General features: G+C 73.2%; 107 protein-coding genes and 1 riboswitch (2 of these 108 cut by a window edge). Of the genes, 64 read left to right on the top strand and 43 right to left on the bottom strand.

The window, feature by feature from the left end; translation table 11 throughout:
* The 4 genes from KZQ38_RS28545 to KZQ38_RS28530 all read left to right on the top strand — a co-directional run.
* Positions 1-936, top strand: the 3' portion of a protein-coding gene (locus KZQ38_RS28545; protein ID WP_219446177.1) for an ABC transporter substrate-binding protein. 90 nt of this gene lie to the left of the window's left edge; only the last 936 of its 1,026 coding nucleotides appear in the window; its start codon lies off the left edge, out of view; the stop codon is at positions 934-936.
* Between the two features lie 263 nt (positions 937-1,199).
* The gene (locus KZQ38_RS28540; protein WP_219446175.1) at positions 1,200-4,271 is read left to right on the top strand and encodes a sensor histidine kinase; all 3,072 of its coding nucleotides are present in this window, start codon (positions 1,200-1,202) and stop codon (positions 4,269-4,271) included.
* Positions 4,268-4,690 carry a roadblock/LC7 domain-containing protein gene (locus KZQ38_RS28535; RefSeq protein ID WP_219446173.1) on the top strand — a complete coding sequence of 141 codons (423 nt, stop codon included), beginning with the start codon at positions 4,268-4,270 and terminating at the stop codon, positions 4,688-4,690. Before KZQ38_RS28540 ends, KZQ38_RS28535 begins: the two co-directional genes overlap by 4 nt.
* Positions 4,691-4,728: 38 nt before the next feature.
* Positions 4,729-5,319, top strand: coding sequence for a GTP-binding protein (locus KZQ38_RS28530; RefSeq protein WP_219446171.1), 591 nt, complete (start codon positions 4,729-4,731; stop codon positions 5,317-5,319).
* Positions 5,320-5,355: 36 nt separating this feature from the next.
* On the opposite strand, the gene KZQ38_RS28525 is transcribed toward KZQ38_RS28530, so the two are convergent.
* The 5 genes from KZQ38_RS28525 to KZQ38_RS28505 all read right to left on the bottom strand — a co-directional run bounded on the left by KZQ38_RS28525 (position 5,356) and on the right by KZQ38_RS28505 (position 11,222).
* Positions 5,356-7,473, bottom strand: coding sequence for a diguanylate cyclase domain-containing protein (locus KZQ38_RS28525; RefSeq protein ID WP_308258637.1), 2,118 nt, complete (start codon positions 7,471-7,473; stop codon positions 5,356-5,358).
* 144 nt (positions 7,474-7,617) lie between these two features.
* Entirely contained in the window at positions 7,618-8,424 is an 807-nt protein-coding gene (locus KZQ38_RS28520) for an SAM-dependent methyltransferase (RefSeq protein WP_219446163.1), read from the bottom strand.
* 468 nt (positions 8,425-8,892) lie between these two features.
* Positions 8,893-9,351 (bottom strand): hypothetical protein, encoded by a 459-nt coding sequence (locus KZQ38_RS28515; RefSeq protein WP_219446162.1) that lies wholly within the window; start codon positions 9,349-9,351, stop codon positions 8,893-8,895.
* Positions 9,323-9,952 (bottom strand): RNA polymerase sigma factor, encoded by a 630-nt coding sequence (locus tag KZQ38_RS28510; RefSeq protein WP_219446161.1) that lies wholly within the window; start codon positions 9,950-9,952, stop codon positions 9,323-9,325. Before KZQ38_RS28510 ends, KZQ38_RS28515 begins: the two co-directional genes overlap by 29 nt.
* Positions 9,953-10,025: 73 nt before the next feature.
* Positions 10,026-11,222 carry a S8 family serine peptidase gene (locus KZQ38_RS28505; protein ID WP_308258636.1) on the bottom strand — a complete coding sequence of 399 codons (1,197 nt, stop codon included), beginning with the start codon at positions 11,220-11,222 and terminating at the stop codon, positions 10,026-10,028.
* A 76-nt stretch (positions 11,223-11,298) separates the two neighbouring features.
* Between KZQ38_RS28505 and KZQ38_RS37300 the strand changes: the two genes are divergently transcribed.
* The gene (locus KZQ38_RS37300) at positions 11,299-13,911 is read left to right on the top strand and encodes a CHAT domain-containing tetratricopeptide repeat protein (protein WP_219446159.1); all 2,613 of its coding nucleotides are present in this window, start codon (positions 11,299-11,301) and stop codon (positions 13,909-13,911) included.
* A gap of 52 nt (positions 13,912-13,963) precedes the next feature.
* Positions 13,964-14,392, top strand: coding sequence for a nucleoside deaminase (locus KZQ38_RS28495; RefSeq protein ID WP_219446270.1), 429 nt, complete (start codon positions 13,964-13,966; stop codon positions 14,390-14,392).
* A 138-nt stretch (positions 14,393-14,530) separates the two neighbouring features.
* Here the strand turns inward: KZQ38_RS28495 and KZQ38_RS28490 are convergent, their stop codons facing one another.
* Both KZQ38_RS28490 and KZQ38_RS28485 read right to left on the bottom strand, forming a co-directional pair.
* Entirely contained in the window at positions 14,531-14,890 is a 360-nt protein-coding gene (locus KZQ38_RS28490; RefSeq protein WP_219446158.1) for an STAS domain-containing protein, read from the bottom strand.
* Positions 14,891-14,943: 53 nt separating this feature from the next.
* Positions 14,944-16,041 carry a carboxylate-amine ligase gene (locus KZQ38_RS28485; RefSeq protein ID WP_219446157.1) on the bottom strand — a complete coding sequence of 366 codons (1,098 nt, stop codon included), beginning with the start codon at positions 16,039-16,041 and terminating at the stop codon, positions 14,944-14,946.
* Between the two features lie 75 nt (positions 16,042-16,116).
* Here KZQ38_RS28485 and KZQ38_RS28480 point away from each other — a divergent pair, with 75 nt between their 5' ends.
* Together KZQ38_RS28480 and KZQ38_RS28475 are read left to right on the top strand one after the other, a co-directional pair.
* Positions 16,117-17,091: a DNA topoisomerase IB gene (locus KZQ38_RS28480; RefSeq protein ID WP_219446155.1), complete on the top strand. Its 975-nt coding sequence runs from the start codon at positions 16,117-16,119 to the stop codon at positions 17,089-17,091.
* Between the two features lie 21 nt (positions 17,092-17,112).
* Entirely contained in the window at positions 17,113-17,460 is a 348-nt protein-coding gene (locus tag KZQ38_RS28475; protein ID WP_219446153.1) for a hypothetical protein, read from the top strand.
* A 10-nt stretch (positions 17,461-17,470) separates the two neighbouring features.
* Here KZQ38_RS28475 and KZQ38_RS28470 read toward each other — a convergent pair whose 3' ends face one another.
* The 5 genes from KZQ38_RS28470 to KZQ38_RS28450 all read right to left on the bottom strand — a co-directional run bounded on the left by KZQ38_RS28470 (position 17,471) and on the right by KZQ38_RS28450 (position 20,564).
* Positions 17,471-18,412 carry a baeRF2 domain-containing protein gene (locus KZQ38_RS28470; RefSeq protein ID WP_308258635.1) on the bottom strand — a complete coding sequence of 314 codons (942 nt, stop codon included), beginning with the start codon at positions 18,410-18,412 and terminating at the stop codon, positions 17,471-17,473.
* A complete protein-coding gene (locus KZQ38_RS28465) occupies positions 18,409-18,789 on the bottom strand; it encodes a hypothetical protein (protein ID WP_219446151.1) in 381 nt (126 codons plus the stop codon). Before KZQ38_RS28465 ends, KZQ38_RS28470 begins: the two co-directional genes overlap by 4 nt.
* A 22-nt stretch (positions 18,790-18,811) precedes the next feature.
* A complete protein-coding gene (locus KZQ38_RS28460) occupies positions 18,812-19,555 on the bottom strand; it encodes a SigB/SigF/SigG family RNA polymerase sigma factor (protein WP_219446150.1) in 744 nt (247 codons plus the stop codon).
* Entirely contained in the window at positions 19,552-19,884 is a 333-nt protein-coding gene (locus tag KZQ38_RS28455; protein WP_257902398.1) for an ATP-binding protein, read from the bottom strand. Before KZQ38_RS28455 ends, KZQ38_RS28460 begins: the two co-directional genes overlap by 4 nt.
* Positions 19,885-20,204: 320 nt before the next feature.
* Positions 20,205-20,564, bottom strand: coding sequence for a hypothetical protein (locus KZQ38_RS28450; RefSeq protein ID WP_219446148.1), 360 nt, complete (start codon positions 20,562-20,564; stop codon positions 20,205-20,207).
* 211 nt (positions 20,565-20,775) lie between these two features.
* Between KZQ38_RS28450 and KZQ38_RS28445 the strand changes: the two genes are divergently transcribed.
* From KZQ38_RS28445 to KZQ38_RS28360, 18 genes are all read left to right on the top strand, one after another.
* Entirely contained in the window at positions 20,776-21,375 is a 600-nt protein-coding gene (locus KZQ38_RS28445; RefSeq protein WP_219446147.1) for a Pvc16 family protein, read from the top strand.
* Positions 21,372-23,405: an ATP-binding protein gene (locus KZQ38_RS28440; protein ID WP_219446146.1), complete on the top strand. Its 2,034-nt coding sequence runs from the start codon at positions 21,372-21,374 to the stop codon at positions 23,403-23,405. The genes KZQ38_RS28445 and KZQ38_RS28440 overlap by 4 nt, the downstream gene beginning before the upstream one ends.
* 124 nt (positions 23,406-23,529) lie before the next feature.
* Entirely contained in the window at positions 23,530-24,201 is a 672-nt protein-coding gene (locus KZQ38_RS28435; protein WP_219446145.1) for an eCIS core domain-containing protein, read from the top strand.
* Between the two features lie 207 nt (positions 24,202-24,408).
* Positions 24,409-25,923, top strand: a complete 1,515-nt coding sequence (locus tag KZQ38_RS28430) for a phage tail sheath family protein (protein ID WP_219446143.1) — start codon at positions 24,409-24,411, stop codon at positions 25,921-25,923.
* Between the two features lie 13 nt (positions 25,924-25,936).
* Positions 25,937-26,380, top strand: a complete 444-nt coding sequence (locus KZQ38_RS28425; RefSeq protein ID WP_219446141.1) for a phage tail protein — start codon at positions 25,937-25,939, stop codon at positions 26,378-26,380.
* Between the two features lie 4 nt (positions 26,381-26,384).
* Entirely contained in the window at positions 26,385-26,798 is a 414-nt protein-coding gene (locus KZQ38_RS28420; protein WP_372452293.1) for a hypothetical protein, read from the top strand.
* A complete protein-coding gene (locus tag KZQ38_RS28415) occupies positions 26,795-26,941 on the top strand; it encodes a DUF6760 family protein (protein WP_219446139.1) in 147 nt (48 codons plus the stop codon). The genes KZQ38_RS28420 and KZQ38_RS28415 overlap by 4 nt, the downstream gene beginning before the upstream one ends.
* A 1,569-nt stretch (positions 26,942-28,510) precedes the next feature.
* Positions 28,511-29,080 (top strand): hypothetical protein, encoded by a 570-nt coding sequence (locus KZQ38_RS28410; protein WP_219446138.1) that lies wholly within the window; start codon positions 28,511-28,513, stop codon positions 29,078-29,080.
* Positions 29,081-29,092: 12 nt separating this feature from the next.
* Positions 29,093-29,524, top strand: coding sequence for a phage tail protein (locus tag KZQ38_RS28405; protein ID WP_219446136.1), 432 nt, complete (start codon positions 29,093-29,095; stop codon positions 29,522-29,524).
* 6 nt (positions 29,525-29,530) lie between these two features.
* Positions 29,531-30,289 (top strand): CIS tube protein, encoded by a 759-nt coding sequence (locus KZQ38_RS28400; protein ID WP_219446134.1) that lies wholly within the window; start codon positions 29,531-29,533, stop codon positions 30,287-30,289.
* Entirely contained in the window at positions 30,279-32,096 is a 1,818-nt protein-coding gene (locus KZQ38_RS28395) for a VgrG-related protein (RefSeq protein ID WP_219446133.1), read from the top strand. The genes KZQ38_RS28400 and KZQ38_RS28395 overlap by 11 nt, the downstream gene beginning before the upstream one ends.
* Positions 32,097-32,104: 8 nt before the next feature.
* Positions 32,105-32,392: a PAAR domain-containing protein gene (locus KZQ38_RS28390; RefSeq protein WP_372452292.1), complete on the top strand. Its 288-nt coding sequence runs from the start codon at positions 32,105-32,107 to the stop codon at positions 32,390-32,392.
* Positions 32,393-32,396: 4 nt separating this feature from the next.
* Entirely contained in the window at positions 32,397-32,807 is a 411-nt protein-coding gene (locus KZQ38_RS28385) for a GPW/gp25 family protein (RefSeq protein WP_219446132.1), read from the top strand.
* Complete coding sequence (locus KZQ38_RS28380; protein WP_219446266.1) at positions 32,807-34,747, top strand: putative baseplate assembly protein; 1,941 nt, start codon at positions 32,807-32,809, stop codon at positions 34,745-34,747. The genes KZQ38_RS28385 and KZQ38_RS28380 overlap by 1 nt, the downstream gene beginning before the upstream one ends.
* Positions 34,744-35,283: a phage tail protein gene (locus KZQ38_RS28375; RefSeq protein WP_219446131.1), complete on the top strand. Its 540-nt coding sequence runs from the start codon at positions 34,744-34,746 to the stop codon at positions 35,281-35,283. The genes KZQ38_RS28380 and KZQ38_RS28375 overlap by 4 nt, the downstream gene beginning before the upstream one ends.
* A gap of 332 nt (positions 35,284-35,615) precedes the next feature.
* Positions 35,616-36,455: an NADase-type glycan-binding domain-containing protein gene (locus KZQ38_RS28370; RefSeq protein ID WP_219446130.1), complete on the top strand. Its 840-nt coding sequence runs from the start codon at positions 35,616-35,618 to the stop codon at positions 36,453-36,455.
* 19 nt (positions 36,456-36,474) lie between these two features.
* Positions 36,475-39,636: a hypothetical protein gene (locus KZQ38_RS28365; protein WP_308258641.1), complete on the top strand. Its 3,162-nt coding sequence runs from the start codon at positions 36,475-36,477 to the stop codon at positions 39,634-39,636.
* Positions 39,637-39,647: 11 nt separating this feature from the next.
* The gene (locus tag KZQ38_RS28360; RefSeq protein WP_308258634.1) at positions 39,648-41,027 is read left to right on the top strand and encodes a COG1470 family protein; all 1,380 of its coding nucleotides are present in this window, start codon (positions 39,648-39,650) and stop codon (positions 41,025-41,027) included.
* Positions 41,028-41,030: 3 nt separating this feature from the next.
* Here KZQ38_RS28360 and KZQ38_RS28355 read toward each other — a convergent pair whose 3' ends face one another.
* From KZQ38_RS28355 to KZQ38_RS28345, 3 genes are all read right to left on the bottom strand, one after another.
* Positions 41,031-41,654, bottom strand: coding sequence for a helix-turn-helix transcriptional regulator (locus KZQ38_RS28355; protein ID WP_219446128.1), 624 nt, complete (start codon positions 41,652-41,654; stop codon positions 41,031-41,033).
* A gap of 105 nt (positions 41,655-41,759) precedes the next feature.
* Positions 41,760-42,437, bottom strand: coding sequence for a response regulator (locus KZQ38_RS28350; protein ID WP_219446126.1), 678 nt, complete (start codon positions 42,435-42,437; stop codon positions 41,760-41,762).
* Positions 42,438-42,444: 7 nt separating this feature from the next.
* The gene (locus KZQ38_RS28345; protein ID WP_219446125.1) at positions 42,445-43,083 is read right to left on the bottom strand and encodes a sensor histidine kinase; all 639 of its coding nucleotides are present in this window, start codon (positions 43,081-43,083) and stop codon (positions 42,445-42,447) included.
* Between the two features lie 190 nt (positions 43,084-43,273).
* Here KZQ38_RS28345 and KZQ38_RS28340 point away from each other — a divergent pair, with 190 nt between their 5' ends.
* On the top strand, positions 43,274-44,269 hold the full coding sequence (locus tag KZQ38_RS28340) for a radical SAM protein (protein WP_219446124.1): 996 nt from the start codon (positions 43,274-43,276) through the stop codon (positions 44,267-44,269).
* On the opposite strand, the gene KZQ38_RS28335 is transcribed toward KZQ38_RS28340, so the two are convergent.
* Positions 44,253-45,242 (bottom strand): PHP domain-containing protein, encoded by a 990-nt coding sequence (locus KZQ38_RS28335; protein ID WP_219446123.1) that lies wholly within the window; start codon positions 45,240-45,242, stop codon positions 44,253-44,255. The genes KZQ38_RS28340 and KZQ38_RS28335 overlap by 17 nt on opposite strands.
* A gap of 167 nt (positions 45,243-45,409) precedes the next feature.
* Here KZQ38_RS28335 and KZQ38_RS28330 point away from each other — a divergent pair, with 167 nt between their 5' ends.
* Positions 45,410-45,982, top strand: a complete 573-nt coding sequence (locus KZQ38_RS28330) for a TetR/AcrR family transcriptional regulator (protein ID WP_219446122.1) — start codon at positions 45,410-45,412, stop codon at positions 45,980-45,982.
* Positions 45,983-46,045: 63 nt separating this feature from the next.
* Here the strand turns inward: KZQ38_RS28330 and KZQ38_RS28325 are convergent, their stop codons facing one another.
* Positions 46,046-47,014 (bottom strand): zinc-binding dehydrogenase, encoded by a 969-nt coding sequence (locus KZQ38_RS28325; protein ID WP_219446121.1) that lies wholly within the window; start codon positions 47,012-47,014, stop codon positions 46,046-46,048.
* 70 nt (positions 47,015-47,084) lie between these two features.
* Positions 47,085-48,470: a serine hydrolase gene (locus tag KZQ38_RS28320; protein ID WP_257902396.1), complete on the bottom strand. Its 1,386-nt coding sequence runs from the start codon at positions 48,468-48,470 to the stop codon at positions 47,085-47,087.
* 1,274 nt (positions 48,471-49,744) lie between these two features.
* On the opposite strand from KZQ38_RS28320, the gene KZQ38_RS28310 reads away from it, so the two are divergent.
* The 4 genes from KZQ38_RS28310 to KZQ38_RS28295 all read left to right on the top strand — a co-directional run bounded on the left by KZQ38_RS28310 (position 49,745) and on the right by KZQ38_RS28295 (position 53,447).
* The gene (locus tag KZQ38_RS28310; protein WP_219446119.1) at positions 49,745-50,392 is read left to right on the top strand and encodes a DUF4383 domain-containing protein; all 648 of its coding nucleotides are present in this window, start codon (positions 49,745-49,747) and stop codon (positions 50,390-50,392) included.
* A 66-nt stretch (positions 50,393-50,458) separates the two neighbouring features.
* Positions 50,459-51,115: a M50 family metallopeptidase gene (locus KZQ38_RS28305; RefSeq protein WP_219446118.1), complete on the top strand. Its 657-nt coding sequence runs from the start codon at positions 50,459-50,461 to the stop codon at positions 51,113-51,115.
* A gap of 72 nt (positions 51,116-51,187) precedes the next feature.
* Positions 51,188-52,963 (top strand): thiamine pyrophosphate-requiring protein, encoded by a 1,776-nt coding sequence (locus KZQ38_RS28300; protein ID WP_219446116.1) that lies wholly within the window; start codon positions 51,188-51,190, stop codon positions 52,961-52,963.
* A 190-nt stretch (positions 52,964-53,153) separates the two neighbouring features.
* A complete protein-coding gene (locus tag KZQ38_RS28295; RefSeq protein ID WP_219446114.1) occupies positions 53,154-53,447 on the top strand; it encodes a WhiB family transcriptional regulator in 294 nt (97 codons plus the stop codon).
* 145 nt (positions 53,448-53,592) lie between these two features.
* Here KZQ38_RS28295 and KZQ38_RS28290 read toward each other — a convergent pair whose 3' ends face one another.
* On the bottom strand, positions 53,593-54,399 hold the full coding sequence (locus KZQ38_RS28290; RefSeq protein ID WP_219446112.1) for a SigB/SigF/SigG family RNA polymerase sigma factor: 807 nt from the start codon (positions 54,397-54,399) through the stop codon (positions 53,593-53,595).
* Positions 54,396-54,821 (bottom strand): ATP-binding protein, encoded by a 426-nt coding sequence (locus KZQ38_RS28285; protein WP_308258633.1) that lies wholly within the window; start codon positions 54,819-54,821, stop codon positions 54,396-54,398. Before KZQ38_RS28285 ends, KZQ38_RS28290 begins: the two co-directional genes overlap by 4 nt.
* 125 nt (positions 54,822-54,946) lie before the next feature.
* Here KZQ38_RS28285 and KZQ38_RS28280 point away from each other — a divergent pair, with 125 nt between their 5' ends.
* Positions 54,947-55,735: an ATP-binding protein gene (locus KZQ38_RS28280; RefSeq protein ID WP_219446108.1), complete on the top strand. Its 789-nt coding sequence runs from the start codon at positions 54,947-54,949 to the stop codon at positions 55,733-55,735.
* On the opposite strand, the gene KZQ38_RS37295 is transcribed toward KZQ38_RS28280, so the two are convergent.
* Positions 55,692-56,099 (bottom strand): STAS domain-containing protein, encoded by a 408-nt coding sequence (locus KZQ38_RS37295; RefSeq protein ID WP_219446106.1) that lies wholly within the window; start codon positions 56,097-56,099, stop codon positions 55,692-55,694. The genes KZQ38_RS28280 and KZQ38_RS37295 overlap by 44 nt on opposite strands.
* Before the next feature lie 442 nt (positions 56,100-56,541).
* On the opposite strand from KZQ38_RS37295, the gene KZQ38_RS28270 reads away from it, so the two are divergent.
* From KZQ38_RS28270 to gcvP, 8 genes are all read left to right on the top strand, one after another.
* Positions 56,542-56,778 (top strand): hypothetical protein, encoded by a 237-nt coding sequence (locus KZQ38_RS28270; RefSeq protein WP_219446105.1) that lies wholly within the window; start codon positions 56,542-56,544, stop codon positions 56,776-56,778.
* Between the two features lie 132 nt (positions 56,779-56,910).
* A complete protein-coding gene (gene clsA, locus KZQ38_RS28265; RefSeq protein WP_219446103.1) occupies positions 56,911-57,498 on the top strand; it encodes a cardiolipin synthase ClsA in 588 nt (195 codons plus the stop codon).
* Positions 57,499-57,556: 58 nt separating this feature from the next.
* On the top strand, positions 57,557-57,940 hold the full coding sequence (gene gcvH / locus KZQ38_RS28260) for a glycine cleavage system protein GcvH (RefSeq protein ID WP_219446101.1): 384 nt from the start codon (positions 57,557-57,559) through the stop codon (positions 57,938-57,940).
* A 113-nt stretch (positions 57,941-58,053) separates the two neighbouring features.
* A complete protein-coding gene (garA, locus tag KZQ38_RS28255; RefSeq protein WP_219446099.1) occupies positions 58,054-58,518 on the top strand; it encodes a glycogen accumulation regulator GarA in 465 nt (154 codons plus the stop codon).
* Positions 58,515-59,222 (top strand): transcriptional regulator FtsR, encoded by a 708-nt coding sequence (gene ftsR, locus KZQ38_RS28250; RefSeq protein WP_219446097.1) that lies wholly within the window; start codon positions 58,515-58,517, stop codon positions 59,220-59,222. The genes garA and ftsR overlap by 4 nt, the downstream gene beginning before the upstream one ends.
* Positions 59,223-59,365: 143 nt before the next feature.
* Complete coding sequence (locus tag KZQ38_RS28245; protein ID WP_033427967.1) at positions 59,366-59,839, top strand: bifunctional nuclease family protein; 474 nt, start codon at positions 59,366-59,368, stop codon at positions 59,837-59,839.
* A gap of 764 nt (positions 59,840-60,603) precedes the next feature.
* Positions 60,604-61,170: a MerR family transcriptional regulator gene (locus KZQ38_RS28240; protein WP_219446095.1), complete on the top strand. Its 567-nt coding sequence runs from the start codon at positions 60,604-60,606 to the stop codon at positions 61,168-61,170.
* Between the two features lie 114 nt (positions 61,171-61,284).
* Positions 61,285-61,375: riboswitch (glycine riboswitch) on the top strand.
* A 164-nt stretch (positions 61,376-61,539) separates the two neighbouring features.
* Positions 61,540-64,431 carry an aminomethyl-transferring glycine dehydrogenase gene (gene gcvP / locus KZQ38_RS28235; RefSeq protein WP_219446093.1) on the top strand — a complete coding sequence of 964 codons (2,892 nt, stop codon included), beginning with the start codon at positions 61,540-61,542 and terminating at the stop codon, positions 64,429-64,431.
* Between the two features lie 372 nt (positions 64,432-64,803).
* Here the strand turns inward: gcvP and KZQ38_RS28230 are convergent, their stop codons facing one another.
* The 3 genes from KZQ38_RS28230 to KZQ38_RS28220 are packed head-to-tail and all read right to left on the bottom strand — an operon-like array spanning position 64,804 to position 68,459.
* Entirely contained in the window at positions 64,804-66,582 is a 1,779-nt protein-coding gene (locus tag KZQ38_RS28230) for a VWA domain-containing protein (RefSeq protein WP_219446092.1), read from the bottom strand.
* A gap of 50 nt (positions 66,583-66,632) precedes the next feature.
* Positions 66,633-67,538 (bottom strand): 3-methyladenine DNA glycosylase, encoded by a 906-nt coding sequence (locus KZQ38_RS28225; protein WP_219446090.1) that lies wholly within the window; start codon positions 67,536-67,538, stop codon positions 66,633-66,635.
* A gap of 6 nt (positions 67,539-67,544) precedes the next feature.
* On the bottom strand, positions 67,545-68,459 hold the full coding sequence (locus KZQ38_RS28220; RefSeq protein ID WP_219446088.1) for an ArsR/SmtB family transcription factor: 915 nt from the start codon (positions 68,457-68,459) through the stop codon (positions 67,545-67,547).
* Positions 68,460-68,537: 78 nt separating this feature from the next.
* Between KZQ38_RS28220 and KZQ38_RS28215 the strand changes: the two genes are divergently transcribed.
* The gene (locus tag KZQ38_RS28215) at positions 68,538-69,773 is read left to right on the top strand and encodes an MFS transporter (RefSeq protein ID WP_219446086.1); all 1,236 of its coding nucleotides are present in this window, start codon (positions 68,538-68,540) and stop codon (positions 69,771-69,773) included.
* Between the two features lie 10 nt (positions 69,774-69,783).
* Here KZQ38_RS28215 and KZQ38_RS28210 read toward each other — a convergent pair whose 3' ends face one another.
* The 5 genes from KZQ38_RS28210 to KZQ38_RS28190 form a co-directional block, all read right to left on the bottom strand.
* Positions 69,784-70,032 carry a hypothetical protein gene (locus KZQ38_RS28210; protein ID WP_219446277.1) on the bottom strand — a complete coding sequence of 83 codons (249 nt, stop codon included), beginning with the start codon at positions 70,030-70,032 and terminating at the stop codon, positions 69,784-69,786.
* Between the two features lie 74 nt (positions 70,033-70,106).
* Positions 70,107-71,294 (bottom strand): cytochrome P450, encoded by a 1,188-nt coding sequence (locus tag KZQ38_RS28205; RefSeq protein ID WP_308258632.1) that lies wholly within the window; start codon positions 71,292-71,294, stop codon positions 70,107-70,109.
* 164 nt (positions 71,295-71,458) lie between these two features.
* On the bottom strand, positions 71,459-72,478 hold the full coding sequence (locus KZQ38_RS28200; protein ID WP_219446264.1) for a hemolysin family protein: 1,020 nt from the start codon (positions 72,476-72,478) through the stop codon (positions 71,459-71,461).
* An 11-nt stretch (positions 72,479-72,489) separates the two neighbouring features.
* Positions 72,490-73,824, bottom strand: coding sequence for a hemolysin family protein (locus KZQ38_RS28195; protein ID WP_219446083.1), 1,335 nt, complete (start codon positions 73,822-73,824; stop codon positions 72,490-72,492).
* A gap of 151 nt (positions 73,825-73,975) precedes the next feature.
* Positions 73,976-75,028, bottom strand: coding sequence for a LacI family DNA-binding transcriptional regulator (locus KZQ38_RS28190; protein WP_219446081.1), 1,053 nt, complete (start codon positions 75,026-75,028; stop codon positions 73,976-73,978).
* Positions 75,029-75,543: 515 nt separating this feature from the next.
* Here KZQ38_RS28190 and KZQ38_RS28185 point away from each other — a divergent pair.
* Entirely contained in the window at positions 75,544-76,251 is a 708-nt protein-coding gene (locus KZQ38_RS28185) for an SDR family oxidoreductase (RefSeq protein ID WP_219446079.1), read from the top strand.
* Here the strand turns inward: KZQ38_RS28185 and KZQ38_RS28180 are convergent.
* Positions 76,205-77,161 carry a helix-turn-helix transcriptional regulator gene (locus KZQ38_RS28180; RefSeq protein ID WP_257902394.1) on the bottom strand — a complete coding sequence of 319 codons (957 nt, stop codon included), beginning with the start codon at positions 77,159-77,161 and terminating at the stop codon, positions 76,205-76,207. The two genes, KZQ38_RS28185 and KZQ38_RS28180, sit on opposite strands and share 47 nt — an antisense overlap.
* Before the next feature lie 42 nt (positions 77,162-77,203).
* Between KZQ38_RS28180 and KZQ38_RS28175 the strand changes: the two genes are divergently transcribed.
* From KZQ38_RS28175 to KZQ38_RS28165, 3 genes are read left to right on the top strand one after another with little or no spacing between them, the layout of a single operon-like run.
* The gene (locus KZQ38_RS28175) at positions 77,204-77,839 is read left to right on the top strand and encodes an alpha/beta hydrolase (protein WP_219446077.1); all 636 of its coding nucleotides are present in this window, start codon (positions 77,204-77,206) and stop codon (positions 77,837-77,839) included.
* 52 nt (positions 77,840-77,891) lie between these two features.
* Positions 77,892-78,659 (top strand): nucleotide exchange factor GrpE, encoded by a 768-nt coding sequence (locus KZQ38_RS28170; RefSeq protein ID WP_219446075.1) that lies wholly within the window; start codon positions 77,892-77,894, stop codon positions 78,657-78,659.
* A gap of 50 nt (positions 78,660-78,709) precedes the next feature.
* A complete protein-coding gene (locus tag KZQ38_RS28165) occupies positions 78,710-79,789 on the top strand; it encodes a glycoside hydrolase family 19 protein (protein WP_308258631.1) in 1,080 nt (359 codons plus the stop codon).
* 1,178 nt (positions 79,790-80,967) lie between these two features.
* Here KZQ38_RS28165 and KZQ38_RS28160 read toward each other — a convergent pair.
* Positions 80,968-82,056 (bottom strand): hypothetical protein, encoded by a 1,089-nt coding sequence (locus tag KZQ38_RS28160; RefSeq protein WP_257902393.1) that lies wholly within the window; start codon positions 82,054-82,056, stop codon positions 80,968-80,970.
* A 362-nt stretch (positions 82,057-82,418) separates the two neighbouring features.
* Here KZQ38_RS28160 and KZQ38_RS28155 point away from each other — a divergent pair, with 362 nt between their 5' ends.
* The gene (locus KZQ38_RS28155; RefSeq protein ID WP_219446071.1) at positions 82,419-83,159 is read left to right on the top strand and encodes a lytic polysaccharide monooxygenase; all 741 of its coding nucleotides are present in this window, start codon (positions 82,419-82,421) and stop codon (positions 83,157-83,159) included.
* A 75-nt stretch (positions 83,160-83,234) separates the two neighbouring features.
* Complete coding sequence (locus KZQ38_RS28150) at positions 83,235-83,813, top strand: DUF305 domain-containing protein (RefSeq protein ID WP_257902392.1); 579 nt, start codon at positions 83,235-83,237, stop codon at positions 83,811-83,813.
* A gap of 30 nt (positions 83,814-83,843) precedes the next feature.
* Here KZQ38_RS28150 and KZQ38_RS28145 read toward each other — a convergent pair whose 3' ends face one another.
* The 3 genes from KZQ38_RS28145 to KZQ38_RS28135 form a co-directional block, all read right to left on the bottom strand.
* Positions 83,844-84,749: an RluA family pseudouridine synthase gene (locus tag KZQ38_RS28145; protein WP_219446069.1), complete on the bottom strand. Its 906-nt coding sequence runs from the start codon at positions 84,747-84,749 to the stop codon at positions 83,844-83,846.
* Positions 84,750-85,061: 312 nt separating this feature from the next.
* Positions 85,062-85,742, bottom strand: a complete 681-nt coding sequence (locus KZQ38_RS28140; RefSeq protein ID WP_219446067.1) for an SDR family oxidoreductase — start codon at positions 85,740-85,742, stop codon at positions 85,062-85,064.
* A gap of 94 nt (positions 85,743-85,836) precedes the next feature.
* Complete coding sequence (locus KZQ38_RS28135; RefSeq protein WP_219446065.1) at positions 85,837-86,358, bottom strand: hypothetical protein; 522 nt, start codon at positions 86,356-86,358, stop codon at positions 85,837-85,839.
* Positions 86,359-86,570: 212 nt separating this feature from the next.
* Here KZQ38_RS28135 and KZQ38_RS37290 point away from each other — a divergent pair, with 212 nt between their 5' ends.
* From KZQ38_RS37290 to KZQ38_RS28100, 7 genes are all read left to right on the top strand, one after another.
* Positions 86,571-87,488, top strand: coding sequence for a cytochrome D1 domain-containing protein (locus KZQ38_RS37290; protein WP_219446063.1), 918 nt, complete (start codon positions 86,571-86,573; stop codon positions 87,486-87,488).
* 61 nt (positions 87,489-87,549) lie between these two features.
* Positions 87,550-88,695 (top strand): GAF domain-containing sensor histidine kinase, encoded by a 1,146-nt coding sequence (locus KZQ38_RS28125; protein WP_219446062.1) that lies wholly within the window; start codon positions 87,550-87,552, stop codon positions 88,693-88,695.
* A complete protein-coding gene (locus tag KZQ38_RS28120) occupies positions 88,695-90,317 on the top strand; it encodes an AMP-binding protein (RefSeq protein WP_219446060.1) in 1,623 nt (540 codons plus the stop codon). The genes KZQ38_RS28125 and KZQ38_RS28120 overlap by 1 nt, the downstream gene beginning before the upstream one ends.
* Complete coding sequence (locus KZQ38_RS28115) at positions 90,314-90,931, top strand: response regulator (protein WP_219446058.1); 618 nt, start codon at positions 90,314-90,316, stop codon at positions 90,929-90,931. The genes KZQ38_RS28120 and KZQ38_RS28115 overlap by 4 nt, the downstream gene beginning before the upstream one ends.
* 26 nt (positions 90,932-90,957) lie before the next feature.
* The gene (locus tag KZQ38_RS28110) at positions 90,958-92,046 is read left to right on the top strand and encodes a M20 family metallopeptidase (protein WP_219446056.1); all 1,089 of its coding nucleotides are present in this window, start codon (positions 90,958-90,960) and stop codon (positions 92,044-92,046) included.
* Positions 92,047-92,167: 121 nt separating this feature from the next.
* Positions 92,168-92,818 (top strand): SRPBCC family protein, encoded by a 651-nt coding sequence (locus KZQ38_RS28105; RefSeq protein ID WP_308258630.1) that lies wholly within the window; start codon positions 92,168-92,170, stop codon positions 92,816-92,818.
* A 543-nt stretch (positions 92,819-93,361) separates the two neighbouring features.
* Positions 93,362-94,261 carry a proteasome assembly chaperone family protein gene (locus tag KZQ38_RS28100; RefSeq protein WP_219446054.1) on the top strand — a complete coding sequence of 300 codons (900 nt, stop codon included), beginning with the start codon at positions 93,362-93,364 and terminating at the stop codon, positions 94,259-94,261.
* A 13-nt stretch (positions 94,262-94,274) separates the two neighbouring features.
* On the opposite strand, the gene KZQ38_RS28095 is transcribed toward KZQ38_RS28100, so the two are convergent.
* Positions 94,275-95,252 (bottom strand): LLM class flavin-dependent oxidoreductase, encoded by a 978-nt coding sequence (locus KZQ38_RS28095; protein WP_219446053.1) that lies wholly within the window; start codon positions 95,250-95,252, stop codon positions 94,275-94,277.
* 128 nt (positions 95,253-95,380) lie between these two features.
* Between KZQ38_RS28095 and paaZ the strand changes: the two genes are divergently transcribed.
* A complete protein-coding gene (gene paaZ / locus KZQ38_RS28090; protein ID WP_219446051.1) occupies positions 95,381-97,408 on the top strand; it encodes a phenylacetic acid degradation bifunctional protein PaaZ in 2,028 nt (675 codons plus the stop codon).
* A 203-nt stretch (positions 97,409-97,611) separates the two neighbouring features.
* Complete coding sequence (locus KZQ38_RS28085) at positions 97,612-98,451, top strand: aldo/keto reductase (protein WP_219446050.1); 840 nt, start codon at positions 97,612-97,614, stop codon at positions 98,449-98,451.
* A gap of 51 nt (positions 98,452-98,502) precedes the next feature.
* Here the strand turns inward: KZQ38_RS28085 and KZQ38_RS28080 are convergent, their stop codons facing one another.
* Positions 98,503-99,147: an MOSC domain-containing protein gene (locus tag KZQ38_RS28080; protein ID WP_219446048.1), complete on the bottom strand. Its 645-nt coding sequence runs from the start codon at positions 99,145-99,147 to the stop codon at positions 98,503-98,505.
* A 97-nt stretch (positions 99,148-99,244) separates the two neighbouring features.
* Here KZQ38_RS28080 and KZQ38_RS28075 point away from each other — a divergent pair, with 97 nt between their 5' ends.
* On the top strand, positions 99,245-99,967 hold the full coding sequence (locus tag KZQ38_RS28075) for a hypothetical protein (protein ID WP_219446046.1): 723 nt from the start codon (positions 99,245-99,247) through the stop codon (positions 99,965-99,967).
* Between the two features lie 20 nt (positions 99,968-99,987).
* Here KZQ38_RS28075 and KZQ38_RS28070 read toward each other — a convergent pair whose 3' ends face one another.
* Positions 99,988-100,827 carry a phosphotransferase gene (locus KZQ38_RS28070; RefSeq protein WP_219446044.1) on the bottom strand — a complete coding sequence of 280 codons (840 nt, stop codon included), beginning with the start codon at positions 100,825-100,827 and terminating at the stop codon, positions 99,988-99,990.
* Positions 100,828-101,328: 501 nt separating this feature from the next.
* Here KZQ38_RS28070 and KZQ38_RS28065 point away from each other — a divergent pair.
* Complete coding sequence (locus KZQ38_RS28065; protein WP_504739568.1) at positions 101,329-102,366, top strand: NsdA family TPR-like regulatory protein; 1,038 nt, start codon at positions 101,329-101,331, stop codon at positions 102,364-102,366.
* Positions 102,367-102,577: 211 nt separating this feature from the next.
* Here the strand turns inward: KZQ38_RS28065 and KZQ38_RS28060 are convergent, their stop codons facing one another.
* From KZQ38_RS28060 to KZQ38_RS28040, 5 genes are all read right to left on the bottom strand, one after another.
* Positions 102,578-103,258 carry a peptidylprolyl isomerase gene (locus KZQ38_RS28060; RefSeq protein WP_219446256.1) on the bottom strand — a complete coding sequence of 227 codons (681 nt, stop codon included), beginning with the start codon at positions 103,256-103,258 and terminating at the stop codon, positions 102,578-102,580.
* Between the two features lie 59 nt (positions 103,259-103,317).
* Positions 103,318-106,236 carry a helix-turn-helix transcriptional regulator gene (locus tag KZQ38_RS28055; protein ID WP_219446040.1) on the bottom strand — a complete coding sequence of 973 codons (2,919 nt, stop codon included), beginning with the start codon at positions 106,234-106,236 and terminating at the stop codon, positions 103,318-103,320.
* A gap of 80 nt (positions 106,237-106,316) precedes the next feature.
* A complete protein-coding gene (locus KZQ38_RS28050) occupies positions 106,317-106,526 on the bottom strand; it encodes a hypothetical protein (RefSeq protein WP_219446038.1) in 210 nt (69 codons plus the stop codon).
* Positions 106,523-109,408: a type 2 lanthipeptide synthetase LanM family protein gene (locus tag KZQ38_RS28045; RefSeq protein WP_219446037.1), complete on the bottom strand. Its 2,886-nt coding sequence runs from the start codon at positions 109,406-109,408 to the stop codon at positions 106,523-106,525. Before KZQ38_RS28045 ends, KZQ38_RS28050 begins: the two co-directional genes overlap by 4 nt.
* Before the next feature lie 407 nt (positions 109,409-109,815).
* The gene (locus KZQ38_RS28040) at positions 109,816-110,364 is read right to left on the bottom strand and encodes a hypothetical protein (RefSeq protein ID WP_219446035.1); all 549 of its coding nucleotides are present in this window, start codon (positions 110,362-110,364) and stop codon (positions 109,816-109,818) included.
* A gap of 80 nt (positions 110,365-110,444) precedes the next feature.
* On the opposite strand from KZQ38_RS28040, the gene KZQ38_RS28035 reads away from it, so the two are divergent.
* Positions 110,445-110,969 (top strand): Clp protease/crotonase-like domain-containing protein, encoded by a 525-nt coding sequence (locus KZQ38_RS28035; RefSeq protein WP_219446034.1) that lies wholly within the window; start codon positions 110,445-110,447, stop codon positions 110,967-110,969.
* Here the strand turns inward: KZQ38_RS28035 and KZQ38_RS28030 are convergent.
* Positions 110,955-111,440 carry a MarR family winged helix-turn-helix transcriptional regulator gene (locus KZQ38_RS28030; RefSeq protein WP_219446033.1) on the bottom strand — a complete coding sequence of 162 codons (486 nt, stop codon included), beginning with the start codon at positions 111,438-111,440 and terminating at the stop codon, positions 110,955-110,957. The two genes, KZQ38_RS28035 and KZQ38_RS28030, sit on opposite strands and share 15 nt — an antisense overlap.
* Positions 111,441-111,550: 110 nt before the next feature.
* On the opposite strand from KZQ38_RS28030, the gene KZQ38_RS28025 reads away from it, so the two are divergent.
* The 4 genes from KZQ38_RS28025 to KZQ38_RS28010 form a co-directional block, all read left to right on the top strand.
* Positions 111,551-112,615 carry an alkene reductase gene (locus tag KZQ38_RS28025; RefSeq protein ID WP_219446032.1) on the top strand — a complete coding sequence of 355 codons (1,065 nt, stop codon included), beginning with the start codon at positions 111,551-111,553 and terminating at the stop codon, positions 112,613-112,615.
* Between the two features lie 630 nt (positions 112,616-113,245).
* Complete coding sequence (locus KZQ38_RS28020; RefSeq protein ID WP_219446031.1) at positions 113,246-114,145, top strand: amino acid ABC transporter permease; 900 nt, start codon at positions 113,246-113,248, stop codon at positions 114,143-114,145.
* Positions 114,145-114,897 carry an amino acid ABC transporter ATP-binding protein gene (locus KZQ38_RS28015; protein WP_219446255.1) on the top strand — a complete coding sequence of 251 codons (753 nt, stop codon included), beginning with the start codon at positions 114,145-114,147 and terminating at the stop codon, positions 114,895-114,897. The genes KZQ38_RS28020 and KZQ38_RS28015 overlap by 1 nt, the downstream gene beginning before the upstream one ends.
* Before the next feature lie 11 nt (positions 114,898-114,908).
* Positions 114,909-115,343 carry the 5' portion of an ABC transporter substrate-binding protein gene (locus tag KZQ38_RS28010; RefSeq protein ID WP_219446030.1) on the top strand. Its footprint extends 519 nt past the window's final position, so only the first 435 of its 954 coding nucleotides appear in the window; it begins with the start codon at positions 114,909-114,911; its stop codon lies off the right edge, out of view.

Here is a 115,343-nt window from a genome sequence, read left to right as displayed (position 1 = left end):
CTCGGCGGTTCCGAGGAGAAGTCCGCCGACGCCGGCGCCTCGCCGGGCAAGGTCGAGAAGAGCAGGATCAAACTGGGACTGCTCCCGATCCTCGACGTCGCGTCGGTCCACGTCGCGATCAAGAAGGGATACTTCAAGGAGGAGGGCCTCGACGTCGAGGCGGTCTCGATCCGGGGTGGCGCCGCGGCCATCCCCGCCCTGATCAGCGGCGACATCGACATCACGTTCGGCAACTGGGTGTCGTTCTTCGCCGCCGAGGCCAACGACGCCGCCCGCTCCGTCGAGGGCCTGAAGCTGATCAGCGACGGCTACCAGGCCAAGTCCGAGATGTTCCTGATCCTCACCAGCTCCGACTCGGAGATCAAGTCGCCGAGGGACCTGGCGGGCAGGACGATCGCGATCAACACGTTCGGGAACATCGCCGAGCTGACCGCGAAGGCGACGTTGGAGGCCAACGACGTCGACCCGAACACGGTGAAGTTCAAGGAGTTCAACTTCACCGACATGCAGGCGGCGGTGCAGAACAAGACCGTCGACGCCGCGTTCATGGTCGAGCCGTTCATCAGCAAGGCGCAGCGCGCGGTCGGCGCGGTCACCGTCATGGACGCCGCGTCCGGCCCGACCGAGGGCATCCCGGTCGCGGGCTACGGCACGACCGGCAAGTTCGCGCGGGAGAACCCCGGCACGGTCGCCGCGTTCCAGCGCGCCATGGCCAAGGGCCAGCGCGACGCCGCCGACCGACCCACGGTCGAGCCGCTGCTGGTCGAGTACGCCAACGTGGACAAGGAAACCGCGAGCCTGGTCCACTTCGGCGAGTTCCCGACCACGCTGGACGCGACCCGCTTGCAGCGGGTGGCGACGCTGATGAAGACCTACGGCCTGCTGGAGAAGGAGTTCGACGTCAAGCCGATGTTGTTCGGCCCGAGCGGGAGCTGACCGGGCCCGCGGGGGAGCCCGGCTCCGGGCTCCCCCGAGCGCGGTGTTCTTCCGGTGGGGTGGCGGCAGGGGGAAATGCCCACCGAGTAGGCTTAGCGATCGTTTAGCCGACGTGTTCAACCGGTGCGGGACAATGGTTGATTTGCAAAATACCGCGTTCCTGGGCCGAACGGCGGTATCACGAACGGTGGTTGTCCACCAAGATCCACCGGGTTTGTAGGGATGTTCGTCAACTGGCTGGGGGGCTGGGGAGTGTGCTGACGGTGCGCGGTCACGATGACCACGCCTCCGGGAGAGAACCGGAGCGGATCGAGCCCGAAGAGGTCGCGGACGCCGTTCCGCCCGATCCGGGTCCGGGCACGGGCACCACGGTGCGGCCCGCCGACCGGGGTGTCTCCCGGTTCCGGCTGCGGAACTGGCGGCTGCGCAGCAAGCTCGCCGTGGTGCTCCTGGTGCCCGCCCTGAGCACGCTGACCCTCGCGGGTCTGCGGCTCGACACGCAGCTCGAGCAGGTCGAGCTGTTCGGCAAGGTGCAACGGGAACTCCGCTTATCCGCGCAGGCGGCGGCGGTGTCCGACGCGCTGCAACTGGAGCGCGACGCCGCCGTGTGGTTCGTCGCGGGCGGGCGGTCCGACAACGCCGCGGAGCTGCTGACCCGCGCGGGCAAGGTCGACCAGGAAGTGGGGCGGTACCGGGACGTCGCCCGGAACACGGCGGGCATCGACGACGCGGTGTTCGAGTCGTTCCAGAAGTCGTTACAGGCGTTGGACGGCCTGCCCTCCTTGCGCAACACGACACAGACCACGCAGTACCCCGACATCTCGGTGGCAAGCGCCTACGCGCAGGTGCTCAACGCGCTGGCACAGGTGCACCGCGCCACCTCGAGCAGTCTCAGCAACGAGATCATCACTCCGCTCGCCGGTGCGAACCAGGCGCTCTACAGCGCCAAGGAGCAGCTCTCGCAGCAGAACGCGATCCTCCTGTCCGCCGCGAAGCGCGGCGAGTTCGCGCCGGGCCAGGAGAACGCGCTGCGCGCCGCCCAGTCGCGGCTGGACGCGGCGCTCGCCGATTTCGCGAACACCGCGAGCCAGGAGAACCGCCAGCTGTACTCGGACGTCGTGTCCGGCGGCTCCGTGGACGCCCGCAACCGGCTGGTGCAGCTCTCACTGGTGCAGCAGGCCGAATCCGACAAGGTGTCCATCGCGGACGCCGAGGTGATGCGCGTCGGCGAGGAAACCGCGGGCCTCATCCGCAAGGCCGCGCTGGACATCGAGGGCCAGGCCGACCGGGCGTCGGTCGAGCTGGCCGAGGCCGCGAGCGCGTCCGCGTGGCGTGACGCCGCGCTGGTCGCGGTGGCGCTGGTGATCGCCTTCGCCCTCATGGCTTTCGTCGCGCGGTCGATGCTGACGCCGCTGCGCCTGCTGCGCCGGTCCGCGATGGACGTGGCGCGCAACCGGCTGCCGGAGGCGATCAAGCGCATCCGCACGCACCGCGACCCGGGCCGCGCCGCGGAGGAGTCGCTGGTGCCGGTGCCGATCCACACCACCGAGGAGGTGGGCCAGGTGGCGCGGGCGTTCGACGCCGTGCAGCGCGAGGCGATCCGCCTCGCGGTCGAGCAGGTGGCGTTGCGCGCGAACGTCAACGACATGTTCATCAACCTGTCCCGCCGCTCGCAGGCGCTGGTGGAGCGGCAGATCACCGTCATCGACCGGCTGGAGCAGGACGAGCAGGACCCCGACCAGCTCGCGTCGTTGTTCGAGCTGGACCACCTGGCGACGCAGATGCGCCGCAACAGCGAGAACCTGCTGGTGCTCTCCGGCACCACGGTCAACCGCCGGGTCACCCGGCCGGTGCCGATCTCCGAGGTGCTCGGCGCGGCCGTGTCCGAGGTGGAGAAGTACGCCCGCGTGCAGATCGCGCCCGCGCCCGAGATGCGGGTGCAGGGCCGCGTGGTCAACGACCTCGCGCACCTCATCGCGGAGCTGCTGGACAACGCGACCGCGTTCTCCAAGCCGTCCACGAAGGTCACCGTGCGGGCTATCGAGACGCGGCGCGGCGAGGTGTCCATCCGCATCCACGACCGCGGTGTCGGTATGCAGGAGCAGGACATCATCGAGGCCAACGCCAAGCTCGCCGAACCGCCCGAGGTCGACGTGTCGGTGGCCCGCGAGATGGGCCTGTACGTGGTCGGCCAGCTCGCGAAGCGGCACGAGATCCGGGTGACGCTGAACAACAACGACGACATAGAGGGTGGTGTCACGGCGCAGGTCGTGCTGCCGGTGTCGTTGCTGCACCGCGGTCCCGAGCAGGCGCAGCCCCGGCCCGCGCTGCCCGTCCAGGCCGAGCCCGGCCCGGAGGAGAGCGGGGTCGCGGTCCTCGCCGGCGTGCCGAAGTGGACGCCGGACCAGGCGCCCGCGTCGTTCGCCGGCCCGGCACGCGCGGCGGAACCCGCGCCGACGTCGTTCCCGCACACCGTGGCGACGCCCGCCGACGACGGGCCGAACTACTTCCAGGTCGAGCGGACTCCCGCCGAGGACCTGTTCACCGCCACCGTCGACGAGACCGTGCCGCCACCGGACGGCGCGATCGACTACTCCTACCCCGGTGCGGCGAAGGCACCACCCGTCGTGGTCGAGGTGGACGAGGACGACGCGTCCACCCAGCGGCTGCCGATCTACGAGGACGTGCTGTCACGCTGGTTCCAGGGCGGCGAGGGAGCGGAGGCGCCGGTGCACGGCGAACTCACCGACGACGTGCCGCCGGAGTCGCCCGCGGAGAAGACGATGTTCGCCGACCGGATCGACCTGGTCGGGCCCGACAACGAGGCGGAGTCGCCCGCGCCGCGTGCCGACCGACCGGCGGCCCGCGGTGCGGACAAGGTGGGTCGGGTCGGTCCCGAGCCGACCGCCGCCGGGCTGCCCAAGCGCTCGCCGGCGCCGTCCCCGGTGCCCGCGGCCACCACCGGCTGGGGTCCCTCGGACGACGGCTGGACCGCGGCCAACTCCGTGCTCAAGTCCTCTGTGGACGACACGACCACGGCCGGGCTGCCCAAGCGGACCCCCAAGGCCCGCTTGATGCCCGGCTCGCTCAGCGCGCCACCGCCGCGCGCCGACGCGCCCAACCCGCCCGCCGCCAACGGCAACTCCGCCGGTGCGGCGGGGGTGGCCACCGCCGCACCGCCGCGCCGCTCCGCCGACCGGTTGCGCCAGCGGTTCGCCACCTACCAGCGGGGCATCCAACTGGGTCGCGAATCCGCCGACGACAGCCTGCCGTGGGAGGGGTTGTCGCACGGTGACGGAGAAAACCCCGGCAACCAGAGCGAGGAGCAGAAGTGACCACCGCAGCCGAGGACATCGACAACTTCAGTTGGCTGGTCGACGACTTCGTGAGCCGTGTCGCGGGCGTGGCGCACGCGATCGTCGTCTCCGCGGACGGCCTGCTGCTCGCCTCGTCCGAACGCCTGCCGCTGGACCGCGCCGAGCAGCTCGCCGCCGTCGCGTCCGGACTGGTCAGCCTCAACCTGGGCGCGGCGCGCTGCTTCGAGGCGGGTGACGTGAAGCAGACCGTCGTGGAGATGGAGCGGGGCTACCTGTTCCTGATGTCCATCAGCGACGGCTCCTGCCTGGCCGTGCTGGCCGCGCCCAACTGCGACATCGGCCTCATCGGGTACGCGATGACGCGCCTGGTGGAGCGGGTGGGCGTGCAGCTCACGCCGGAGATCCGGTCGCAGCTGCACGTCGCGATGCGCGGCTAGTCCTTCCTCGGGGCACGACAAGGGAAAGCGGAAGCAACATGAGTGGTGGTGCTCCCGGGAAGCCGGGAACACCGAGCCCGTCGGTCATGTCGACCAAGATCGTGGTCGCGGGCGGGTTCGGCGTCGGTAAGACCACGTTCGTCGGCTCGGTGTCGGAGATCGTCCCGTTGACCACCGAGGCGGTGATGACGGAGGCCAGCATCGGGGTGGACGACCTGACCGACACCCCGAACAAGGTGACCACCACGGTGGCCATGGACTTCGGCCGGGTGACGCTGGACCAGGAGCTGATCCTGTACCTGTTCGGCACACCCGGCCAGCACCGGTTCTGGTTCATGTGGGACGACCTGGTCAAGGGCGCGATCGGCGCGATCGTGCTGGTGGACACCCGGCGGCTGTCCGACGCGTTCGCCTCGATCGACTTCTTCGAGGACCGCGAACTGCCCTACGTGGTGGGGGTGAACTGCTTCGACGGCCTGCTGCACCACCGGATCGAGGACATCCGGGAAGCGCTGACCATCGACGAGTCGGTGCCGATCGTGCCGTGCGACGCGCGCAACCGGCAGTCGACCAAGCAGACGCTGATCACGTTGGTGCAGCACGTGATGCGCCAGCCGACGTTCGCCTGAGCCGCGGGCGGCGCCCCGGCGCCGCCCGCCCGGTTCTCACCGCCGCAGGACGAGGTCCGTCCCCGGCGCGTCGCCGACGACCAGCGCGCCGGTCGACTTCAGCAGCGGCAGCAGCGCCGCCAACGCCTGCCGCGCGGGCGGTTCGTCCGGTGTCGCGGCCAGTTCCACGCCGTGCAGCGCCTGCGCGGACACCAGCGCCAGTTCCGGCAACGCGCACGTGAAGCCGTGCAGCAGCCGCCGCACACCCATGTCCGCCAACGTGGTCAGGTTGTCCTCCACCACGTCCAGGCCGCTCGCCAGGCAACCGGAGTCCAGGCTCAGCCACAGCCGCTCCGCCGGCAAACCCGACCGCCGCAACGCGTCCGCGACGACGGCCGCGAGGTCCGGGTCCCGCGACTGGTCGGCCGACAACCGCACCGCGACCGGCACGCCCTCCGCCGCCGCGAACGCGCACGCCTCCTCCAGCAGCCACTCGCCGAGGTGGCCGCTCAACCCGAGTGTGTCCGCGAAGTCCAGGCACGCCTCGTGGTCGACGACGCCGAACTCCGCCTCGTCCCAGCGCAACCGGGCCGCGAACGCCACCGGCGTGCCGCCGCCCGCCGGTTCCAGCGGCCGGTAGTCGATGGCGATCTCGCCGTTCTCCAGCGCACCGGGCATGGTGGCGATGAGCGCCAGCCGCGTCCGGTCCCGCGCGTCCTCGCCCGCGTCGTAGATGCCCCACTGGCCCTTGCCGCCGCTCTCCGCGCGCCGCAGCGTCGAGTGCGCCTGGCGCAGCAGGGTCATCGCGTCCGGCTCGCGGGCGGAGGTACGCACGAAACCCATGCCCGCCGACACGCCCACGCCGTGGCCGGACAGGTAGACCGGTTCGGACAGCTCCCGGTCGATGGCGTCGGCGAGCGCCGAAATGCTCGGCGTGTCCGGGGTGTCCTCGATCAGCACCACGAACTCGTCGCCGCCGATCCGCGCCACGGTCGCGTTTTCTTCCGCCACGACGTCCCGCAGCCGCCGCGCGACCACCCGCAGCAACTCGTCGCCCGCCTCGTAGCCGAGGCCGTCGTTGACGATCGCCACGCTGTCCACGTCCAGGTAGCACAGCGTGATGGAGCCGGGTTTGTTGAGCGCTTCCTCCAGCCGGGGCAGGAAGCTCTGCCGATTCGGCAGGCCGGTCAGCACGTCGTGCAACGCCTGGTGCCGCAGGTAGTCGCGGAGCACCCGCTGCTCGGTGACGTCCTCCACCACGGCCACCCGCTGCGCCGGCCGCCCGTCCGCGTCGAGCACCAGGGAGAGCGTCGCGTTCGTCCACACCGGGTCGCCGAGCGGCCCGGTGAACTGCCGCTCGACCCGCGCGACCGCCTGCTCGGAGGACGTCCACGCGGTGCGCAGCGCGGCCAGTTCACCCGACTCGAACAACCGGGCGGGGATGGCGTCGTCCCCGCCGAGCATCCGCCGCAGGGCGGGGTTCACCTCGCGCACCGAGCCGTCCAGCTCGAAGACCGCGATGCCGACCCCGGTGGACGCGAACACCTGCTGGAACCGCGCCTCGCTGTCCCGCAGTTCCCGCCGCACCCCCACCAGGGCAGCCCGCGCTTCGTCGCGCTCAGCGGCGGCTTGCTCCCGGGCGGCGCGGGCCTGGTCGCGCTCAGCCGCTACCCGGTCTCGGGCGGCGCGAGCCTGGTCGAGTTCAGCGGCGGTCTGCTCGTGGGCGGCGCGGGCTTCGTCGAGTTCGGCGGCGGCCCGGTCTCGGGTGGCCGCCGCGTAGCCGGCCGCGAGGGCGCCCAGCACCTCCGCCATCCGCGCCGCGTCGACGCCGGCGAACCCCTCACCCAGTACCGCCACCGTGCGGCGGAGGGCGTCCGGGTCGGTGAACCCGGCGGCCACCAGCCAGGCTCCTACCTCACCCGCCGCGCCCGGCAGCCCCGCCGCGTCCGGCGACGTCCCCGCGTTGGGCAGCCCCGTCGTGCTCGGCGACTCCACCGCATCCGGCGATACCGCATCGGGCGATACCGGGTCCGGCGGTACCGCGTTCGGCAGCACCGGGTCCGGCGGTCTCGGAGCGCCCAACAGGGCGCACAACACCTCCCAATGCCTGGTCAGCCGAGCGCGCAGCTCCGTCCGCTCCGGCGGGGTGCGCGTGCTGTCGACCAGCGCGCGCACCCACCCGTCCACCGGGTGCGGCCGTGGGTCATCCGCCTCGGGGCGTCTGCCCGGGGCCGGCTCTGCTCGTGTCGAATCTGTCATGGCGGGGAGGTCGCGCGTAAAGATCAGTCCGCAAATCTTGCGGACCGCGCGCCCCCCGCGTCAAGGCTTGCGGCCGACCGCCGCGTACAGGTTCGCGCGACCCGGGTCGGACGGCACGTCCTCCGGCGACTCGGGCCGCCACTCCGGCGTGAACACCAGACCCGGCGGGATCAGCTCGAAGCCGTCCATCATCGCCAGCACCTGCTCCCGCGTGCGCGGGGTGATCGGCTCGGCGGTGCCGCGGAAGATGTCCGCGCCCGCCGCCATCGCCCGCGGCATCCGGTCCGGTGTGAAGTGCGACAGCGCCAGGTGGCTGCCGGGCGCGAGCGCGTCCCGGTAGCGGGCCAGCACGTCCCACGGGTCGTCCTCGTCCGGCACGAACTGGAGCACGCCCACCGCGAGCAGCCCGATCGGCCGGTCGAGGTCGAGCAGCCGCCGGGTCTCCGGCGCGTCCAGCACGGCCTCCGGGTCGCGCAGGTCGGCCTGCACCGCACCCGCGCCCCGGTTCGCCGCGAGCAGCAGCCCGGCATGGGTCACGGCCACCGGCTCCACGTCCACGTACACCACCCGGCACGCCGGGTCCGCCTCCTGGGCGACCTCGTGCACGTTGCCCACGGTCGGGATGCCCGAGCCCAGGTCCAGGAACTGGGTGATCCCCTCCGCGACCAGGGCCTGCACGGCCCGTCGCAGGTAGGACCGGTTCAACCGGGCCATCTGCCGCACCGGCAGCACCCGGGCCAAGTCCTCCGCGACCGCCCGGTCGGCGGCGAAGTTGTGCCCGCCGCCGAGCAGGTAGTCGTAGATCCGGGCGGAGCTGGGCGACGCGACGTCAACGCTGTCCGGGGCCCAGCCGAGTCGTTCGGCCACCACGCACCTCACACGCTGGAAAGTTCGCGACCACCGTAATGGCACGGCGACCGCCACCCCCGGCTGAAACGGCATGGTTCACCCACACGTGGCGCGGTCGGCGGGCAGGTTGCGCCGGAAACTTTCAGGGAGCCTGCCTGATAGTTAGCCGGTGGATCTATCAGGCAGGCTCCCTGAAAGATAGCCGGCGAAACTTTCAGGCAGCCTGCCTGATAGAAGGGCTGGCGGGATCTTTCAGGAAGCCTGCCTGATAGATAGCCGGCGGGTTCTGTCAAGAGGCTGCCCCGGAGGGCCGCGGATCTTTCAGGGAGGTTGCCTGATAGTTAGCCGGTGGCGGCTGTGGGGAGGCTGCCCGGGAGGGCCGGCGGAAACTTTCAGGGAGCCTGCCTGATAGATACCACCGGCTATCTATCAGGCAGGCTCCCTGATAGATAGCGGCCGGGGGTGGTGCCTTCGCGAGGTCCTGGTCTAGACGGTCATCCACTCGGTGACGGCGGTGGTGCCGCCGATCCGGACGTGCAGGCGCACGGGGCCCGCGGGCGGTGGGCCGAGGAGGAAGCTGCCGAGTTCGTCCAGCTCGGTCTCCTCCACCGGCCCGCGCGGCGTGACCAGGGCGACCGAACCCCGCCGGGTGGGCACGACCTGTCCCGTCACACCGGCCGTGGTCACCTCCACCTGCACCGAACAACCCTCCGCCTCGAACACGAGCTGCCGCGCCGGCAACGCGGCACGGGCCCGGCCCGCCAACCCGACGTCCAGCACCGAGTCGTAGCTGGTGATCAGCAGCAGCTCGGCGTCCACCGCACGCCACGCGAACGCACCACGCGCCGCCTCCAGGAACTCCGGCGGCACGTCGCGGGCCTCGGCGAGCGCCTCGGCCAGGTCACCGAGCAGCACCTCATCGCTCTCCCACGCCGGATCGCTCACCGAGCACACCTCCTCCCGCGCCGGGACGCCCCGGCTCGACCAACCTCAGCACCGCGGGTGTCCGGCGGAGCTTGTCCAGGCACCGGACGCGGGTCGGTCCGATGCTGCCGACCGGCATGGCCAACCGGCTGCCGACCGCCGCGTAGCTCGGCGGCGGGTCGGCCATCAGCTCCGCCAGCAACCGGCGGCACTGCTCGGACAGCAGCCGGAACCCGTCCCGCAACGCCTGCCTGCGTTGGGCCGCCTCCATCTCCTCGTCGAGGTCGGCCACCGCGTCGACCGGGCTCGCCGGCTCGTCGTCGGACAGCGGGTCGTACGGCTGGGTCCGCCGCTGCGCGCGCAACACCCGCAGGCACTCGTTGCGGGTGGTCGTGGCGATCCAACCGGGCAGCGCCTCGGGGTCGCGGAGCCCGTCGATCCGCTCGACCAGGCGCAGCCACAGCGTCTGGTTCACGTCGGCGGCGTCCGCGGGCCGCAACCGGTGCCGGTGGACGACGGCCAGCACCAGCGGCGCGTACCGCGCCACGATCTCGTTCCAGGCCCGCTGGTCGCCCCGCGCCGCCGCCCCGACCAGGGCGGCTATGGGTGATGCAGGGGTCACGGCCACTCCTGGGCTCAGGTCTCCCGGTCGTTCCCACACCCTACGGAGCACGCACGGCCCCGGTGGATACGGGTTACTCCACCAACGTGCCGTAACCGGGGAAGAACTCGGTCCCGGCGAGCAGCTGGTCGCGGGCGGCCGTCGCGGAAAGACCGTGCGTGGTCATGGTTTCCGCGATGCGGCCCGCCACGTGCGGCGCGGCGAACGACGTGCCGAGCCAGTAGGCGAACCGGTCGTACACGTCGACCCGCGAGTCGCCGGGCAGCACCCACCGACCACGCAGGTAGGTGCTCGTCCGGTTGCCGACCGCGCAGGCGTCCACCCAGTGCCCGTGGTTGGAGTAGCACGCGGGCGCCTGGCTGCCGTCGCGTTCCCGCGCGACCGCCGCGACACCCACCACGCCGGGCAGGGCGGCGGGCCACGACGGGCGCGTGGTGCCCTGGTTGCCCGCCGAAGCGACGACGACCACGCCCGCGGGCAGCTTCTGGAGCGCGCGCCGGACCGGTTCGGACGCCACGTCGTCCTGGGTGAAGCAGCCGAGCGAGACGTTGACGACGTGCACGCGCTCGTCGAACGACGTCAACGCCCGCGCCAGGTCCTCCTCGGTGCCCAGGCCGGTCGGGTCGAGCGCCTTCTCCGGGTCGACCCGGACGCCCGGCGCGGCCTGGCGCACGACGCCCGCGACGAACGTGCCGTGCCCGCCTTCCACGGCGAACACGTCGTCGTACGCGTAGGCGGCGTCGACCTCGTCGGTCCGCGCCAGGAACGCGCCGCCCAGCCAGCGCGGGTGGTCGGTGGCGGCGGTCCGGGAGATGCCGGTGTCCACCACGCCCACCACGACGCCCCGGCCCCGGCTCTCGGAACCCGCGGGCGGGTCGGGCAGCGGCTGGCCGACGTGCGGCGGTTGACCCGGGTGGCCGTGCATGTTGCCGCCGTGGCCGACGACGACGTGGTGCGGCTGCACGAACGGCACCCGCTCGCCGGGCCACTGCCGGGGATCGCGCAGCAGCCGCACGATCGCCGGCACGTCGTCGGGGTTGCGCGGCAGCACCAGGCGGGCGACGCCCGCGAAGTCCCGGCCGCGCTCGTTGACGACGTGGTTCTGGCTGAGCTTGCGGGAAACCCGGAGCACGTCCTCGGGCGTGGTCAGCAGTTCCCGCGCGACGAACAGGAACTCGCGACCCGGCTCCGGGTGGAGGCGGAAGTCCTGGTGCGCCCGGATCGCCGCGTCGAACGCCTTCCGGTACAACTCCTCGCGCGGTTCGGACACCACGGCCTCGCAGCGACGTCGAAGGGTGCAGAACCGGATCAAGCTATCACAGCGCCCGTGGTAATAATGTCGTTCCGTGGCCGTGGTTTCCGCCGCCGCAGCGCTGGCCGCCCGGCAACGGGACCCGCACGCGGCGATCGCACTGGGCCGTTCGGCGCTGGGCGCCGCGCGGGCGGCGGGCGACGTGGCGGAGGCGTCGGCCGCCGAGCGGGCGATCGGGTTGTCGCTGCGGGAGTTGCACGACTTCGACGGCGCGCTCCGGCACTTGCGGCGCGCGGTGCGGATAGCCGAACGCGCGGGTGCGGCGCGGTCGGCGGCGCTGGCCCGGGTGAGCCTCGCGTTCGTGCTGTCCAACACCGGGCGGCACGCGCAGGCGTTGCGCGCGGTGAACGCGGCGCTGCCGCTGTTGCGCGGGGTGGACGCGGACAACGCCCGGATGCAGCGCGGGTTGGTGCTGCACTACCTGTGCCGGTACGACGAGGCGCGGCGCGAGTACAACTGGGCGGTCGAGGCGGCCCGCCGCGCGGGCGACCGGCTGGGCGAGGCGCGGGCCCGCAACAACCGGGGCCTGCTCAGCGCGTACACCGGCGGCCTGCGCGCGGCCGACGAGGACTTCGACCGGGCCGCCGCGTTGTACCGGGAGCTGGACCAGGAGCTGGCCGTCGCCGACGTCCGGTGGAACGCGGGCATCTCGGCGTCCCGCGCGGGCGACGTGCCGCGTGCGCTGACCCGGTTCGCGGAGGCGGAGCGGGAGTACCGGCGGCTGGCCGTGCCACGCCCGGCGCTGCTGGTGAACCGGTTGGAGCTGCTGGTTTCCGTGCCGCTGCTGGAGGAGGCGCGCGCGGCGGCGGACCGGGCGCTGGCGGAACTGGGCGACGACTTGGCGCTGGCGCGCTCCGAGGCGGTGTTCTACCGGGCGCGGATCGCGTTGGCGGAGGGCGACCTGGACCTGGCGGTGCGGATGGCGGTGTTGGCGCGCAAGGGTTTCCGCCGCGAGAAGCGCGAGGTGTGGGAGGTCGGCGCGCGGCACGTGGAGCTGCGTGCCGCGTACCTCGGCGGCACGCGGTCTCGGCGGCTGTGCGCGGCGATGGCGCGGGTGGCGTCCAGGCTGGACGAACTGGGCTGGCGGATGGCGGCCCTGGAGGCGCGGGTGGACGCCGCGTTGATCGCCCGCGAACTCGGCGACCGGCGGCGGGCGCTGGCGGAGCTGACGACGGCGGGCGCGGCGCGGCGCGGCGGTCCGGCGGCGCACCGCGTGCAGGGCTGGTACGCCGAGGCGTTGCGGCGGGACCTGGCGGGTGACGCGCGTGGCGCGCGCCGCGCGTTGCGCCGGGGCCTGCGCCTGCTGGACGAGTACCGGGTTTCGCTGGGAGCGGCGGAGTTGCGGGCGTTGTCCGGCGCGCGGGGCGCGGCGCTCGCGTCGGAGGGGTTGCGGTCGGCGGTCGCGAGCGGGCACGCCGGGCGGGTGCTCGGCTGGGCGGAGAGCTGGCGTGCGGGCGCGTTGCGGATGACGCCCGCCCGGCCGCCGGAGGACTCGGGGCTCGCGGCGGCGCTGGCCGAGTTGCGGGCGGTGACCGCGGACATCGACGCCGCGCTGCTGGCGGGCAGACCCGTCGCGGCGTTGCGGCAGCGGCAGCGGCGCGGCGAGCAGCGGGTGCGCGAGCTGACCCGGCGGACCAGCGGCGGCGGCGCGGTGGGCCGGGTGCCCGCGGTGCGCGACCTGGTGCGCGTGCTGGGTGAAGCGGCGCTGGTGGAGTACGTCGACCTGGAGGGCGCGTTGCTCGCCGTGGTGGTGGCGGGCGGCCGGGCGAGCCTGCACCGGCTGGGCCCGGCGGCGGCCGTCGTGCGGGAGCTGCGGTTGCTGCGGTTCGCGTTGCACCGCCTGGTGACGCTGCCCGAGCACGTGGACCGGTCGGCGGCGCGGTCGGGCGCGGAGCACGCGGCGGCGCGGCTGGACGACGGGTTGCTCGGTCCGCTGCGGCGCAGGCTGGGCGACCGGCCGCTGGTGCTCGCGCCGACCGGTGTGCTGGGTGGTCTGCCGTGGTCGGTGCTGCCCGCGTGCCGGGGCCGTTCGGTGTCGGTCACGCCGTCCGCGGCGGTGTGGTTGCGCGCGATGTCGTCCACGCGGCCGGCGCACGGCCGGGCGGTGCTCGCGGCCGGGCCGCGGCTGCCCGCGGCGCCCACCGAGATCGCCGCCGTCGACCGGCTCGCGGGCGGCGCGTCGGTCCTGGTCGGTGGTGCGGCGACGGTGGACGCGGTGGCGTCCGCGATGGACGGCGCGCCGCTCGCGCACGTCGCGGCGCACGGGACGTTCCGGGCGGACAACCCGTTGTTCTCGGCGTTGGAACTGGCCGACGGTCCGCTGACCGTGTACGACCTGGAGCGGCTGCGCACGCCGCCGGAGCGGGTGGTGCTGTCGGCGTGCGACTCGGGCCGGTCGGCGGTGCGGCCGGGTGACGAGCTGATGGGTTTCACGGCGGCGTTGCTGGGCCTGGGCACGCGGACCCTGGTCGCGCCGGTCGTGCCGGTGCCCGCCGAGGCCACCACGGCGTTGATGGTGGAGCTGCACCGCGGGCTCGGCGCGGGCCGCTCGCCCGCGGCGGCACTGGCCTGCGCGCAGTCCGCCCACGCGGGTCGCGGCGACGTGGAGTTCGCGGCCAGTGCGGGTTTCCTGTGCTTCGGCGCGTGACGCCACGCGGGTAGGGTGCGCGGCGGGAGGTGTGCCGGTGGACGCACGAGCCATGCTCGCCGTCGCGGTCGAGGAAGCCCGGCTGGGGTCGGCGGCCGGCGGCATCCCGATCGGGGCCGCGTTGTTCACCGCCGACGGCGTGCTGCTCGGGCGCGGGCACAACCGGCGCGTGCAGGACGGCGACGCCTCCGCGCACGCCGAGACCGCGGCGTTCCGCGCGGCGGGCAGGCGGCGCACCTACCGGGACACCGTGCTGGTGACGACCCTGTCGCCGTGCTGGTATTGCAGCGGCCTGGTCCGCCAGTTCGGCATCCCGCGCGTGGTGGTCGGCGAAGCCCGCACGTTCCGCGGCGGCCAGGACTGGCTGGCCGAGCACGGCGTGGCGATCGAGCTGCTGGACGACGACGGCTGCGCGCGGATGATGGCCGCCTTCACCACCGCCCACCCGGACCTGTGGTCCGAGGACATCGGCCGGAACTGACCCACCACCGCGGGCCGCACGGCCGGCGGGACCGCGCCGCGCCCCGAGGACCCGGGGCGCGCGTCGGCGCACCGCCGCTGTGCCGGGGCGGTGTCGCCGCACCGCCTCCGGGGGTGGGTCGGAGGCGGTGCGGTGGCCCTACACGCGGGTGAGGGCTTCGTCCAGGGTGGGCACCACGGTGAACACCGCGCTGAGCCCGGTCGCCTCGATCGGGCGCAGCACCGCGCGCCCGGCGGCGACCAGCACCAGCGGTACCCCGAGTTCACCGGCCCGCTTGCTCCCGGTGACGAGCGCCTCCAGGCCCGCCGAGCCGAGGAACCGGACCCCGTCGAGGTCCACCACGACCCCGAGGACCCCGTCGACCAGGGCGGTCCGCAACGGCTTGGCCAGTTCCTCGGCGCTGCTCGCGTCCAGCTCACCGGACACGTGCAGCACCACCACCCCCTCCGATGGCCGGTCCACGCGCACGGACGCCAGCGCTGCCGCGGGTTCTGGCACGCCCGTCTCCTCTCTCATCGCGCACCGCCGGTGCGGTGCGTGGTCTTCGTGGCTCACGGTAGTCCCGCGGCCGGGTCGGTGGTCGCCGCCGCCACGCGGTCGACCAGGTCGCGGGGGTCCGGCGACGCGCCGAGAGCCCGCCGCTGCCGCGCCGCGCCGCTGCCGTGCGAGCGCAGCCGGTCCAGGTGGGCGGTCACCAGGTCGTGGCAGCCCGCGTCGTGCAACGCGTCGGCGCAGAACCCGACCAGCTCCCCGAGGAGGTCCCGCGCCGGCCGCAGCCGCCCGTCGCGCGGGTCCACGCCCAAACCGTCCACGCCGTCCCGCGCGGCGCGCCAGTACGCGGCACGCAGCAGCACGTCGTCCACGGGCGGCGCGGGTGGCGCTTCGGCGGCGGTGCGGGCGAAGGCGCGGACGACCTCCGCGAACACGTGCGCCTCGTGGGCGGTCTGCGGGATGTCGGCTACCCGCACCTCCACGGTCGGCACGTGCGCGGACGGCCGCACGTCCCAGTAGACCATCTTCTCGTCCAGCAACACCTCGGTGCTGACCAGCGAGTGGACCAACCGGTCGTAGTGCTCGACCGAGTCCAGGTGCGGCGGCGGGCCGCTGACCGGCCACCGCGTCCACACCATCGAGCGCCAGCTCGCGTACCCCGTGTCCTCGGCGCGCTCGACGGGCGAGTTCGCGCTCAACGCCAGCAACGTCGGCAGCCACGGCCGCAGCGCGTTGGACACCAGCACCGCGGTGGCCCGGTCCGGCACGCCGACGTGGACGTGCATCCCGCACACGCCCTGCCCGCCGAGCAGCTTGCGGTGGGTGTGCTCCATCAGCCGGTAGCGGGGGTCGTCGGTGCCCGGCGGCGGTCCGGCGGTGCCGACCGGCGGCACGCCGGAGGCCAGCAGCAGGCACCCCGCGGCCCGCGCCGCGGCGGCCAGGTGCGCGCGGCCGGCGAGCACCTGCTCGCCCAGCTCGGCGGACGTGCGGCACACCGGCGTGGCCACCTCGATCTGGTACGGCGTCAGCTCGCGCTGCACGTCGAACCGCCCGTCGGCCCGCTGCGCGACCTCACCGGCCTTGGGCACGGGGCGGCGCGTCTCGGGGTCGACCAGCAGGAACTCCTGTTCCACGCCGACGGTCCACGGCTGCGTCATGGCGATCCCATACCCCGTCACGCGCTGGTTCAACCCCGGAGTTTCCGACGTCACGCGGGCGGGCACCACAGCGTGGTGAGACTGCGCCGCAGCGATCCGTCCGGTCCCGGCTGGCGCCGCGTGCGCCGGGGCCGCGGGTTCGGTTACGTCGACGACACCGGCGCGCGACCCGACGCCGCGGAGCTGGCCCGCGTCAAGGCGTTGGCGATACCGCCCGCGTGGCGCGACGTCTGGGTGTGCCCGCACGCGAACGGCCACCTCCAGGCGGTCGGCACGGATTCGGCGGGCCGCCGCCAGTACCTGTACCACGAGCGGTGGCGGCGGGAGCGGGACGAGGAGAAGCACGACCGGGTGCTGGACCTCGCGCCCGCGCTGCCGGGGTTCCGCGCCGAGGTCGCCCGCGCGCTCGACGGCCGGGGCCGCGACCGCGACCGGGTGCTGGCGGTCGCGTTGACGTTGCTCGACCGCGGCGTGTTCCGCGTGGGTGGCGAGGAGTACACCGAGGACAACGGCTCGCACGGCGTGGCGACCCTGCTGTGCCGGCACGCGGTGGTCCGCGGCGCGCGGGTCGGGCTGCGCTACCCGGCGAAGGGCGGCGCGGAGTTCACCACGGCGTTGACCAACCCGGCGCTGGCGCGGGCGGTGCGGGCGTTGCGGCGCGGGCGCGGCGACGACGACCGGCTGCTGGTGGACCGCGCGGGCCACGAGGTCGACGCGGCGGACGTGAACGAGCGGTTCAAGGAACTGGTGGGCGCGGAGTTCTCGGTGAAGGACCTGCGCACGTGGCACGCGACGGTGCTGGCCGCCGCGGCGTTCGCCGCCGCGGGTCGGCCGGGTTCCCAGCGGGGCCGCAAGCGGGTCGAGGCGGCGGTGATGCGGGAGGTGTCCGAGGAGTTGGGCAACACGCCCGCCGTGGCGCGGAAGTCCTATGTGGACCCCCGCGTGGTCGCCGCCTACCACCGGGGACGGGTGGTGGAGCCGGCGTCGGACGACCGCGCGGACGTCGAGCGGGCGGTGCTGGTGCTGCTGGGGCGCCGACCGGTGCGATGATCGGGGTCCGCGTCGACGGACGTGAACGGGTGGCTGCACCTGGTGCAGCGCGCCACCGGCGAGGCGTTGCCGCTCGACCGGCCGCCCCGACCGGAGTGGGTGCGGTCGGCCGCGCTCGTCCTGGACACGGCCGCAGACACCGGTGGCCTGCCGGTGGACGAGGTGGTCACCCGCCGGGCCTGGTTGAGCGAGGCGTTGGCGCGGCACGGCCTGCGGCCCGAGGACTTCGCGCCCTCGCTGCGCGCCGACGACGTGGTCCGGGCCTGCCTGGCACTGGCCGGCGTCACACCGGCGGAGGCGGCCGGGACGCCGGAGGACCTCAAGGCCGAGTTGACGGCGTGGCGCGAGGTGGTGCCCGTCCTGCCGTGAAACCCCACGCTCACGAGGAGAGCAGCGCGCCCACGTCCTCGTGCAGCCGCAGGGAACCGCCGGTGAGCACGACGTCCGCGTCGCACTTCGCCGCGAGCAGCGGCAGGACCTCGTCGGCCCGCCCGCCGACCGCCTCGCGCGAACCCACCAGCGGGTCGGTCAGCAGCAGCGTCTCCACGACGCCCCGCTCCAACGCCGCCTGCACGTCCGCCACGCCGTGCGCCGCACGTCCGGTCAGCCGCGCCGACTCGTCCCGGAACCGCCGCACCACGGCCCGCCGCAGGTCCTGGTCGGCGCGGCCGGCGAGCGCCGCCACCGCGGGCTCCGGTGCGCCGTCGACCTCCACCACCAGGTGCCGGTAACCGGCGGGCAGCGCGACCCGCAGCGACCGCCGCGCGGCCAGCGGACCCGCCAGCACCAGCAGCGGCGCGCCCAGCCGGTCCACCAGCGCCGTGACCTCGGTCGCGACGTCCGCCAGCTCGGCCGCGCCCAGCCGCCGGTCCGACCGGCGCGCGCCGACCGACGCCACGGCCACCGCCCGCCCCGTCGGGTCGACGCCACGCAGGTCCGCGCCGTGCGGCCCGACGTTCACCACGACGTGCGACAGCAGCGGTTCGGCGAGGTCCACGAACGGCAGCAGGTAGGGCAACGGCCCGCTGCGCGCCACCGCGCCCGGCGGCGGCACCGGCAGGTACCGGTCGACCAGCACCCGTCCCGCGCCCGCGACCAGACCGCGGGCCGCCATCCCGGTGGGTGGTTCGGCGACCAGCAGGGCGTCGGACAGCACGTCCAGGGACTCCCGGTCCGCGCCCGCGCCCTCCAACTGGTCGCGCACCGCCCGCCACCGCAGGTCGACGTGGTCGGAAACGTCGAGGAACACCGAGACGAACGGGCCCCCTACGCCGACCACCCCGTGCCAGTTCCGCATCACGACCTCCCAGTAGACCGTCACTGGGATCGGTACCCGTCGGACGGGTGCGGCAACCGTCGCGGTGTCGAAGAACGCTCGCACCACACGCAACTCTCGGCGATGGCCACCGACGCGAAACCGAGCAGCAGGTGTGCCGCGCCACCTGCGAAACCCGTGTCCAGCGGGCCGCCCTGGTCGCCGACGCCGTAGGCGAACACGACCAGGAAAACCACGCCCATGAGGGTGCCGACCAGTCGCGTGAGCGGTCTGCGGAACGCCGTCGCCGCCATCGCGAGCCCGGTCGCGCCGTGCAGCACGGCCAGCGGCGGCCGACCCGCGGCCAGGTCCACCAGGGCCCACGTCACCAGCAGCGCGCCGAGCGCCAACGCGGTGCGCTGCGGCCAGGACAGCTGTGCCACGGCGACCACTCCTCCCGATCGGTCAAACGTCGTCGAGCAGGCTGCGCAACCGCGCCAAGGAGCGGCTGAGCAACCGGGACACGTGCATCTGCGACACCCCGACCGAATCGGCGATCTGGCTCTGCGTCATGTTCCGGAAGAACCGCAGCACCACGATCCGCCGCTCCCGCCGGGGGAGTCCGCGCAGCATCGGGTCCAGGGCGTGCTGGATCTCCACGACCTCCAGCGCCGGGTCGTCCGACGCCAGCGCGTCCGCGGCGTCCAGCTCGCCGCCGGTCATCTCGTCCAGCGACAGCAGGTGGTGCGCGGAGGTCGCGTGCAGGCCCTCGTACACCTCGTCCACGCTGATGCCGAGGTGGCGGGCCACCTCGGTCGGCTTGGGCGAGCGGCCGGTGCGGCGGGCCAGCTCCACCCGCGCCGTGTCGATGGCCAGGCACAGCTCCTTGAGCCGACGCGGCACCCGCACCGCCCAGCCCTGGTCGCGCAGGTAGCGGCGGACTTCGCCGGTGATGGTGGGCACCGCGAACGCCAGGAAGTCGATGCCCCTGGTCGCGTCGAACCGGTCCACCGCGTGGATCAGGCCCAGCGCGGCCACCTGCCGCAGGTCCTCGACGTTCTCGCCGCGCTCGGCGAACCGGTCGGCGATGTGCCTGGCCAGCGGCAGGTGCTCGGTGACCAGCCGGTCCCGCAGCCGTGCGTACCGCGTGCCGTCCCGCTGGGCCGCCGCCAGCTCGCGGAACATCGGTTGGTAGTCGACCGCGCTCATGCCCGGCACCTCAGTTCGACGTGCAGCAAGCCGTCTCCGTCCACCCACGTGGTCACCGTGTCGGTCACCGCGCTGACGACCCGCCAGTACAACGAGCGGTGATCGGGCACGGTCACGGCCGAGGAGCTGACCTCTGCGCGAAACCGAACGGAATCACCGTCGCGGTGGAACCGGCACCGCAGGACGGCTTGTCCGCGGGCCTTCGCGATGAGCGTGGAGCACGCCTCGTCGACGGCGATCACGAGGTCGATCGCGAGTTCGGGTGTGGACCGCGCGACGGCGTGCGCGACGGCGCGGACCGTGGGCAGGTGAGCGGGTCGGGCCGCCATTCTCAATTCCACGTCCGCGCCGTCCATGCAAGGCGCATACCCGGCCCGCGTCCGGACTACACCCGCGGGTGACACGGCCGGGTGACACCGGATCGTTCCGGCGACCGGCCGCGCCGGGCGGGCCGGGTCGGCTCAGCCCGGCCGCCGGCAGGTCGACCGTCGGGGCACGCGGGATGACACCGGGGCCGGATCCGCGGCGTGGTTCCCGTCGGCGCGCGCGACGAAATCCGGCGATTTCGTGCCGCTGGATTCACCGGACATCCGGCCGGTGCGGTGAATCGCGGGTATCGGTCCGGCAAAGCGTTTTCGGCCCGCGTCGGTCACCGCGAATCCGTTCCGGTATTCGGGGTCGGGCCGCCCGGTCGCGTGCCGTTCGTGGCGGCGGGCGCCGCGTGGGCGAGCACGCCGGCCGGTGGTCGGGCGCGGTGCCGACCGGCGACCAGGGCCGCACCGCCGACCGTCGCGCACACCGCCGCGCCGAGGAGCTTCAGCCCGGTCGAGGGGAACGCGAGCACGGCGACCAGCACGCCGGTCAGGCCGGTCGCGACCGCCGCGCCCACGGCGGCGGGTGGATCCAGGTCTTTCCCGCCGGTGCGCGCGTGGTGGCGCGAACCATTCATCGACAACGGGTCCTCCCGGTTCTCCGGGGTGAGCGCGACTCGGGAAATCCGGTCCGCCACCGGTTCGGGCGCGCACCTTAGCACCGTCCGGGAACGGCTCCCGCGCATTGCCCCGTGAACCGGGGAACGCTTCTTTCGCGCCGTATTCCTGCGGTAGTTGTCGACGAAATGATGTGGCCGGTGAACTGCCCTCGCGGGCAGCGAGCCCTGCCCCCAGGACCGCCGGCGCGCCGCTGCCCGTGCCGACGCGACCCGGCGCATCGTGGGGAGCGTGATACACGAGGTGGACGAGGCCCTGCGCCGACTGGTGCGGGACGACGCGCTGCGCGGCACGGACGTCGAGGTCGCGTTCGACGCGCCGACCAAGGACTGGGCGGCGCGGCGCAACGCGCCCACCGTGGACGTCTACCTCTACGACATCCGCGAGGACGTGCGTCGCCGCCAACGCGGCCTGCTCAACGACTACGAGCGCGGCCGGGTGGTGTCGCGCCGCCTGCCGCCCCGTCACGTCAAGCTGTCCTACCTGGTCACCGCGTGGACCCAGCGACCGGAGGACGAGCACCGCCTGCTCTCCGAACTGCTCCTCGGCTTCCTGCGCCACGAGGCCGTGCCGCCCGTCCTGCTGACGGGTGCGCTGGCCGCCCTGGAACTGCCGGTGCCGCTGGCGGTCGCCTCGCCGCCGCCCGAGGACCGGGCGTTCGCCGACGTGTGGACCGCGCTCGGCGGCGAGTTGAAACCGTCGCTGGACGTCGTCGTGTCCGCGCCGGTCGACCCCGGCCGCGTGATGCCGGCCGGACCGCCGGCGACGGGGGTGCGCCTGGCGATGGGCGGCGACTCGGTCGCGCACCGCGCGGCCCCCGGCCGGCCGTGAGCACCGGCGGCCTGCCGCACCTGCTCGCCCGGCTGGCCGCGCTGGAGCGGCGGATCCGGGACGCGGTCGCGGCGCGGCGCACGGGCGACCCCAACCCCGACGACCCGTTCCGGGGCCTGTACCTGTCGGACGAGGCGATCGAGGCGTTGCTGGCCTCCAGGCGGGAGCCGTTCACCCCGTTCCGCTCGTCGGCGTCGACCGGCCGGCTGGGTGGGCTCGCCGCCGTCGCCGGGCTGTCCGCGTTGGACGTGGAGGTCCTGCTCGTCGCGCTCGCGCCGGACGTGGACAGCCGGTTCGAGCAGTTCTACGGCTACCTCAACGACGACGTGACCCGGCGACGTGCCACGGTCGGCCTGGCGCTGCGGCTGTGCGGACTACCCGAGGCTTCCGCCGCCGGCCGCTCGCGCCTGGACCCGTCGTCACCCCTGCTCGCCGCCGGCCTGCTGGTGGTGGAGGACCGCGAGCGGCCGTTCCTGTCCCGGTCGCTGCGCGCGCCGGACCGGGTGGTGAACCACCTGCTCGGCGACGACCGGCCGGACGCGGCGTTGACCGGGGTGGCCCGCGTGGTGGCAGCTTCGGAGCAGACCGTCGCGCCGGTCGACGGCGTGGACCGGCTGGTGCGTGCCCTGCGGTCCGGTGTCCGCCTGGTGCACATGCGGGAGCGGCCCAGTGGTGGTGCGCGTGGTGGTGGTGCGCGTGGTGGTGGTGCGCGCGAACTCGCCGCGGCGGCGCTGGGGCGTGCCGGGTTCGCGGCGCTGGAGGTCGACGCGGCGCGGTTGCTCGCCGAGCCCGACCGCGTCGGCGCGGCGACCGCCGTGCTGCGGGAGGCCGTGCTGCGTGGCGCGGGCGTCGTGCTCGGCCCGGTGGAGGACGAACCGGCGCTGCGCCCGCTGACGCACCCGGCCGTCCCGCTGCTCGTGCACGGCCCCGACGTGTGGGACCCGGCCTGGAGCGCGGAACCGCCGCTGCCGCACGACGTCGCCGCGCTGCCCGCCGCGACCCGCGCCGCGCTGTGGCGCGAGCACCTGCGTGGCCGGCTCGCGCCCGGCGCGGACCCGGTGGCGGCCACCGCGCACTTCGTGCTCGGGCCCGGCCAGATCGCCCGCGCGGCCCGCGCCGCGTCGGTGTCGGCGCTGGTGGACGGCGGCGTCGTGACCACGGCGCACCTGCGTGCGGGCGCGCGCGGGCAGAACGCCGCCGGCCTGCGTCGGCTCGCGCGCCGCGTCGAACCCGCCGTCACCTGGGACGACCTGGTGCTGCCCGGCGGCGTGGTGCGGTTGCTGCGTGAACTCGCGGCCCGCGCCCGGCACCGCGACCGGGTGATCGACGAGTGGCGGATGCGGCCCGGCGGCGGGCGCGGGCGGGGTGTCACCGGGCTGTTCGCGGGTGACTCCGGCACCGGCAAGACGATGTCGGCGGAGGTGGTCGCCGCGTCGCTGGGGCTCGACCTGTACACGGTGAACCTGGCCACCGTCGTGGACAAGTACGTCGGCGAGACGGAGAAGAACCTGGAGCGGATCTTCACCGAGGCGGCGGGCGTGAACGGGGTGCTGTTGTTCGACGAGGCCGACGCGATCTTCGGCAGGCGGTCCGAGGTGCGCGACGCGCACGACCGGTACGCCAACATCGAGAGCGCGTACCTGTTGCAGCGCATGGAGACCTTCGACGGCATCGCGGTGCTCGCCACGAACCTGCGCGCGAACCTGGACGAGGCGTTCACGCGGCGGCTGGACGTGGTGGTCGACTTCCCGGTGCCCGACCAGGAGCAGCGGCACGCGTTGTGGGACCGCTGCCTGGGCGTCGCCGCGCCCCGTGCCGAGGTCGACCTGGACTTCCTGTCGGCGGCGTTCGAGCTGGCGGGCGGGCACATCCGCTCGGCCGCCGTGACCGCCGCGTACCTGGCCGCCGCCGCCGGCCGCCCGGTCGGCATGGCGGAGGTGGTCGGCGCGGTCGCCCGCGAGTACCGCAAGCTGGGCCGGTTGGTCGGCGCACGCGAGTTCGGGCCGTACCTGGACCTGGTGGCGTCCTGACCGCGGCGTCCCGGCTGCCCGTTCGGGCGGCGGGGAGCGCACCCGCGGGCGCGCGGGCGGTGCCGGCCGCCGGGTCCGCGCGCGGCCCATCATGGTGGCGGCGTCGGACAAGGCGGGAGCGGCCATGCGCGAGCACGGGTGGGAGCACGAGGGCGACAGCGCGTTCCGGCCGCGGGGCGACCGGCCGGAGCACGACGAACCGGACCTGCTGGGGAGGGCGGCGGCGGCCGGGCGACCCGACGTGCTCGGCCCGGCGGGCCTGCTCGGCCTGCAACGCGCCGCGGGCAACGCGGGCGCGTCCGCGTTGGTGGAGGAGGAATCCCCCGTGCACGGCGTGCTGGCGTCCGGCGGAACGCCCCTGGACGCGGGCGTGCGCGAGGACATGGAGGGCCGCTTCGGGCAGGACTTCTCCGGCGTCCGCGTGCACACCGGCGACGCGGCGCACGAGTCGGCGCGATCGGTCAACGCGCAGGCGTACACGGTGGGCGACGACATCGTGTTCCAGAACGACAAGTACGACCCGTCGTCCGACGCGGGCAAGCACATGCTGGCGCACGAGCTGACGCACGTCGTGCAGCAGCGCAGCGGTCCGGTCGACGGGACCGACGCGGGCGGCGGCGTCCGGGTGAGCGACCCGTCCGACCGGTTCGAGCGCGAGGCGTCCGCCACCGCGGACCGCCTGATGGCGCAGCCCGCGGCACCGGCCGTGCAGCGGGAGGAAGCGCCGACCGAGGACGAGGACCCGGCCGCGCAGACCCACGCGCAGCGGGAAGAGGAAGAGGAAACCACGCCGTAGCGCCCCGTCACGCCGCTCGGCCCCCGGTCACCGGTCGGGGGCCGAGCGGCGTGTCCGTCCACCGCGGACGGTCGGGCGGCTGCCTCTTCGGGCAGCTATCGGTTCCCCCCGGCACCGCCGCGCGGGCGTTTCGCCGCGGCTCCGCCGCCAGCAGCATTCTCGCTACAGCGTTCCCGTGCCAGCCGGTTCCACTTGGGAGGCCACGCGATGCCCACCTATCTCTCGCCGGGCGTGTACGTCGAAGAGGTGGAGGCGGGTGCCCGGCCCATCGAGGGCGTGGGCACGGCCGTCGCCGCCTTCGTCGGTTTCGCCGCGCGCGGGCCCTTCAACACCCCGACCCTCGTGTCCAACTGGGCGCAGTACACGCAGGTGTTCGGCGATTTCGTGGAGGACTGCTACCTGGCCCAGTCGGTCTACGGCTACTTCCTCAACGGCGGCACCAACTGCTACGTGGTGCGCATCGGCGGCGAGCGCGACGACGAAGCGGGCGAACCCACCGGCCCGGAGGCCGTGCTGGGCGGCTACCGCGTGCGCGCCAAGGAGCTGGGCGCGCCGGAGATCACCGTCGAGGTGGCGGACGCGACCGGCGAGAACCCGCCCGACGACCGGTTCACCCTGCTGGTCAAGCAGAACGGCAAGGTGGTCGAGACGCACAGCGTGTCCACCAAGCGCACCAAGGAGAACGTCGTCACGGTCGTGCGGGAGAAGTCGAACCTCATCACGGCCGAGGAGACGTCGTCCGCGCCGGCCAGACCCGACCGGGGCGCGGTGACGTTGCGCGAGACGCCCGCCGCAGCGCCGACGCCACGCCGGATCGCCGCCGACGACTACGTGGGCGACGTCGCGGACCGCACCGGTTTCGGTGGCCTGGAAGCGGTCGAGGAGATCACCGCCGTCGCGGTGCCCGACCTGATGGGCGCCCACCAGCGGGGCCTGATCCCGGCCGAGTCGGTGAAGGCCGTGCAGCTCGCGATGATCGCCCACTGCGAGCTGATGGGCAACCGGGTCGCCATCCTCGACCCGCCGCCCGGCCTGTCGCCGCAGCAGGTCCGGGACTGGCGGCAGGGCGTCGCGGGCTACGACTCCAAGTACGCCGCCCTGTACTACCCGTGGATCAAGGTGTTCGACCCGGTGAGCGACGAGCACGTGTTCGTGCCGCCGAGCGGGCACGTGGCGGGGGTGTGGGCACGCACCGACGGCACGCGCGGCGTGCACAAGGCGCCCGCGAACGAGGTGGTGCGCGGCGCGGTCGCGCTGGAGACCCAGCTCACCAAGGCGGAGCAGGAACTGCTGAACCCCATCGGCGTGAACTGCGTGCGGTCGTTCCCCGGTCGCGGCATCCGGGTGTGGGGCGCGCGGACCCTGTCGTCCGACCCGGCGTGGCGGTACCTCAACGTGCGGCGGCTGTTCAACTACCTGGAGGAGTCCATCCTCAACGGCACGCAGTGGGTCGTGTTCGAGCCGAACGACGACGCGTTGTGGGCCAGGATCCGCCGCACCATCAGCGCTTTCCTGGTCACGGAGTGGCGCAAGGGCGCACTGTTCGGGTTGACCCCCGACGAGGCGTTCTACGTCAAGTGCGACCGCGAGACCAACCCCGCCGAGAGCATCGACCTCGGCCAGGTGGTCTGCGAGGTGGGCGTCGCGCCGGTGAAGCCCGCCGAGTTCGTCGTGTTCCGCCTGGCCCAGATCTCCGGCGGCACCAGCCTCGTCAACGAGTGAAGGCGGTTCAGTCATGGCTCTCCCAGACCTCGACACCTCGGTCGGCCACTCGTTCGGGCTCGAAGTCGACGGCGTCGCGATCAAGCAGATCTCCGAGGTGTCCGGCTTGAAGATGGAGCAGGACGTCATCGAGCTGAAGCAGAACACCAGCGACGGCAAGTACATGATCAAGAAGCTGCCCGGCAGGCCCAAGGCGGGCGAGGTCACCCTGACCCGCGGCCTGACCGCCGACAACAGCTTCGAGAAGTGGGTCAAGGACTCGCACTTCGGCAAGATGGGCAACGCGCGCAAGGGCGGCGCGATCATCGTCTACGACTACGAGGGTCAGGCGATCAAGCGGTACAAGCTGACCAACGCGTGGCCCAAGTCGTTGGAGATCGGCGCGCTCAAGGCGGGCGACACCAGCGTCCTCACCGAAAAGCTCGTGATCACCTACGAGCAGATGGAAGTCGAGTGACGCCGTGCGCAGGGTGATGGCCGCCGCGCGGACCGAGACGGTCGCGCCCATGCGGACCGAGTTCAACTTCGAGCTGCCGCGCGGGTACGTCGACGACGCGGGCGTCGTGCACCGGACGGGCGCGATGCGCCTGGCCACGGCCCGCGACGAACTCGTGCCGCTGCGGGACGACCGGGTGCGGGAGAACTCGGCCTACCTGACGGTGGTGCTGCTGGCGCGGGTGGTCACGCGCATCGGCACGGTCACCGACGTGCACGCGGGCGTCGTGGAGAACCTGTTCGCGTCGGACCTCGCGTTCCTCCAGGACATGTACCGGAGGATCAACAGCGAGGGCCACACCCGGGCCGCCGTGCGGTGCCCCGAGTGCGGGCACGGTTTCGGGGTGGACGTCTCCGGTGGTCGCCTGGGGGGATCGTGACGTACGCGGCCGACCGCCTCCACGAGGAGGTCGCGTACGTGGCGTACCACTTCCACTGGGCGTGGGAGTCCATTTTGGACATGGAGCACCGGGACCGGGCGCGGTACGTGGCCGAGATAGCCCGGATCAACCAGGGGCGGTGAACCGCGATGTGGCCGTGGGGACGGCGGAAGGCCGAGCGGGCGGAACCCGTGCTGCGCGGCGAGTGGCGCCTGCTGCCGCCGATCCAGCGCGTCGTGCCCGACCACCCGCTGGTGAACCCGGTGGGGCGGTTCACGGAGTCGCTGGCGTCGTGGCGCTCGCCCGCCTACCTGGCCCCGCTGGTGCACTTGGTGGGGGCGGACGAGCCGTCCGGTGTCATCGGGGAGGTGGCACGCCCGACCCGGCCCTTCACCGGGGTGCAACGACAGATCACCTTTCGGCCGGACTCCCCGCCGCCGCCTGTCGTGGCGACACCTCCACCCGATCCGCCGCCCATCGCACCCATCGAGACCGAGCCCGCGCAGATCACTCCGGAGAAACCGCCCGTGACCGCCGCCGCTCCGCCCCGTTCGGGCCTGGGCTTGCCCTGGGTCGGGGGTGCGGTCGGCAGAGCGGAGCCGGAGCGCGGTGCGCAGCGGGTTGTGGAGGTTGGCGGTGCGCGTCGGGCCGGGCTGGGTTTGCCGATCGCCGCGGGCGGCGCTGCCCGGGGCATGGTCGAGCGCCCGCCTTCGAAGGCCCCGCCAATCGGCGCACCCGATGCTCCGGTCGAAGCCGCACCAACAGCCGAGGTCCCGCCGGCGTCCCCCGAATTCGAGCCTCGAAGCACACACCCGGAAGCCGAAACGGCATCCACCGCGGTCGCCAGGTCGGAGGCGTCCGCGGAAACCGTGGGGTTCCGGCCGCCTCCGCGATCCACTGAGCCCCGAACCCCCACGACAGTCCGCGGTTCCGAGCCCCCGACAGGGTCCGGCGGGCCATTCGAGCGAGCCGGCTCCGGCACTTCGCCGGACAGCTCCGGGGTCGTCACTCCGAGGGGACCTGTCGGATCGGCGGTCCCGGCGGGTGACGACGTGGTCGCCACTTCGGCGGGGACTGCCGAACCGGTGACCTTGGCGAGGAGCCCCGAAGTTGTCGCCTCGGTGCGGACTACCGGGTCCGCGACCTCGGCGAGGAGCCCCGGAGCTGTCAGCTCTGCGGGGAGCACCGGAGCTGTCAGCTCTGCGGGGAGCACCGGAGCTGTCACCTCGGTGGGGAGCCGCGGAGCTGTCGGCTCGGCGGGAGGCACCGGAGCTGTCGGCTCGGCGGGAACCGTCGGCTCGGAGACGTTGGCGGGAACCACCGGGTCGGGGGTCTTGGCGACGTCCGCCGGGAGGGGTGTGCCGGTGGTGTCGACCGGGTTCGCGGAACCCGGCGCGTCCGGGGCGGTGGACGTCGGGCTTCCGCCGGTGGTTGCCCGAGCACCACAGGCGGTCGAGGGCCCGGCTGTGGTGCGGCGGGTCGAGGTGGGGCGAGCGCTGCCCACCGTGGTGTCCCCGGCGGGAGGGCGCACCCCGGCGGCCATCGCCCTGGCCGGAGGAGGCATACCGGCAGGAAGCCCGGTGGGAGGTCCGGCGGGAGGTTCGGTGGGAGGTCCGGCGGGCAGTGTTTTGGCCGGAGGGGACAGCCCGGAGTGGAGCGGCCTGGTTGGCGGAAGCGTCCCGGTCGGGAGCGGCTCGGCTGGCGGAGTTTCGTTGGCGAGCGGGCTGGTGGGAAAGGGCTTTCCGGCCGGAGGTGCTTTGTCGGGACAAGGGCTTCCGGTGGCCAGTGGCTTGGCCGGCGGAAGCTTCACGGTGGCAAGGGTTCTGGCCGGCGGGAGTGTTGCCGCCACCGCCCCCACCGCCACCGGCCCCACCGGGACCGCTCCCACCGCCACCGCTCCCATCGGGGCCGCCCTCATCGGGGCCGCCCTCACCGGGGCCGCCCCCATCGGGACCGCCCCCACCGAAACGATCACCGTCTCCACCTGGGTGCCCCCCGCCGAAGGGACCACGGTCTCCATCGGGACTGCCCCGGCCGAAGGGACCACCGTCTCCATCGGGACCGCGCCCGCCGAAGAGACCCCGGGCCTCACCGACGCGGCCCCTGCCGAAGGGGCCACCGCCACCGAAGGCAAAGCGGTCACCGGGTCTGCGGGGACGAGCAACCCCCTGGAAGCGGAGGAGTTGCTCAAGAAGCTCTACGACCCGCTGTTGCGGCGGTTGAAGGCGGAGTTGTGGTTGGACCGCGAACGGCGCGGGGTGTTGACCGACCGGTGGCATTGAGAGGACTGGGCGATGGCTGAGGTGGAAGAGGCGGTTGCCGTGTGCTTCGTGGTGCGCATCGACGACGAAAGCCTCGGCTCCTTCAACAGCTGCGACGGGCTCGGTGTCGAGTTCACCGTCGAGCAACGGGAAGAGGGCGGGAACAACGGGATGGTCTGGCAGCTCCCCACCCGCATCAGGTACTCGAACGTCAAGCTGTCCCGCCCGGTCACCCGGGACTCCGCCAAGGTCCTCGCCTGGATCGCGGGCATGGCGGCCGGCATCTCGCGCAAAACAGCCGTGATCGAGGCGCGGACGCTGGGCGGCACGGTGATCGCGAGCTGGTCGCTGTCCGGGGTGGTGCCGGTACGGTGGAGCGGCCCGCAGCTGTCGGCCGACTCGCCCAAGGTGGCGACCGAGACCCTGGAACTGGCGCACCACGGCTTCCTCACGTCGGCGGGGTGACGCGTCGTGGCCTCCCCGATCACCTTCACGTCCGCCGGCTCACCGCGCACCGCGAGCTACGCCGCGCCCACCAACCTCCAACGCGCCGCGCTGGCCGTGCACAGCCCGCCCAAGGCGGGCGGCGTGGCGAAACCCGGCGGGCTGCTGCACGAGATCCCGTTCCAGTTCAACCCGAAGGAACTGGCGCTTTCCAAGAACGCCAAGTGGGAACGCGACCGGCAGCCGAACAACGCCAAGTCCGGCCCGCCCGAGTTCAAGGGCGCGGACCCGGTGAAGCTCAGCCTCGAACTCTTCCTCGACGCCACCGAGCACATGGACGACAGCGTCGTGCGCACGGTGGAGCAGCTGTTCGCCTGCTGCGTGCCCACCGAGGACAGCCGGCAGCACGGCAAGGGCTCCCCGCCGTGGGTGGTCTTCAAGTGGGGCGGCATGACGGGGTTCCCGGCGTACGTGTCGAGCGTCAACGCCCGGTACACGTTGTTCACCCCGGCGGGCACGCCGGTGCGGGCGACCTGCTCGGTGGCGCTGGAGGAGATCGCCGGCGAGCCGGGCGGGCAGAACCCGACCTCCGGCGCGCTGGCCGCCCGCGACTCGCACGTCCTCGTCGCCGGCGACACCCTCCAGTCCCTGGCCTTCCAGGCGTACGGCGACGCCGGGCTGTGGCGGGCGATCGCGGAGGCCAACGACGTCGACGACCCGATGCGGCTGCGCCCCGGCACCCGGCTGCTGGTGCCCGCGCTGGAGGAGGTCCGCGGTGGTCAATGAGAGCTTCGCGAACTCGCTCCTGGTGGAGGTCGGGTCGAGCCCGCTGCCCGCGGACGTGGCGCCGCTGCTCGCGCACGCCTACGTGGACACCAGCCGCAACCTGCCGGACGTGTTCGCGCTGCGGTTCCGCGACCCCGGCCACGTGGTGCTGGCCAAGGGCCGGTTCGAGGTGGGCGCGACGATCGCGTTGCAGGTGCGGACGTCCGAGCCGGGCGGTCCCGAGCCGCTGATGACGGGCGAGGTCACGGCGGTCGGCGTGGAGCTGACCGACGGCGGCACGTTCACCGAGGTGCGTGGTTACGACCTGGCGCACCGGCTGTTCCGCGGCAGGCGCACCGCCGCCTACCCCGGCATGACCGTCGCCGACATCGTGCGGAAGGTCGCGGGCCGGGCCGCGGTGCCGGTCGGGCGGGTGGACGACGTCCGCGGTTTCGGTGGTCGGCCGGAAACCCAGATCAGCCAGGACAACCTGAGCGACTGGGAATTCCTGTCCCGCATCGCGGGCGCGGTCGGCGCGCAGCTCGCCGTGGTGGCGGGCAGGCTCGACTTCCGGCTGCCCGCGCGCCCGGCCGGCGCGCCCGAGCGGACCGCCAAGGCCCGCACCAACCCGCTCGTGCTGGAGATGCACCGCACGCTGCTGTCGCTACGGGCCACGATCACCGCCGCCGAGCAGGTGCCCGAGGTGCGGGTACGCGGCTGGGACTACGAGAACAAGAAGCCGGTCGACGCCACCCGCCGACCCGACATGCCGGCCACCGAGGTCGGCGGGGTCGACCCGGTGGCGCTGGCCGGCAAGTTCGGCAGCCCGCCGTTCCTGGCCACCGGGCCGTACCGGGCGCAGGGCGAGGTGGACGCCGTCGCGGCCGCGCTGGGCGCCCAGCTCGGCGGCGCGTGCGTCGAGCTGTCCGGCGTGGCCAGGGGGAACCCGAAGCTGCGTGCCGGCACGGCGGTGGCGTTGACCAACATCGGCGACCCGTTCGCGGGCAAGTACACGCTCACCAGCACCCGGCACCTGTTCGCCGGGCAGGGCGGCTACACCACGGAGTTCACCGTCTCCGGCCGCCAGGAGCGCTCCCTCTACGGCCTGGCCACCGGCGGCGGCACGCGTGACGGGCGGACGGGGCTGGTGCCCGCGCAGGTCACCGACATCAGGGACCCGGCGGGCCTGGGCCGCGTCAAGGTGCGTTACCCGTGGCTGTCCGACGACTTCAACAGCGGCTGGGCGCGCACCGTGCACGTCGGCGCGGGCGAGCACCGGGGTTCCCTGGTGCTGCCGGAGGTCGGCGACGAGGTGCTGGTCGGGTTCGAGCACGGCCACTTCGACGCGCCGTACGTGCTGGGCGGGCTCTACAACAGCGAGGACGCGCCGCCCAAGCTGCTCAAGGACCCCGTGGACGGCAACACCGGCCAGGTCACCACGCGGGGATTCGCGTCCCGCAAGGGGCACAAGGTGGCGTTCGTCGAGGACGAGGGCATCGTGATCGCCAGCGGTGACGGGAAGTTCGTCGTCAAGGTCGACCAGCTCAACCAGGTGGTCGAGGTGACCAGCGGCAAGGCCGTGGTGGTCAAGGCGCGCAACGGGATCTCGCTCGACGCGGGTTCCGGCGCGCTGGAGCTGACGGGCGAGCGGATCACCGCGCGGGCGCGTGCCGACGTCGAGATCGGGGCGGGCGCGCGGCTCGCGATGTCCGGCGAGACGAGCGCGAAGGTCGAGGGCGCGGCCGTCTCGGTCGCGGGTCGCGGGCAGACCGAGGTCACGGCGAGCGGCGTGGTCACCGTGCGCGGTGGCGTCGTCAAGATCAACTGAGGGAGGCGGTGGCCGTGCCACCAGCGGCGAGGGTCGGTGACCCCACGGGTCACCCGGGTGTGGTCGGACCACCGGGCGTGCCGACCGTGTTGATCGGCGGGCGGCCCGCGGCCGTCGTCGGCAACCCGCACGTCTGCTCGTTCCCCGGCCTGCCACCGCACCCGCCGAGCGTGCTCGTCCCGCCGGGCTGCCCCGCGGTGCTCATCGGCGGCCGTCCGGCGGCGCGCGCGGGCGACCTGGCGGCGTGCGGCGCGCCCGTCGTGGCGGGCTGCCCGACCGTCCTGATCGGAGGGTGACGCCGTGGACTTCATCGGACGAGGCTTGGCCTTCCCCGTCCACACCGACGCCACCGGCTCGGTGGCGCTGGTCGGGGGCGAGCGCGAGATCGTGGAGAGCATCCGGCTCGTGCTGGCGACCGCGCCCGGTGAGCGCCCGATGCGGCCCGAGTTCGGGTGCGCCATCCACGACCTGGTGTTCGCGCCCGCCGACGCCGCCACCGCGGGCCGCATCGCCTACGAGGTGCGGCTGGCGCTGGAGCGCTGGGAACCGCGGATCGCGCTGACCGACGTGTCGGTCGGGTTCGACGAGGTCGACCGGGGCACGCTGCTCATCGACATCCGCTACGCGCTGCGCGGCACGAACGACCCGCGCAACCTGGTGTTCCCCTTCTACGTCATCCCGCCGCACGAGGCCGACGAGGAGGGCGCGTGATGTCGCTGCCCACGCCGAACCTGGACGACCGCCGGTTCCAGGACCTGGTGGACGAGGCCAAGCGCCGCGTCCAGCAGCACTGTCCGGAGTGGACGGACCACAACGTGTCCGACCCGGGTGTGACGTTGATCGAGGCGTTCGCGCACATGGTGGACGAGCTGCTGTACCGGCTCAACCGCGTGCCCGACCTGCACTACCTGAGGTTCCTCGACCTCATCGGGGTCGAGCTGTTCCCGCCGACCGCGGCCCGCGCGCAGGTCACGTTCTGGCTCGCCGCGCCCCGCGCGACACCCGTGGTGGTGCCGGGCGGCGCGCAGGTCGCCACCGAGCGCAACGAGGTCGAGGACCCGGTGGTGTTCACCGTCGACCGCGAGCTGACCATCGTGCCGTGCGAGCTGGCGCAACTGGTCACCGCGCCCGCCGACCCGGACGTCCCACCCGCCGACCGGACCGACGAACTGGTCGACGGCAAGGCGCCCGGGTGCTTCGCCGACCCGCCCGCCGCCGGCGACGCCGTGTTGTTCGGCCTGTCCGACGCCGTGCCCGGCTGCGCCGTGCTGCTCCGCGTCGACGCGCGTGCCGAGGGCCGCGGCGTCGACCCGCGCGACCCGCCGTGGCAGTGGGAGGCGTGGCACGGCACCGGGTGGAGCCCGTGCGAGGTCGACCGCGATTCCACCGGTGGCTTCAACCAGGCCGGAGACGTCGTCGTGCACGTCCCCCGCACGCACGCCGTCTCCGTCATCGCGCGGCAGCGCGCGGGCTGGTTGCGTTGCCGCGCCGTGGAACCCGCGCCGGGCCGCCCGTTCTACCAGCGGTCGCCGAAACTGGTGTCCGCCACCGCCGCCACCATCGGCGGCACCACCGACGCCACGCACGCCGACATCGTGCGGGACGAGGTCGTCGGTGTCTCGGAAGGCGTTCCGGGGCAGCGGTTCCCGCTCGCCCGCACCCCGGTGGTGGTCAACGACGGCGCGCTGGTCGTGGAGGTCGCCGCGGCGGACGGCGCCCAGCGGTGGACCGAGGTGCGGACGTTCGCCGAGTCCGGGCCCGGCGACCGGCACGTGGTGCTGGACCGCGTCGGCGGCGAGGTGATCTTCGGGCCGGCGGTCCGGCAACCCGACGGCGGCGTCCGCAACTACGGCGCCGTGCCGCCGAAGTCGGCCGCGATCCGCGTGCCGGAGTACCGCACCGGTGGCGGGACGCGTGGCAACGTGGCACGCGGGCTGCTCCAGGTGCAGCGCGACCCGGTGCCGTTCGTCAGCGCCGTCACCAACCGCCTGCCGGCGAGCGGCGGCGTGGCGGGGGAGACGGTGCGTGACGCGTCGCTGCGCGGACCCCTCGTCCTGCGCACCCGCGACCGCGCGGTCACCGCCGAGGACTACGAGCTGCTCACCCGGGAGGCCGCGCCGGAGATCGCCCGCGTCCGCTGCGTGCCCGCCGGTCCCGGCTCGGCGGCGGTGCGGGTGCTGGTGGTGCCCGCCGTGGCCGCGGGCGAGGGCGCCGATTTCGGCGCGCTGCAACCCGGCCCGGAGGTGCGGCAGCGGATCGAGCGGTTCCTCGACGACCGCCGCTGCGTCGGCGCGCGGGTGTCCGTCGAACCGCCGTACTACCAGGGCGTCACGGTCGTCGCGCGGCTGCGGGCGCGGGCGGGCACGCCGGAGGACGTGCTGCGGGCGCGGGCGGTGCGGGCGTTGTACGACTACTTCGACCCGATCGGCGGCGGGCCCGACGGCGACGGGTGGCCGTTCGGGCGGCCCGTGCAGTCCGGCGAGGTGTTCGCCGTGCTGCAACGGCTGCCCGGCGTCGAGCTGGTCGAGGAGATCAAGCTGTTCGGCGCGAACCCGGTGACGGGGGAGCGCGGCAACGCCGCCGCGCGCCTGGACCTGCCGCCGAACGGGCTGGCGTTCTCCTACGGGCACCAGGTGCGGGTGACGCGATGAGGACCGGCGGACCGACCCTGCCGACGCCGCACCCGCTCGCGGAGCGGCTGCCCGCGGTGTACCTGGAGGACGACTTCACGCAGCGCTTCCTGGCCGCGCTGGACGAGGTGCTGGCGCCGGTGTTCACCGCGTTGGACGGGTTCGCGGGGTACCTGGACCCGAGGGTGGCCCCCGAGGACTTCCTGGACTGGCTGGCGCACTGGGTGGCGCTGGACGTCGGCGAGGGCTGGTCGGTGCCGCACCGGCGGCTGCTGGTCGCGACGGCCGTGCGGCTGCACCGCGGGCGCGGTACGCGGCCGGGCCTGGCGGAGCACGTGGGCCTGCTGACCGGTGGCCGCGTGGAGGTGACGGACAGCGGCGGGTGCACGTCGACCGACCAGCCCGGCGCGCCGCTGCCGGACGACGGCCCGGCGCGGGTCACCGTGCGGGTGCGCGTGGCCGACCCGGACGCCGTCGACCGCCCCCGCCTGGCCGCCGCCATCGCCGCCGCCGTGCCCGCGCACGTGCTGGTGGAACTGGAGGTGGGGGGACCGTGATCGTGTGCGCGCAGTGCGGTGAGCGCAACGCCCGGGGGGTCGAGTTCTGCGGTGCGTGCGGGACGTACCTGGAGTGGGAGCCGAACCCGGCCCAGCCGTCCGGTCAGGGCACGTCGCCACCCGGCCGGCCACCGGCTCCCGGGTCGCCGGGCACACCGCGGACCGGGGGCGGCGCGTGGTCCGGGACGGGTGGTCCGGGCGGGGCCGCGGGCCACCCGCCTACCGGTGTCGGTACCGGGACTCCGCCCCCGCCGCCGGACCGACCGCCGCCGGGGCCACCGACGCCGCACACCGCACCGCCCGGCACCGCGCCCCAACCCGGGTCGGATGCCGTGCAGCCCAGCGCCGTGCAACCCGGCGCGGCACGGGTCGGTGACGGGGCGCGGGCGCCCGGTGGGTCGCCTCGGCTGACCGAGCGGCGTGCGTTGCGGCCCGGCGACCTGATCTGCGGCCAGTGCGGTGAGGGCAACGCGGCGACCCGGAGGTTCTGCGGGCGGTGTGGCGCCGAGCTGGTGGAGGCGCGGGTCGTGCCGGAGAAGTGGTGGCGGCGGTTCGTGCCCCGGCGCGAGCCGGCCAAGGCGGGCACCCGGCGTCGTCGCCGCACGTCCGCCGGTCGCGTCGTCGGCCGCTTCCTCCGGTGGGCGCTGGCGGTCCTGCTGCTCGGCTCGGCCGGGCTGTACGGGCTGCACGGCCCTTTCCGGTCGGCCGTCGACGACCACGCGGTCTCCGCGTTCGGCACCGTCCGGGACTGGTTCACCGCCGACCCGCGCCCGGTGCGGCCGAACCGGGTCACGGCCTCCGCCGCCGCCCCGGGTCACGGCCCGGAGCTGGTCGCCGACAACGCGACCAACACCCACTGGGCCGCGCCGGGCGACCCGCTGCCGAGCCTGGAGTTCACCTTCGACGCGCCCGCCGACCTGACCCGGGCGATCTTCCGGGTCGGCGTCGGCGACCGCTTCCAGACCGCGAAGCGCCCGGCCGACGTGCGCTTCGCCTACTCCACCGGCCAGGTGTTCGACCTGCGCCTCGCCGACACGCCGGACGAGCAGACCGTGCGGCTGGCGAACGGCGAAGGCGCCCGGTCGGTGCGGTTGGAAATCCGGTCGCTGCACGGCTCGCTGGAGGGCGACGACGTGGCGATCTCCGAGATCGAGTTCTTCGAGGCGGGCTGAGATGCGGCGGTTGGCGGTCGTGCTCCTGGTGGCCGGGTTGCTGCTCGCGGACCGCCCGGCGGTGGCGCAGGCGGAGCCGACGGCGCCCTACCGGGTGGGCGTGAGCCGGTCCGCCGACCTCTGGAGCACCGATGCCCGCGGCGGCGACCCGGTGGCCGTCACGCGTGGCGGGCCACCCGCCGACCGGGACATCGCCTACTCGCCGGACGGTGCGCGGGTCGCGTGGACCGAGGACCCCGGCGGCGAGGGGCCGACGCGGGTGCGGGTCGCCGACGCGGACGGCGGCGGCGCCCGCTACCTCAGCGACCGCACCGGCGAGGCGGAGCCGTCGTGGTCGCCGGACGGCACGCGGCTCGCCGTCCGGCGTGACGACACCGTCGAGGTGGTGCGCGTCGCGGACGGCGTGCTGCTGTCGTCCGTCCCGCGACCCGACCACCTGCGCGGCCGGGACGGCGCGCCCGCGTGGTCGCCGGACGGCCGCACCATCGCGTTCAGCCGCGACAGCGACGGCCTGGACGTGCCGCTGGTCGCCCCCCGCTCGGTCGGCGCGTCCACCCCGCCGGGCGGTTCGTTCACGACCTCCGCGACGTTGCGCACGCCACCCGTGCCGCGCCGACCGGAGATCATGTTCCTGTTGGACACCACGGGTTCCATGAGCGCCGCGCTGGCCACGTTCAAGGCGGAGATCCCGAAGGTCATGGACGAGATCGTGTCGCGGGACGCGGGCGCGCGGTTCGGCGTCGCCTCGTACAAGGACACCGTGGACGGCCCGCGGCGCTACGAACTCGTGCAGAACCTCACCACGGCCACCGCGCTCGCGGCGGTGTTGCGGAACAACGACCTGCTGACCGCCGAGGGCGGTGGCCGGACCGCGGCCGAGGACTGGTTCAACGGCCTGCACCGGATCGCACGCGACGAGCTGGCGGGACGGCACGTCGTGTTCGACACGCCCGGCGCGAGCCGGATCGTGGTGCTCGCGGGCGACGCCACCAGCAAGGAGTACGGCGACAAGTGCGACCCGGCCGAGCCCACCCCGAAGCCGCCGGACCCGGAGCACTGCGTCCCGCCCTACTACAGCGCGCAGGACGTGAAGAACGACCTCACCGGCACGTACCCGCCGTCGAACGAACCACGTGGCATCAAGGTCGTCGCGGTGCCGATCAAGGGGCGCGGTGACGGGCTGAACTCCCGCCGCCAGGCCGAGGACGTCGTCAACCACACCGGCGGCACGCTGGTCGCCGCGGGCGCGACGCCGACCGAGATCGCCGCCGCCATCGGTCGCGGCATCAAGGACCTGCCGGTGACCGTCACGCCCACCGCGTCCTGCTCGGGCGGCGCGTCCGTGTCGTTCGACCCGCCCTCGCGCACGGTCGCGGGCGACACCGAGGTGGCGTTCCAGGAGGCGGTCCGGCTCGGGCCGGGACCACGCGTGCCGGGCGACGTGACGACCTGCGCGGTCCGGTTCCTGTTCGACGGGGTGGAACCCACGCGCCCGCACGTGCAGACCATCCGGGTGACCGAGTCCGGCTCGGGCACGCCGACGGTCGTGGTGCACGGCGCCGCCGTGCCCAGCCCGCGTGGCGTGCCGGTGCCCGTGGACTTCAGCGCCTCCGCCACGTCGGCGACCGGCACGCCGCTCACCCCGACCTGCGACGCGCGCCCCGGCGCGTTGTTCCCGGTCGGCGTCACCAGCGTCACGTGCACCGCCGAGGACCGCGGCCGGACGGGGCGGGCGGCCTCGACCGTCGCGGTGTTCCGACCGGACGAGCCACCGCACCGGGGCATCTGGCTGGCCGGCACGAGCGAGCCCGTGGTGCAGACCGACCTGTCGCCGGGGTTCCCGCCCGAGTGCGCGGGATCCGCGGACTCGCCCGACTGGTCGCCGGACGGCACCCGCCTGGTGTTCGCACCCGACGGGGCGCTGTGCACGGCGAACGCGGACGGCACCGGCGCGACCGTGCTGGTGCCCGGCGGCAACCGCGCGGAGGCGCCGGCGTGGTCGCCGGATGGCGCGCTGATCGCGTTCGACCGGGCCGTGGGCACCACTCGGCGGGTGTTCTCGGTGGCGGCCGGTGGCGGCACGCCCCGGCCGCTGGTGTCGTTCGGCGACGAACCGGTGCGTGGTCCCGCGTTCCGCCGGCTGCCGGACCTCGTGGTCGCCGGTTCGGCCGTGCCGGCGCGGATCGCGTTCCAGGGCGTGACGACGGCGCGGTTCACCGTCGTGAACACCGGTCTCGCGGCGGACCCGGCGGCCGTCCTGGCGCTGGCCGTGCCCGACGGGCTGCGGGTGGAGCGCATCACCACGACGGTCGGCACGTGCGACGTCGCGACGGCGCGCTGCGTGCTCGGCCGGTTCGCCGCCCGCGCCACCGCGGAGATCCGGCTCACCGTGACCGGGACCGCCGCCGGCACGCGGGTCGTGCGGGCCGACGCGGGCGTGGACGTGAACCCGGCGGACAACCGGGTGGAGGTGCCGATCCAGGTGGCGGAGGAGGTGAAACCGCCACCCCGGCCCGGATCGCTGTCGATGGCGGTCACCGCGCTGCCCGCGGAGAGCTACGTCGGCGGTGACGACGTCACCGTGGTCTTCAAGCTCCGCAACGGCGCGGGCACCCCGATGACGGCCGTCCGGGTCGTCACGTCGCTGCCACCGCGACTGCTGCCGGCCACCGCCGTGTCGCCGGGCTGTGCGGCCGACGGCACCGTCTGCGACATCGGTGTCCTGCAACCGCTCCAGGAAGCCGAGGTGCGGATCTCCCTGCCCGCCAAGGCGGCCGTGGAAGCCGACGTGGGTGGTTCCGCGGTCGGCGTCGGGCCGGACACCGACGCGGCCGACAACACCGCCTCGACGCGGATCGCCGTGCGGCAGCCCCGGCTCGTCGTCGACCCGCTCGTGGGGCCGACCGGGTTCGTGCCGCGCGTGACCGGCTCCGGCTTCCCGCCCGGCGGAACCGTGCGGCTGGTCTGGGCGGTCGGCATCTCCACCTCCCCGGACACGGTGCCGGTGCGCGCGGACGGGACCGTCGACGCCCAGTTCCCCGTGTTCGAGAACGACCAGGTCGGTCCGCGCGAGCTGATCGCCGAACCGGTCACCGGACCGCCCTTCGCCGCGGTGCGGTCGAACGCGTTCCTCGTCGTGCCGAAAACCCTGCAACCACCCGACTTCGCGGCACGCGGCTGAAGGACTGCCCCATGGGGCAGCGGGTGGCGCACCGCGCCACGCCCTTCCGCCTCGTGCCCGCGCCGACCGTCCACCGGAGGATCTTCGACATGGGCGCTACCGCGACGCTGTCCACCACCGGCCCGGCCGTGGAGCCGGGCGGCGAGACCACCTGCACGGTCGTCGTGCGCAACACCGGTGAGCTGGTGGACCAGTTCACCGTGGACGTCGTGGGCGGCGCGGCGGCGTGGGCCGTCGCGGAACCGCCCTCGGTGAACCTGGTGCCGCAGGCCACCGCCGAGGTGGTGGTGCGGTTCGCGCCGCCCCGCGCGGTGGAGGTGCCGGCGGGTCCGGTGCCGTTCGGGATCCGCGTCACGTCCCGCGAGGACCCGTACGGGTCGGTCGTGGAGGAGGGCGTGGTCGAGGTCGGCGAGTACACCGAGCTGAGCGCGGAACTGGTGCCCACCAGGCTGGAGGCGGCTCGGCGCGGCCGGTTCGAGCTGGCCGCGGACAACGTCGGCAACCACCCGGTGGCGTTGCGGTTCCTGCCGGGCGACCCGGACGGCGAGCTGGACTTCAGCCTCGACCGCGGCGAGGTGGTGCTCGCGCCGGGCACCGCCGCGTTCGTCAAGCTGGTGGTGAAACCCCGCGACACGTTCCTGCGCGGGCAGCCCAGGACGCGGCCGTTCCGGGTGGAGGTGCTGCCGAGCAGCGGCGACCCGCTGGCCGCGGACGGCGTGCTGGTGCAGCGCCAGCTCCTGCCCCGGTGGCTGCTGCCCGCCCTGATCGCGCTGGCGGCGCTGGCCGCGCTGCTGGCCGCGTTGTGGCTCACCGTGTTGCAGCCCGCCGTGAAGTCCGCCGCACGCGACGCCGCCACGCAGCAGGCGGGCGAGGTGAAGGCGGCGGCACAGCGCGCCGAGGACGCCGCGGGCGCGGCGAAAGCGGATTCCGCGCAGGCCAAGGGCAACTCGGCGGCGGCGATGGAGGCCGTCGGCCTCGATCCCGGCGCGCCGCCCGGATCGCCGCCCACCGCGCCCCGGCAGTCCGCCGCGCCGGGCGAGCCGACCGACTTCCGCGTCGCCGCCGACGCGGCCGTGGTGACCAACCAGAACCTGTTCGCGGACTTCGTGTTCACCCCGCCCGACGACAAGAAGACGTTGCACGTCAGCGACATCGTGCTGCAAAACCCGCGGGGCGACACCGGCACCGTGCGGATCATGCGTGACAGCGGCGGCACCCGCGCCACGATCCTGGAGGTCGGCCTGGGCAACTACCGCGACCTGGACCGCCACTTCGTGCAGCCGCTGCGGTTCAAGCCGGGCGAGCGGGTCGTGTTCTCGGTGAGCTGCCAGAACCCGCCGGAGAAGGGCAACTGCACCCCCGCCGCGTCCTTCTCCGGACGGGTGGAATGACCGTCAGATCAGCCCCTCCCGCAACGCGAACGCCACGGCGTGCGCGCGGTTGCGGAGCTGGAACCGGTTGGTGATGTCGTGCAGGATGCTCTTCACCGTGCGTTGCGAGTAGCACAGCTTCTCCGCGATCTCGCGGGTCTCGAAGCCGTCCGCGATCAGCCGCAGCACCTCGGTCTCCCGGTCGGACATGCCCGCCATCGTCCAGCCGTTCGGGTGCAGCACGTCGCGCTGCAACCGGGACACCCGGTCCAGCAGCCGCCCGAGCAGGTCCGGCGGCAGCGCGCCCTGACCCGCCGCGGTCGCCTTCACCAGGCGCACCAGGGCGTCCGGGGTCGCCTCCGACCGGCGGACCAGTGCGGAGACGCCGCTGCTCACGACGTTCAGCAGCTCCGGTTCCGCGATGTCGCCCGCCACCAGCACCACACCGGGGCTGCCCGGCGCCTGGAGCCTGCGCAGCAGCCGCTGCGCGGGCCCGTCCAACCGGTCCAGCACGACCAGCGCCACCGGCGCCGGTTCGTCCGGTTCGACCAACCGGATCTCCGGCCGGGACCGCAGGGCCGCGGTCACCCCGGCCCGGGTGATCGAGTCCGCCGCGTGCAGCGCCACCGCGATCCGCTCACCGTTCATGTCGTCTCCCCAGTGCTCGTGCCCCCTGCGTCCCGCCCCTCGCGCCCGATCCCCTCGCGCCCGATCCCCCGGGGCGACCATCGTCCCCAGAGGACGCGGCCGGCACTACGGCCCCGGTGTCCCGATGTGTCCCGGCTCGTCGCCCAAACCGGCCCGCTTCGCCCGGGACACGGCCTGCGCCCGGTCGGCCACGTGCAGCTTGCGCAGGATGTTGGACACGTGGTTGCGCACCGTCTTGGGGCTGAGCACCAGGACGCGGGCGATGGCCGCGTTGCCCCGGCCGTCCGCCATCAGCCGCAGCACCTCCCGCTCCCGCGCCGTCAGCTCCGGGAACGCGTCCCGCGCATGCCGGGGCGCCGCGCCGAAGTAGGCGAGCAGGCGCACCGCGATGCCGGGGCTGAAGATCGCCTCGCCCTCGGCGACCGCGCGCACCGCGCGCACGATCTGCTGCGGCCGGGCCGCCTTGAGCAGGTAGCCCAGCGCACCCGCGCGCATCGCCGCGAAAACCGAGTCGTCGTCGTCGAACATGGTCAGCACGAGCACCCGCACGGCCGGGTCGCGCGCCACGATCCGCCGGGTCGCCTCCACCCCGCTCAGGTCGGGCATGTTGAGGTCCATCACGACCACGTCGGGCCGCAGCGCGGCGGCCAGCTCGACCGCCATCCCGCCGCCGGACGCCTCGCCGACCAGCTCCAGGTCGTGCGCGGTGGCCAGCGCCGTCGCCAGGCCGTAGCGGAACAGCGGGTGGTCGTCCACGACCAGGGCCCGGAGCGCGGGCGGCACGACCCGCTCACACCCCGCCCGCGACGGGCAGCTCCGCGGCGACCCTGGTGCCGCCCGCGGCGGCCTCCTCGATGGCCCACGTGCCACCGACCTCGTGCGCGCGGTCCCGCATGGAGTTCAGCCCCACCCCGCCCCCGTCCCCGCGGCCCGCGCCGCAGCCGTCGTCCACGACCTCCACGTGCAGGTCGTCCGCGCACCACAGCCGCACCGCGCAGGTCCGCGCGCCCGCGTGCCGGACCACGTTGGTCAGCGCCTCGCACACGATCCGGTAAGCCGCGACCTGCACGGCGAGCGGCAGTCCCGGCGGGACACCGTCGACGTCCACCCGCACCCGCACCGGGTGCCGGTCGACCAACGTCGCGACGTGCGCCCGGATCGCGCCCGCGAGGCCGAGCCGGGCCAGTTCCGCCGGGCACGCGCCCGCGGCCAGCCGCCGCACCTCGCCGACCGCGCCACGCACCTCTTCCTCGAGGCGCGCGAGCAGCAGCCCGGCCGCCGCCTGGTCGCGTGCCAGCAGGTGCCGCGCGGCACGCAGGCCGAGGGCGATCGCGGCGAGGGAGGGTCCGAGGCCGTCGTGCAGGTCGCGCAGGACCCGCCGCCGCACCTCGTCGGCCGCATCGGTGGACACTGCGAACTCGCGGCGCACGTCCCCTCCCGGTCAGGCGGGTGGCCCCGAGGCCCTGCCGCCTCACCAAGGAAGTCGCGCGACCGCCGGCTGTCGTTTCACACCGCGGTCGAGTTCCCACTTCAGGGGGAATTCGGCGGCCGACCGGATCGACGTATCACCGCCGCGACTGCGTCCTCCATACCGGTATCGGTCCCACGGGAGGGTGGTCATGGGGCAAACGGGCGGCCGGGCGGTCATTCAGGTGCACCCGACCCGGGTGTGCAACCTGCGCTGCCGGCACTGCTACTCCAGCTCCGGGCCGGACGTCGCCGAATCCGTGCCGATCGGCGTGCTCGCGCCCGCCGTCCGCGACGCCGCCGCGCTCGGCTACGACGTGATGAGCGTGTCCGGCGGCGAGCCGTTCCTCTACCCGGAGCTGCCCGCACTCCTGCGGTCCGCGCGCGAGGCCGGGATGCGCACCACCGTCACCACCAACGCGGTGGCGCTGACCCAGCGCCGCATCGGGCTGGTGCGGGGGCTGGTCGACCTGGTGGCCGTGTCGCTGGACGGCGACCAGCCCACCCACGACCGCATCCGGGACCAGCCGGGCTGCTTCGACAAGGCCCTCACGGGCATCCGGCGGCTCACCGAGGCGGGCATCCCGGTCGGCGTCGTCACCACCCTCACCCAGGGCAACGCCACCCAGCTCGGTGACGTGGCGCTGGCCGCGTCCCGGTCCGGCGCGCTGCTGCTCCAGGTCCACCCGCTGGAACCGGAGGGCGCGGCGAACCGGCTGATGGCGGGGGAGCGGCCGGACGCGGTGGAACTCGCCTACGCCGCCGTCGAGCTGGGTCGCATCGCCGAGGAGCACGGCATGGCGGTGCAGCTCGACGCCGTGCCGCGCACCACGCTCGCCCGCCGGCCGGAGGCGTTCATGGCCGCGCCGGTGCCCGACCGCGTGCCGCTGGGCCGGTGGCTGACACCCCTGGTGATCGAGGCGAACGGCGCGGCGGTGCCCGTGTCCTACGGCTTCGACCGCCGCTACGGCCTGGGCAACGTGCACGACCGCCCGCTGGCCGACCTCGCCCGCGGCTGGGACCCCACGCCGTTCCTGGAGCTGTGCCGGGGCACGTGGCAACGCCTCGTGGACGGTCGCACCGGACCGCTGATCCCGTGGTACGGGCACCTGGTGCGCGCCTCGCGATCGGCTACCGCCGGCCGTTGAGCAGTTCCGCCGCGCCACGCGCGTTGACCACGCGCTCCGGCGGCACGCCGCACTCCTCGGCCCGTTCGCAGCCGTAGGACAGCCAGTCGAGCTGGCCGGGCGCGTGCGCGTCGCTGTCGATCGCGAACTCGCACCCCAGCTCCACCGCCAGCCGCAGCAGCCGGCGTGGCGGGTCGAGCCGGTCGGGCCGCGAGTTGATCTCCACGGCGGTGCCGTGGTCCCGGCACGCGGTGAACACGGCCTCGGCGTCGAACTCGGACTCCGGCCTGCCCCTCCCGGTCACCAGCCGACCGGTGCAGTGCCCCAGCACGTCCACGTGCGGGTTCGCCGCGGCGGCCGACAGCCGCGCGGTCATCTCCCGGGACGGCATCCGCAGCTTCGAGTGCGCGCTCGCCACCACGACGTCGAGCCGCCCCAGCAGCTCCGGGTCCTGGTCCAGCGAGCCGTCCGCGAGGATGTCCACCTCGATCCCGGTCAGCACCAGGAAGGGCGCCAGCTCGGTGTTCAGCTCGGCCACCACCTCCAGCTGGCGGCGCAACCGCTCGGCGGACAGGCCGTTGGCGACGGTGAGCCGCGGCGAGTGGTCGGTCAGCGCCACCCACTCGTGCCCGAGGTCGCGGGCCGCCTCCGCCATCTCCCGGATCGGGCTGCCGCCGTCGGACCAGTCGGAATGCGTGTGGCAGTCGCCTTTCAGCCGCGCGCGCATGGCCTGGCCGCCGACCACCGGGGGCCGGATCTTCGCCAGGTAGGCGGGTTCCCGGCCGTGCACGGCGTCCGCGACCACGCCCGCCGTCGCCCGCCCGATGCCGTTCAGCTCGGTCAGCGTGCCGCGCTCGACGCGTTGCGCCAGCTCGTCCGGCGACAACGCGGCCACCACGTCGGCGGCCCGGCGGAAGGCACGCACCCGGTACGTCGGCTCGCCCGCCCGTTCGAGCTGGAACGCGACCTGCCGCAGCGCCCAGAGGGGGTCCACCACCCCTGTGTACCCCGGCCGGCGGCGCCGGTCCACTCCGGACCCGGCCGCACCGGTTCGCCGGGAAGGCTTGCGGTCGCCGGGGAGGTGCGGCCAGCATGTGCGCCATGCCCCCACGGTCACCGGCCGGGTCCCTAGGTTCCCGACGTCGGCCCAGCAAAGGCGACGTGACCTCGCAAGCCATCCTGGACACCGCCGAACGGCTGTTGCAGACCCGTTCGCTGGAGGACATCGCGGTGGACGAGTTGGCCGCCGGCGCGGGCATCTCGCGGTCCACGTTCTACTTCCACTTCTCGTCCCGCGAGGCCGTGCTGCACGCGCTGTCCGCGCAGGTGCTGGACGCCCTGTACGAATCGGCGTCGTCCTGGCTGCGGCGCGGCAGCGAACCGCCGGAGGCCGCCGTCCGGCGGGCGCTGGGCGCGACGCTGGCGTTGTGGCGCGCGCACGGCCCGGTGCTGCGCGCTTCGGTGCGCGCCCGCGACACCGACCCGCTGATGCGTGATTTCTGGGCGGGCGTGGCACGGCGGTTCGTGGACGCCACTGCCGAGCAGATCACGCTGGAGCGGGCGGCGGGCGCGGCGGTCGACGGGCCGGACGCGCGGTCCCTCGCGGCGGTCCTGGTGGCCATGAACGAGCAGGCGTTCCTGGGTCGCTCCGTGGTGCGCCGGTCGGCGAAGAAGGACCGGGAGCTGGTGGACACGTTGACGTACGTGTGGCTGCGCGCCGTGTACGGCGGTTAGCGGGTTATTCCACGTCGGTCGCCGACCCTGTCGGACGGCGACCGACCACTTAGGACTGCTCGGTCACGGCGTGAGCACCACCTTGCCCGTGGTGGCGCGGGTTTCCAGCGCGATGTGCGCCTTGGCGGCGTCCGCTAGCGGGAACGCCGTGACGCGTGGCGTGAGCCGACCGGTGGCGAGCGCGTCCAGCGCCAGCGTCTCCAGCTCACGCAGGCTCATCGTCTTGAGGAGGCGCGGACCCAGCGCGACGGTCGCGGTCAGCCCGTTGCGGTACAGGTCCATGGTCTCGATGCGCGTCGGCTCGCCCGCCGACCAGCCGAACATGACGATCCGCCCGGCCACGCCGAGCAGTTCGAGCGCCTGCCTGCCGACCGCGCCGCCGACGCCGTCCAGCACCACCGACACCTCGCCGACCTCGGCGCGGACCTCGTCGGCCCACCCGTCGCGGGTGTAGTCGACCACCACGTCCGCGCCGAGGTCGTGCAGCAGGTCCAGCTTGGCCGTGCTCGCGGCGGCCACGACGCGGGCGCCGACGGCCTTCGCCTCCTGCACGAACAACGCGCCCAGCCCACCCGCCGCGGCGGGCACCAGCACCACGTCCTCCGGCGTGAGCTGAGCGATCCGCAGCACGCCGAACGCGGTGCGCCCGGTGCCGATCATCGCCACGGCGGCCTCGGCGGACACGTGGTCGGGCAGGGCGTGCAGCGAGGTCGCGGGCACGGCGGCCAGTTCGGCGTACCCGCCGTGCGCCGCGCCCAGGTGCGCGACGACCCGCTTGCCCAGCCACGCGCCGTCGACGTCCGGCCCGAGCCGCCGGACCACGCCCGCGACCTCGCGGCCCGGCGTCATCGGCAGGTCCGGCGGCGGGAACGGACCGCCCCGCTCGCCCTTGCGGAGCGTCGTGTCCAGCAGGTGCACCCCCGCCGCCGCGACCTCCACCAGCACCTGACCGGTGCCCGGTTCCGGGTCCGGCACCTCCTCCACGAGCAGGTTCTCGGCCGGGCCGAACTCGTGCTGTCGAATGGCGCGCATCGCGTTTCCCCCAGTTCCTCGGTTGCCGCCCCAACCTAGGAACTCGACCTAACTGGAGGTCAACCGCGCGTCAGAGCCGGTTCATGATCCGGTCGATCGCCTGGCCGAGCTTCGCGTACTTCTGCGTGTAGAGCACGGGGAACACCCCCGGCGGGTCGGCCGGCCGGTTGTGGTCCACGTAGTCCGTGCCCAGGTTGCAGAACACCACGACGATGTAGCTGCGACCGCTCTTGCCGCGCACCGGCTTGACGATGCCCGCGTCGCTGCCCGTGGTGTCTACCCAGCCGGTCTTGTGCGCGAACGTCACGGTGGCGTCGGCGTTGCACGGGCGCACGTCGCGGTCGTACACCGCGCTGCCCGCGGTCACCGTGCCGTCGGCCTTCGTCCACCGGTCCGTGATGCGCTGCGGCAGGCCCGGACCGGGGTAGTCGCGCCCGCACCAGTTGGTGGTGGACAGCATCTCGTTGTGGCCCTGCTCGTTGAGCGCCTTGAGGAACACCTGCCGCGCCGACGGCGACAGCTCGTCACGGGTGACGCGCTTGCCCGCGTCGGTCGTCCAGAGCGCGCCGAACCCGCCGTTCACCAGGAGCAGCAGCTTCGCGGTGTCGATGCTGCTCATGTTGGAGCCGATCCACCGGCCGCCGTTGCCCGGGTTGGTGCCGGTGACCATCAGCGTCGGCATGCCGAGGTCCACGAACGCCTGGTTGGTCTCGTCCCACGCGTTGAGGTCGTGGACCAGCTTGATCAACGCGCACGTCGACTCGTTCTGCGACTTGGTGATCATCTCGTCGAAGTGCTGCCGGACGGTCTTCTTCGACGGGCCGCCGCACACCGGGTTCTGCGTGACCGGCTCGTAGGAGTATTCGGCGTCGAGGTCCACGCGACCGCGGTCGGCCAGGCGCAGCACGCCGAAGCCCACCATCAGCTTGAGCACCGACGCCGGGTACGGCGACGAGAAGTCGATCGGCGCGTTCTCCCGGCCGGCCAGGACGTCCCGCGTGCCGCGACCGCCGTTGCGGTCCCACTCGTCGTCGTCCCACCAGCGGTAGCGGATCTGGTCGGTGGACAGGTTCGCGCGGTTGTTCAGCGGCACCACGACGCCGTTCGGGTACTGCGGGCTGAGCAGCACGTCGGCCATGGCCCGCGGCCGGCCGGCGGCGTCGAGTTCGATGATCGCCGCGTCCATGTTCGGCGTCTGGTGCAGCGGTCGCGGGGTCGCCGCGACGAGCGGCGCCGGTCCGGCGTCGTCGTACTTCTCCGGCGCGCCGCGGCGGGCGGCCAGTGCCAGGTCGGGCGGGGTGAGGTCGATGACGTCCCGGAAGTCCTGCGCGTCGATCGCCCGGCGCAGCGCCTCGGCGAGCCGGTGGCTGCCGGCGTCCGGTGCGGCTGCCGCCGGGATCGTGCCCGACGCCAGCAGGACCGCGGCCGACAGCGCCGTGAAACAGCGTTTCAGCATTGTTGCCCCCATGTGAAGTGCTTCGTGGATACGGTAGCGCCGCATTCCAAGTCACGTGTCGCAACTGGTGGACGTGGCCGCTGGACGTGGGTTCCGAGCCCGGGGTGACGCCCGTGAAGGCGGATTCACGGATGGGGGACTTGGTCGCGCCGGGCGGAGTGCCGGGGTTGGCGAAGTCGCCGTGGGACTGGGCGGTGAGCCTGGCGTCCATGCCAACGTGGTGCCGCGTCCGCACTCACCGGTCCCCGCTCCGCCGATGCGGCGGCACGTGCTGCGGCGGTACTCGCTGGTCTGGCGAGTGCCGGGGCGGTAATTGCTTTGACGGGTGGGGTTGGGGGCGGGATGATTTCGTGGTGACGACGGGAAGGGGGCGAGCTGTGGGCGACGAGTACGCGCGGACCCGGGCGGCCACCCGACCTCCCGCGTTCGGACCCGCGCACAGGTAGAGGTGCGGCGCCCGCGACCCGGGCGCGCCCCGCGTGTTACGCGAAATCCTGTCGCGCCAATTGTCGCGGTGACCCGCGCTTTCCGTGCGCCGCGACGCCCCGGCCTTCATGGGGTTGGCCGGGACGAACCCCGGCACGGCGGGGTGGTGACTCCTGTCCGACCGGGAACGGGCCCGTGCGCCCGTTCCCACCCCTCACCCGCCCTGCCGACTCTCACAAACCCCACCCCGCCACAGACCCACCCCGCCACAGACCCACCCCGCCACAGACCCCCACCCGCGCCAACTCCGCCGATCGCCCTCGGCCCCGCCACCCCACCGCCCGCTCCAGACCCCGCGCCCCGCCACCCGGCCTTGCCGCTCCCCGCCGCCCGACCCGCCCTCGCCGCTCCCGTCCCCACCACCGGCCGGCGGTGGTTGCCGCTCCCGCGCCCACCGCCAGGCCCCGGCGGTCTCGACCTTCCGCCCCTTCCGGTCAGCGGTGATTCCCGCTCCTGTTGCGGCCCTTTCGCGCTGTGCCCGTTGCCGCCCCCGTCCCGTCGCCGTCGCCCCCGCCCCCGCCCCCGTCGCCGTCGCCCCCCGCCCCCGTCGCCCGCGTTGCCGCCCCCGTCGCCGTCGCGCCCGTTGCGGCCTTCTCGCGCTGTGCCCCGCTGCCGCCCGCGCCCACCCCGCCCACTCCCTCGAACAACGCCCCACCCCCACCAAACCCAGCCATCCAGCACCCCACCCGGGCACGGTCCCCGGCTGGTTTGCCCCTTCCGGGGGTCGGGTAGCCGAAGGCCATGCGGAGCCCGGTAGGCGGGCTCTCGTGTCCTCATGGGAGGGCGTGATGACCCACTCGACCATCGGTCGCGTCAAGGTCGCCGGGCTACAGCCCGCCCAAGTGCTGGCCGGACTGCTCGGCGTGGCCTTCCTCGTCGTCGGCATCGCCGGCTTCGTGCGGACGGGGTTCGGTGATTTCGCGGGCGAGCACCACTCGACGTTGCTCGGCTTCTCCATCAACCCCCTGCACAACGTGATCCACCTGGCGTTCGGCGTGCTCGGCCTGCTGATGGCGACCAACTCGGCCCTCGCCCGGACCTACGGCTGGATCGTGTTCATCGCCTACGGCCTGGTGCTGGTGTGGGGCCTGATGCTGGTCGGCGTCGTCTCCAGCAACCCGGTGAACGGGCTCGGCAACCCGCTGGCCCTCAACACCAACGACAACTGGCTGCACCTCGGCCTGGCCGCGGTGGGCCTGCTGATCGCGGTGCTGCCGGCGCGGCGGCGGATCGTGACCGAGGAGCCGGCCGCGGAGCCCGTGTCCGGGCGCGACGAGAGCATCCGGGACCCGCGGATGCCCGCCCAGCGCGACCGGGAGGAGGTCGGGCCGCACGACCAGCGGATCGAGGCCGTCGACCCCACGGTCTCGCCCCGCCCGGCCCACCACGTCGACCCGGCCGTCACCGAGCAGCACCGGGCGCGGCACTCCCGCTGACCGAACACCGACCGGCCCCGGCTCTCCAGCGTGAGGGCCGGGGCCGGTCTGTCATGCTGACGGGTGATGTCGACACTCGCGCAGTGGGCACCCGCCGTGCTCGCCCTGGTCCTGGTGGCCAGCCCGGGCATCTGGCGGTACACCCGCAACACCGTCACCATCGCGCACGAGGGCGGGCACGCCCTGGTCGCGCTGCTCACCGGCCGCAAGCTGGAGGGCGTCAAGCTCAACGCCGACACCTCCGGCGTCACCGTCTCCCGGGGCAAGCCGACGGGCATCGCCGTCGTGCTCATGTACCTCGCCGGGTACATCACGCCGTCACTCCTGGGCCTGGGCGCGGCGGCACTGGTGACGGCGGGCCACGTGCGACCGCTGCTGTGGGCGACGGTCGGCCTGCTCGCCCTGCTGCTGCTGATGATCCGCAACCTGTTCGGCGTGCTGTCGGTGCTGGTGACCGGCGGCATCGTGTTCGCCGTGTCGTGGTACGCGACCGCCGAGTGGCAGTCCGCGTTCGCGTTGTTCGTGGCGTGGTTCCTGCTCCTGGGCGGCGTGCGCCCGGTCGGCGAACTCCAGAGCCGCCGCGTGCGGGGCCGCGCGCCGAACTCCGACGCCGACCAGCTCGCACGCATCACGCACGTCCCGGGCTTCGCCTGGGTGCTGGTGTTCGCCGCCGTCACGATCGGCGCGCTCCTGCTCGGGGGCGGTCTGCTGCTGCCCCGATAGGCGTACCGCCGTTAGGCCCGCAGGCCCTCGGGTACCCCCGCGCGGATGGGACACCGAACCTGAGGAGGTGCCATGCTGGTCGCCGACCACGTGTTGGAACGCCTGCGGGAATGGGGTGTCGAGCACGTGTTCGCCTACCCCGGGGACGGCGTGAACGGTCTCGTGGCCGCGTTCGGCCGCGCCGGGAACAGGCCGAAGTTCGTGCAGTCGCGGCACGAGGAGATGTCCGCGATGCAGGCCGTGGGCTACGCGAAGTTCAGCGGTCGGGTCGGGGTCTGCCTCGCCACGTCGGGACCGGGCGCCATCCACCTGCTCAACGGCCTCTACGACGCGAAGCTGGACCACGTGCCCGTGGTCGCCATCGTCGGCCAGACCGCGCGCACCGCGATCGGCGGTTCGTACCAGCAGGAAGTGGACCTCCACGCGTTGTTCAAGGACGTCGCCTCCGAGTACCTGGTGGACGTCACGGTGCCCGAGCAGCTGCCGAACGCCCTGGACCGCGCCATCCGCACCGCCGAGGCGCGGCGCGCGCCCACGGCCCTGATCATCCCGGCCGACGTGCAGGAACTGGACTACACGCCACCGGAGCACGCGTTCAAGCACGTGCCGTCCAGCCCGCCGAGCCACGTGTGGCGCTCGTCGGTGCCACCGCGGTCCGAACTGGACCGCGCCGCCGACGTGCTCAACGCGGGGGAGAAGCCCGCGATCCTCATCGGCCAGGGCGCGCGCGGCGCCGCCGCCGAGGTGCGCGAGGTCGCCGAACTGCTCGGCGCGGGTGTGGCGAAGGCGTTGCTGGGCAAGGACGTCCTGCCCGACGACCTGCCCTACGGCACCGGTGCCATCGGATTGCTCGGCACCCGACCCAGCTACGAGCTGATGCGCGACTGCGACACCCTGCTGATCGTCGGCTCCAGCTTCCCGTACTCGCAGTTCCTGCCCGAGTTCGACTCGGCACGCGCGGTGCAGGTCGACGCCGACGGCGGGTTCATCGGTATGCGTTACCCGACGGAGGTGAACCTCGTCGGCGACGCCGCGGCCACGCTGCGCGCCCTGCTGCCGTCGTTGCGGCGCAAGGAGAACCGCGGCTGGCGGGACACCGTGCGGGACAACGTCGTGGAGTGGCGGGAGACGTTGCGCGCCCAGGCGGGGGTGCCCGCCGACCCGGTGAACCCGATGCGGGTGGCCTTGGAGCTGTCCGACCGGTTGCCCGCGAACGCCATCGTCACGGCGGACTCCGGTTCGGCCGCCAACTGGTACGCCCGTTTGGTCGACCTGGGCGAGGACAACCGGGGCTCGCTCTCGGGCACCCTGGCCAGCATGGGCGCGGGCGTGCCGTACGCGATCGGCGCGAAGTTCGCCCACCCCGACCGGCCGGTGGTGGCGCTGGTCGGCGACGGCGCGATGCAGATGAACGGCCTCGCGGAGCTGATCACCCTGGTCCGCTACCACCACGAGTGGTCGGACCGCCGGTGCGTCGTGTGCGTGCTGCACAACAACGACCTCAACCAGGTCACCTGGGAACTGCGGTCGATGGGCGGCGCGCCGAAGTTCGAGGAGTCGCAGTCGCTGCCCGACGTGGGGTACGCCGATTTCGCCCGCGCCATCGGCCTGGTCGGCGTCGACGTGACCTCGCCGGACGCGCTGGGCGCGGCCTGGGACACCGCCCTGTCCGCCGACCGGCCCGCCGTGCTGGACGTGCGGTGCGACCCGAACGTGCCGCCGATCCCGCCGCACACCACGTTCGAGCAGGCCAAGTCGACCGCCGAGGCGTTGATCAAGGGCGACCCGGACGCGTGGGCCGTGGTGGCGCGCGGCGTGCGCACCAAGGCCAAGGAGTTCCTGCGCTGACCGCGTGCCGGACCGTCCGACCCGGACGAAACCGCCGAACACCCGGGATCGCCCACGGGCCACGGGAAGGCGGGTCGCCGAACGGGCGGTGACGGGGGTAACCCGATGGGGGCGGGACGTTTGTGGCCCCGGGCGGCCGGGGTACGCCTTGATCGCATCCCATCGGACACGAGCAGGGGGTTCTCCCGACATGACCAGCACCGCGCGCCTGCCAAAGCCCGTCACCGACGTGTGGGACTGGCAGAAGGACGGACTGTGCCGCGGCCGGGACAGTGCGGTCTTCTTCCACCCCGACAACGAGCGCGGCTCCGCCCGCGCCGCCCGCGAGCAGCGGGCCAAGGAACTCTGCGGCCGGTGCCCGGTCCTGCTGGAGTGCCGCCGCCACGCCCTCGCCGTCCAGGAGCCCTACGGCGTCTGGGGTGGCATGGGTGAGGACGAGCGCAGGCGTCTGATCGCCGCCGCCCGCCGCAGCACCGCCGCCTGAGCGTGCGAGACCCGGTGCGCCGACCGCCCGTCGCGAGCCCCTGCCCCCGGCCGCGACGGGCGGACGCCGACCGGATGCCGTCCTCGGGCGGCACGCGCGAAACGGCCGGTCGGAACACCCGACCGGCCGTGCTACCGGAACGTGCCTACTCCGTCAGGCCCTCTCTCAGCTGCCGCAGCGTTTTCGCCAGCAGCCGGGAGACGTGCATCTGCGAGATCCCGACCTTCTGCGCGATCTGCGTCTGCGTCATGTTGCCGAAGAACCGCATCACCACGATCTTGCGCTCCCGCTCCGGCAGCTTCTCCAGCAGCGGGTGCAACGCCTCGCGCTGCTCGATCGCCTCCAGCTCCGGGTCCTCCTCGCCGAGCGTGCTGCCCAGCGAGATGGAGCTGTCGTCCGCCACCAGCAGGTCGTCCAACGACGCGCTGTGGTAGGCGTTGCCCGCCGCCAGCCCCTCGTGGATCTCCTCCCGGGACAGGCCGAGGTGCTCGGCCAGCTCGGACGGCGTGGGCGCGCGGCCCAGCTGCTGCGACAACCGCGCCGAACCCGCGTTGATCGCCAGGTGCAGCTCCTTGAGCCGGCGCGGCATCCGCACCGACCAGCTGGAGTCCCGGAAATACTTCCGGACCTCGCCCATGATCGTCGGCACGGCGAACGACAGGAAGTCGCTGCCCCGCTCCGGGTCGAACCGGTCCACCGCGTTGATCAGGCCGACCGTGGCCACCTGCACCAGGTCGTCGTACGGTTCACCGCGGTGGCCGAACCGGCGTGCGATGTGCTTCGCGACGGGCAGGTGCTCGGTCACCAGCTCGTCCCGCAGCCGGTCCCGCTCCGGGCCCGCCTCGGCGGCGGCCAGCCGGACGAACAGCGGCGCGAGGTGGTCGTAGTCGCCCTGCGCTCGCGTCGTGCCGTTGCCCCCGTTGCCGTTGCTCTCGTCGCCGGACGCCGTCACGCGGTCCCCAGCGAGCGCTTGACCAGGTCGATGTGCACTTCGTAGGCGTCCGACAGCGGCGCGACCCACGTCGTCACCGAGTCCACCAGCGCGCTGAGCACCCGCCACCCGAAGCTGTCCCGGTCCGGCGGCGCGGACCGCTTCGAACCGACCGCCGTGAACACCTGCACGGCGCCGTCCACCACCAGGAAGCGCGCGCTGAGCACGGCGCTCGGCGCGGCCAGTGAGATCAGCGTGGAGCACGCCTCGTCCACGGCCAGCTTCAGGTCCTCGATGGCGTCCAGGTCGAAGTCCTGGCGCATCGCGATGTCCGCGGCCACCGCCCGGACGATCGAGAGCTGGGTGGGATCGGCGGCCATCCGCAACTCCACCCCGGCCAAGGGGTCATCCGACTCGCCGCTCAGCGGCTCCGTGTGCGACACGCTCACCTCATCGTCCGTTCTGTCTCTGTGGTGCTGAAGCTATCGGTACCCGATCGGATCGGCCCTCACACGTGTAGAGGCCGGACGTACTGGGAAGACTCGTGGATGCGTCACGGGGAGGGCAGTTGAGAGATCGACTCGGGGATCACCACTGGGGGGTCGAGTTCCCGGCCGTCGCCGGCAGGCTCTCGGTGGTTCGGAACCGGCTGGACACCTGGCTGGTGGACCGCGGCCTGTCCGAGGACGACCGGTACGACCTGGTCATCGCGGTGAACGAGGCCGTCAGCAACGCCGTCGAGCACGCCTACCCGCCCGGTTCGCCCGGGGTGGTGCGGGTCGACGCCGACGCGTGGCCGGACGGCCGCATCGAGGTGGTCGTCGCCGACGACGGGATGTGGCGAGTGCCACCCGCCACGTTGTCCGACCGGGGGCGCGGGTTGCTCCTGATGCGGGAGAACGTGGACGAGGTGCGGGTCGACCGGGCGGGCACCGGCACCAGGGTCACCCTGGTGCTCAACGCCCGGCACACCACCGGTGGCACGTTCCGCCTGCCGCCGCCGGAACAGGTCCTGGTCTCCGAGGGCGACGGCTGGGTCGAGGTCGTGGTCTCGGGCGACGTGCCCGCCCGCGCCGGACCCGCCGTGCGCCGGCGGGTGCTGACCGCGGCCAGGGGCGGCGCGGTGCCGATCGTGCTGGACCTGCGCGCGCTCGGGACCCGCAACGAGGGGATGGTGCGCGCGCTGCGCGCCGTCGCCGAAGCCGCCGCGGCGGCGGGCAACCGGGTGGTGGTGCGGGCGCCGGAGGCGGGGCCGGCGCACACCGCGCTGGTAGCGGCGGGTGTCGACCAGGTCGTGGACCTGGTGGCGCACGTCAGCCCGCCGCAAGTGCCTCCGCCACCGAGCCGTGCACGCTGAACACCTCGCCCAGACCGGTCGCGGCCAGCGGGCGGGTCACCGCGCGTTCCACGGCCACCACCCGGAACTCGGTGCCCCGCCGCTTCGCGTGCTGCGAGGCCTCCACCAGGACCGCCAGACCGGCCGAACCCAGGAAGCTCACGCCGGACAGGTCGAGCACGAGCGTGTCGCCGCTGTCCAGCCGCCCGAGCACGCTGGTGCGCAGCTCGGGTGCGGTCAGCATGTCGATCTCACCGCCGACGGCCACCACGGTGACCCCTTCGGCCGGGTTCGCCACCGAGCGGACGACCCGCCCAGGTCGCGGGCTCTCCGCGGTGGACCCGGCTCCGCTCGTCGCCACGACGTTCGGATCCTGCACCGTCACGAGGGTCTCCTCTTCACCTGTAGCTGGGAGGGAAGCCCAGGCGTGCGGAACGCGCCGAGCACGAAAACGCAGCGTGGCGGCACCATGGCCCGTAGAACCGGAGCTTCCCCGGCGCGGCTGTTGGCTCAACCGCTGCGCCACCCACCGTACGGAGCCCCTCGGGACACCACAAGCGGGCGGATGGCGTCGTTGATCAGTTCCAGTGTAGTCGGGTGGTCGCCGTGCGGCCGACGTGGCGCGGTGAGCGGTTCGTCCCGGCCGCGGCCGGCTACACCTCGGCGGAACGCCCTGGTGCGGCCCCGGACCTCTCGCCGAGCCAACCGGCCGGTGACCGCTGCCCGGCCCGCGGATGAGGTGGCGGAGACCACAGTTGACGCACAATCCGGCATTGGGGTTAACGCCGCGAAGGGCGCGGGCGACACCCCATGTGGAGGAGATAGCCATGAGCATCATCACGGAAACCGAGTCGGAGCCCGCGAAGCGCAGGGCGGCGCGCGCCGTCCCCGGCGCGGGAACGCTGCCCACCGCCCCGTGCAGCGTGGTCTGGAGCAAGGGCCACGCCTACGTGCTCGAAGGTTTCCGCGCCCGCTGGGTCGGCGTGGACGACCGGGGCCGCCCGTCGGTCCTCAGCGGCGAGCAGTTGCAGCGCCGCGGCTGGAGCCGCACCCGGTCCCGCTGACCGGGGCGACACCGCCCAGGCCCCGGACTCACCCCGCGCTGACGTGCCGCGCGGCTCCCCCCGGAGTCCGGGGACCCGCCCACCACCGCCTCGGCCGACCGGCCCGGCGCGGGTGGCTCTAGAGTTCCGGTCGTGCCGCAGGACCCCGCCGACCGGCTGCTGACCATCCCGAACGCGCTGAGCGTGTTGCGGTTGCTCGGCGTGCCGCTGTTCCTGTACCTGCTGCTCGGCCCGCACGCCGACGGCTGGGCGCTGGTCGTGCTGGTCGCGGCCGGCCTCTCGGACTGGCTGGACGGCAAGGTCGCGCGCTGGCTGGACCAGATGAGCAGGCTCGGCGCGCTGCTCGACCCCGCCGCCGACCGGCTGTACATCCTCGCCACCCTCGTGGCGTTCGTCGTGCGCGACATCGTGCCGTGGTGGGTGGCCGCCGTCCTGGTCGGCCGCGAACTCGTGGTGGGCGCGTGCCTGCCCGTGCTGCGGCACCGCGGCTACGGCCCGTTCGAGGTCAGCTACCTGGGCAAGGGCGCCACGTTCAACCTGCTCTACGCGTTCCCGATGCTGTTGCTGGCCCAGGGCACGTCCGTCGCCGCGCAGGTCGCGCGGCCGGTGGCGTACGCGTTCATGGTCTGGGGCGGCGCGTTGTATTTGTGGTCGGGCGCGCTGTACGTGTACCAGTTCTTCCTCGCCATGCGTCGACCGCCGGGGGTCGCGCCCGCCTGAGGCGGTCGTGGGAAGATCCGGCAGCGAAGATCCACCGTCATTGAAGGAGCGCACCGCGGTGATTCCCGAGGAGCTCAAGTACACCGAGGAACATGAGTGGGTGCTGCGCACCGGTGACGACACCGTGCGCATCGGCATCACCGACTACGCCCAGGAGCAACTCGGCGAAGTCGTGTTCATCCAGCTCCCCGAACTCGGCGAGCAGGTCGGCGCGGGTCAGACGCTCGGCGAGGTGGAGTCCACCAAGAGCGTGGCCGAGATCTACGCGCCGCTCGCGGGTGAGGTCGTGACCCGCAACGACTCGCTGGACCAGCAGCCCGACCTGGTCAACACCGACCCGTACGGCGAGGGTTGGATCGTGGAGTTGCGGCTGGAGGACCCCACCGCGGTGGACGACCTGCTCGACGCCGCCGCGTACCAGGAGCTGGCGGGACAGGGGTGACGTCGATCTTCCGTCGGATCTTCGGTCGGTGGGGGAGCCGCTCCTCGGACCGTGGTTCGGGCACGATAGGTTCTAGCGGTCTCGACGGTTCCAGCAGCAGGAGGAGAGCTCAGGTGAGCACGAACGACGGGCCAGGCGTTCCGCCCGAGCAGTCCCCGGAGCGGACCTCCGTTTTCCGGGCCGACTTCCTCGCCGAGGTCGAGGGCGCCGAGGCGCCCGCCCAGGAGCCGGCCGTCGCCGGCGTCGACGCGCTGCCGGCCGGGTCCGCCCTGCTCGTGGTGAAGCGCGGTCCCAACGCGGGGTCGAGGTTCCTGCTGGACCGGGACGCCACCAGCGCCGGGCGGCACCCGGACAGCGACATCTTCCTCGACGACGTGACGGTCTCGCGCCGGCACGCCGAGTTCCGCCGTGAGGGCGGCGAGTTCGTGGTGATCGACGTGGGCAGCCTGAACGGCACCTACGTCAACCGCGAGCCGGTCGACCAGGCGGTGCTCGCCAACGGCGACGAGGTGCAGATCGGCAAGTTCCGCCTCGTGTTCCTGACCGGTCCGGGCGCCGGGGGTCAGGGGGACCGGTGACGGCGGCCGGGCGGCCACCGCGCGGGGGGCTCAGCATCGGCGCGGTCCTCGCGCAACTGCGAGCCGAGTTCCCCGACGTCACGATCTCCAAGATCCGGTTCCTGGAGTCGGAGGGCTTGGTGCGCCCGGCACGCACGGCCTCGGGTTACCGCCAGTTCACCTCGGCCGACGTCGAGCGGCTGAGGTACGTGCTGGCGGCCCAACGCGACCGCTACCTGCCCCTGAAGGTCATCAAGGAGCAGTTGGACGCGGCGGACAACGGCGCGCACCGGACGTCGTGCGCGGTCTCCCCGGCGGACGAGTTCGCCACCGGACCGGGGCTGCGGATGTCCCGCGACGACCTGCTGGCGCGGTCCGGCCTGGACCCCGCCCTGCTCGCCGAGTTGGAGCAGCTCGGCCTGGTCCGGGCGGGCGCCTCGGGTTCCTACGACCAGGACGCGGTCCGCATCGCCGCGACCGCCCGCGCCCTCGCCGAGCACGGCGTGGAGCCGCGCCAGCTGCGTGCCTTCCGCGCGGCGGCCGACCGCGAGGTGGCCCTGGTCGAGCAGGTCGCCGCACCCCTGCACCGGCAGCGCGACCCGCGGGCGCGTGGCCGAGCCGACGAAGTGGTGCGCGAACTGGCGGCGCTTTCGGTAACCCTGCACACACTCCTCGTGAAGGTGGGCCTCCGCGATGTCGCAGGTGGTCGGGTTTCGCCCAGGTGAAAGCGTGTCCGCATCGTGATCCGGCAAGTGCCGGCGGTTGCGCACAAGGCCCGCTTGGCGGGTAGCGTCGGGGGAGTACGTGGGGGATCCTCGTTCGTAGCGGGGACGCCAGGAATTCAGCGCGCTGAGGGAGGCGAGACCCGATGAGCGAGATGCGCGTCGTGGGCGTGCGGGTGGAGTTGCCCGCCAACCAGCCGATCCTGCTGCTGCGCGAAACCGAGGGCGAGCGCTACCTGCCGATCTGGATCGGCTCGGTCGAGGCCACCGCCATCGCCCTGGAGCAGCAGGGCGTGCGCCCGGCCCGCCCGCTGACCCACGACCTGCTCAAGGACGTGATCGGGGCGCTGGGCAGGCAGCTGGAGCAGGTCCGGATCACCGACCTCCAGGAAGGCACCTACTTCGCCGAGCTGGTGTTCGACGGTGACGTGCGGGTGTCGGCGCGACCGAGCGACTCCGTGGCGCTGGCGCTGCGGATCGGCGTGCCCATCCACGCGGAGGAGTCGGTGCTCGCCGAGGCCGGCCTGATCATCCCGGACGAGCAGGAGGACGAGGTGGAGAAGTTCCGCGAATTCCTCGACTCCGTGTCGCCGGAGGACTTCCGCGGGGCGGACACGTAACAGCCGGGTTCCGCCGCCAGGCGGAGCGGTGGGCCCGGGGCGGTGGCTCCGGGCTTTCGTGCTTTCCGGGCCGCGTGCTTCCGGCTCCCGCCTCCGGCCCGCTGCCTCCGGTGCCCTCGGTCCCGACCTCCGGCATTTCCGGCCCCCGCCGGCCTCCGGCTCTCGGCGCTTCCGGTCGCCCCGGTACTCGGGCCTCCCGTGCGCTTGGCTCCGGCCGCCGCCCGAGGCTCCCGCCTGGTGCGCTCGGCTTCCGACACCGCCTGCGGTTCCCGGTCCCGTGCGCTCGGCTCTTGGCGCCGCCCGCGGTGCTCCGGCCTTCGTGCGCTCGGCTCTCGGCACTCCGGCTCCCGGTGCCTTCGATCCTCGTGCTCCCCGATCCTTCGCGCCTCGGCCCTCGCGCTTCCGGTCCTCGGGGAGGCCACGAAGGGCCGGTGGTCCGGCCGCGAGCCGGGACGGCCCCTCGTGGTGTGCGGTGCGTTGTGGATCAATCCCGCGTGGCACCCCCCCGGTGTCACACCTTCGGGTTACACAACGTCAACGGTGTTCGACTAAACGATCACTAAACGTCACCCGAATGGCTTAGTCCAGGTGGCTCTCTCAACCTCAACTTGAGGTTTAGCCGCGACACGCTCAGCGCGTCGCGTTGACCTGCCCCCGAGGCGGTCTTACCGTCGAACTCAGGTGAATTGCCACGGTGTGATTCGACACCGCGGCGGCTTCACGTTGGTCGCCGGCTGTCGTGGCCGGACCGAGGGGAGGCAGGCGTGGTCGAGGAAGCGCCCATCCGGGCCGGCACCGGCGAACAGGGTGAGCTGTTCCCGGACTCCTCGCTGCCGGACGAACTCGTCGGCTACCGGGGACCCGCCGCGTGCCAGATCGCCGGCATCACCTACCGCCAGCTCGACTACTGGGCCCGCACCGGACTGGTCAACCCGACCATAAGGAGTGCGCAGGGTTCCGGCAGCCAGCGGCTGTACTCGTTCAAGGACATCCTGGTCCTGAAGGTCGTCAAGCGGTTGCTCGACACCGGGGTCTCGCTCCAGAACATCCGCGTGGCGGTCGACCACCTGCGCCGCCGCGGCGTCCAGGACCTGGCCCGCATCACGCTGTTCAGCGACGGCACGACGGTCTACGAGTGCACGTCGCCGGAGGAGGTCGTCGACCTGCTCCAGGGCGGGCAGGGCGTGTTCGGCATAGCGGTCAGCGGCGCCATGCGGGAGATCAGCGGCACCATCCACGAGTTCCCCGCCGAACGCGCGGACGGCCTCGCGGTGGACGAGTCGCCGAACGACGAGCTGTCCCGCCGCAGGCGCACCCGCGCCACCGGCTGACGTCGTGGTCCCGATCTCGCCGTCGGTGTTCCACCTGGTGCCGACGGCTGAGACGAGGGTCGCGCCGCGTGCCGGTGATCGCCCCGATCCGGGTACGATTCGCGGGTAGTCGCTTTATCCCGTGCGGGAGAGTCCGAGCCCGTCTCGGCGCCGAAGGAGCAAATCCTCCCCGGAACCTCTCAGGCGCAAGGACCGCACGGGTGAGACGCCTCTGGAAAGCGGGCCGGGAAACCGACCCCGCCGACGGTGCAAGCCCGGCTCCGGTCGGGTGAAGCTCTCAGGTGCCCGGCCGGGCGGAGACAGAGGGGGAGGGCAACGGCAGACGTGTTCCCCCGCCGCGGGGAACTGCCCAGCCCCGGAGGCGCACCCATGACGCAGGACCGCATTCCCCTCGCCGCCCTCGAACACGGCACCCCCTTCGCCGACCGCCACGTCGGCCCGCGGCCCGCCGAGCTGGCCCGCATCCTCGACGTGATCGGCGTCGGGTCGCTCGAAGAGCTGGCGCAGCGCGCGGTGCCGGAGTCGATCCGGGAGCGCGACCTCGTGCTGGACCTGCCCGCGCCCGCCACCGAGACCGAGGCGCTGGCCGAGCTGCGCGACCTCGCGGCGCGCAACAAGCCGCTCAAGCAGATGATCGGCCTCGGCTACCACGGCACGATCACGCCGCCGGTGATCCGCCGCAACGTGCTGGAGAGCCCCGCCTGGTACACCGCCTACACGCCGTACCAGCCGGAGATCTCCCAGGGCCGCCTGGAGGCCCTGCTGAACTTCCAGACCGCGGTCGCCGACCTGACCGGCCTGGCGCTGGCCAACGCCTCCATGCTGGACGAGGCCACCGCGGCGGCGGAGGCGATGACGCTGGTGCGGCGGGCCGGTCGGCACAAGTCCAACCGGTTCGTGGTGGACGCGGACACGCTGCCGCAGACCCTCGCCGTCATCGAGACCCGCGCCGAGCCGCTGGGCCTGGAGGTCGTCACGGCCGACCTGTCGCAGGGCCTCGCCGGTCTCGGCCTGGGCGGCGACTTCTTCGGCGTGCTGCTGTCCTACCCCGGCGCGTCCGGCGTGGTGCGCGACCAGGAGGCGTTGATCGCGGAGATCCACGCGGCGGGCGCGCAGGCCGTCGTCGCGGCGGACCTGCTGGCGCTGACGCTGCTGCGCCCGCCCGGTGAGATCGGCGCGGACGTCGTCGTCGGCACCACCCAGCGGTTCGGCGTGCCGATGGGCTTCGGCGGTCCGCACGCCGGTTACATGGCGGTCCGCCAGGGCCTGGAGCGCCAGCTCCCGGGCCGCCTGGTGGGCGTTTCCGTGGACGCCGACGGCAACCCGGCCTACCGCCTCGCGCTCCAGACCCGCGAGCAGCACATCCGCCGGGAGAAGGCCACCAGCAACATCTGCACCGCCCAGGTGCTGCTGGCCGTGATCGCCTCCATGTACGCGGTGTACCACGGCCCGGAGGGGCTGCGTGCCATCGCGACGCGCACGCACCGCATGGCGTCCGTGCTGGCCGCCGGGTTGTGCGAGAACGGCGTCGAGGTGGTGCACGGCGAGTTCTTCGACACCGTGCGCGCCCGCGTCGAGGGCCGGGCCGCCGAGGTCGTGGCCGCTGCCCGTGAGCTGGGCGTGAACCTGTGGCAGGCGGACGCCGACACGGTGTCGATCGCGTGCGACGAGACGACGACCCGCGACGACCTGGTCACCGTGTGGCGCGCGTTCGGCGTGACCGTGGCCGACATCGACGCGCTGGACGCCGACACCGCCGACGGCATCCCCGGCGAACTGCGCCGCACGAGCGACTACCTGACCCACCCGGTGTTCCACACCCACCGCTCGGAAACCGCGCTGCTGCGTTACCTGCGTGCCCTGTCGGACAAGGACGTGGCGCTGGACCGGAGCATGATCCCGCTCGGTTCCTGCACCATGAAGCTCAACGCCACGGCGGAGATGGAGCCCATCACCTGGCCGGAGTTCGCCGAGCTGCACCCGTTCGCGCCCGTCGAGGACGCCGACGGCCTGCTGTCCCTGGTCGGCGACTTGGAGAAGTGGCTGGCCGAGGTCACCGGCTACGACGCCGTGTCGTTGCAGCCGAACGCGGGCAGCCAGGGCGAGTTCGCGGGCCTGCTCGCGATCCGCGCCTACCACCGGTCCAACGGCGACGCGCACCGCGACGTGTGCCTGATCCCGTCGTCCGCGCACGGCACCAACGCCGCGTCCGCCGTCATGGCCGGGATGCGGGTGGTCGTGGTGAAGTGCGACGACAAGGGCAACGTCGACATCGGCCACCTGCGCGAGACGATCGAGGCGCACCGCGACTCGCTCGCCGCGATCATGATCACGTACCCGTCGACGCACGGCGTGTACGAGGACACCGTGCGCGAGGTGTGCGGGCTGGTGCACGACGCGGGCGGCCAGGTGTACGTGGACGGCGCGAACCTCAACGCGTTGATCGGCCTCGCCCAGTACGGCAAGTTCGGGTCGGACGTGTCGCACCTGAACCTGCACAAGACGTTCTGCATCCCGCACGGCGGCGGCGGTCCGGGCATCGGGCCGATCGGCGTGCGCGCCCACCTCGCGCCGTTCCTGCCGAACCACCCGCTCCAGGCGGCGGCGGGCCCGGCGACCGGTGTCGGCCCGATCAGCGCCGCGCCGTGGGGTTCGGCGTCGATCCTCCCGATCTCGTGGGCGTACGTGCGGATGATGGGCGGCGACGGCCTGCGGCGCGCCACGCTGACCGCGGTGGCGGCGGCCAACTACGTGGCGCGGCGGCTCGACGAGCACTTCCCCGTGCTGTACACGGGCGAGGGCGGTTTCGTGGCCCACGAGTGCATCCTCGACCTGCGCGCGATCACCAAGGCGACCGGTGTGACTGTCGACGACGTGGCCAAGCGCCTCGCCGATTACGGGCTGCACGCGCCCACCATGTCGTTCCCGGTGGCGGGCACGCTGATGGTGGAGCCCACCGAGTCCGAGGACCTGGCCGAGATCGACCGGTTCATCGACGCCATGATCGCCATCAAGGGCGAGATCGACCGCGTGGGCGCGGGCGAGTGGCCGGTCGACGACAACCCGCTGCGCAACGCCCCGCACACCGCCGAGTCGGTGATGGGCGAGTGGGACCACCCGTACAGCCGCGAGGTGGCGGTCTTCCCGGCGGGCAAGACGGACCGGCCGAAGATCTGGCCGCCGGTGCGCCGAATCGACGGCGCCAAGGGCGACCGCAACCTGGTCTGCTCCTGCCCCCCGGTGTCCGCGTACGACAGCTGATTCGGTACGACAGCCGAGTCTTCGGACCACGGCTGAGCCCCAGTTCCACCCGACGCCCGGCAGGCCACCCGCCCGCCGGGCGTCGCGTTTCCACGGCTGCGTTCCGGGGTCGCCCGGCCCTGGTCCCGAAGGAGGTGTCCGGCGAGCGCGTCGGCCCCCACCGGCAAACCCGCCGGCGACGGCACGTCCGCTCCGCCGGCGGGTGCTCTGTGGGTGGCTTCGAAGTGGGCGGCGGTCAGGTTCGAGGGAGAGGCACAAGCGTCGCTTATCTATCAGGGAGCCTGCCTGATAGATCCGGCGCGCGAAAGTTTCGCCGCGCAGCGCGTGGCAGGGGCGCCTGGCGAGCGAGCTTGCGGCGGGAGCGGGCGGGGGTTAGGCGCCGAGGAGTTGGCCCAGGGCCGCGTCGACGCCGCGGCCGTCATCCACCACCGACAGCGTCCCGCCGCCGGCGCGGGTGATTTCGCCCAGCTGCCTGCGGTCCGGGTCCGGGCCGATCGCCAGGACGCTGATCGAGATGTCCTTGCCGTCCACCTTGAGCTTCGCCAGCTCGTCCTTGAGCTGCTGGTACGACAGCCCACCGTCGTTGGGCCCGTCGGTCAGCACGATGATCCGGTTCCGCTTCCCCGGCTGGTAGTCCGCCAACGCCTGCCCGTACACCGCCACCAGGCTGGTGTAGAGCTGCGTGGCGCTCTGCGGCCGCAACGCCGCGACACCGTCCAACAACTGCTGCTTCTGCCCGGTCACCGGACCGGTCGGCACGAGCCGCCGGTAGGGCTTCTCCCCGTCCAGACCACGGGAGAACTCCCACAGCCCCAACGAGCCGGACACGGCCCGGTTCACCTGACCGGACAGCGCTTCCTTCACCCAGGCCATGCGTGACTTGCCGTCGCCGCCCGGTTCCTCCATCGACTTGGACACGTCCACCAGCACCGTCACGGCCTGCCCGTTGTCGGCGGTGGCCCAGGCGGCCGAGATCTGCTGTGCCGTGTTCGCGTCGGCGGGCACGAGCTTGTCGGTCATGGTGGCCCACCGGATGCCCGGCGACGGCTTCGGCCGCTCGGTCGTGGCGTCCACCCGCAGCCCCGCGCCCGCGAGCTTCTTCTGCTGCTCGGCCTGGAGCAGGAACTCGCGGAACGCCTGCGACGCGCGCACCTGCGCCTCGCCCACCCAGTCACCCGCGAGCGGCACGAAGGGGAAGTCCGCCACCGGTGACGGGCCGCCCGCCGCGACCCCGTACAGGGGCTGCGCGGGCGCCTTCCCGCCGTCCTTGCCCGTGTTGTGCCGGTACAGGTCCACCTCGAACACCGGCACCGCGCTGAAACCCGGCCCGTTGACCTGGGGCTTCTCCGACAGCAGGGCCAACGCGCCCCACGTCGTCTTCGGCGTCTCGGTCGGCTTGGCGGCGGTGAGCCTGCCCAACGTGGCCTTCACCGGCTCCAGCGCGAGCATCTCCGCGGTCACCGGCCCCTTGCCGTCCGGGCTCGCGCCCGCCAGCGCCGACTGGATCACCACGGCGGTCGCGGCGTTCGTCGTCGGGTCCGGCATGGCGACCTTGACGTCACCCCACTCGGGCTCGCCGAACCGCGCCCAGCCACCCACCGCCGACGTCACCTCCGGCAGGTCGGTCCACCGGAACCCGACACCCGCCTGAACCGCCTGCGCGGCCTCCTGGGGCATCGCCAACACCGCGGGACTGGCCGCCACGGACACCGGCTGCGCACCGAGCAACGCGCGGTTCTGCGCGCTGAGCCGGTTCGCCCACAGCATCGAGTCGGTGATCCACGCGTGCGGGCGCTCGCCCAGCGCCGCCTCGTCCCAGCCCTGCGTCAGCCCCTGGAGGACCACCTCGGAGTCGATCGCCTGCACCTCGACCCGGATGCAGTGGTCGTACACGACCGGCCGCTGCTCGCTCCACGCCTCGGCGACCTGGCGCACGGCGTCGGCGACGCTCGGCGTCGCGGCGACCCGCAGCGGCGCCTCGCCCTGCCGGCAGTCACCCGCCTGGGCGGCGGCGCGGCGCTCCACGATGCCGCCCACCCACGTCCACGCGAAGTAGCCGAGCACGACGAGCACGACCACGCCGACGATGGCGACCGGCCACTTGGCGATGCCGCGTCGCACCTTCGTGCGCAGCGCGCGGTGTCGAGACATCTTCCCTCTCAGCGTTCGGCCCCGGCTGGCGAATCCCGACCGGCGTCACGCTAACAGGTGAAACCAGTGGACGGGCGAAGTGTCGCCGTGTTATCCGAAGCCGCGAGCAGCGCGGTGGTCAGGTCGAGCAACGCGGCACGCAGCGGCGCGGCCTCGGCGGCGAACGCGGCCTGCCGCTCCACGTACTCCGCGCGCCCCTCGGCGGTCTCGATCCGGATCGGCCGGTAACCCAGTGCCGACAGGTCGTACGGGCTGGCCCGCATGTCCAGCTCGCGCACCCGCAGCGCCAGGTCGAAGCAGTCCGCCAGCAGCTCCGACGGCGTGGCCGGGTCGAGCTTGTACGACCACTTGAAAAGATCCATGGACACGTGCAAGCAGCCCGGCTGCTCCAACCGAACCTGCTCCTCACGCGTGGGTTGCAGCGTGTTGAGGGGTCGCGCCTCGGGGGTGAAGAACCGGAACGCGTCGAAGTGGCTGCACCGCACCCGCTGCGCCTCCACCACCGCGTCCGTGCCCCGCGCGCCCAGCCGCAACGGCCACGCCTCGTGCCGGACCCGGTCCGACCGGTACACCATCGCCCACTCGTGCAGGCCGAAGCAGCCGAGCCGGGGCCGGCGGGAGGCCGTCGCGGCGAGCAGCCGGTGCACGAACGCGACGGTCGACGCCCGCTCCCGGGCGAACCCGGCGACGTCCAGCGCCACCCCGCCCGGCACCCGCCGGTACGCGGGCCACCGCAGGTACTCCTCCGCCGCGTCACCCGCCAGCACGACGCCCGGCCCGGGGTGCCAGCGCTCCATCCGAGAGGGGCGGTGACTGTAGTACGACCAGAGGAAATCCAGGACCGGGTGCTTCTCACCCCGCGCCCGGCGCTCGTGGTGCGGCCCGGTCCACGCGCGCACACGTGCCGCGTGCGCCGCCCGGCGCGCGGTCCACTCGACTTCCGACAGCACCTCCACGGCGGGCTACCGTACTTCCCCGTCGACCAGGGACTGCCCGAGGCCGGTCCGCAGCGACACCACCTCACGGCCCTGGCGGTGGCTCACCACCAGCCCCGCCGCCCGCAGCACGCCCAGGTGCTGCGACACCGCGCCCGCCGTCACGCCCAGCCGGACGGCCAGCTCCGCGCCCGTGCTCGGGCGCTCCAACTCGTGCAGCAGGCGGGCGCGGGTCGCGCCGAGCAGCCGCGCCAGCGCGTTGGACGAGGGCGGGCGGGGCCGTTCCCACAGCGAGCCGAAACCGTGCGCCGGGTAGCACAGCGCCAGGCGCACCAGGCTTTCCCGCAGGTAGACGTTCGGCCAGGTGAACGCCGACGGCACGAGCACCAGGTCACGCGAGCCGATCTCGACCGGCCGCCGCCACACCGCCAGCTCCGCGTCCCGGTACTCGACGTCCGGGTGCAGCTCGGCCAGCACCGCCGGCGCGCCCGCCTCCACCATCCGCCTGCCGCGCCGCTCCACGTCGCCCTGGAGCACGCCCTCCAACCGCGGCCACACCGGTGCGACGACCGCCTCGTGGACGAGGGCCAGGCGCGCGGCGATCCCGGTGAGCACCGCGCGGTGATCGGTGAACAGGGGCCGGAAGCGGGGTCGCGGGGGCAGCGCGGCGGCGACGCGCGCGGCGGTGGCCACCTCGGGCAGCCACGCCAGCTCGTCGGCGATGGTGATCGACCGCCCGCCGGGCGTGGGTATCAGGAACTCCGGCACCACGGGCATCGTGGCCAGCTCGGTGAGCAGCGTCGGGTCCGGGCCGAGCGCCGCGATGCGCGGCCGAGCCCAGGCGATCCAGCGCTGGTGCACGGGGAAGTAGCCGGGGACGGCGAGCACCCGCAACGCGGCGACCGTCTCCCACAGCGGCGACACGGCGAACCGCAGGGCCACGGACCCCTCCTGAGTGGTCTCGATTGAGCCCAGGCTAAAACATTCGAGTCCAGCGGCGGTGTTGGCAGGGTGACGCCCATGTCCAGGGGGTGGGTGCGGCTCCAGGCCGCGGCGGTGTCCGGATCGGTCGCCGAAGGACTCATGTTGACCACGCTGCCGGTGATCGCGGCAGCCATCACCGACGACCCGCGGGAGGTCTCGCTCGTCAACGTCGTCGGGCAGGCGCCGTGGCTGTTGTTCTCGTTGTTCGCCGGCGTGCTGATCGACCGGGTGCGGCGCACGGCGGTGCTCGGCACCGCCTACGCGGTGCAGGGCTGCGCGGCGCTGGCGCTCGCCGCGGCGGGCACGGCGGACGCGCTCAGCCTGCCGCTGCTGCTGGCCGTCGCGTTCGTCGTCACGTCGGCGCAGGTCCTAGGGGACGGCGCGAGCGGCGCGCTGGTGCCGGAGGTCGTCGGACCGGACCGGTTCGCGGCGGCCAACACCCGGCTGATGCTGATCGACCGGGGCGTCGTGCAGTTCGTGGTGCCGCCGGCCGCGGGCCTGCTCGTCGGGTACGGGTTCGGGTGGCCGCCGTGGCTCGCGCTGGTCGCGGCCGTGGTGGCGCTGGTGGTCAGCCGGGGCATCCCGGCCCGTGCGGTGACCCCGTCGCGGCGGCACCCGCTGCGCGACATCGCCGAAGGGCTGCGGTACCTGGTCGGCACGCGCCTGCTGCTGTCCATCACGGTCGCCGTGGCGCTCGGCTCGGTCGCCGCCAGCGCGTACATGTCGATCTTCGTCCTGTATGCGTACCAGGTGCTCGGCCTGAGCCCGTTCGGCTACGGCGTGCTGCTGACGTGCATGTCGTTGGGCTGGGTGGCGTCGTCCTTCGTGGTGAACCGGATCGTGCGGCGGCTCGGCTACGCGTGGTCGATGCGGATGGCCCAGGTCGGCATGATGGTGTGCCTGGCGCTGATCGCCGTGACGCCGCCGTGGGTGGCGGCCGTCGCGGTGCTGGTGTTCACCGAGTCGGTCGTGGTCATGGTGTGGAACGTGTGCTCGCAGTCCAGCAGGCAGCGCTTCACCCCGGCCAACCTGCTCGGCCGGGTGCTGACCAGCCACCGCGCGCTGGCCTGGGGCCTGACCCCGCTCGGCGCGCTCGCGGGTGGTCTGATCGGCGCGTGGCTGGGGTTGCGGGCCGTGTTCGCGGTGGGCGCGGTCGTCCAGGCGGCGGCCCTGGCCGTCACGTGGGTGAACCTCTCGCCGGCCGCCTTCGCCGCCGCGGAGCGGAAGGCGGACGCCCTCGCCGCGGAGGGGGAAGCCGCCCGCGCGGGCTGAGCGGGGGGCTTCAGAGGGGCGGCACGAGACCGGGGAACTTGCGGCTGCCCGCGCAGTGCGGGCACTCCCGCCCGTTGTCGACGGTGCGCGGCACGCCGCCGATCACCGCCGCGGTCGGGTGGGCGATGAAACCCGCGCCACCGCACAACTGGCAGATGGTGCGCGGCTCGGAGGTCACGCCGAACAGGTCGTCGTCCTCGTCCTCGTCGAACTCGTCCTCGTCGTCGAATTCGCCCTCGTCGCCCTCGTGCTGGTCCACGAGCACACGGTAACCCGGCGCGGCGGCCGTCGTCCGGCCGGCCCGCGCCGGATTACCGTCCACAGTGGACTCGACTACGCGGTGCGCATCCACATCTCCCGCACGCCCGTCATGTTCGGCGACGGCATGAACACCGGCGCGTGCTCCGGGTCCAGGCGCAGGTCCGGGAACCGGTCCAGCATGATGTCGACCGCGATGCGGCCCTCCAGCCTGGCCAGCGGCGCGCCGACGCAGAAGTGGATGCCGCGGCCGAAGCCGAGGTGCGGGTTCGGGTCGCGGGTCACGTCGAACGACAGCGGGTCGGCGAACCGGCGGGGGTCGCGGTTGGCGGCGGCCAGCCAGACCATGACGAGCTGGTCGGCGGGCACGTGCTGCCCGCCCAGCACGACGTCGGTCGTGGTGGCCCGCGCCGTCGACGCGAACGGCGTGAGGAAGCGCAACGACTCCTCGATCGCGGTCGGGATGGCGGACCGGTCGGCCCGCAGCCGCTCCCGCTGCCCGGGGTGCGCGTCCAGGCACAGCGTCGTGTTGCCCAGCAGCATGGTGGTGGTGACGTGCCCGGCGACCAGCAGGATGGTGGAGAAGTTGACCACCTCCGCGTCGGACAGGCCCACGCCGTCCACCTCGGCCGCCACCAGCCCGCTGATCAGGTCCTCGCGCGGCCTGGACCGGCGGTCCAGGACGTGCTCGCGCAGGTAGTCGAGCATCGGCGTGACACCCGCCGTCAGCGCCGCCTGCTCGGCCGCGCGCTGCTCGTCGCTGTCGTTGAGGGAGAACTGGTTGGTCTGCGCGAACAACACGTCCACCCAGTCGCGGAACAGCTCGCGGTCGCTCGCGGGCAGGCCCAGCAGCTCGGCGATCACGATCACCGGCAGCGGGTAGGCCAGGTCGTTGACCAGCTCCAGCCGGTCGCCCTCGACGGCGTCGAGCAGTTCGTGGGTGAGCGAGGCGATCCGGGGCTCCAGGTCGGCGACGACCTTCGCGGAGAAGCCCCGGCTCACCAGGTTGCGCAGCTTGCGGTGGTCCGGCGGGTCCATGTCGAGCAGGTTGCCCTCGCTCAGCGGCTGGTCGGCCGCCTGCGGGTACAGGTCGAGGACATGGGCCGAGGAGAACGTCTTCGGGTCGGCCAGCACGGTGATCGCCTCGTCGTGGCCGTAGACGTTCCACACCCCGGTCGCCTCGTCGAACCGCACGAGCTGCTCGGGTTGCTCGCCGCGCAACCAGAACTGGTCGGGGTGGGTGTCCCAGCGGGCGTCGGTCACGACTCCTCCTTCAACGGCCCCGACCGGCGGTGGTGCCGGTAACAGGTTCATGGCACCACTATGGCGCTAAGTTGGCACCACTGCAAGGAGGTGTGGCACTCAACTGGCACAAAAAAGGCACCCGCTGGCACGTAACGGTGCCAACGGGTGCCTGGGCGGGTCGGTCAGGCGTCCCTGCTCACGTGGGTGCCGTCCCGGACCGTCCCCACGTACTCCTCCACGAGGTCTTCCAGCGCCACCACGCCCAACACCTCGCCGTCCGCCGACACGGCCCGCGCGAGGTGGCTCTGCGCACGCCGCAACGCCGCGACCGCCTCGTCCAGCCGGGCGTCCGCCGCCACCCGCGGCAGGCCCCGGACGCGACTGCCCGGCACCCGCGTCGCCGGGTCCGCGTCCGCCAGGTCCAGCACGTCCTTCACGTGCAGGTAGCCGATCAGCCGGCCGTCGTCGCGCACCGGGAACCGGGAGAACCCGGTCGCCGACACCGCCGCCTCGACCTCGCCCATGGTGGGCCGCGCCGACAACGACGTGATCCGCTCCAGCGGCACCAGCACGTCCGCCACGGTCCGCTCCGCCGACGACAGGGTCTGCGCCAGCCGCCGGTGCTCGGAGTCCTCCAGCAGGCCCTCCTGCCGGGACTCCGCGATCAGCAGCGCCAGCTCGTCGGGCGTGTACGCCGACTCCAGCTCCTCCTTCGGCGTCACGCCCATCAGCCGCAGCACCGCCGTCGCCACCACCGTGAACCCGCGCAGCAGCGGCGCGACCAGGCGGCAGAACCAGTAGTGCACCGGCACCAGCAGCAGCGCGGTGCGCTCCGGTCCCGCGATCGCCAGGTTCTTCGGCACCATCTCGCCCAGCACGGTGTGCAGGGCCACCACGACCACCAGCGCCACCGCGAACGCCACGCCGTGCAGCAACGCGGGCGGCAGGCCCACCGCGTGGAACGGGCCCTCCAGCAGCTTCGCCACCGCCGGCTCGCCCAGCGCGCCCAGGCCCAGCGAGCACAGCGTGATGCCGAGCTGCGCGCCCGCGATCAGCAGCGGCAGCTCGCGGCCCGCGCGGATGACCACCCGCGCGCGTGCGCTGCCGCTGTCGGCCAACGCCTCCAGCCGGTCCCGCCGGGCCGTGATGATCGCGAACTCCGCGCCGACGAAGAACGCGTTGCCCGCCAGCAGCAGGAACATGACCACCAGGCTCACGGGGCCACCTCCCGCGCCGGTTCGGCCACGCGCGACACCCGCAGCTCGGCGACCCGGTGCCGGTCCATCTGCACGACGCGGACGCGCCAGCCGTCCACCCGGATCTCCTCGCCCACGTCCGGTATGCGGCCGAGCCGCGCCAGCACCAGCCCGGCCAGCGTCTCGTAGTCGCCGGGCGGCATCCGGAAACCGCTCGCCTCGAACACCTCGTCGTCGCGCAGCAGACCGGACATGATCCACGCGTCCCGGCCCAGCGCCCGGACCGGCGCGCCCTCGCGGCGGTCGTGCTCGTCGCGGACGTCGCCGACGATCTCCTCCACCAGGTCCTCCAGGGTGACCAGCCCGGCGGTGCCGCCGTACTCGTCCACCACCAGCGCGGTCTGGAGGCCCGACGCCCGCAGCCGGTCCAGCAGGGCGTCGCCCTCCAGGGTCTCCGGCACGGTCTGCACCGGTCGCGCCAGCGCCGACACGGGTGTGGTGGCCCGTTGCGCGCGCGGCACGTTGAACGCCTGCTTCACGTGCACGATGCCGCGCACCTCGTCCAGGTCGCCGGTGTAGACGGGGAACCGGGAGAAACCGGTCTCCCGCGCTTTGGCCAGCAGGTCCAGCACGGTCGCGTCGGCACGCAGCGACTCGACCCGCACGCGTGGCGTCATCAGCTCGTCGGCCGTGCGGTCGCCGAACCGCAGCGAGCGGTCCAGCAGCGTCGCCGTGCCCTCGTCGATCGTGCCGTGCTCGGCGCTGGACCGGACCAGCGCGCCCAGCTCCTGCGGCGACCGCGCGGACGCCAGCTCCTCGGCGGGCTCCACGCCGAGCGCCCGCACCAGCCGGTTGGCCGCTCCGTTCAGGCCGAGGATCAGCCACCGGAACACCGCCGAGAACCACGCCTGCACGCCCGCCACGGCACGTGCCGTCTCCAGCGGTCGCGCGATGGCCAGGTTCTTCGGCACCAGCTCGCCGAACACCATGGACAACGCCGTCGCCACGGCCAGCGCCACCACCAGCGACACCGGCCCGGCCACCGCGTCGGGCACGCCGAGCAGGCCCAGCAGGGGCGAGAGGAGTTCCGCGATGGCGGGTTCGGCGATGTAGCCGGTGATCAGCGTGGTGATCGTGATCGCCAGCTGCGCGCCGGAGAGCTGGAACGACAGCGACCGGTGGGCCTTCGCCAGCGCGTGGGACTTCGCGTCGCCCACCGCGGCGACGTGCGACTCCACCGTGCTGCGCTCCAGCGCGGTCAACGAGAACTCGGCGGCGACCGCGACGAACGTGCCGACGGTCAGCGCGCCCACGGCCAGCAGGCCGAGCACACCGAGCAGGATTTCGGTCACCGGGCACCCCGCACGGGCACCGGGACTCGCGGGCAGCCGGGTGTCGGACCCGGCTCGGTACTGTGACCGGGGGATCGCGCGTCGCGCACGGGGTTGATCACTCCTCGACGGGGTGGTCCGGTTGCCGCGTCGGCGAACCGGGACATCCAGTTTAGGGAGTGGGACGCCCTCCGCGCAGACCGGTTCCGCCGGGTGTCGCGGTGCTCGCGCGCAGCACCACCTCGCCGGTGACGCGCACCGTGCGCGGCTCGCCGGCGACGTCGTCCAGCGCCAGTCGCGCCGCCCGTTCGCCCATGTCCTCCACCGGCAGGCGCACGGTGCTCAGGCCGGGCGAGAGGTCGCGCAGCGCCGGGACGTCGTCGAAGCCCGCCAGCGACACGTCTTCCGGCACCCGCACGCCGTGTTCCCGCAGCGCGGCCATCGCGCCCGTCGCCATGACGTCGTTCACGGCGAACACGCACGTCGCGCCGGTCTTCGCGGCGAGCAGGGCGGTGCCGGCCGCGTGCCCGCCGTCACGGGTGAAAGCGCCGTGCACCACGTTGTCGGCGGGCAGCGCGAGCCCGACGTCCGCGAGGCCCGCGCGGAAGCCGGCCACCCGGTCCCGCGCCGCCAGCAGCTCGGGCGGTCCGGCGAGCACGGCGAACCGCCGGTGCCCGAGGGCCGCCAGCTCGCGGGCCAGCGCACGCGCGCCGGCCCGGTTGGCGGGCACCACGGTGTCCACGCCGAGCCGTGCCTGCGACACGCACGCGACCCGGCCGCCCTGCCCGGTGAACCCCGCCAGCTCCGCCGCGAGCCGTGCCGCGGCCCGCCGGTCGGTGGTGCGGCTGCCCGCGAGCACCAGGGCGCGGGCGCGGTGCGCGCGCAGCGTGTGGACGAGCTGGCCCTCGCGCTCCGGGTCGCGGCCGGTGGTGCCCAGCACGACCACCAGGCCGGCCGCCTCGGCGACCCGCGTGACACCCGCCGCGATGCCGGCGAAGTAGGGGTCGGCGATGTCGTGCACCACCAGGCCGACCAGCAGGCTGCGGTTGCGGGCCAGGGCCTGCGCCGACGCGTTGGGCAGGTAACCCAGCTCGCGCGCCGCGCCGCCGACCCGTTCCCGCAGCTCCTCGCCGACCTGCCGGGTGCTGCCGTTGAGCACGCGTGACGCCGTGGCGAGCGAGACACCCGCGTGCCGGGCCACCTCGGCCAACGTCACCTGCCGCAACGCCGCCTCCTACGGGTACCGGGATTGCCGAGGGTAGCCGCCCGCGCGACCGCCGTCCGGGAGGCGACGACCGCCGTTCGCGGGCGGCGGGGCCGTCGGCCGGCCACCGGAGTGGGCCTCCGCCGGTCGGGGAAAGCGCTTTCCCGCCCGCTCCGGCCCACCTGTCCGGCGCGTTCACCCAGCCGCTCGCGCCCGCTGCTCCCGGCCGGCCGCTGCTGCCTCCGGGTCCTGTCCGGCGCCCGCGGCACCGTCGCCCTCTTCCACCCGGTGCCCGCCCGCCGACCGCCACCCCCGTCCCGGCGCGCCGCTCCCGACGCCGCGTGGGGGCCGGTCGTGGACGGCGGCCACGACCGGCCCCCGGTGCGCCCCTGGCGGGGCAGCTCCACCCCCGGCGGGCGGTGTCGGACATCGGCGAGACCCCGGTTCCCCCGAACGTTCCTCTGCACAAGACCGCGCGGAGCCCCGCCAAATACACCGCGCGACCGTTTTCCCCGAAGCCCCAGTAGCCTGCCGACATGGGCGAACGGGTATTCCTCATCACGGGGGCCTCCCGCGGCATCGGGTGGGCCACCGCGGAAATGGCCGCCGCCGCGGGGTACCGGCTGGTGCTGACCGCGCGGGACGTCGCGCCGCTGGCCGAGCGGGTCGCGGCGCTCGGCGGCCCGGACCGGGTGCGGGTCGCGGCGTGCGACGTGCGCGCGTGGGAGCAGATCGCCGCGCTGGTCGGCCACGTCGAGGAGGAGTGGGGCCGGTTGGACGTGGTGTTCGCCAACGCGGGCGCCAGCGTCGTCACCTCCTTCACGTCCTCGCGCGGCGCGCCGCCTGCGGAGTGGGGCGACATGGTGCTGACCAACGTGTGCGGCCCGGCGTTCACCGCGCGTGCCGCCCTGCCCGCGTTGATCCGCGGCGGCGGGCACCTGGTGCTCACCGGTTCGGCGGCGGGCCGGGGCGTGCGGCCGGGCAACCTCTACGCGGCGACCAAGTGGGCGGTCACCGGGCTGGCGCAGGCGATCCGCGCCGAGTGCGTGGGCACGGGCGTGCGGGTCACCCTGGTCCAGCCGGGCCTGACCGACACCGGCGGCATCCCGGCGTCACGCCGGGCCGATCCGAAGCTCGCGCCCGAGGACGTGGCGCGTGCCGTGCTGTACGCCGTGTCGCAGCCGCCGACGGTGGACGTCAACGAGATCCTCGTGCGCCCCGTGGGGCAGGACGCGTACCGGTGAGCCGGGTGGCGACCTCCGCCAGCGCCGCCCGCAGCTCCGCGGACGCCTCCAGGGTGTGGTCGGCGGCGATCAGCAGGAGTTCCGCGGCGATCGGCTCGACGGTGTGCGCGCCCAGGTGCACCCGGCAGGTGCGGGCGGTGACCGGCTCGACCTTGCCGGGCAACGCGCTCGGCAGCCGCGCCGCCACCACGTCGGCGGGCGCGTCCACCAGTGCGGTCGCCGTCCACCGGTAGGGCGCGGAGGTCAGCGAGCGCGCGACGAACGCGACCGGGTCGACCGGCGGCACGCGGTGCGGGAACCGGTGGCCGGTCGGCGTCGGCGACCCGATCCGGTCGACCCGGAACGTCCGCCAGTCCGCCCGGGACGGGTCCCACGCCAGCAGGTACCAGTGGCGGTACACCGTCACCAGCTTGTGCGGCTCCACCTTGCGCGACGTGCCCCGGAGCGTGAACCGCACCGCCTCGCGGTCCCGGCACGCCGCCGCCAACATGCCGAGCACGGCCGGGTCGGCGGGCGTGCCGCCGCCGAGCGGCACCCGCGCGACCGCCGAGCCGACCGCGCGCACCCGCCGCCGCAGCCGGTCCGGCAGCACCTGCTCCAGCTTCGCCAACGCGCGCACGGCGCTCTCCTCGACGGCCGAGCCGATCGCCGTGCCCAGCGCGACCGCGACCGCCACCGCCTCGTCGTCCGACAGCAGCAGCGGCGGCAGGTCGCGCCCGGAGGCGAGCCGGTAGCCGCCCGCCGAGCCGGTCGTCCCGGACACCGGGTAGCCGAGTTCACGCAGCCGCTCCACGTCCCGCCGCACGGTCCGGTCCGTCACGCCGAGCCGTTCCGCCAGTTCCGCACCCGTCCACTCGCGGCGGCCCTGGAGCAGCGACAGCATCCGCAGCATTCGCGCGGGCATGTTCATAACGGACAGCCTATGTCCTAAAGGCTGCTTAACGTGGCCGCCATGACGAACTACGTGTTGATCGCCGGTGCGTGCCACGGCGGCTGGTACTACGACTCCGTCGCGTCCGCCCTGCGGGCCGAGGGGCACGTGGTGCACGCGCCCACCCTCGGCGCGACCGGCAACCTCGAAGAGCACGCGGCGGAAGTGCTCGCCCTCCTGGCCGACCTGGACGACGTGGTGCTGGCCGGCCACAGCTACGGCGGCATGGTGATCACCACCGCCGCCGACCGCGTGCCGGAGAAGATCAAGGCCCTGGTGTACGCGGACGCCGTGGTGCCGCGTGACGGCCAGTCCGTCTGGGACCTGGTGCACGGCCCGTGGCGGAAGTGGTACGTCGACGGCGCGGCCGAGGACGGTCGCGGCGTCGCGCCCATGCCGTTCTTCGACCAGCGGGCGTTCCCGCACCCGCTCGCGTCGTTGTTCCAGCGCGCCCGGTTGACCGGTGCGGCGGACAAGGTGCCGCACCGCTGGTACCTGTACGCCGCGGAGACCGAGGACAGCCCGTTCACCAAGTTCCGCGACGCGTTCCGGGACGACCCCGCGTGGCGGGTGCGGGACCTGCCCGCGACGCACAACGTGCTGGCGGGCGCGGAGGCCGAGTTCCTGGACGTGCTGCGGGAGGCGGGTCGGGTGTGATTCACCCGTACGGCCCGCTCAGCTCGCGGCCGTTCCGACCGACGGTGTACGAGTGTCGCGCAATGCCACCGCACTGATCGCCCTGGGAGCGCTGGGCGCGTTCCTCGGGTTGGCCGTCGTGCTGACGCCCGGCGAGCCCACCGTGGACACCCGTGCCGTCGCCGAAGAAGCCGTGGTGGCCGCCCGCCGCGCGCCCGCGCCGGACGTGATCGCCGACGGGGTGGCGCGCGTGCTGCCGCCCGGCGGGCGGGCCGTGGTGGTCCGGCCCGCCCGTGGCAACGAGCCGTCGTCGCGCGGCGGCACGGACCGGGTGGCAGTTGTGGTCGGCGACGTGGACCGGGCGGCGGTGTCGTTGCTGGTGTCGGCGGGCGGCGCGGTCGGCGTCGGCGCGTCACCCGACGGCTGGTGGGCCGCGGTGGCGGTGCCCGCCGAGGCGCGCCCGCCGGTCGGTGCGGCGCTGGGCCTGTTGGTGGGTGCTGTGTTGCTCGGTGCGGCGGCGAACGAGGCGCCCCGACGCGGCGCGCGGGCGGACGTGTTGGTGCGCGGGCTGACCGACCTGGTGCCGAGGTTGCCGGCGGAACTGGCGGGGCGCGTGGAGGACGCGTTGGCGGCGGCCGGGGTGCGGCCCGTCGTGCCGGACGGGCGGCCGGTCGACCCGGTGCGCCACCGGGTCGTCGGCGTCGAGCCGACCGACGACGCGGAGCTGGTCGGCACCGTGGCGCGGACGGTGCGGCCGGGGTACGCGGAGGGCGGGCGGCTGCTGGTCCCGCCGCTGGTGGTGCGGTACGTGCTCTTGACTGGTATAGACCATTCGGGTTGAGTGGGCCAGGTCACGTCCGAGGGGCGCTCGAACGGGGAGAAAGAGGACACGTGTCGAAGATCCGCGTAGTGGCGGCGATCGCCGCCATGATGGTCGGTGCGGGGCTGACCGTCGCGGTGGCCGCCACCACGGCCTCCGCCGCGACCTGTGCGACCACCTGGAGCCCGACCGCTGTTTACACCGGCGGGATGACGGCCTCCCACAACGGCCGCAACTGGTCCGCGAAGTGGTGGACCCAGAACGAAACGCCCGGCTCGGCCTCCGTGTGGGCCGACCAGGGCGCCTGCGGCGGTGGCCCCACCACCACGCCGCCGGCGTGCGACTACCCCGCGTGGGTGCAGGGCAAGTCGTACGTCACCGGCAACATCGTCCGGTACACCGACGGCAAGTTCTACATCGCCGAGCACGACAACCCGGGCTACGACCCCACTGTTTCCACGTGGTACTGGGACCCGTACACGAACTGCACCACCACCACGGTGCCCACCACGACGACCAGCAACCAGCCCGGTGGCTTCGTGGTGAGCGAAGCGCAGTTCAACCAGATGTTCCCGAACCGGAACTCGTTCTACACGTACAGCGGTCTGGTGGCGGCGTTGAAGGCGTACCCCGGGTTCGCCAACACCGGTAGCGACACCACGAAGAAGCAGGAAGCGGCGGCGTTCCTGGCGAACGTGAACCACGAAACCGGTGGCCTGGTGCACATCGTGGAGCAGAACCAGGCGAACTACCCGCACTACTGCGACGCGAACCAGCCGTACGGCTGCCCGGCGGGGCAGGCCGCGTACTACGGCCGCGGTCCGATCCAGCTGAGCTGGAACTTCAACTACAAGGCCGCCGGCGACGCCCTGGGCCTGCCGCTGCTGACCAACCCGTGGCTGGTGCAGAACGACGCGTCGGTCGCGTGGCAGACCGGCCTTTGGTACTGGAACACGCAGAACGGTCCGGGCACGATGACCCCGCACGACGCCATCGTCAACGGTCGCGGGTTCGGTGAGACGATCCGCAGCATCAACGGCGCCCTGGAGTGCGACGGCCGCAACCCGGCGCAGGTGCAGAGCCGGGTGAACGCCTACCAGCGCTTCACCGGCCTGTTGGGTGTCACGCCGGGCAACAACCTGTCCTGCTGATCTCCTCGTTTTGCTGCCACCCGGTTCGGGGACCGACGGTCCCTGAGTCGGGTGGCTTCTTTTGGCCCCCAGCACTTTCCCCAGCGCCCGTCCTCCGGGCGGACATCGACAACCTGATCCACCACCACACTCGCCGGCCACTCGACCGCCCGTTCACTCCGCTGCTCCGCCACTCAGTCTGCCTAGTCGCTCAGCCAATCCGCCGCTCAGCCACTCGGTCGCCCAGCCAATCCGCCGCTCGGGTCGCCCAGCCACTCGGCAGCGCGGGCGTCGCGCCGCTCGGCCAATCTGCTGCTCAGCCGGTCGGTCACTCCGTCGCCCAGCAGACCGGCGGCCCGGCGAGCCCGACGGGCCAGCCGCTCCGGGACCGCCATCCGGTCCGGCGATCTTCGCCATCTTGTTGGGGGACCGACGGTCCCTCAACAGAGGTAGTTACATCACCCGCGCGCCCAGCGGACCGGGAGACCAGGAGCCTGGCGCGACCGACGAACCGACAGGCCGGGAGACCGGGAGACCGGGAGACCGACGGAACTGGCAGACCGGTGGGGCTGGCCGACCAGGAGACCAGCGGAGCCGGGAGGCCCGGCCGCCCGCGGACCGGCCGCCCGCAGACCGGCCGCCCGCAGACCGGCCGCCCGCAGACCGGCCGCCCGCAGACCGGAGCCGGAGCCGGCAGGACAGATCGGAAGACCGGAGGGGCCAGCAGAGCAGAAGCCTGGCGGGGCCGGGAGGCCAGTCGTTCGGCCATTCGGAATATCGGCGGGCTGGCCGCTTCGAGGGCGCCATCCGGTTCGGTGATCTTCGCCATGAGATTGGGGGACCGTCGGTCCCTCAACAGAGGCAGTTACATCACCCGCCTGTTCACCGGACCGCCTGCTCGCCGACCGGTGGACCGCCTGCTCGCCGACCGGTGGACCGCCTGCCCGCCTGCCCGCCGGACCGCTGGACCGCCGGACCGCTGGACCTCCGGATCGCTGGACCGCTGGACCGCCGGACCGGTGGACCGGTGGACCGGTGGGCCGGTGGGCCGGTGGACCGGTGGATCAGCGGGTCGGCGGGTCGGCGGGTCGGCTGTTCCAGGTGCGCCATCTGGATCGGTGAACTTCGCCATCAAATTAGGGGACCGTCGGTCCCTCAACAGAAGTAGTTACATCACCCGCCCAGGGCTCACCACGCACTCAACCCGCCACGGTCCACCGAAAGGCACGCGAAGGGGTCTCGCCCCGGGTGCCGCCAACCACCACACCCGAGTTGTTGATGTCCGCCGGCTCCACCGAAACACCAGCCGGGGCCGGCAGCAGGGTGAGCACGCCGTCCCGCCAGTGGAACGGGCGTTGGGGGCCTCCGTCCCGCTGCCAGCCGATCACGTCGCCACGGTCGTTCACCGCGACCGCGACGCTCGTGCCCGCGGCCCCGAGGTCGACCAGTTCGCCGTTACGCCACAAGGTCGCCCGCGACACCCCGTCCACCCTCCGCGAACCGACCACGTCACCGCTCTCGCTCACCGCCCGCCGGTGATCGGACACGACCGCGTCCGCGCCCGGCAGCACAGCAGGCCGACCACCGGTCCACAACACGGCCCGGGTGGTCGCACCCACCGTCCACGTCGCGGCCACCGCGTTCGACTCGCTGATCGCCGCAACGCGGTAGCTCCCGCCCTCACCGGCAGACGGCAGGCGGGTGCACTCGTCGACGTCGCAGTGGAAGACGAACGAGCCGTCCAGGGTGGCGGCTCCCGCGGTCGTCCCGTGGGCGTTCACGGCGCGATGATCGGTGTACACGGCCTCCACGGGCAGCGGCAGCGCATGGAACACACCCTCACGCCACGTCCCGGCCTTCCCGCGATGCGCCATCGGAACAACCCCGGCGTCGCTGATGTCGCGCCCGACCGGGCCGTTCTCCGCGGACCACACCGGCGACGTCCGGCTGCTCAGCCGCCCGTTCTCCCAGACCACGAAGTTGACGTAGCTGATCCCCTGGTACCCGAGCCGGATCGAGAACGCCACGTCGCCGCGCGCGTTGACGCCGTACGCCTCGCCAGCGGGATCACCGCCGCCCAGGACCGTGGGTGTCCTTCCGTCCCAACGCACGCCGTACGTGTAACCCGGCACGGGCCGCCGGCTCGGGCTCCCGGTGGTGCCGGCGACTTGGCCGGCCTCGTTGATCGCGGACGCCGTGGCGGAGGCCCACCCGGCGGCCGGGGGGAGTTCCTCGTAACCGGCCGCTACCGGCGTGACAAGGGTGTACACCGCGAGCGCGGTCGACATAGCCGATAGCCACCGCATGGGCAACCCCTTGCCTGGTCGCGACTTCTCCGAAAACGACGGTAGCGATGGCCCGCCTCCGCTGGTGCCGCTGAGCGGTTCAACCGCGTGCGACCCTTGTGGTGCCGTGGGGCGCAACGCCACGACGCCTGACCAGGCGTTTCACCAGCACGGGCACCCGTTCCACCCACCGCGTTCGACCAGTTGGTTCAGGTCCTTGACCCGGTTGTCGTTCACCGATTATGGTCTAGACCACATCGCCGGGTGTTGGCTCTCCTGCGGGTCGGCGCTCGGCAGACCCGGCCGCTGCGGATTTGGACCCTGCCCGGGAAACCCCTTGGGGTTTCCTCCGAAGGAGCTGGACAATGAGCCTCAAACGCAAGCTCGCGGCGGTTCTCGCCGGCGTGGGCATCGCCCCGTTCATCGTTGTGGTGTCAGCGGGAACGGCGAGTGCGCACGGCTACATCTCCTCGCCGCCCTCCAGGCAGGCGATGTGCGCGCAGAACCGCGTTTCCAACTGCGGCCCCATCGTCTGGGAGCCGCACAGCGTCGAAGGCCCCAAGGGCCTCCAGAACTGCCACGCGGGCGACAGCCGCTGGGCTCCGCTGAGCGACGAGAGCAAGGCGTGGCCCGCCACCTCCGTCGGCAACAACCTGAACTTCACCTGGACCATCACCGCCCGCCACGCCACCAGCACGTGGCAGTATTTCATCGGCGGCAGCAAGATCGCCGAGTTCAACGACGGCGGTCGCCAGCCGGCGGCCACCGTGACGCACAACGTCAACCTGGGCGGTCGCACCGGCCGGATCAAGCTGCTCGCCGTGTGGAACGTCGCGGACACCGCGAACGCGTTCTACAACTGCGTCGACCTCCAGGTGGGCTCCGGTGGCCCCGGCACGACGACCACCACCACGCCCTCGACGACCACGCCGCCGACCACCACCACGACCACCCCGCCCGCGGGCGGCACGTGGACCACGGGCGTCTCCTACGCCGTCGGCACGCAGGTGACCTACGGCGGCGCCAGCTTCCGGTGCCTCCAGGCGCACACCTCGCTCACCGGCTGGGAGCCGCCGAACACCGCTTCCCTCTGGCAGCGGCTGTAACGGATCGCGGAACCCGCCCGCGCCGCCCTGTTCGGGCGCGGGCGGGATTTCCCGTTCGGACAAGGAGGACGCACCTTGCGACGCCTCACCACCCTGCTCGCCGGCCTGCTCCTGCTCGCCGGCTGCGGCCTCGGCTCCTCCAACGAGGTGGCCGCGCCCACCGGACCCGTGTCGACCGTCGCGGAGACGAACGAGTTCAACCCGGTCGACGTGATGTACCTCCAGATGGCCGTGCCGCACCACCGCGCGGGCCTGGAGATCGTGAAGCTGGCCAAGGACCGGCAGGTCCGCACCGACGTGAAGAACCTCGCCGCCGCCATCGAGGTCACCCAACTGTCCGAAGTGGACTCGATGCTGAAGTGGCTGCACGACTGGAAGCAGCCCGAGACCGGCGGTGACCACCCGGACCTGCACGCGGGCCACGGCGGCGACCACTCGACCAGTCCCGAGGCCATCGCCGCGGTCGCCGCGAGCGATTCCGGCGAGTTCGAGAAGGCGTTCCTGAACCTGCTCATCGCACACCAGCACAACGCGGTGGAGATGGCGAAGATGGAGAAGGAAGGCGGGGTCAACCCGCAGACGAAAGCCCTGGCGGAACGCATCTTCCAGTCCCGCACCGGGCAGATCTCGCAGATGCTGGGTTACCTGGAGTGAACCCGAGGCCGGGGGCCGCGCCCCCGGCCATCAGAACTCCAGCCGCAAACCGCTCTCGAAGCGCCGCCGCTCACCGGTCACCGGATCGGTGAACGCCAACACCTTCGCCAGCAGCTGCAACGGGTTCGTGAAGTCGTCCAGCGGTTTCTCGCGCAGCACCGGGTAGAAGTCGTCGTGGCGGATCGGCACGCCCAGGCCGGCCAGGTGCAGGCGGAGCTGGTGCGTGCGGCCCGTCGCGGGCGTGAGCCGGTAGCGACCCCACCCATCGCGGTGCTCGACCAGTTCCACCAGCGTCTCGGCGTTCGGCGGGCCGGGCACCTCCTGCGCCGTGATCACGCCCTTGACCTTGACGATCCGGCTGCGCACCACGCGGGGCAGCACCAGCGCCGGGTCGTGCGGCGCGATCGCCTCGTACTCCTTGTGCACCAAGCGGTCCCGGAACATCGTCTGGTAGCGCCCGCGCAACCGCGGGTCCACCACGAACATCACCAGCCCGGCGGTCACCCGGTCCAACCGGTGCGCCGGGCTCAACTCCGGCAACCCGAGCCGCTGCCGCAACCGGACCAGCGCGGTCTCCACGACGTGGCTGCCCCGCGGGATGGTGGCCAGGAAGTGCGGCTTGTCCACCACCAGGATCGCGTCGTCGCGGTGCACGACCTCGATCTCGAACGGCACCGACGCCTCGTCCGGCAGGTCGCGGTGGAACCACACGGACGTGCCCGGTGCGAACGGCGCGTCCGGCGCGATCGGCCCGGTGAGGTCGTGCACCCGCCCCTCGACGAGCATCCGGTCGATCCGCTCCGGCGCGACCCGGGGCAGCCGGGCCACCAGGTGGTCGCGGATCGTCTCCCACGGTCCCTGCGCGGGCAGCCGCAGGCGGGCCGGGTCGAGGCCGTGGCGCTGGGGCAGCAGCGCGGGCCGGAGCTTGCGTCTCATCGGACGGCCAGCCTAACCGACGCCCACCGCCGAGCCGGCCGGGACTGGAGCCTGTCCTCAGGGGGTGGCGTGGTTGATCTGCTGTGTTCTCGGGTGGTGGTGCGCAGGTCCATCTCGGCCGGCGGGGGCCGCGATCGGGCAGGGCGCTAACTATCAGGCAGGCTTCCTGAAAGTTTCGTGGGTGGTGGCGCGCGGGGCCGTCCCGGCTGGCGGGGGTCGCGGTCGGGCAGGGCGTTAATTATCAGGCAGGCTCCCTGAAAATTAGCGCCCTGGCCGACCGCCGTCATAGCGGGCCGCGCGCACGGCGCCGCCTCACCAGGGCACCGGCCGCCCGTCGCGGAAGAAGCCGCCGGTCGGGCCGTCGTCGGGCAGCGTCACGGCCCACACCACGCTCGCCGCGCCGCGCTCCACCGGCCGCCCACCCGGGCCGCCCATGTCGGTGGCCACCCAGCCGGGGCAGACGGCGTTCACCAGGACGCGATCACGCCGCAACTCGTCGGCCAGCATGAGGGTCAACGCGTTGAGCGCCGCCTTCGACGCCGCGTAGGCCGGGGTGCCGCCGCCCATGCCGGTCAACGACCCCGCGCCGCTGGACACGTTGACGATCCGACCGCTCCCCTTGCGCAACAACGGCAGCAACGCGAGCGCCACCCGCCACGGGCCGTAGAAGTTGGTCTCCATCGCCTCCCGCACCACGGCCAGGTCGGCGTTCGACGCCCGCTGCCACGTGTCGTAGTGCACGGCGGCGTTGTTCACGAGCACGTCCAGCCGCCCGTACCGCTCTCCGATGTGCGTGGCGAGTCCGGCCGCCGAGCCGTCGTCGGTCACGTCCAGCCGGTGGTGGTCCACCCCCAGCTCCCGCGCGGCCCGCGCACCCTTCGCGGCGTCGCGCGCGGTGAGCACGACGGTGTAGCCCAGTTCCCGCAGCTGCCGGCACACCTCCCGCCCGATGCCCCGGTTCCCACCCGTCACGACCGCCACCGGCCCGGTCATCCGGCACCCCCTCCGCGTGTCCGCCCCCATTCTCCGCGAGAGCGCCCGCGCACGGCGCATCCCGGGCGGTACTACGTGCGGACGGCCGCGGTGCTCAGTCCTCCTCCTTGTCCTCGCCGCGCCTGCGGAGGAAGTTGAAGCCGGGTATGCCCAGGATCGCCTGCCGGACGTCGTTGGTCACTTCCAGCAACTGGTGGATGTCCGGCCCGACGCGGTCCAAAGTGGACAGCATCGGGAGCACGTCCTCCAGCAGGTGCTTGGTCAGCACCGGGAGCTGGTCCACGAGCTGGACTGCCGCGTCCACCTCGTGCGGCGACAAATCTTCCACGAACCGCTGCGCCAACGGGTGCGCCTGCCGGGCGAGGGGCGCGTAGTCGTCGACCAGCTCGCGGGACGTGCGGGCCGCGACGACCGCGTCCGCCGTCACCGCCTCCGCCCGCCCCACCAGGTCCTCGGTCCGCTCCAGCACCCGCGTGGTGCGGGTGACGAGCTGGTCGGCGCGCCGCACCACGTCCTCGGCGGCGGTCAGCAGGTCGACCACGCGGCCGGGCACGGAGACGGCCGTCTCGACGGTCGTGCGGGCCAGGTCGAACAACGCCCGGGGAGTCAGGTCCATGCGGACCACTCTGCCGCACCGACCCGGCACGCCGCTCGTCCGCGCCGCCCGACCGGTGTCGTGCGGACTGCCGAAGCGGTCGGGATAACACCCACCCGCACCGCCACGAAGTGACCCGTGTGCGACTCGGCCCGGCTGGGAGGAACTCATTGTGAGCAGAAGGAATCGCGCACTCGTCACCGGGGTGGTCGTCGCGGTGGCGACCTCGCTGCGTGCCGGGGGAAGCGCTCGCGGAGGCGCGCCCGCCGGCGTACGTGGCGAACAACGGCGGCGGTGTCTCGGTGATCGACACGACGACCGACACCGTCACCGCGACCATCACCGACCCCGGCGGCAGCTCCCCGTACGGCGTGGCGATCGCCGTCAACGGCAACCGGGCGTACGTGACCAACGCCCGGCACGGCACCGTGTCCGCCATCGACACCACCACCAACACCGTCGTCGGCACGGTCACCGTGGGCACCGGCCCGGCACAGGTCGCCGTCACCCCCGACGGCGCGAAGCTGTACGTCACGAACTACTCCGGCGGCACGGTGTCCGTAGTCGACACCGCCACGCTCACCACCACCGCCACGCTGGCCACGGGTGCCAACTCGGACGGCGTCGCCGTGTCGCCGGACGGCGCCCGTGCGGTGGTGACGCAGGACCTCGGCAACAGCGGCTACCTCCACCTGATCGACACCGCCACCGACACCGTCCTCGCCACCGCCGGCCCCGGCCCCGGCCAGACCACCACCGCCGTCGCCTTCACCCCGGACGGCACCAGGCTCGTCACCGCCGAGAAGTATTGGCACGCCGTTTACGTGTACGACGCGACCACCCTTGCCCGGGTCGGCGCGGTCCGGGTCGGGTGGACGCCCCACGGCCTGGACATCACGTCCGACGGCGCCCGCGCCTACGTCGCCAACAGCCTCGGCGACTCGGTGTCCGTGGTCGACCTGGCGCGGTCCGAGGTCGTCGCCACCATCCCGGTCGGGCGGCGCCCGATCAGCGTGGCCCTGACCCCGGACGACGCGAAGGCGTACGTCACCAACTACGACAGCGGCACCGTGACCGTGATCGACACCGCCTCGGCGACCGCGGTGGCGACCGTGCCGGTCGGCGTCAACCCGGTGGGCATCGCCCTCTGAGCGGGTTCCGCGCGGCGACTACCGTGGGCGGGGGAGAAGGGCTGGTCAAAGCGGGGACGACGTGGACGACGAGGTGCTGGAACTGCTCGCGGCGCTCGACGCGCTGGAGGGCGCTCGCGACGCGCGGGTCAACCTACTCGACACGCGTGCGGTGCTGCGGGTCCTCGCCGGGCGCATCCGGACCGAGTTCGGGTTCGACTTCAGCCTGATCGGCCTGGTCGAGGGGCGTGACCTGGTGTTGCGCCTGTGGTCGGGCACGCGTGACTCGCGGCTGCACGACCTGCCCGTCCCGCTCGGGCTCGGGGTCGGCGGCCGGGTGGCGGCGGCGGGCAGCCCCGTCGTGGTGCGCGACTACTACCGGTCCGACCGGATCACCCACGACTTCGACGCCCACGTCCGCGCCGAGGGCCTGGGCGGCGTGGCGGCGGTACCGGTCGGGGTGAACGGCGTGCGCGGCGTGCTCTACGGCGCGGTGCGCGGTCAGGCCGGGGTGGGTGACGACGCCGTGGCCGGGCTCGCCCGGCTGGCCCGGCTCGCCGGTGCGGCGGTGGACGTGGCGGACGGCGCGGCGGCGCTCGCCGACGCCGCCGCGGCGGGTGAGCGCCGCCGGCTCGCCGCGTCCCTGCACGACGGCGTGGGCGCGATGCTGTTCGGCGTCGGGTCGTCGGTGCGGCGGCTGCGTGGTCGGGCCGGGCTCGCCCCGGTCGTGGACGACGAGCTGGAGCGCATCGAGCGGCAGCTCGCGCGGGCCGGCGCGGCGTTGCGGGAGTCGATCCACCGGCTGGGTTCCGCGCGGGAACCGGTGCGGCTGACCGCGGACATCGCCGAGTCGGTGCGTGCGTTCACCGCCCGGTCCGGCGTGGCCGCGGACTTCGTGCCGGTCGGCGCACCGCCCGAGCTGGACCCGGCCCGCGCCGCGCTGGTGCTGCGGGTCGTGGACGAGGGCCTGCTGAACGTGGAGAAGCACGCCCGCGCCCGGTCGGTGGTGGTCACGCTGGCGGTCGCCGACGGCGTCGCGGTGGCGGTGCTGGACGACGGCGTGGGTGTCGAGGAGACCGCCGGGGGCACCGGCGCGGGGCTGCCCGCGTTGCGCCGCGAGGTCGCTCGGGCGGGTGGCGCGTTGACCCTGCGGCGTGTCGAGGACGGCGGCTCGGTGCTGCGTTGCGAGCTGCCCCCACCGGCCGCGACCTGCGGTACGTTGCCGTGATGGCGGAGCTGAGCTACGCGTCGGGCGTCTCCGACGTGCCACTGCTGGGTGACACCGTCGCGGCGGCTTTCGACCGGGCGGTGGCCGCTCACGGCGACCGGGAGGCGTTGGTCGAGTGCGTGACCGGCCGCCGGTGGACGTACCGCGAGCTGGCCGCCGAGGTGACCGCCGTGGCGGCCGGCCTGTGGGCCGCCGGCGTGCGGCCCGGCGACCGGGTCGGCATCTGGGCGCCCAACCGGGCCGAGTGGATCACCACCCAGTTCGCGACGGCGCGGATCGGCGCGATCCTGGTCAACGTCAACCCCGCGTACCGGGTGCACGAGCTGGCGTACGCGCTCAACCAGTCCGGGGTGCGGCTGCTGGTCGCCGCGAAGGAGTTCAAGACCTCCGACTACGCGGCGATGGTGGCGCGGGTGCGCCCGGACTGCCCGGCGCTGGAGCGCGTCGTGCTGCTGGACACCCCCGACTGGGCCGAGCTGCACTCGGCCGACCCGCCGCCGTGGCCGGAGCTGTCCGCCGACGACCCGATCAACATCCAGTACACGTCGGGCACCACCGGGTTCCCCAAGGGTGCGACCCTGTCGCACCACAACATCGTCAACAACGGCTTCTTCGTCGGTGAGCTGTGCGGGTACACCGAGCGGGACCGGATCTGCGTGCCGGTGCCGTTTTACCACTGCTTCGGAATGGTGATGGGCAACCTCGCCGCCGTCACGCACGGCGCGTGCGTGGTGATCCCCGCGCCGGCGTTCGACCCGGCGGCGACGCTGAAGGCCGTGGCGGACGAGCGGTGCACGTCGCTGTACGGCGTGCCGACGATGTTCATCGCCGAACTCGCCGACCCCGGTTTCGCCTCCTGCGACCTGTCGTCGCTGCGCACCGGCATCATGGCGGGCTCGCCGTGCCCGGTGGAGGTGATGCGGGAGGTGGTGGAGCGGATGGGGATGCGCGAGGTGTCCATCTGCTACGGGATGACGGAGACGTCCCCGGTGTCCACCCAGACCCGGCGCGGCGACTCGCTGGAGCTGCGCGTGTCCACCGTCGGCCGCGTCGGGCCGCACCTGGAGGTCAAGGTGGTGGACCCGGCGACCGGCCGCACGGTGCCGCGCGGCACGCCGGGCGAGCTGTGCACGCGGGGCTACTCGGTGATGCTCGGCTACTGGGAGCAGCCGGAGCAGACGGCCGAGGCGATCGACGCCGCCCGCTGGATGCACACCGGCGACCTGGCCGTGATGCGTGACGACGGCTACCTCAACATCACCGGGCGGATCAAGGACGTGGTGATCCGGGGTGGTGAGAACCTGTACCCGCGGGAGGTCGAGGAATTCCTGCACACGCACCCGGACGTGCTCGACGCGCAGGTCATCGGGGTGCCGGACGCGAAGTACGGCGAGGAGCTGATGGCGTGGGTGCGGATGCGGCCGGGCGCGGAGCCGCTGACCGCCGAGGCGCTGCACGCGTTCTGCGCGGACCGGCTCGCGCACCAGAAGATCCCGCGCTACGTGCACGTGGTGGAGGACTTCCCGATGACGGTCACCGGCAAGGTCCGCAAGGTGGAGATGCGGCGGCAGGCCGTGGAGGTACTGGGGCTGGGCGACGCGGACGCGGTGGAGCACGCTTGAGGGTCCTGGTCGTGGACGACCACCCCGTGGTGTGCGACGGGGTGCGCGCCCTGGTGTCGGTGACCGACGACATCGAGGTGGTCGGTTCCGCCCGGTCGGCGCGGGAGGCGGTCGGGCTGGCCGGCGAGCTGCGGCCCGACCTGGTGCTGCTGGACCTGCGCCTGCCGGACATGCTGGGGAGCGAGGCGCTGCCCAGGATCGCGGCCGTCGCGCCGGACGCCAAGGTGGTCATCTTCACCGCGTACGACGACCACGCGGCGTTGTCCGCCGCGTTGCGGGGCGGCGCGCACGGGTGCCTGCTGAAGGACGTCACGGACATCGACCTGGTGGCGCAACTGCGGCGGGTCGCGGCGGGTGCGCGGGTGGTGGACCCGAGGCTGCGCGAGTCGGGCGGGACCCCGTTGCGGGCGCGGTTGTTCCGGCTGTCGCTGAGCAGGCGCGAGTACGACGTGGTGCGCCTGGCCGCGATCGGCCGCACCAACCCGGAGATCGCCGAGGAGCTGGGTCTGACCCGGAACACCGTGAAGACCTACCTCCAGACGGCGATGCACAAGCTGGGTGCGCGCAACCGGGTGGAGGCGGTGCGCCGGGCGCAGGAGGAGCAGCTGCTGTAGGGGTCTCCCTGCGGCACCATGGCCTGGTGGATCTGGACGAGTTCCTGGACCTGGCGGACGGCCTGCTGCGCATCCCGTCCACCGCCGACCGGCCCGCGGAGCTGGCGCGGGCCCTGGACTTCGTGCTCGACGTGGTGGGACCCGGCGGCACCGTGGAGCGGTTCGAGTCGAACGGCAAGCCCAGCGCCCTGGTGCACCGGGGCACGCGGCGCGAACCGTTCCGGGTGCTGTTCAACGCCCACCTGGACGTTGTGCCGGGCGCGCCCGAGCAGTTCACGCCCCGTCGCGAGGGTGACCGCCTGTACGCGCGGGGCGCGCAGGACATGAAGCTCTCGGCGCTGGTGCTGGCGCTGGTGTTCCGGGACGTGCCGACGTCGTTCCCGGTCGGGCTGCAACTCGTCACGGACGAGGAGGTCGGCGGTCGCGACGGCACGCGGCACCAGTTGGCGCTGGGCGTGTCGGCGCGGTTCGCGGTGATCGGCGAGCACAGCGCGTTGCGGCTGGTGACCGAGTCGAAGGGCCTGGTGGGCGCGCGCATCGACGCCACCGGCCGGGCGGCGCACAGCGCGTACCCGTGGCTCGGCGAGAACGCCCTGGTGCGGCTCCTGCGTGCGGTGGACGCGGTGCTCGCCGCCTACCCGGTGCCCGCCGGGGAGGTGTGGCGGACGACGGTGAACGTCGCGCGCGTGGAGACGTCGAACACGGCGTTGAACCAGGTGCCGGCGGAGGCGTCGGCGTGGCTGGACATCCGGTACCCGGCGGAGGACGGCGATTTCGCCGGGCGGGGCGCGGACGAGGTCGCCGCGCACCTGTCGGCGTTGTGCGGGCTGCCGGTGGCGGTGGACCACGTGGAGCCGCCGCACCACGCGGACCGGGGCAGCGCGGAGGTGGCGGCGCTGCGGGCGGCGGCGCGGGACCAGGGCTACTCGGGCGACTTCCTGCGCAAGCACGGCGCGGCGGACTCCCGGTTCTTCCACCAGCGCGGGGTGGACGCGGTGATCTTCGGTGTCGGCGGCGACGGGCAGCACGGGCCCGACGAGTACGCCGACCTCGCCACCGTGCTGCCCTACCACCGCGCGTTGAGCGCCTTCCTGAAGTCGTTGGAAAACGCGTAACCGCTCGTTTACGCTTTCGTGGTGGTCGGCGTGATCGCGGCGGCGGGTCCTGGAGCTGCCGCGCGGGACGCGGCTGTCGGCCGGTGGGATCGCCGCCCGGCTCGCGGTCAGCCGCCCCGCCGTGAGCAGGCATCCGCGCGTGCTCCGGGAGAGCGGCCCGGTGCGGGCCGAGGTCGTCGGCAGGCGGGTGTACGCGCTGGCCCCGACCCCGTTCGCCGGGCCGGCCGAGTTCCGCCTCGACGATCGAGCTACCAGTGGAGGACACCGCGTGAACCGCCGACCGACCGGCCGACTGCTCCCCGCGGGTGCGGGCTGCGACCTCGTGCTGACGCGGACGTTCCGCGCGCACGTCGAGGACGTGTGGGCGAGCGTGACCGAGCCGGAGCGCACGGCGCGCTGGTTCGGTCCCTGGAAGGGCGACGCCGCGCCGGGTCGCACGATCGACGTGCAGATGGCGTACGAGGAGCAGCAGCCGTGGATGCAGGCCCGCATCGAGGCGTGCGAACCGCCGTTGCGGCTGGCCGTGACGACCGTCGACGAGCACGGCGTGTGGCGCCTGGAGCTGCTGTTGTCCGAAGTGGACGGTGTGACGGAGTTGAAGCTGGTGCACCACCTGGGCTCGCCGGCCGGGCTCGGCGAGATCGGCCCCGGTTGGGAGTTCTACCTCGACATGCTGGTGGCGTCCCGGGAGAACCGACCGCTGCCCGTGTTCGACTCGTACTACCCGGCGATGAAGGCGTACTTCGACGGTCTGGCGTCACCCGGCGCGTGAAGGTGGGCGCTGGTGGCTGTCGTCGCCGCGAAACTTTCAGGAAGCCTGCCTGATAATTAGGGCCCTGCCCGACCGCCGCCCTCCCGCGTGGGCAGGGGTGGTCTGGAAGCTGCTGCCCGGCGAAACTTTCAGGGAGCTTGCCTGATAGTTAGGGTCCTGCCTGGCGGTCCTGTTCGCGGCACTCGTGGGGTGCTCCTGGGGCTGCCGCCTGGTGAAACTTTCAGGGAGCCTGCCTGATAATTAGGGTCCTGCCCGACCGGGCCGTCTTCCCCGCGTCGGCGGGGGCGGCCCGGGCTGTGCTCCGGCTTTGCGGACAGCTCCTGGCAGGCGGGTGGATCGGTGGGCGGCCCCGTTGCCCGGTGGGCGGAGCCGTTGGGCGGCGAGTGGATCGGGAGGCGCCGCGGGTGGTCGGCACCGCTCCGTCGGCTGGGCCCCGCTCGACCTGGCCTCTTCCGAGTCGGTGTGTTCCCGGGCGGGATCGGGGAATGGATCGCCGGCCACGCGGTGTTGCAGCCGTAGAGGACTACCTGAGGGAGGCACGAGGTGGCGCAGGACCCGGAGGATCTGTTCGAGGTCGACTCCGACGTCCCGGACCTGACCGGAGCGGTGCTGTTGCACCACTTCGACGGCTTCATGGACGCCGGCGCGGCGGGTGCCACGCTGGTCGACCACCTGCTCGCGGTGCACGAGCACCGGGTGGTGGCCCGGTTCGACGTCGACGACCTGATCGACTACCGCGCTCGCCGGCCCACGATGACCTACGACACCGACCGGTGGGAGGACTTCGACGCCCCCGAACTGGTGGTGCGGCTGCTGCACGACTCGACGGGCACGCCGTTCCTGCTGATGAGCGGCCCCGAGCCGGACCGCCGCTGGGAAGCGGTGGTCGCGGGGGTGCGCTCGCTGGTCGAGCGGTGGGGCGTGCGGCTCGCGGTCGGCTTCCACGGCATCCCGATGGGCGTGCCGCACACCCGCAAGCTGGGGGTGATCTCGCACGCGACCCGACCCGAGCTGGTGACCGACAAGTCGCCGTTCAGCCGCATCCAGGTGCCCGGCAACCTGTCGGCGCTGCTGGAGCTGCGGCTCGGCCAGGCCGGTCACGACGCGATGGGTGTCGCCGCGTACGTGCCGCACTACCTGGCGCAGGGCACGTACCCGGCCGCGGCGGTGGGTCTGCTGGAGGCGTTGGGCCGGGTGACCGGGCTGGTGATCCCGAACGCCGCGCTGCTGGAGTCGGCGCGCCGCACGGACGCCGAGATCGCCCGGCAGGTCGGGGAGTCGGCGGAGGTCGCGCAGGTCGTGGAGGCGTTGGAGCGGCAGTACGACGCGTTCACCGAGGCGTCGGACAACCTGCTGATCGGCGAGGACGAGCCGCTGCCCAGCGCCGACGAGCTGGGCGCCGAGTTCGAGCGGTTCCTCGCGGAGCGGCAGCGGGACCGCTGACCACGGGAGCGGATCAGCCGGTGAGGCGGTGGTACGACGCGAGGTGGCGGTAGGACGCGAGCAGCGCCTCCCGGTCGTAGGTGCTGGTGGTCAGCAGGACCTCGTCCGCACCGGTGCGGGCCACCAGGCCGTCGAGCGCCTTGCCCGCCTCGGACGGGGTCCCGAAGACGTGGCCCCGCAACGACTCCTCGAAGTACCTGCGCTCGCGCTCGGACATGTCCAGCGCGAGCACCTCCTCCGGCGGGCGCAACGCCGGGAACACGCCGCGCGTGCGGGAGTGCGCCATCGCCCACGCCTCCGGTGCGAGCAGCCGCCAGGCGTCCTCGGTCGTGTCGGCCACCGCGACGGTCGCGGACACCACCACGTACGGCTCCTCCGCCCACGGCGACGGCCGGAACTTCGCGCGGTAGCCGTCGATGGCGCGCACCATCGCGTCCTCGCCGCGCACCGCGGCGATCACCAGCGGCAGGCCGTGCGCCGCCGCCACCTCCGCGCCCGCACCGGTCGCCAGCACGAACGCGGGCACGCGCAACCCGGTCGCCGGGTAACCGGACACCGCCGCCTCGCCGGTGAAGTACGACAGCAGCTCGTCCAGCCGCACCCCGAACTCCGCCGCGTCGCGCTGGTCGTGGCCCAGGGCCCGGCGCACCGGCTCGGTGAAGCCGACCGAACGGCCCAGGCCCATGTCGATCCGACCGGGGAACAACGACTCCAGCACGCCGAACTGCTCCGCCACCACGAGGGGCTGGTGGTTGGGCAGCATCACGCCGCCCGTGCCCACCCGGATGCGGGACGTGCGTGCCGCCACGGCGGCGGCCAGCACGGTCGGCGCGGAACCCGCCACACCGGGCACGCCGTGGTGCTCCGACACCCAGAACCGGTGGTAACCGAGGGCTTCCGCCTGCTGGGCGAACTCCACGGTGTCACGCAGCGCATCGGCGGGCGTGCGGCCCACGCGCGTGCGTGACCGGTCCAGGACGGAGAGCTTCACACCCGGTGCAACGGTTCGGGCCCGTTCCGGATTCCGGGGGTTCGCAGCCGGCGACGAGCCGGAGCGGGAGCGCTACTGTCCGGTACACCGGGACACCGACCGGGTGCCGAGAGGGAGGACGAACTCCGATGGCCATGCTCCGCAGCTACGTGTCCGGTCACTGGCACACCTCGTCCGCCGAGGGAGCGCCGCTGCACGACGCGGTGACCGGCGAGGAGATCACGCGCATCTCGTCGGCGGGTGTCGACATGGCGGCGGCCCTCGACCACGGCCGCCGCGTCGGCGGGCCGGCGCTCCGCGAGCTGACCTTCCACCAGCGCGGCGCGTTGCTCAAGGCCCTCGCCTCCCACCTGCGCGAGCACCGCGACGAGCTGTACGCGTTGTCGGCCCGGTCCGGCGCGACGAGGACCGACTCGCTGGTCGACGTCGACGGCGGCATCGGCGTGCTGTTCGGCTACTCGTCCAAGGCGAAGCGCGAACTGCCCAACGCCAAGGTGTACGTGGACGGCGCGCTGGAACCGCTCGGCCGCGGCGGCACGTTCTACGGCAGGCACGTCGGCACCCCGCTGCGCGGCGTCGCGGTGCAGATCAACGCGTTCAACTTCCCCGTGTGGGGACCGCTGGAGAAGTTCGCGCCCGCGTTCGTCGCCGGTGTGCCGACGTTGATCAAACCGGCCTCCCAGACCGCGTACCTCACGGAGAAGCTGGTCGAGCTGATGCTCGCGTCCGGCCTGCTCCCGGAGGGTTCGGTGCAGCTCGTCTGCGGCAGCGCCGGCGACCTGCTGGACCACCTGACCGAGCAGGACCTCGTCGGCTTCACCGGCTCCGCGTCCACCGCCCAGCACCTGCGCACCCATCCGGCCGTGATCCGGTCGTCGGTGCGGTTCAACGCCGAGGCGGACTCGCTGAACTGCTCCGTCCTCGGCCCGGACGCGGTGCCCGGCACGCCCGAGTTCGACCTGTTCGTCAAGCAGCTCGTCACCGAGATGACCGCCAAGGCCGGTCAGAAGTGCACCGCCATCCGCCGCGCCCTGGTGCCCGCCGAGCTGCTGGACGACGTCGCCGACGCGGCACGGGAGCGGCTGGCGAAGGTCGTCATCGGCAACCCCGCCAACGAGGCGGTGCGGATGGGCGCGCTCGCCGGGCTGGAGCAGCGCGAAGAGGTGCGGCGCTCGCTCAAGGCGTTGCTGGAAGCGGGCGATGTCGTCTACGGGTCGCCGGACACCGTCGACGTCGTGGACGCCGACCCCGAGCGCGGCGCGTTCCTGTCGCCGGTCCTGCTCAAGGCCGACCCGGACCGCGCCCAGCCGCACGAGGTGGAGGCGTTCGGACCGGTGGCGACGCTGCTGCCCTACCGCGGGGCGGAGCACGCCGTGGAACTCGCGGCGCGTGGCGCGGGCAGCCTGGTCGGGTCGGTGGTCAGCTACGACGCCGACTTCGTGCGGGACGTGGTGGTCGGCGTCGCGCCCTGGCACGGCCGGCTGCTGGTGCTCGACCGCGACGACGCGAAGGAGTCCACCGGCCACGGCTCGCCGCTGCCGGCCCTGGTGCACGGCGGACCGGGCCGTGCGGGCGGTGGCGAGGAGATGGGTGGCATCCGGGGCGTGCTGCACCACCTCCAGCGCACCGCCGTGCAGGGCTCGCCGCGGGTGCTGACCGCCGTCACCGGGCAGTGGGTGCCCGGCGCGGACCGCGCCGAGGGCGACGAGCACCCGTTCCGCAAGTCCCTGGCCGAACTGCGCATCGGCGACTCGGTGGTGGCCGGACCGCGCGTGGTGACGTTGGAGGACATCGAGCACTTCGCCTCGTTCACGGGCGACACGTTCTACGCCCACATGGACGAGGAAGCGGCGACGGCCAACCCGTTCTTCGGCGGGCGGGTCGCGCACGGGTACCTGGTGGTCTCGTTCGCCGCCGGGTTGTTCGTCTCGCCCGAGCCGGGGCCGGTGCTCGCCAACTACGGCCTGGAGAACCTGCGGTTCCTGACGCCCACCTTCCCCGGCGACGAACTCACCGTGACGCTGACCGCGAAGCAGATCACGCCGCGTGAGGACCAGGACTACGGGGAGGTGCGGTGGGACGCGGACCTGGTCAACCAGAAGGGCGAGTCGGTCGCGAAGTACGACGTGCTGACGCTGGTGGCCAAGACGCGGTGACGACGGAGAGGTGACGAGTCCGCGGCGGGGAGGCCCCTCGTGCGGTGCGATCGCGCGTTGCGGGATGCCGAAGTCGGATGTTGCCCGTTTGTTCCCCAGGCGGGAACAACGAGCTGACTCCGTGCCGTTGGCGGTGGTGAACGGACCTATCGGAGGAGGGGTTCCACCCCTTTTTTCGCCGCCGAACGCAAGGAGCACCTGAGGTGTCCGGAACCTTTTCACTGGGTGGAGATCTGACCGTCAACCGCCTCGGCTACGGAGCCATGAGGTTGACCGGTGAGGGCATCTGGGGCTACCCGGCCGACCGGGACAACGCGATCGCCGTGCTGCGCCGCGCCGTCGAACTGGGCGTCAACTTCATCGACACCGCCGACTCGTACGGCCCGCACATCAACGAGGAACTGATCAAGGAGGCGCTGCACCCGTACGCCGACGACCTGGTCATCGCCACCAAGGCGGGCCTGATCCGGACCGGCCCCAACGAGTGGCACACCCTCGGCAAGCCCGCCTACCTGCGGCACGCCCTGGAGAACAGCCTCCGCCGGTTGGGCGTCGAGCGGATCGACCTGTACCAGTTGCACCGGATCGACCCCGAGGTGCCGCTGGAGGACCAGATCGGCGAGCTGAAGAAGTTCCAGGAAGAGGGCAAGATCCGGCACATCGGGCTGTCGGAGGTGGACGTCGAGCAGCTGAAGGCGGCGCAGGCGATCGCGCCCATCGCGAGCGTGCAGAACCTGTACAACCTCGCGACCCGCCACCACGAGGCCGTGCTCGACCACACCACCGAGCACAACATCGCGTTCATCCCGTGGTTCCCCGTCGCGACCGGCGACCTGGCCCGGCCGGGTGGCGTCCTCGACGCGGCGGCCAAGGAGCACGGCGCGACGCCCGCGCAGCTCGCCCTCGCGTGGCTGCTGCGCCGGTCGCCGGTGGCGCTGCCCATCCCGGGCACCTCGTCGGTCGCCCACCTGGAGGAGAACGTCGCCGCGCGCGACATCCAGCTCACCGACGAGCAGTTCGAGAAGCTGACCGCCCTGGGGTGATCCCCGCGTGCCGGGCCGGTGTGCCACCGGCCCGGCACGGGCTCCGTCCGCTCAAGCTCCGAGCCGCGACCGCAACCTGGCTCGGATGTGCGCGGGGAGGTACTCCTCGACGGCCTGGAGCCGGGGCAGGAGGGCCGGCTCGAGGGTGAGCGCCCGGAACATCACCTGAACCGTCACGTCGTGCCCGGGGCGCGTCACGAGAACCGCCTCGTCGCCGGCGGCGACCTCGCCCGACTCGACCACCCGGAAGTACGCCCCGCTCACCGCCCGCTGCGTGAACGTCCGCACCCAGCCGCGTTCCCCCATGACACCCGCGAACGTCCGGCACGGGATGCGCGGCGCGGTCACCTGGAGCAACGCCGTGCCCACCCGCCACCGCTCACCGATCCGCGCGTTGGTCAGGTCCACGCCCTCGGTGGTCAGGTTCTCCCCGAACAACCCGGGCGGCAGCTCGCGGCCCAGCTCGGCGGCCCACGCGTCCAGGTCCTCCCGCGCGTACGCGTAGACGGCCTGGTCCGGGCCGCCGTGGCTGCGGCCGTCCTCGATGTGGTCGCCCGCGAAACCGCTGCCGACCTCCGCCGGTGCCGTGACGCGCACCGGACCGGGCACCGGGCGCTTGTCGTGGCCGGTGCGGCCCAGCACGGCGGGCACGAACTCGATGCGGTGGCCGATGTTCACCGAAAGCACGCGTGGCATACCCGGCACGGTAGCCGAGTCGGTTTGGGGGTCCGCACCCGTTATCGGCGGCGGGTGCGCGAAGATGGGCGCTGTTCATCGGTTCGTGGGGGAAATCATGCGCAGGTCCGTGGTTCCGTTGCTGCTGTCCGTCGCACTGGTCGCCGGGTGCGCGGAGCGGACACCGCTGCCCGAGCCGACGCTCGAACCGGCCGCGCGTGACACCGCGGCGCTCGTCACGGCGCTCGTGTCGGGCGTAGACGCGCAGTTCTCGGTGCGGTTCGAGGCGGAGCACACGATGTCCGGCCGGGAGGTCCGCGCCGAAGGCGACCTGGTCCGCTCCCAGGAGGGCAGGCTGGTCGCGTTGCGCGAGGACGCCGTGGAGGTGGTGGTGCTGCCCGACGCCGGCTACACCCGCTCCGGGGGCGGCCCGTGGACCCGGCTCGCGCGAGCCGACCGCGCGGGCCTGAAGTCCGGCGTGGCCGTCGAAGCGGTGGCGGACGAGGTGGACCCGCGCACCGTGGTGTCCACCCTGCGCGGCTCCCTGATCGTGGAGACGGTGGACGAGCCGGTCGAGGGCTCACCCGCCCGCCGGTACACCCTGCTGGTCGACCTGCGTGCGCAGGCCGAGCAGACCACCGACCTGGCCCACCGGGCACAACTCCTGGCCGCGGACGAGTCGGGCTTCACGGCCACGGCGGTGGTGTGGGTCGGTCCCGGCAACCTGCCGGTGAAGGTGGAGCAGACGTTGAAAACGGCGGAGGAGACGGTGTTCCGGCAGACGGTGCACCGGTTCGGCGGGTGGAATTCAAACGTGCGGGTGGTCGCGCCCGTGGGGTGAGGGCTGCCGTGGGCCGTGCGTCAGTTTTGGTGGCAGCTTGTTCGGTGACGCGTCCACGTGCGTGCGGCTGTGGTGGTCGGGGTGCTCGGGAATCGGCGTTCCCAGATTCGGACTACTGATGCGGCGAAGGCGGTGAGGGCGTCGGGTGGCGTCGTGGCGAAATCCGGTGAGTGCCGTGTCGCCCAGTGCTCGGCCGCGTCGGGTTGGTGCCCGGCGGCGATGAGGCGGATGACGAGCAGCGCGGGGTCGATCCACGCGGCTCCGGTTCGCCACCAGGCCCAGTCGATCACTTTCGCGGTGTCGGTGATGAGGAAGTTCGCCGGGTTGAGGTCGGAGTGGATCAGGTGGCCGCCGTGCATGTGATCGGGGGCTTTCGCGGCCCAGTCGGTGATCAGGTCGCTGTTCGAGGGTGTGGCGAGTGCGGTTTTGAGGGCTTGCGCCCATTGGCTCGCCATCGGGCGTTGCGTGGTTGGTGGTGCGGTTAGCCGGATCCGGGTCACCGCGTCGGCGACCGCGGGGAGGTCGTCGGAGTCGGGGGAGAGGTCGGCGTGGTGACCGGCCGCGTGTTCGAAGCCGAGGAGCAGCCAGTCGTCCTGCTCGACGTGCCACAGCAGGCGCGGGGCGAGGTCGGCGGGCAGGTGCGGGCCGATCGCGAGTTCGTTGCGGTGCATGGCGGCCAGTGGCGAACCCGTCGTGATCCCCTTGCAGAACACCGGTCCGGACGGCGTGGTCAGCGTGACGGCGAGTTCGGAGTTCCGGCCGCCGGCCGGTGACGTCGCGCCTGCCACTGGGCCGGTGCGCTGCTCCACGGCCTGCCGCACCCCTTCGGGCAGGTCGTGCCAATCACGACGGGTCGCCATCCCTGTTCCTGTTCCGGGGCTGACGCCCTCACGAGAGTTCGGCGTTGTGCCGCCGCACCGTCGCCTTCATGACCGCAGCGCGTGGCACTGGGAGCACTGGGCGGACTCCGTGGTGGCCCGCAGCTCCGGATCGACCGTGAAGCCGGACGCATCGCGTCCACCGTAGGGGCGAGCATTGTCGCGGTGTCGGAGCGCGTCGCACGCGGTGGGGTGAACTGTGGTGCAGGAACCGACCCGCCACCCGCTCGCGGAACTCCGCATGAACTGGTGCCACCCGAGGTCGACTCGCAGGCTCGAGCGGAAGCGACCGCCCGGGTTGTCGGCGCACCCTTTAGGAAGGCCACGGTCGCGTCCACGATGCGAACTGCCTCGTCCCCGGTCATCCCCGCGTGCTCGTTGTCGGATGAGGCGGTTGCGGACGTCGTCGGAAATCAACGCCTCAGTCAGTGGCTTGACCACGTAAGTGTCATCGCTCCCTCATTTCCCACGTGAGCCATCCGGGTGGCGGAACCGAGTTCTCCTGGTCAGCGCACGGCGACACCTGAACTGGTAGCGGCCTATGAGCGTGCGCTTGGCGCACAAGGGTTGGGTGAGGACGTGAACAGGCGTGAACTGTTGGCGGCAGCCGCTGCGGTGCTTGCCGGGACCGCCACCCCCGATCCGCTGGTCCGGCTGCTCGACGGGCTCGGTGCGTCCGGCGTGCCGGGGAGGGTGGGCCGGTCCGAAGTCGAGGCCGTGCGACAGGCCACGACCGTGTACACGACGATGGACCTCCGGTACGGCGGTGAGGTCGCGGCGGACGTGTCCAGCGGCGCACTCAGGTGGGCCGTGAGCCTCCTGGACGCTCCGATGCGTGCCGACACCCGCATGGAACTGTGCGAAGCGGTGGGCGCACTTGCGGACCGAACCGCGTGGACGCACTTCGACTCCGGCCGGACCCACTCCGCGCGGAGGCTGTCCACGCTCGCGCTCCGCACCGCGGACGAGGGCACCGATCCGGATCTTCGCGCGCACGTGCTGCTGAACATGGCTGCCCAGATCGGCGACGCCCTCCCCGGCGAAGCCGTCCGCCTGGTCGAGTCCGCGCTGTCGGACCAACGGGTCTGCGGCTCGGAACGCGCGAACCTGCACGCGGGCCTTGCCGGTCACCTCGCGAAGACCGGTGCGCACGACGACGCGCTCCGCCACATCACACAGGCGGAAAAGCTCGCCGAACGCGGTGGCGATCGACCCGAGTGGGCGGGCTTCCTCACCGCCGAGCACTTGGACTCGATCATCACCCTTGCCCTGGCGTCGGCGGGCGAGGACGACGAGGCGATCCGCCGCTTCGAAGACCTGATCCCGCGCATGGGCGCGGACCGGCTGCGTGGGAAGGCGGGACGGATGATCGACCTGGCGGGGCTCTACGCGAAGGTCGGCCGGTCGGACGAGGCGCGGGGCCTGGCGGATCAAGCAGGTGCGGCGCTGAGCTTCGTGCGCTTTACACGGGTGACCGATCGGCTTGCGACGTTGCATTGTTGCTTGATCGCGGGGAAGTGAGCTGCTGGATCAAAAGCGTCCTCGCCGGACGGGCAGACCGCCAAGGATGACATTACAAGCGGGCTGCGTGTCATCCCCGTATGGCCTGGTCAGAGACAACCACCCTTGGTCAGGGAGGGCAAGCGAAAAGCGTGCTTGCCCTCCCTGACCAAGCGCGGTTCGCTGGCGCGCAGGCCATACGGGGATGACACGCAGCGGGCAGGGGTGTGCGTTAGCAGCCCTTCTTCGCGCGGCTGATGTCCACGGGCTTGGCGGGGCGGCCGTCGACCGGGGCCGGGTCTTCCGGGGTGGGGGTGATGCCGGTCTTGGCGATCTTGTCCAGGGTGCGCAGGCCCTCGGGTTTGATGGTGCCGAAGACCGTGTAGTTCGGGCGCAGGGTGCTGTCCGCGGTGACCAGGAAGAACTGGCTGCCGTTGGTGTCGGGGCCCGCGTTGGCCATCGCGAGGGTGCCGCGCGGGTAGGTGCGGCGCTCGCCGGTCGGGTCGTTCGGGGCCGGCGGGAGGTTCTTGGGCAGCTCGTCCTTGTACTTGTAGCCGGGGCCGCGTTCGCCGGTGCCGGTCGGGTCGCCGCACTGGAGGACCTTGAGGGTCGGGTACGCGGTGAGGCGGTGGCAGGTGGTGTCGTCGTAGAACTTCTTGGTCACGAGGTGCAGGAAGCTCTGGACGGTGCACGGCGCCTGCGCGCGGTCGACCGACAGGGGGATGTTGCCCTGGTTGGTCTTCAGCACCACGTCGACCCGGCCGCGGTTCGGGGTGCGCCTCGGGTCCGGGGGTAGCTTGACCGGCCGGGCCGCGGGGTCGTCGGGGGTCGCCGTGTAGCCGCACGGGCCACGGGTCACGTCGGGCTCGGCCCCCGTCGCCGCCTGCGCGACGCCGCTGCCGAGGGTCATCATCAGCGCCACTGCCAAGAGGATCCTCACGGGGAAGTCCTAGCGGACCGCCCCGCCCCCGGCTAGGGCCGGTCGGCGGGTCCCAGGTCGGCGGCGAACGTGCTGAGCGCCTCGCGGTCCGGTTGGGACGTCTTCGTCAGCAGGCTCGCCACGTGCTTCTCCACCGTGCGGGGCGAGATGTGGAGTCGCGTCGCGATCGCCTTGTTGCCCAAGCGGTTGGCCAGCAGGCGGAACACCTCGAACTCGCGGACGGTCACGCCCAGGGCCCGCAGTTCCCTCGGCACCTGGTCGGAACCCGTGCGGCGCTGCGGAACGGACGCGCCGAGCTGGCGCAGCAGGCTCCGGCACGCGCTGGCGACCGCCGCCCCACCGGCCTGGTGGAAGTGCTCCTCCGCGCCCCTCAACCAGGCGACCGGCTCGCCCCAGCCGTCGGTCATGGCGGCCTCGGCCACCAGGCGCAGGCCGAGGTGCCGCGCCAACGGGTAGATGGACGCCGCCTCCCGGGCCGACCGCACGGCGGACGACGCTTCGGCTTCCCGACCCTCCCGGCCCAGCAGGACGGCGCGCGCGAACTGGCCGAACACCCGGTTCCACCGCATACCCGCCGCCGCCGAGCGCGTGACCTCCCGGTACACCGCGTGGTCGACCTCGCCGGTCAACGCGCCCAGCAGCAGCCGCAACCCGTGGGTGCCGGACAGGTGGAACGTGGTCGGCGTCTCCGCCTCGTACGCCATGGCCCGCGCCAGGTCGTGCCCCGCCTGGTCGCGGTCCTCCTCCAGCAGCGCGCAGAACGCCCTGGCCAACCCGTAGCAGAGGGGCCGCTCCTGGGAACCCGTGCCGCCCAGCTCGTGGAACTCGGCGATGGCGCTGTCCACTTCGGACCGCTTGCCCTGGTGGGCCGCGGCGGTCGCCCGCGCCATCAGCACGTAGAGCGTCATCGACTTCAGTTGCAGGCGGCGGGTCCCCTCGCCGCAGCGGTCCAGCTTCTCCTCCGCCGCCTGGTACTGGCCGCGCAGCACGGCGTCCAGGCCGAGGATCGCGTCCACGTTGTACGCCACGGTGATCGCGCCCACCCGCAACGCCTCCTCGCGGGCCTCCACCAGTTCGGCGGCCGACCCGTCGGCCAACCAGCCCAGGCCCGCCAGGCGCACCGCGGCGTACGTCCGCTGGATCGGCAGGCGGTTCTCCTCGGCGAGCTGCCGTGCCTTGGTGAAGTGGTCGGTGGCCTCGCCGAGGTCCCGTTCCCGGGCCAGGATGCCCAGCAGCTGCCACGCCTCGCAGCCGACCTCCGGCAGGTTCGCCCGCCGCGCCGCCTCCGCCGCCCGCCGCGCCAGGGTCTCGGCCGACGAGATGCGGTCCGGGCGTTGCGCGTTGAGCGTCAGGAACGCGGCCAGCGAGTCCATCCGGGCCCGGTGGGCGTCGTCGACCTCGGGACCGAGCAGGTTCCGCGCGGCGGCGAGCTGCGTCATGCCGTCCGCCGAACGCCCCGCCAGCCAGGCCACCCGCGCCAACCCGATGTGCAGCTCGGCCCGCCGCACCCGGTCCAGGCCCGCCGCGCTCAGCTCCGCCAGGGCGTCCTGGAGCGCGAAGGCACGCTCGAACTGGCCCGCCTCGCCCAGGGCGGGCAGCAGGGCGGCCAGGACGTCGGCCCGCACGCTCACGTCCACCTGGTGCGTGGACAGGCGGTGGGCGTGGTCCAGCAGCCGCACCGCGGAACCGGCCGCGCCGTCGGCCAGCGCCCGCCGGCCGGCCTCGGCCAGCAACGCGCCCGCCTCGGCGGTCTGGCCCGCGTCCAGCCGCAGCGACGCGACCAGCGGGCACCACTCGCCGGGCAGCTCCGGGTGCAGCCGCTGCACCGCGTCGGCGGTGCGGCGGGCGACGTCGGCGCGGTGGGTCGGGGTGAGCTGCGCCAGCAACGCCTCCGCGGTCAGCGGGTGGCGGAACGCGTACCAGTCGGGCACCGGCTCGTCGGGCGTCACGAGCTGGGCGGCCACGCCGGCGTGCAGGTGCGACAGCAGGTTCCGGTCGTCCAGGCCGGTCACCTCGCGCAGCACGGTGAGCGGGAAGCGGTGGCCCAGCACGGCGGCCACCGACAGCAGTTCCCGGCCCTGCGGCCCGAGGCGGTCGGTGCGGTGCGCGATCGAGCGGACGAGGGCGGTGGGCACGTCGATCCGCAGCTCGCCCAGCACCTGCCAACCCGCCGGGCCACGCACCAGCAGGCCGCTGTTGACCATGCCGTGCAGCATTTCCTCGACGACGAACGGGTTGCCCGCGCTGTCCGCCCACAGGCGGTCGGCCACGGCGGCGGGCACCTCGGCCACCGGCACCTCCAGGCACGCCGCGACCATGCCGCGCACCTGGGGTTCGGTGAGGCGCCGCAGTTCCAGCAGGGCGCCCGCGTCGCGCTGGGCGGCCAGCCGGATCACGTCCAGCGCCGGCCCGGGGTCGGCCCGGGTGGTCACCAGCAGGGCCGCCGGCACCTCGTCCAGGTTGTCCACCAGGTAGTCGATGACGGCGAGCGTCTCGGCGTCCGAGTCGTGCAGGTCCTCCAGCACCAGCAGGCACGCGCGGGCGCGGCCGACCACGGCCAGCAGGCGCAGCACGGCCTCCGCCAGCACGACCACCGAGTGACCCGCCTGCGCCTCGTGGCCCCACTCCGGCACCAGCCTCCCCAGCACCGGCCGGTACGGGCCCAGCTCGCGCAGGTCGCGGTCGCCACCGCGCAGCAACGACATCAACGCCTCGGCCAGCGGCCGGAACGGCACCATGGGCCCGATCGTCGAACCGCGACCACGCAGCACCCGCATCCCGCGGTCGAACGCGGCGCCCGCCGCCACCCGCGCCAAGCGGGTCTTGCCGATACCGGGTTCGCCCACCAGGAACACGGCACGCCCCCGGTGGGCGGTGGCGTCGGCCAGCGCCCGGTCCAACACCCGGAGTTCGTCGTCGCGGCCGACCACGACCGGCGCGCGGGTCTGCATGTGCCGACCTTAGTCGGGAGCACGCCGGACTGCCCGCACCCCCAGTGTGGGCGGGCAGTCCGGCGGTGGTGGGGCGCCGGCTAGATCGAGACGGGTGCGCTCACCGAGGTGCTGTCGGCGATGCCCGCGGCGACGACCGCGTACGCGCCGACGGCCAGCGTCAGACCGGCCAGCGCGCGGGCCCGCGCGCCCGTGCGGGACTTGCGGGTCAGCGCCATCTCCCCGGCCGGGTGGTCGCCGTCCTGGTCGTCGTCCCAGGTGGCGACCTCGTCGTGGTTGGCGTTGCTCATCGGGTGCTCTCCTTGCGAGGGTAGGGAATGGCAGGGGTTTCGAGCAGGAGCACCGACGGCACCCGCTCGGGTAGACCAAGGCGGAGCAGGCCGTACCCGATCCCGGACAGACCGGTGAGCAGACCTGCCGACGGCACGCCGCCGGGCGTGCCGCACCGCGCCCCGTACTGGTCCAGCGCGCCGAGCACGAGCCCCGCCCGCCGGTTCAGCATCGCCGTCGCGAGGTCGTGCCCGCGTTCGGCGAGCACGGCCAGCGATTCGAGGACGCCCAGCTCACCATGGCACAGGCTCAGGTCGCGCAGGGGTTCGTGCACCGCCAAGGCGTTCAGGCACCGGTCGAGGTGCAGGGTGTGGGTGTCCACCGGCTGGTCGGGGTGCGCGGCGTGCGCGAGCACCGCGCCGGACAGGCCGGAGCACCAGCTGTGGTCGGCCTCGCGGACGTCGAGCAGCCGCTGCCGCAACGCGTGGTCCGCACGCAGGTTCGCCCGCCCCGCCACGCCGAACCGCTGGTCGCGCGTGGTGCGGGCGTAGCGGAGCATGGCCCAGCCGATGCCCGCGCGCCCGCGCGCGAACCCGTCGCCGCCCGGGTTGGCCGCGAGCAGCCGACCCGCGTGGCGGCGGGCCAGGCGCTCGGCGGCGGGCAGTCCGCTCTCCGCGTGCACCGCGAGCATCGCGGCCAGACCGCCCGCCCGGCCCTCCACGATGTTCGCCGGATCTTCACCGACCACTTCCACGTGCGCCGCGACCTCGACGGCGTGGGCCAGCCAGCCCGCGACCTCCGCGTCGCCCAGCAGGTTCGCCAGCCGCGCCAAGGCGTAGCAGATGCCGCCCAGCCCGTGGAACGCGCCGCTGCCGACCGCCACCGCCAACTCCGGGTCCGCCGCGAACGACCGCAGCAGGCCCGGCACCGGCGTGATCGCGTGCCGCGCGGCCTCGGTGTACCGGCTCGCACCGGTCAGCTCGCCCAGTTGCGCGAGGAACAACGCGACGCCGGTGTAGCCGTTGGACAGGCCCGCGCCCATCGCGGCCACCGCCCAGTGCCGGTCGTCCACCAGTTCCAGGCCCACCCAGTTGGTCCGGTGGTCGTCGGCCGTGGCGCGGGCCAGGACCTCGTCGGCGATCCCGCACGCCGCCGCCAGCAGCCGCTGCGGGTCCGGCACGCCCGCCTCCAGCGGCGCGGGCACCGCCGCGCCGGTCCGGTGCTCCACCGGGCGCGGGCGGCTCGCCAGCGCGGCGCTGATCAGCCACTGCTGCTCGTGCCGGTCCACCTCGTCCAGGGCCGCGATCTTGCGCGCCACCGACTCCGCGCCGGACAGGGGCAGGAGGTCCGGCAGGCGGCGCCCGGACGCCGACCACACGTCCCGGCTGCCCGGCCGGGTGGTGAACAGCGGCACGTCGCCCGCCCACAGGTCGGTCAGCTCGTGCGGCACGAGCGCCCGCAGCACGTCCTCCGGGGACTCGTCCCACAGCAGCTCCAGCGCGAGGTCGCGGTCCCGCGCGCCACGCAGCGCGTCCGGGTGCGTCGACTCGTCCAGGAGCGTCGCGTAGAGCTGGGTCATGCGCGGCACGAACCGCACCGGCAGGTCCGCGAACCCGGCCAGCAGGCCGTCGTCGCCGAGCAGTTCGTCGCGGTGGTCGTAGAGCGCGTCGTAGCCCGCGCTGAACCCGGCCAGCAGCGCGCCCCGGTAATCGGCGGGCTCGGCCTCCACACCGGCGACGGTCGGCCGGTTGTGCGCCGGCGGCAGGGGAGCGGGCCTGCGCACCAACCGCATCCGGTCCGTGCCGGGGTGCAGCCACGCCACGCCGTCCGCCGGGAAGACGTCGCCGTGGTCGCCGCCCACCCCGCCGACGTCCAGCGCGCCGTGCTCGCCGAGCAGCACGCGCGGCAGCACCGCCGTCCGGTGCACGGAGCGCGCCAGCGCCTTCACCGCCGGGTCGGACGGGATGCCGACGGTCGGGTGGAACAGCGTCTCCACGTCGACCAGCACGGGCTGGTCACCGCACGCGATCAGGTTCTCGTAGTGCATGTCGGTGCCGTCCACCGCGTACAGCAGGGCGATCAACCCACCCAGCCGCTGGTAGAACCGGCCCACCTCGGAGACGTCCGCGCACGGCGCGTGCTCCGCGAACTCCAGCCACCCGTGGGTGTCGCGCCGCACGGTGCGCGGCACCCGCAGCCCCAGCCCGGTGTGCCCGTCGAACCACGCCAGCAGCTCGGCGAACCGCGCGTGCAACGCCACCGGCCGCGGCTTGTAGACGACGCGCCGGCCGTCCTCGAAGGTCAGCACGGCCACCGCGCGCCCGCGCTGGTGGGCGTCGCCCCGGTCCGTCTCGACGGCGGTGAGACGGCCGGGGTCGCGCCCGTCCAACAGGGTCCGCACCAGGTCGGCGCGGTCTGCGGCGTACCGGTCCAGCAACTCGCGGTGCGCGGTCGCGGCGTGCAGGCAGGTCTGGCCGAGCAGGCGGGCCAGCACCGGGTACTTGGCGAACAGCTCGCGCAGGTCCAGGTGCTCCACGAAGTGCGTGAACCGCGCCTGCGGTGTGTCGCCGACCAGCTCGTGGGCCAGGCGCTTGAGGTTCAGCTCCAGCACCAGCGCGCGGGCCGCGATCCGGGCGAGCCGGTGCCCGAGCCGCCGGGCGAACTCGTCGTCCAGCCGGTCGTCCAGGTCCCGCGCGGCCCACACCAGGGGCCGCAGCGCGAACGCGAATGCCTCGTCCCACTCGCCGCCGGGGAAACGAGCATGGGCCGCGGTCGCGGTGGCGCGTTCCACGAACGCGGCCCATGCCGGTCGCCCGTCACGGGCGACCAGTTCGGAGGTGGTCCCGCGCAGACCCCGGTGCCACCAGGTGGTGGGGAGCCGGTCTACCGCGGACGGGATCACGGCGCACAACGTGACACGCGCCGGCATCACCGCACATGGGGGCCATGCCCCCAGATTTGCCCCAATTCCGCGAGGATGCGGAAACGAGGATGCAAAAACGACGGGCGGAGCCGCAGCCGGGGAGGGCACGGAACCGCAGGTGGGTGGGGCGCGGGCGGCCGGAACCAGCGGTGGCGCGAGGGCCTGCTCCCGGCGGCCGCACGGGTGCCCGGACCCGGCCGACCGCACGGGTGCCCGGTCCCGGGTGAGGGGGGACCGGGCACCCGCACCCGGGTTCCCCCGGCAGGCCCAGTCGCAGACCCATCTGTTGCACGCGTCACCTCCCGCCCCTTCGGAACCCCGATCCGGAACCCCGATCCGGAACCCGCGAACCCGCGCCACCCGGCGGTGCGGGTCCGGCGGGGCCCCTACGGTCTGCGGCAGTTGTCGGCCTGCCGGGCGGCGGTGGTGAAGGCTTCCGGCAGGGAGACCGCGGACATCTTCTCGACGGCCTCGTTCATCACGGACACGGCTTCCGTCAGGTTCTGCATGACGGTGGCGAAGACGTCGCCGGTCAGTTCCGCCGCGCCGTCGACCGCAGACTTCGCGGAGACGAACTTGTCCCTCGCCTTGGTCAGCGGCTCGACGATCACGTCCACCGCCGTGTCCGCGGCCGTCACCGGAGCGGGGGTCAGCTCATCGAGATCGTGCAGCGCCACGTCGAGCACGTCCACGAGCCGTTCAAGGGCGTCGCCGATGGCCTTCTTCGCCGCCGCCGGGTCGGTCGGCAGCTCGCCCAACTGCACCCCGCCGGACGCCGACATGTAGTTGGCGATACCGCAGAAGTTGTTCATCCACCGCACGATCTCCGGCGCGGAAGCAGGCACGGGGCCCGCCACCGGACGGCCGTGCACCGCCGTCGAGCAGCCCGCCGCGGCGAGCACCAGGACGACCGCGGCGTACCCCAAGCGCTTCACGCGCATGTTGTACCCCAATTTCACCCGATCGTTGTCTGTAACATGACAACCGGGGGAAAAGTCGCCACGATGGGCAACTGATGGCTGTCACAGTAGAGGTGTCCGGTGGTGTCGCCGTCATCCGGTTGGCCCAGCCCATGATCGACGCGGTGGCCGGAACGCGTGCCGCGCTGCCGCTCCTGACGGGTGTCGACGGCCTCGTCCTGCACGGTTGTCCCCGCTCACCGCACCCGACCGCCCACTTCAAGGCCCAGGTGCTGACGGCTCCGGCCGAGCGGCGTGCCCACGTCCGGCGGCTGCGCGCCCTGCGTGACGAGCTGGTCGCGTTCCCCGCGCCCGTGGTGGCGGCGATCGGCGGCAGCGCGTTCGGTGACATGGCGGAACTGGTCATGGCGTGCCGCCACCGCGTGCTCGCGGCCGGCTGCGACATCGTCGCGGTCACCGGCACGGGCGTCCTGCGCGGCCGGCGCGTGCCCGCCGACGAGGCGCTGCGCACCGGCCTGGTCGACCGCGTGGTCGAACCGGGGGCCGTCCTCGCCGCGGCCGTCGGACTGGCCACCGCCGCCCGCGTGCCGGCCCCGCTGGTCGGGTCAGGCGTCCGCTGAGTCGCGCGCCAGCCGCTCGACGAGGTTGCGCTCCAACGTCTCCAGCGAGCGCAGCAGCCCCTCCCGCCGCGCCTCGCCGCACCCGCCGGTGGTGGCCTCCTCCAACTCCTCCCAGATCCGGCACACCTGGTCGCGCAACGCCTGGCTCGCCGCGGTGGGCGTGACGAGGGTGGCCCGCCCGTCGGTCGGGTCGGGCGCGCGCCGCACGAACCCGGCCCGCTCCAACCGCTGCACGGTGCGCGTGATGGTCGCCGAGTCCGAGTCGAGCAGCTCGACCAGGTCGGACTGCCGCTGCGGCCCGCAGTCCCAGAGCTGCATCATCACCAGCTCCTGACCGGGGTGCAGCCCGGCCTCGCGCAGCATCCGCCCGGCGAGCATCCGGTGCATCCGGGCGATGCGGAAGATGGCGTGGCTGATCGGACCCGACGACGCGGTGGCGGGCAGCGACTGAGTACCTGTTCGAGCAGCCATAAGGGGTAATTGTACGGCCGTACCAACCGTGAGGCCGATCACCGTGGGAACACCCGGCCACACTTACCTGTTCGAACAGGTAACTGACCGAGTACCCCTGGGAGGACCCGATGACCACCGCCTTCGACCCGCTGGATCTGGCCGGCACGCGTCTGGCCAACCGAGTGGTGATGGCCCCAATGACCCGCAACCGCGCCTACGGCACGGTCCCGACGCCGGCGATGGCCGAGTATTACGCGCAGCGCGCGTCCGCCGGCCTGATCATCACCGAGGGCGTGCAGCCGTCCCCGGTGGGCCAGGGCTACCCGAACACGCCGGGCCTGTACTCGGCGGAGCAGATCGCCGCCTGGCGGCGGGTCACCGACGCGGTGCACGCGCGCGGCGGGCGGATCTTCGCGCAGCTCATGCACTCCGGCCGGATCAGCCACCCGGACCTGCTGCCGGGTGACCTGCACCCGGTGGGCGCGTCCGCGGTTCCCGCGGCGGGGCAGATCTTCACGGGCGACAGGATGGCGGACCACGTGACGCCGCGCGCACTTTCCGAGGCCGAGTTGGAAACCACCGCCGAGGATTTCGCCACCGGCGCGCGCAACGCGGTCGCGGCGGGCTTCGACGGCGTGGAACTGCACGGCGCCAACGGTTACCTGCTGCACCAGTTCCTCGCGTCCAACACCAACCTGCGCACGGACCGGTGGGGCGGTTCGGTGGCGAACCGCATCCGGTTCCCGGTCGCCGTGGCGACGGCCGTGGCCGAGGCGATCGGCGGCCACCGCGTGGGCTACCGCATCTCGCCCGGGACCCGCTACAACGACATCCGCGAGGACGACCACCGCGACGTCTACCCGGCCCTGGTGGACGCCCTCGACCCGCTCGGCCTGGCGTACCTGCACGTCGCCGAGCGCGAGCGCGACCTCACGCGCGAGCTGCGCGAGCGCTTCGGCTCCACGCTGATCCTCAACCCCCACACCCCGGACCGCCTGACCGGTGCGGAAGAACTGGACCTGATCGCGGACGGCACGGCCGACGCCATCGCGTACGGCGCGCTTTTCCTGGCGAACCCGGACCTGCCGCGACGCCTGAAGACCAACGGCCCCTACAACACCCCGGACCGGGCTTCCTACTACGGCGGCGACGAACGCGGCTACACCGACTACCCCGCCCTCGCCACCGCCTGATCCACCGAAGGTGAACTGATCCACCCGAAGGCCGGTGCCGGCGCCGGTGTCCGTGGACACCGGCGCCGGCACCGGCCTTCGCGCGTCACCGGCCGATCCGCACTCCGCGTGCCCGACCGACCGGGACACGGCCACACCAACGGCCCAGCGGCGAGCCGAAAACCGGCCAAAGACCCTCCGCCCACAGCCGTCCCAGCACTATCCACAAAGCACTGAAATAAACTGTCGGACCTGGTCGAAAGGCAATCAGGGGCGCATTCCCGGGGCAAGGTCACGAGATGTTCACATCGGGCGCTACCCGATTCGGGTGAACAGGGGGTCTTGTCAACCGGTCGACACCGGTGGTTTCAGCAGGTGGGCACTCTTGTTCCCCGGTCGGCGAAGTGGCTAACTTGCCGCCAGTCGTGTGAATCAACGCCCCGCAACCACCCGTCAACAAAGTCCGCACCCGACCGTTCCCACCCGACCATTCCGAATGCGACCGCTCCGGTAGAACCACTCCAGTACACCCCTTCTCCGCTGCTCTCGCTGCTGCTCTCGGTACTGCTATCGCTGCTGCGCTCTTCGCCGTGCTCTTCGCCGTGCTCCCGCCGTGCTCTCTGCTGCGCTCTCCAGACCGAAGGACTCCACATGAGTGTGTCCGCACAACCTCGCCTGCGCGCCCCGGACGACGACCTCTCGAAGCTGAAAGTCGTGCCCGCCCGCCACCCCTGGCGCTGGGTGGGGGTGATCGTCGTACTCGTCCTGGTCGCCCAGTTCGTCAACGGGCTGATCACCAACCCGGGCTGGGACTGGCCGACGTTCGCGCAATACTTCACCGCGCAGTCGATCCTGCGCGCCGTGGGCGTGACGTTGGAGCTGACCCTTTACGGCACGGCGATCGGGTTCCTGCTGGGCATCGTGCTGGCGCTGATGCGCTTGTCCCGCAGCAGGTTCCTGTCCGGGGTGGCGTGGACCTACATCTGGGCGTTCCGGTCCATCCCGCTGATCGTGCAGTTGCTGTTCTGGTTCAACATCGCCTACCTCTACCAGGAACTCGAGGTCGGCATCCCGTTCGGCCCGTCGTTCTTCGGTTTCGAGACCAAGGACCTGATCAGCCCCATGGGCGCGGCGGTGCTCGGGCTCGGGTTGCACCAGGCGGCGTACGCGGCGGAGATCGTGCGGTCGGGCATCATCTCGGTGGACCACGGCCAACTGGAAGCCGCCGCGGCGCTCGGCCTGCCGAAGGGGCGCCAGTTCCGCCGGATCATCCTGCCGCAGGCGATGCGCTCGATCCTGCCGAATGCGGCGAACGAGGTCATCAGCCTCTTCAAAGGCACGTCCATCGTTTCGGTCGTCGCCATCGGCGAGCTGTTCTACCAGGTGCAGGTGGTGTACGGGCGCAATGCACGCGTCGTCGCGCTCCTCATGGTCGCCACCATCTGGTACATCGTGCTGACGACCCTCCTGTCGATCGTCCAGTTCTACGTGGAAAAGCACTACGCCAAGGGCGCGACTCGGGACAAGGGGGGTTGGAAGTGGGCGAGGTGATGGTGGACCTGCGCGGTATCCACAAGAGCTTCGGCTCGACCGAGGTGCTGCGGGGCGTGGACCTGGAGGTCCACGCGGGCGAAGTGGTGGTCGTGCTGGGGCCGTCCGGTTCGGGGAAGTCGACGCTGCTCCGCACGATCAACCACCTGGAGAAGGTCGACCGGGGTTACGTCAGCATCGACGGCGAACTGGTCGGCTACCGGCGGTCCGGTGACAAGCTGTACGAGCTGCGCGAGCGAGAAATCCTCAAGCAGCGCACGCACATCGGGTTCGTGTTCCAGAACTTCAACCTCTTCCCGCACCTGACGGTGCTGGAGAACGTGGTGGAGGCCCCGGTTTCGGCGCAGCGCAGGCCCGTGGCGGAAGCCAGGGCCGATGCGCGTGCCCTCCTCTCCCGCGTCGGCCTGGCGGACCGGGAGGACGCCTACCCGCGCCACCTGTCCGGTGGGCAGCAGCAACGCGTGGCCATCGCCCGCGCTTTGGCCCTGCGACCCAAGGTTCTGCTGTTCGACGAACCGACGTCCGCCCTCGACCCCGAACTGGTGGGCGAGGTCCTGGACGTGATCAAGGACCTCGCCCGCAGCGGGACCACGATGGTCGTGGTGACGCACGAGGTCGGGTTCGCCCGTGAGGTGGCGGACACCGTCGTCTTCCTGGACGGCGGCGTCGTGGTCGAACAGGGGCCGCCGAGCCAGGTGCTCGAAGACCCGCAACACCCGCGCACTCGCGCGTTCCTGTCCAAAGTGCTCTGAGAGGAATACCGTTGTCCGCTTGGAAGATAACCGGTCTCGTCGCGGCGGCGGCCCTGGCGCTGTCCGCGTGCGGGGGCGCCGACGGCGCGGTGACCGAGGACAAGGTCGTGGCCGGCGGCAAGACCGTCAACCTCAGTCCCGAGCAGAACCGGATCACCGCGGAGAAGGTCGACGCGATCGCGGCGAAGGTGCCGGCAGCCGTCCGCGCCACCGGGAAGCTGGTCGTGGGCGGTTCGTCCACCACCGCCCCGCCGCTGCGCTTCTACGCCAGTGACGACAAGACCATCATCGGGGTGGAGACCGACCTCGCGGTGCTGGTGGCCGGCGTGCTCGGCCTGGAGCCGCAGCTGGAGGTCACCTCGTGGGAGAACCTCTTCATCAGCTTGGACAGCGGCGCTTACCCGATCGGTCTGTCGAACATCACCGTCACCGAGGCGCGCAAGGAG

This window comes from Saccharothrix obliqua (genome assembly GCF_019375475.1).
Taxonomy (GTDB): Bacteria; Actinomycetota; Actinomycetes; order Mycobacteriales; family Pseudonocardiaceae; genus Actinosynnema; species Actinosynnema obliqua.
The sequence above is the reverse complement of the archived record's forward strand: the minus strand, read 5'-3'. Positions and strand labels throughout refer to the sequence as shown.

Coding starts and splice junctions, on each gene's coding strand:
- KZQ38_RS28135 (WP_219446065.1), bottom strand. CDS start 86,358: ATGGACCTGACTCCCCGGGCGTTGTTCGACCTGGCCCGCACGACCGTC.
- KZQ38_RS28295 (WP_219446114.1), top strand. CDS start 53,154: ATGACCAGCACCGCGCGCCTGCCAAAGCCCGTCACCGACGTGTGGGAC.
- KZQ38_RS28245 (WP_033427967.1), top strand. CDS start 59,366: ATGAGCGAGATGCGCGTCGTGGGCGTGCGGGTGGAGTTGCCCGCCAAC.
- KZQ38_RS28160 (WP_257902393.1), bottom strand. CDS start 82,056: ATGTCGACCGCGCTCGCGGTGTACACCCTTGTCACGCCGGTAGCGGCC.
- KZQ38_RS28375 (WP_219446131.1), top strand. CDS start 34,744: ATGAGGACCGGCGGACCGACCCTGCCGACGCCGCACCCGCTCGCGGAG.
- KZQ38_RS28355 (WP_219446128.1), bottom strand. CDS start 41,654: ATGAACGGTGAGCGGATCGCGGTGGCGCTGCACGCGGCGGACTCGATC.
- KZQ38_RS28300 (WP_219446116.1), top strand. CDS start 51,188: ATGCTGGTCGCCGACCACGTGTTGGAACGCCTGCGGGAATGGGGTGTC.
- KZQ38_RS28025 (WP_219446032.1), top strand. CDS start 111,551: ATGACCACCGCCTTCGACCCGCTGGATCTGGCCGGCACGCGTCTGGCC.
- KZQ38_RS28430 (WP_219446143.1), top strand. CDS start 24,409: ATGCCCACCTATCTCTCGCCGGGCGTGTACGTCGAAGAGGTGGAGGCG.
- KZQ38_RS28310 (WP_219446119.1), top strand. CDS start 49,745: ATGACCCACTCGACCATCGGTCGCGTCAAGGTCGCCGGGCTACAGCCC.
- KZQ38_RS28435 (WP_219446145.1), top strand. CDS start 23,530: ATGCGCGAGCACGGGTGGGAGCACGAGGGCGACAGCGCGTTCCGGCCG.
- KZQ38_RS28080 (WP_219446048.1), bottom strand. CDS start 99,147: ATGCCACGCGTGCTTTCGGTGAACATCGGCCACCGCATCGAGTTCGTG.
- KZQ38_RS28215 (WP_219446086.1), top strand. CDS start 68,538: ATGTCCAGGGGGTGGGTGCGGCTCCAGGCCGCGGCGGTGTCCGGATCG.
- KZQ38_RS28230 (WP_219446092.1), bottom strand. CDS start 66,582: ATGTCTCGACACCGCGCGCTGCGCACGAAGGTGCGACGCGGCATCGCC.
- KZQ38_RS28020 (WP_219446031.1), top strand. CDS start 113,246: ATGAGTGTGTCCGCACAACCTCGCCTGCGCGCCCCGGACGACGACCTC.
- KZQ38_RS28460 (WP_219446150.1), bottom strand. CDS start 19,555: ATGAGCGCGGTCGACTACCAACCGATGTTCCGCGAGCTGGCGGCGGCC.
- paaZ (WP_219446051.1), top strand. CDS start 95,381: ATGGCCATGCTCCGCAGCTACGTGTCCGGTCACTGGCACACCTCGTCC.
- KZQ38_RS28530 (WP_219446171.1), top strand. CDS start 4,729: ATGAGTGGTGGTGCTCCCGGGAAGCCGGGAACACCGAGCCCGTCGGTC.
- KZQ38_RS28425 (WP_219446141.1), top strand. CDS start 25,937: ATGGCTCTCCCAGACCTCGACACCTCGGTCGGCCACTCGTTCGGGCTC.
- KZQ38_RS28075 (WP_219446046.1), top strand. CDS start 99,245: ATGCGCAGGTCCGTGGTTCCGTTGCTGCTGTCCGTCGCACTGGTCGCC.
- KZQ38_RS28405 (WP_219446136.1), top strand. CDS start 29,093: ATGGCTGAGGTGGAAGAGGCGGTTGCCGTGTGCTTCGTGGTGCGCATC.
- KZQ38_RS28050 (WP_219446038.1), bottom strand. CDS start 106,526: ATGAGCAACGCCAACCACGACGAGGTCGCCACCTGGGACGACGACCAG.
- KZQ38_RS28340 (WP_219446124.1), top strand. CDS start 43,274: ATGGGGCAAACGGGCGGCCGGGCGGTCATTCAGGTGCACCCGACCCGG.
- KZQ38_RS28305 (WP_219446118.1), top strand. CDS start 50,459: ATGTCGACACTCGCGCAGTGGGCACCCGCCGTGCTCGCCCTGGTCCTG.
- KZQ38_RS28455 (WP_257902398.1), bottom strand. CDS start 19,884: ATGGCGGCCCGACCCGCTCACCTGCCCACGGTCCGCGCCGTCGCGCAC.
- KZQ38_RS28495 (WP_219446270.1), top strand. CDS start 13,964: ATGCTCGCCGTCGCGGTCGAGGAAGCCCGGCTGGGGTCGGCGGCCGGC.
- KZQ38_RS28120 (WP_219446060.1), top strand. CDS start 88,695: ATGGCGGAGCTGAGCTACGCGTCGGGCGTCTCCGACGTGCCACTGCTG.
- KZQ38_RS28270 (WP_219446105.1), top strand. CDS start 56,542: ATGAGCATCATCACGGAAACCGAGTCGGAGCCCGCGAAGCGCAGGGCG.
- KZQ38_RS28200 (WP_219446264.1), bottom strand. CDS start 72,478: ATGTTCCTGCTGCTGGCGGGCAACGCGTTCTTCGTCGGCGCGGAGTTC.
- gcvP (WP_219446093.1), top strand. CDS start 61,540: ATGACGCAGGACCGCATTCCCCTCGCCGCCCTCGAACACGGCACCCCC.
- KZQ38_RS28035 (WP_219446034.1), top strand. CDS start 110,445: ATGGCTGTCACAGTAGAGGTGTCCGGTGGTGTCGCCGTCATCCGGTTG.
- KZQ38_RS28180 (WP_257902394.1), bottom strand. CDS start 77,161: ATGAACATGCCCGCGCGAATGCTGCGGATGCTGTCGCTGCTCCAGGGC.
- KZQ38_RS28485 (WP_219446157.1), bottom strand. CDS start 16,041: ATGACGCAGCCGTGGACCGTCGGCGTGGAACAGGAGTTCCTGCTGGTC.
- KZQ38_RS28140 (WP_219446067.1), bottom strand. CDS start 85,742: ATGACCGGGCCGGTGGCGGTCGTGACGGGTGGGAACCGGGGCATCGGG.
- KZQ38_RS28360 (WP_308258634.1), top strand. CDS start 39,648: ATGGGGCAGCGGGTGGCGCACCGCGCCACGCCCTTCCGCCTCGTGCCC.
- KZQ38_RS28155 (WP_219446071.1), top strand. CDS start 82,419: ATGAGCCTCAAACGCAAGCTCGCGGCGGTTCTCGCCGGCGTGGGCATC.
- KZQ38_RS28030 (WP_219446033.1), bottom strand. CDS start 111,440: ATGGCTGCTCGAACAGGTACTCAGTCGCTGCCCGCCACCGCGTCGTCG.
- KZQ38_RS28380 (WP_219446266.1), top strand. CDS start 32,807: ATGTCGCTGCCCACGCCGAACCTGGACGACCGCCGGTTCCAGGACCTG.
- KZQ38_RS28325 (WP_219446121.1), bottom strand. CDS start 47,014: ATGCGCGCCATTCGACAGCACGAGTTCGGCCCGGCCGAGAACCTGCTC.
- KZQ38_RS28175 (WP_219446077.1), top strand. CDS start 77,204: ATGACGAACTACGTGTTGATCGCCGGTGCGTGCCACGGCGGCTGGTAC.
- KZQ38_RS28320 (WP_257902396.1), bottom strand. CDS start 48,470: ATGCTGAAACGCTGTTTCACGGCGCTGTCGGCCGCGGTCCTGCTGGCG.
- KZQ38_RS28070 (WP_219446044.1), bottom strand. CDS start 100,827: ATGGCGACCCGTCGTGATTGGCACGACCTGCCCGAAGGGGTGCGGCAG.
- KZQ38_RS28185 (WP_219446079.1), top strand. CDS start 75,544: ATGGGCGAACGGGTATTCCTCATCACGGGGGCCTCCCGCGGCATCGGG.
- KZQ38_RS28145 (WP_219446069.1), bottom strand. CDS start 84,749: ATGAGACGCAAGCTCCGGCCCGCGCTGCTGCCCCAGCGCCACGGCCTC.
- KZQ38_RS28015 (WP_219446255.1), top strand. CDS start 114,145: ATGGTGGACCTGCGCGGTATCCACAAGAGCTTCGGCTCGACCGAGGTG.
- KZQ38_RS28055 (WP_219446040.1), bottom strand. CDS start 106,236: ATGCAGACCCGCGCGCCGGTCGTGGTCGGCCGCGACGACGAACTCCGG.
- KZQ38_RS28060 (WP_219446256.1), bottom strand. CDS start 103,258: ATGATGACCCTCGGCAGCGGCGTCGCGCAGGCGGCGACGGGGGCCGAG.